Source organism: Mesobacillus maritimus, assembly GCF_023715205.1.
Lineage (GTDB): Bacteria > Bacillota > Bacilli > Bacillales > Cytobacillaceae > Mesobacillus_B > Mesobacillus_B maritimus_C.
Map to the genome: position 1 here is coordinate 1 of NZ_JAMBNR010000003.1, position 115,343 is coordinate 115,343.

The following is a 115,343-nucleotide window of genomic DNA, read 5'->3' on the forward strand; positions in this document are numbered from 1 at the left end:
TAAGGAAGTTATACAGGAGACCGTAAAATACGGTAGCCCTAGTTTCCTATTGACTAAATTCAATTATTAACATTGTTATCAAAAAAGATAGGGTTTAAACCCTTAATTTATTTTCACAGAAAAGAGCCAGATTTAAACACGAAAGTACAAAAAAGAACCCCACCGATAACGGTAGGATTCTTCTCGTATTATGAAATTGGTTCAAACCTTTCAATAAGAAGAGCAAGGGTTCGAGCCATTACACCCGTAGCTCCTGATGGTCCTAAATCATGATTTTGTTTTGTCACGGATGTACCTGCAATATCCAAGTGTACCCATGGAGTGCTTTCAGCAAATTCGCCAACAAAAGCCGCTCCCATAATCGCATGCCCTTCACTTCCTGGTGAATTATTCAAGTCGGCAATCTTACTGCTTCGGACACGTTCCCAATCTTTTTCAAAAATTGGAAGCCTCCACATTGGTTCGCCTGCTTCATAAGATGCTTCTAGTACCTGTTCAAACCAGGATTCATTGTTCGTAAAAGCACCAGTTGTGTTTAACCCTAGTGCGGTGATTACGCCTCCTGTTAAGGTAGCAACATCCACTAAATAATTCGCTCCGTGAAATTTTGCATAGGTGATCGCGTCAGCTAACACTAGACGGCCTTCTGCATCCGTATTTAAAACCTCAATTGTTTTCCCACTCATTGAAGTAATCACGTCATCTGGTTTGAAAGCATTCCCGCTAATCATGTTGTCGGTTGAAGGAATCACCGCAACAACATTTTGTTCTGGTTTAAGTTCGCCAATGATTTGCATTGCCCCAAGAACAGCAGCTGCTCCACCCATATCCGTCTTCATTCCAACAATGCCCATCTTTGTCTTTAAGGAATAGCCCCCTGTATCAAAGGTAATTCCTTTTCCAACAAGACCAATGACGTTTTCCCAAGTTTCTTTTCCTTGATATTTCAAAACAATCATTCTTGGAGGTTCTTCTGATCCCTGGTTAACCGCCAATAAAGCACCCATTCCTAAATTTTCAATTTGCTCTTTTTCAAGGATCTCGACTTCAAATCCGTACTTTCCCCCAAGCTCCTGAGCATAGGTAGCCATATCTTTCGCGGTCAGCATATTTCCAGGTGTATTAACAAGTGTACGAGCCGAATTTACTCCCATTCCATATACATAACCTACCGATAGAGCCGCTTCGACTTCATCAGTTTCGGGTCCTGTCACATACAATGTTAGGCTTTCAATATTCTTTTCTGGTAAGTTAGGCTTTTGCTTATACCCCTCAAACTGATAAGTTCCCATTGCAAATGCCTCACCTAATGCATGAGCAGCATCTAAAGAATCTACATTTTCATTCGTAAACGTATCCAGAACAAACGTAGCCTCTGTCCATCTTTCTGAGCTGGCCGACTTAAACAAGCGGCCAAGCGCTTCACGAAGCAACTCAAACGAAAATTCCTTCTCAGTTCCTAGACCCACGAAGTATAATCGTTTCGCACCGATTTTATTAAATGTATGTACTTTGGAGATCCCTTTTTTCTTAGCAGAAATATCTCCACTTTTTAACAATTCCATTATGTATCCATCTAACCGTGAGTCCAACTCTGCAAGTGTGCCTTTTAAATTTGTTGTTTTCTGAAAGACACCTATAACCAGACACTCATGCTGACTCGCAAAATCTAATTCTTTTTTTACATTAAACAAAAGCTCCACCTCCAAAAAGATACCTCTATTATACCCAAATTCAGCTTTTATTTCGACTCCCTAATTTTCTTCTAAGTATAAGAATAGCTGTGGCAGCACAGGCAATTCATTAATCGCAGAAAAAGGAACTTTATCAAGATCTTTTGGTATAATAGAAAGGCATCGTTCAATATAGCCAATAATGTTTTCCAAATCTAGACCCCAATGCTTAGGACGATAATCGTTTAAATACTCAAGGGCAACTGTCATCATTAACCGTGTTCCCTTGACATTTCCATAACTATAATGATAAAGAGCAACACTCATTTGCAATAATCCTTTCAAAAAGAGATTGCTTTTATCCTCCATCCACATTTCTTCAAGTAAATCGTGACATGTATAATAATCAGCTTCATTGAATTTAACAAAAAAATCATAATATTCAAGTGGGTAATTTGGTAGCATTTTTTTACCTCCTGTTGATATGTTATTCTTTTTATTAACCATACCAAGCTACTTTTTCTACTTGAAAAAAATAATTCATTATCATTGACATTCTAGGGGGAATTCTATCATGGAATTGCTGCAAAACTTTCCATTATGGGCATCGATCGCTGCTATCTTTTTTGCTCAGTTTGTAAAGGTACCTATCCAATATATTGCTACCAAAAGGGTTGACTGGTCGCTGCTAACTAGTACGGGCGGTATGCCAAGTTCCCATTCAGCTGCTGTTACAGCCCTTTCAACAGGTGTTGCGCTTGAAACTGGAATGGATTCTCCAATTTTTGCGGTATCTGCGCTTTTTGCGATTATAACCATGTTTGATGCAACTGGTGTACGAAGACAAGCTGGTGAGCAAGCTGTTGTATTAAATCAATTAGTCTCTGACTTCTATCGCATTATCGAAGATGCGAAAGATTGGCCTAAAAAGCCTGGAAATGAAAAACGAAAAGAATTAAAAGAATTACTTGGTCATAAGCCAATCGAAGTTTTTTTTGGTGGATTAACGGGAGTGCTCCTTACTCTATTCTTACATTCTATTCTATAAAACAAAAAAGAAAGCTCGCTAGTCAGCGAGCACTAAATATCCTCATTTGTATAGTGGTTAAATGAAAAAGAAACTTTTCCCCTTTTAGAAAAAATGGGTTGTGTTAATCAAATAAAATAAAAAAGTGCCGAGAAATTTACTCTTTCTCGGCAATCTAAGCAAGCAATAGCTTGCTTTTTTGCATTCTTACTAGTCATTAAGATTTTTTCTCATCTACATATTGTTGACGAAAAACTTGCATCGTTTCATCTTCATTCATCGCCTGCAACTCTTCTTCCGTAAGCTTTCCATTGCCCATTTTAATAATGGACACTTCGACCGTTTTCTTTCCCCACTCTTCATAAACATCTTCAACCGTATCATAATACAAATCTAATTTATTCCCTTTGATGGCACCACCTTTATCTGCAACAACACCATAACCATAGCCAGGAATAAATAGAACCGTCCCAATCGGAAAGACATCTAAATCTGCTGCAATCGTGGAAAAAAGGTCCCGTTTCACCTTAACTCCTGAGTAGGTTATCCCATATTCAGGGTGATTTGGAAACTTACCTGTTGATTCTACACCGGCCGTATACCCTGTTGCTTCAAGAGTCTTCTTAGGATACTGTGACCAATCTAGGTCTTCTAAAGCAGGTGGGTTTTTACTTGAAACATTTCCACTAGCTGAAACAGTTCTTTCTTCTCCTAAAAGCAAATAAATAAATTCGTTTGCAAAACCGACGATATTATTTGTAAAAAGATGCTTCTCTTCCTTTTCTTGCGTTTGTTTCATTTGATTAAAATAGTCAGTTACATTCGATAATCCTAAACCAGTGATGGAATAGAGCGTTGTTAATAAAGCAAATACAAATAGCAATGTCATCAATGAACGTCTTGCCCATTTGTTCATTTTATTCATGTAAATCTTTCACTCCTTCCATGAATATTCATTTCCTACCAAGAAAGGAATTATTCATTTCAGAGTCAAAGAGTTGCTTACACGCGCTTTATCACAGATATAACCGTTGAAAGTCCAAGGAATGATGAGTCTCAAGTAGTTCTGTTGAGAACAAAAGGGGTCTTTTAGTTGCGCTAATGTTAACTAGCAATCAAAAAAGTCCCCCAAAATTTCTTTGAAGGACCATTTCTTTAAAACATTTGATAACCTTTTTTCCGTAACAGTTTAATCACAATTCCAGCAACAATTGCTCCTGCTAATCCCGAAATCAGAATCATTAAATCTGCTGGCGCAAGATTCGCAAAGTTTGTCCCAAGTTTCTGGAACGACTGTCCACTGTTAGTAAAATATTCAATAAATCGAACGTCATCAACAATAAAAATAACAACAATTGGATAAATAATAGCCATTACCCATGACATTCTTAGTAACATATTTAGCAGAAACCCTATACCAAAAAATAATACAAAGAATAGTAAAATGGATATGATGAACATTACAATCGTCACGAATGATTCCCCCTAATCCCTATCATTAACAGTTTACTGATAACCCTTTTTTGAGTCAATAAACTTAACTGTCAAAATAAGAATACCTCCCATTAAAAGAAAAGCTTGTAAGCTGTGTATTCAAAATGATCTCCTGGATTCACATTATTGATTGGCGGTTTGGAAAACCCATTCGTCTGTTTCATTAAATATTGAAGCATAACAGAAACATTAGACTTGTCCATTAATTCTGCAGGTGCCATGTAGCAAGCCTCGAATAATTCTGAATGCTGGATTTGAATGACTTGATCTTTTTGCGGTTCTAATAAAAATAAAATCATATTGTCACTTATCTCATTCCGAATTACCCCTGTTCTTAGCCCAATCATCCCTTTCAATGAACATTGAATTCCGGTCTCCTCTGCTACCTCTCTGAGGACAGCTTCATCTGCAGTTTCCCCTTCGTTCACAAATCCTGCTGGTAATGACCACTGATTTTTTAAGCCACTGTATCTTTTTTTAACAACCAACCAATCCCCATTAGCGTCAACTACAAGGCCTGCCACAGCAAGCCAAACTTTTCCTCGCTTAGACAAATTATCCCCGTCCCTTTTTACTCTATTTTATCAGAAGATGAGGCGATCTGGTGAACCAAGCGTTTAAATGAAACTTTTCTCGCTCTTTCGACAACCCTAGATTGTTGTTGAGATTCTATAAACTGTAGGGGAATTTGTAAAGTAGAGAGATTAAATAACATTAGAAATAGCAAGGGGGATTTATCCCTTGCTATTTTGCGTTTAATTGCTCTCTTCAGATTGCGAACAAACCATTTCCTCTTCCTCCTATGAGAAGCGGAGAATTTCCTTCTATTGTATTTAGGGGAAGCTTATGAAGAGGGAAATATGGGTATTTCCCAATTTAATCGGAATTCTTCCGTTTATTTTTCATATGCAGTGGAATCAACAGTCTATAAATCAAAATGCAGGTAAATAAGTAGTGTATTTTGCTATGCACTTGCTATTGTCCACCACCTTTTATAAACAAATTGCACTACATATTCTCTCAAAAAAATGATCAAAACCCCTTTATATCAACAACAAAAATAGACCTCCAAATTACCATGTAATTTGGAGGTCTATTTGATTACATTTTTATGTTAATTTACGGAACCCGTTACCAGAAAGAACTGCTTTTTTTTAGGTTCATGCGGTAATAGCACTTTATAAGTTGTTCTTAGAAAATGTTGAATTTCCCTTTCTTGAATACCAAGGATGGACCACCGATCATATAAAGTGCGCGGTTATCAATCATTTTCTTTAAGAAAGAAGCTTTTGCACCAACAAATTTCTTACCGAATGCCGTTCCAATTGCTTCATCTTCTCCTAATGAACATACTGTTCCTTTATTATCAAATTCAAATGTTTCAAGTTCATTCTTACCACGGATAAGTGCAACAATGTTGCGTGCACAAACCTCACCTTGTTGCATCGCAATCTGTGCAGTTGGTGGATATGGACGATTAATCTCTTCGTTAATAATTAAAGAGCAATCTCCAACAATAAAGAGATTTTCTTTACCAGGTACTCTCAAATCAAGATTTACTTTTACACGGCCGCGCATTGCTTCGATACCAGACTTTTCAATCACAGAGTTACCACGTACACCTGCTGCCCAAACCACTGTACCAGCCTTGATTTCTTCTACTTCGTCTTCGCCCTTAGCAACAATAATACCCTCTGGAGTTGCTTCTTTAATCGCTGTGCCGATTCGGAACTCGACACCTTTCTTTTCAAGGTAAGATGTAGCATAATTGACAAGCTCTGGGTCAAACCCTGGAAGAACCATTGGAGCAGCTTCCACACAGATTACTTTCACTTTATGGAAATCAACATCATATTCTTTGCAAAGCTCTGGAATACGGTTTGATAATTCACCTAGGAATTCAATTCCTGTAAATCCTGCTCCACCAACAACAATTGTTAGACGCTCATCTTTCTTCTCTGCTTCTGTGTTGTAAGTTGCAAATTGATATTCAATATGTTCACGAATTTGACGTGCAGCATTCACATTTACAATCGAGAATGCATACTCTTTCAAGCCTTTGATACCAAAGGTTTCTGATTCAGCGCCGAGAGAAATCACAAGATAATCATAGCTAATTTCGCCACTATCAAGAATAACACGATTCTCTTCATGTTTTATTTCTTCAACTGTCGCTTGAACAAATTCAACTTTTTGTGTATCAATTACTTCACGTACATCGTAACGGACACGATCATGGTGTAAAGTACCTGCAGATGCTTCATGTAGCCAAGTTGTTTCATAATGATAATCATTTTTGTTCACAAGAACGATATCAGCCTCGTTTACTCCAACTTGTTTTTGTAATCTTGTCGCAGTCATTAAGCCACCATAACCTGCTCCAAGAACGACGATTTTTGGCTTTCTCAAGTTAATCACTTCCACCTTTTTTTATAATTTATTTTATTTTTTTCTTTTTACTCAATAATTACTAATAACAAATTATGACTTTACACACTTAACAAGATTGTGATTTTCTTCACTTATCACGAGAAAAAAATAAAATGAAAATGTCACAAAAAATTAACATTCTGTTCGCACATCTTAAATCATATTCTTTTTCCTTTTGTTTTTCAAGTCATATTAAGTAAAATAAATAATTTTGATTACTCTGTAAAATACTTAACTAGAGACCTTTTCCATCACGAGTAGCTAACCTCTGAAGGAGGTTTTTATTAGATATTTTATGGTATGATAAACATGGAATAAAATTGTACGTAGCGAGGGGGATTTGTGTGAAAGAAGATCAAAAGTTATATGATATTACCGTTATTGGTGGCGGACCTGTCGGGTTATTTACAGCTTTTTATGGTGGGATGCGGCAAGCTACTGTTAAAATAATTGAAAGCCTCCCACAACTTGGAGGGCAATTGTCTGCTTTATACCCTGAAAAATACATATACGATGTCGCTGGATTTCCAAAGGTTCGAGCCCAAGAATTAGTCGATAACCTTAAAGAACAAATGGCAAAATTTGAACCCACAATTGTCCTTGAGCAAGCAGTACAACAACTAGAAAAATTAGATAACGGAAATATTAAATTAGTAACCGATAAAGAGACACATTATACAAAAGCGGTCGTTATCACAGCAGGAAATGGAGCTTTCCAACCACGCCGTTTGGAATTAGAAAATGCTGCTAAATACGAAGGAAAGAACCTTCACTACTTTATTGATGACCTCAATCAATTCTCAGGTCAAAAAGTAGCCGTATTAGGTGGAGGCGATTCTGCTGTGGACTGGGCGTTAATGCTTGAACCAATAGCTGAAAAGGTCAGTATTGTCCACCGCCGGGATAAGTTTCGTGCTCACGAACATAGCGTAGAAAACTTGGAAAAATCAAAAGTAGATATACAAACTCCATATGTTCCCCTCGAACTTGTTGGCGACGGATCTACAATAAAGCAACTTGTTTTAAAAGAAGCAAATGGGGATGCTCAACTAACTTTAGATGTAGACGCTATCATTTGTAATTTTGGCTTTGTGTCATCTCTTGGCCCAATTAAAGACTGGGGTCTTAATATAGAAAAGAATTCCATAGTCGTTAATTCAAAAATGGAAACCAATATCCCTGGTGTTTATGCTGCAGGAGATATTTGCACCTATGAAGGGAAAGTAAAACTCATCGCATCTGGATTTGGTGAAGCACCGACCGCTGTCAATAATGCTAAATCCTATATGGATCCCAAAGCGAAAGTACAACCTTTACACAGTTCCTCTATGTTTAAATAAGAAAAGCGGAAGTGGCTCGGTCAGCCCCGACAAGCAATGGAGCGTAACTAAACCTACTACTTTAAAAAATAAAAAAAAGCAAGGTGGAAAACACCTTGCTTTTTTTAGCACTCCTCAGGTGTACCTGTTACAGCGGCCGTGCGGAATGAAGAGCCACAACCACATGAAGCAATCGCATTTGGATTATCAATTGTGAAACCTCCACCCATCAATGACTGCTTATAGCTAATGACCGTACCTTTTAAAATCGGGATGCTATCAGTATCAATTAACACTTTAATGCCATGCTGTTCCAATTGCTGATCGCCTTCTTCAACTTCGTGAGCAAAACCCATTCCGTATGAAAGCCCACTACATCCCCCACCTTTTACAGCTACACGAAGGAATGCACTTTCTTCTTCATTTTCTTTCATCATATCCTTTATCTGCAAAGCAGCTTCTTCAGTAAGTGTAATAACTTGTTCCATTCTAAAACCTCCAGCTATGAAGTTTCGTACTTATCTTTATTATATACAGTCTAAGCTTTCTCCTCAACCAATCTGAATTCAATTAGGTCTGTCCATTTCTATCCAATTAAGTTTTGAGTCCCTTTTTTTAAAAAATTTAAGCGTACTTCCAAATACTACTTGCTCGTTATATTAGAAAATTCAAAAACAACCTTCATTTAAAACATTGGATTATTTTCCAAAAATTGATAGACTTTCTCAACGAGTTCGTCAGGTGTATCTGCAGTAACTGGTTCCCCATTGACTAGAGCATATAATCCTCTTGCGCATTTTCCACAATAACTTAGACACCCATATTCAATAATATCTAAATTAGGATCTCGCTTTAATTCCTCTAAGGTTTTCTGAGCACCATTCGCTAGGTTACTAATACAGAATTCGACTAGTGGCCTCATATCTAACTGTTCACCTCTTTATTAATGGTTAATCCTACCTGTTTTCCTATAGGACGTCAATATTAATAACTTGAGCTTCCAAATTAAAATTGTTGTTATTTTGACACAATTTCGTTATAATTCTGTTGGAGCTTATTGTACTTACTATTCTAAGATATTTTTCTATTAAAAAATGAAAACGTTTCAGCAAAAAACAAATGTGCAAACAAAGGGATAGTATCAAGAGGACGAAAAAGGGGATATTTATATGAAAAATCTCGTGATTCTCGGAGGCGGTTATGGTGGAATGAGAGTTCTCCAACGCCTTTTGCCAAACGATTTACCCGAAGATGTAACCATTACGTTAATTGACCGTGTACCATACCACTGTTTAAAAACAGAGTACTATGCTCTAGCCGCGGGAACCATTTCTGATCAGCATGTTCGTGTCAGCTTCCCAGAACATCCTAGACTAAATATTATTTACGCAGAAGTAACAGGCATTGAACTTAACGAACAACATGTGAACCTTCAAACGGGGAAAAGTATTCAATATGACGAATTAATTATCGGACTTGGATGCGAAGACAAATATCACAATGTTCCAGGCGCTGAAGAATTCACCTACAGTATTCAATCCATCGAGAAAGCTCGTGATACGTATCAACGACTAAATAACCTACCAGCTGGATCAACGGTAGGAATCGTAGGCGCTGGCCTTAGTGGGGTTGAATTAGCAAGTGAGCTCAACGAAAGTAGAAGTGATTTGAAAATCAAGCTTTTCGACCGTGGGAATTTCATTCTATCTTCCTTTCCTGAAAGACTAAGTATCTATGTTCAAAATTGGTTTGACACAAATTCAGTTGACATAATCAATAATGCTAACATTACTAGAGTCGAACAAAGTATGTTGTATAACCACGATGAAGCGATTCCAGTTGATGCTGTTGTTTGGACAGCTGGAATCCAAGCAAATCGAATCGTTCGTGAACTACCAACTGAAAAAGACACTATGGGGCGTGCCGTCATTACTCCTAGGCATCATCTACCAAACAACGAGAATGTCTTTATACTTGGTGACTGTGCAAGTCTCCCTCATGCGCCTAGTGCTCAACTGGCTGAAGGGCAGGCAGAACAAATCGCCGAAGTCCTAACCAAACGTTGGAAGGGCGAAGAACCACCTGAGTCTTTCCCACCAATCAAACTAAAAGGAATTCTCGGCTCTTTAGGAAAAAAACACGGTTTCGGTCTTATAAACGAAAGACCAATCACTGGCAGAGTTGCAAGATTACTAAAATCCGGAATCCTATGGGTCTATAAATATCATAATGGATAGAAAAGCGGAAGCGGCTTGTTCAGCCCCTCGAGTCGCTGTAGCTGGACAATAGAAAAGCGGAGGCGACTGCTCAGCGACGTACGGACTGGAGCTCTCCGACTGAGATAAGACTTTTCTTTGGGCTTTTGCCCTTAGAAAAGTCAATCGGGTTCTTACTGGCTGTTATGCAATTACTGGCAGTTGAACGGGATAAAGGAAACACGAAGAGCGTTAGCGATTCGATGTTGACGCAATTCGTTGCAGAGAACTGCGAAGTCCACTAGACGAATACTAGGGTGGAAAGAAATAAGGGTGCCTTTAAGGCACCCTTATTTACTGCAATTTTCATAAATGTAATGTTTAAAACTTTATAAAAGTGTATCTGTAAACTCTTCCCTCAAAATGCATAAAAAAATATGCCTAGCTTAAAAGAGTTTCTCTATTAAAAACACGGCTTTGCTTTTGAGCAAAGCCGCTTCTAGTGTGTAAATTAATTAGAATACTTGTTCAACTTCAACAACGCCAGGAACCTCTTCTAAAAGAGCACGTTCAATTCCAGCTTTCAACGTAATAGTTGAGCTTGGGCAGCTACCGCAAGCACCAAGTAAACGCAATTTTACGATTCCTTCGTCAACGTCAACAAGTTCACAGTCACCGCCGTCACGAAGTAGGAATGGACGCAATTTATCTAGTACTTCCTGGACTTGTTCAAACATTTGCTGTTCAGACATGTAAAATCGACTCCTTTCATATCACTATTATAATCACATCCCCTTAAAAAATCTATTGTTTAAACCGAAATCCAATATTCAACAGTTATTTTTAGGTGTAAAGTTTAAAATATTGTAAAATAAAAGTGGAGGGGATGCCGATGCCACAAAAAGAAATTGAAATCATTGTCTATGGTGCCACACAAATCTGTCCTAGCTGCGTAAATCTACCGTCTTCAAAGGAGACATATGAATGGCTTGAAGCTGCGATTAGTCGAAAATACAAAGACCAGCCATTTACAATTACCTACGTCGATATTTTTAATCCACCGGAAGATGAGGAAAAAAAGGCATTTGCTGAAGAAGTCATCGAAGAAGACCTCTTTTATCCAGTGGTCCTACTAGAAGGAAAGATCGTGGGTGAAGGAAACCCACGGCTAAAAACCATCTTTGCAGAAATGGAAAAGTACGGATACACCAGTGAATGATTTATGCTTTTAAATAGAAATTGCCCCTCCATTTTAGACAAAAATGGAGGGGCAATTTTCATATCGTACTCTTTTTCTTGTTAGCCATTTCAACCGTAACTTGGCTCCCAACCAAATCAATCTCCAATTCCACCACTCTCATTGAAGGTAAAGAAGCTTCTAGTGAAGCAGCCAAAGCTTTCCCTTTTTCTGGTTCTAGCAAACAAAGAATGGTTGGTCCGGCTCCACTTAACGCCGTACCAAAAGCTCCTGCCTCGGCAGCCAAAGCCTCAACTTCTTCCCACCAAGGAATTAACTTACGACGATAGGGCTCATGAAACCGATCTCGATTCATCATTTTGCCTGCCAAAGCCCAATTACGTGTCAAGAACGCTGCAATTAATTGGTTTGAAACTGCGCTAGCTTCAACAGCCTGAGCAAATGGCAGATAACCGGGCAGGACTTCCCGAGCAGATTCCGTAAGAAGTTCTTCTTCAGGAATAATCGCCACTACATCCATTTCGACAGAGGATAATACCGTCAAATCAATTTCATCGCCTAATTGACTTCCAACCACAAATCCCCCGTAAATAGAGGCTCCTACATTATCGGGATGTCCTTCAATTTCTGCAGAAATCTCGAGCTTTTCCTGCTTAGATAGTTGAAGATTACAAAAATAGTCAGCTAATTCAATTCCAGCAATAATAGCTGCAGCACTTGATCCGAGACCACGGGTCAGTGGTATTTCACTGCTTACCGTTAACCGACAAGGCGGCATTTCTTTTCCATATTGTTTTGCCGTCCTCATTGCCATCTTGACAATGAAATGCTGTTCATCCTTCGGAAAGACCGCTAATTCTTGTGTCATTGGAATGACTTCCCAAGTTTCAGATTTTTCAGCTTCCACTGTTAAATATAAACTAAGAGCCATACCGATGGAATCAAAACCAGGACCAAGATTTGCTGTACTAGCAGGTACTCTTACAGTTACCATCCCATCCTTACTCATTGGTGGACAACTCCACGAATATGTTCACTGACTTTCTGTTCATCATTTGGTAACACAACCGGTTTGATTTCGCTACACTCAATCGCAGTTGCAGGGTCTTTTAAACCATTTCCTGTTAGAACAGCAACAATCCTAGAGCCCTTAGGAATTTCTCCTTTCTTTAAAAGCTTAAAGATTCCTGCAAGAGATGCACAAGAACCAGGCTCCGCAAAAACGCCTTCTTTTCTTGTAATCAATTGATAAGCTTCGAGAATTTCTTCATCGGTTACTTCGTCAATTAGTCCTCCAGATTCATCTCTTGCATTCACAGCTAGCTTCCAGCTTGCTGGATTTCCAATTCGAATAGCTGTGGCAATGGTTTCTGGATTTTCGAAGACTCGGTCATGAACAATTGCTGCAGCCCCAGCTGCTTCAAATCCATACATTTTCGGAAGTCCCTTTCCATATTCCTTAAAGCCTTTCCAATAAGCACTAATGTTCCCAGCATTTCCAACCGGAATAGCTAAAATATCTGGTGCTCCTCCAAGCTGATCACAGACTTCAAATGCTGCTGTTTTTTGTCCTTCAAGTCGATGTGGATTAACAGAATTGACTAATGCTACTGGTTCTGTTTCACTAATATTTCGAACCATTTTAAGGGCTTCATCAAAGTTTCCTTCAATCGAAATAATCTCAGCTCCATACATAACGGCTTGAGCTAGTTTCCCCATTGCAATTTTCCCTTCAGGGATGACCACAATACAACGCATACCCGCCCGTGCCGCATATGCTGCTGCCGCCGCAGAAGTGTTCCCAGTTGAGGCACAGATGACAGTATCACTGCCTTCCTCTTTTGCTTTAGCAACCGCCATAACCATTCCTCTATCCTTAAAGGATCCCGTAGGATTAGTTCCTTCCGTCTTAACGTATAAATCAATCCCATATTCTTCAGATAAATGGTCCAGTCGAACAAGAGGTGTATTCCCTTCGTTCAACGTTAGCATTGGTGTTTTATCTGTAACTGGTAAGTATTCTTTATATTCTTCTATTAGTCCTCTCCATCTCATGCGTTCGCACTTCCTTCCACTCTATAGGAACTCTTAATATCCTTAATTGCATCAAGGTCCCTTAGCTGCATAAATATTTCTTCGAAGCTTTTAAGTGACGCCTTATGGGTCACAACAACTATTTCTGCAAGTCCTTTTTCCTTAACAGGTAGTTGGAGAATTTTTTCAAAGCTCACTCCGTGTTGCGTAAAGACAGACGTAATTTCGGCAAACACACCAACCTCATCTTTCGCATGGATTCGAAGGAAATATTTTGAATAAATCTCCTCTGAATCTTTTAAGTTCTTAGCGAATTGTGGTGCAACTGCATAGCTACCATTGATTCCTAGTCTCATATTTTTCACAACCGCAACTAAATCAGAGACAATTGACGTAGCGGTTGGCAAGCTTCCTGCACCAGGGCCGTAGAACATCGTTTCGCCCACTGCCTCACCATATACATATACAGCATTATATTCATTTTGAACAGAAGATAACGGATGTGTTTTAGGTAACAAGGTTGGTTGGACACTCACTTCCACTTTATCACCATCACGATCAGCAATTCCCAATAATTTCATTGTATAACCAAGTCGGTTTGCATAATGAAGATCCTCTTCCGTGACCATAGTGATACCCGTAGTTTTCACATCATCAAGATCTACCTTCATCGAAAAACCAAGTGTGGCAAGGATTACCATCTTTCTTGCTGCATCAAGGCCATCGACATCAGATGCAGGATTCGCTTCAGCAAACCCAAGCGCTTGTGCCTCTTTTAATACATCCTCATAAGCCAGTCCTTCCTCCGTCATTTTTGTAAGGATATAATTAGTTGTTCCATTAACTATCCCCATTAACTTATTAATTCGATCAGAAGAAAGGCCATCCACAAGGCTTCGAATAATCGGAATTCCTCCGGCAACACTCGCCTCGTAGAATAAATCACAGCCGTTTTCAGATGCTGCTGTTAACAGTTCTCCACCATGTACGGCCATTAAATCTTTATTCGCGGTCACAATATGCTTTTTGTTCTGAATGGCTTGTAACATATAATCCTTTGTGTTTTCAACGCCACCCATCACTTCAATAATGACATCAATTTCCGGGTCATTGATGATTTCATTCACCTGATCCGTTAATATAGCTGGATTAATCTCTACATCTCTTTCTTTATTAACATCCTTTACGAGAACCTTTTTTACTTGGATTGGACAACCAACTTGATGCATGAGTTTATCTTGATGGTTTTCAATAATCTTGATAACACCACTACCAACCGTTCCAAGTCCAAGTAATCCAATTGAAATAGCCTTCATCGATGCTCCCTCGCTCTCTGTTCTCCCTAAACGAACAATTGTCTTTGTATAGTAGACATTATATAGACTGTTTGTCGTCTTTACAAGGACTATTTTGAATAAATCAAAAATGTAAACGTTTCATCTCAAAATTTTTTGAAAAAACACAATAAGAGTAAAGAATTTAAACACTTGCCCTGTATTTTAACGTTCAAGCAACTGTGTATTAACGAGTGTTTTCGGTTCTTGACCTGTTAAAATTCGCTGGATATTTTCCACACAAATATGTATCATTGCCCTTCTTGTATCAATACTTGCGCTTCCAATATGTGGGAGAGCCGTCACGTTCGCTAGTTTTAATAACGGATGATCAGCTGAAATTGGCTCTTGTTCAAAAACATCTAAGCCAGCCCCTGCAATTTGTTTGTCAACTAATGCATCATATAGGCTCGCCTCATCGGCTACAGCCCCTCTTGAAGCGTTAATAAATAGAGCAGAGTGCTTCATTTTTTTAAACACATCGGCATTAAACATATGCTTTGTTTCAGCCGTTAATGGCGCCAAGGCAACAACAAAATCGGATTTTTCAATCAACTCATCGAATGAACAATATTTTGCTCCTATTACCTGTTCAGCTTGAGGCTTTCGTGAGCGATTGTGATATAGAATTTCCATTCCGAATCCTTTCGCACGGCGTGCTACTGCCTCACCAATTTTCCCCATCCCACAGATGCCAATGGTTTTTTGATAAACATCATGACCCGCCAGTAGAAACGGACTCCAACTCTGCCACTTTCCTTCTTTAATAAACTCTGCCGCTTCTACAACGCGACGGGCTGCAGCAAGTAACAATGCAAACGTAAGATCTGCTGTTGTTTCTGTTAGGACATCTGGAGTATTGCAAACATAAATTCCTCTTTTCGTCGCGGCTTCGATATCGATATTATCGTAACCCACTGCCATATTCGCAACGACCCTTAAATTCTTGGCCTTAGCCAACAATTCTTCTGTTACAGGATCTGATACCACTGTAAACAAAGCATCTACCTCTTCAATTTCAGAAAACAAGACTTCCCTCGGGACAGAAATTTCTTCATGATCCCACATCTTTACATCGAATTTTTCTTGTAATTCCAAAACGCACTCATCAGGAAGTTTTCTCGTAATATAAATAGATGGCTTCATTGTTTTTCCCCTTTTAATAAGTTTTCATAATTATTTTAACATACTGATCATTGCTAGATATAGACTATTTAATCAACCATTTTACAGTTGGCAATTTATACGTCCGAACTGGGGCTTCAACTAGTTGATAAAATCTCCCGAGAAATTGTTCTTGTTCACTCGATTGTTTTAAATACTTGTAAAGCTTTTCTTCTAGTTCTCGTTTTTCAGTTTCAGAAGTAGAAATATAATAAGCTTCAATGCACTCGAAATAATGCAGCGGGAACATGAGCCTTGCAAATAGTAACCTCCACGAAAAAGGAGAAAGCCGGTTTACTTGCTGATACTCTGCCATAAACTTTCTAATCTCAGGCTGGTACGTTTGGGAGTTATAAAAATATCGTTCGCGAATATACTCGGCAAGATCTCTTGAAGCATGGTCAAACACCCAATCATATGGGTTTTTAATTAATTGTTCTCTTCCCCAGATTTGCCGGTTACAACGTTCATGACAAACGGTCCCAGTGTCTACTGCTTCAGGTTTTATATCAAGTTCAGTATCAATTAAATATTGGACCGCATTTTCAGTAAGCCCCATATAATAAGGAAAAGAATCAAAGAACATTTTTTCAAATTCATTTTCTGGCCCTTGATTTAACTTACCGTTCCAGAAGCCTTCCATTTGATCTAAACGCTTTTCCCATAGTTCTTTCCACTGTCCAATTCTTTTAATGGATTCTACTGGAAAAGGCATGTGTCTTCCACGAAAATGAAAACGAGCTAATTTTTTTCCCATTTTGCGTGCATGAAGTGGTTTTATATTTTCATATTGTAATAGACAGTAATTGTTTCCCTGCCACTCACTTATTGTTTTACCATCATTCGTTGCAAGAAGAACCGGAACTTCTTTATCTCCAAACGTGCGCAATTGCTCTGATATGTTTTTAAGCTCGCTAAGTTCTTGCTCTTTTCTCCCATTTACATTCATAATTAAGTAAAGTGAAGTTTCCTGTTTATATGCGCGATAGTTTTCAATCTCTAACTCATAACCACCTTTAACGCCATATCGTTCTCTAAGCATTTTTTCAAACATTATATTTCTCCCCCTCAGAAAGTTTCACTTTGTAGTACTATATGTGTCTTCGGCGGGAAACTTGTTAATTATGAAGAATGCATCATCCCTAATTTGGGATATCCTGTAAGGTAAGAGAAACATTTAGAAAGGAAATTAACTTTTACATTTCAAATTAATCTGGAAATAAAGAAAGAAGGGTGACATTATATGTTAGAAAAGAATAAAGCAATCCAACTTACGGAGGAAACAGCACGGGAATGGCTAAAAAAACGTGGTGTCGAAGTGAAAGATATTGCGGAATTGGTCTATTACCTACAAGAAAAGTACCACCCATCTTTATCAATAGAGGATTGTCTCGAAAACGTTGAACGTGTCCTGTCAAAGCGTGAGGTTCAAAATGCAATTTTAACAGGGATTCAACTCGACATCCTCGCTGAACAGAAAAAGCTAGAAGAGCCCCTCCAATCCATAATCGAAGTTGATGAAGGTTTATATGGGGTAGACGAAATTCTAGCCTTTTCCATTGTAAATATTTATGGTTCCATCGGGTTTACAAATTACGGATATATCGATAAACAGAAACCTGGAATCCTTGCTAAACTAAATGACAAGTCTAGTGGTCAATGTCATACGTTTCTTGATGACATTGTCGGTGCAATCGCAGCCGCTGCTTCAAGCCGACTCGCCCACCGAGCAGCCGATATAGAGTAAAAAGAAAAGCGCAAGCGGCTTGGTCAACTCCGATTGGGCATAAGACGAACATGAATAGAAGGCGTTCTTTGCCTTCAATTCAGGGGTGGCTTATGACCCGAGGAGTTAGCCGCTGGAGCTGGACAAAAGAAAAGCGCAAGCGGCTCGTTCAGCCCCGACAAGCGCTGGAGGTCCGGCTGCTGAAGTCGCTTTTTGACTTCAACTGACGGACCGAAGCGACTCGAGGGGCTAGCCGCTGGAGCTGGACATTAAGAAAAGCGCAAGCGTCTTGCTCAGGGGATTCGGACATTTCTCTGAGGCGACTATTATTCTTCTTTGAACATTTTCATCTTTGTAAACAAAACTACCCGTTTCACGAAAGTCTTCGCGAAACGGGTAGTTTTTTAGATGTCCCACTGGTCAAGTGTATCTATTGTATAAGTTGGTTGAACTTTATATTGTTTTAAATGTTCTTTCGTTGTTACACCAGTGTGAACAAGCAAGGTGTCCATTCCTGCCTTTATCCCAGCAAGAATATCAGTATCATAGTTATCCCCGACCATTAAAGTTTCATCTTTGCTAGTCCCAAGCACTTTCAAAGCTTGGTTCATAATAATCGATTCCGGCTTCCCGATAAAAATCGGCTTTGTCTGTGTCGAAACGGCTACAACAGAGGTTAGAGATCCGTTTCCAGGTAATAGCCCCCTTTCGGTCGGAATCGCAATATCACCATTAGTAGAAATAAATGTCGCACCATTTCGAACGGCGAGACAAGCTACCGACAATTTTTCATAAGAGATTTCACGATCAATTCCCATTACGACAAAATCAGCTGCTTCTCCATTTTCCACAAAGTTCTTTTCAGCTAGGGCTACTCTTAAACCTTCTTCTCCAATTATGTATACAGTTGCATCCTGCTTCTTTTCATAAATATAATTGGCTGTTGCTTGGCTTGTGGTGAATACTTGTTTTTCGTCAGCCTGAATGTTGAAGGCGGTTAATTTTTCAGCTACCTGAGCAGGAGTCCTTGAAGAATTATTTGTCACAAACAAGTAGGGGATCCCCTTTTTGTTTAAGCGATTAATAAAATCCGCTGCCTCTTCAATTTGCTCTGTTCCTTTGTACATCGTGCCATCAAGGTCAATTAAATAGCCTTTATATGTTTTCGTCATTGCTTTTTCCTCCTTATCCAATTATTATCCCTCTTTTTTTATTATCAAAAAATCATACCTGTTTGGGATCTACTTTTGTCCATGCTGGCTCAATTGCTAACTAAATAAGTGGTCATCTTTTCATCATTTGAAAATGCTATCATAGTTGTTTTTCCGTGCGTGGGAAAATACTATCCAGCCTATTATATCCTGACTCCTCTAACTGTTGGAATCAGAAAATAAATGAAAAACACACGAGACCACTAGTCGTGTGTTTGTCAGTTCAGGGTTCTTATTGTGATAAAAATACTCAGTTTTTAAAAGCAGAAACAGGTCCTAATTCATTTGTTAAATATTCACGAACCTTCTCAGAGAATTGTTCAAGAACTGGTAGCGCTTTTAAAAATGCCTCACTAAGATTTTCATGATCCACTCTCGTATATTGTTGGACAGTAACTTTCCGGAATGGAATGATATTCACTAGTCCTGCGTGCATCTCTTTCGTTAATACATTTTCATCACTAAGAATATCGATGATGTCTTCATAGCTACCGGGGTCACGCATGATAAAACCATCAATCATCATATTCCCAACATCTAGAATTGCTTCAAGGATTGTATGAGTCAATCGTTCCAAAGCCGCTTTTTCGATTTGCGATGTCCATTGTCCATGATTCTTAAACAATTCAATCTGCCGATCTAAATAGACAAGCGTTTCCTCAATTGCCTCTCTGTCAACAAAATACATGCCGATTCCTCCATCACGCCTTATTTCCTGATATCCTATACTATTGTAACATAATGAAAACGATTCCCGTCGCTTTTTGGCGAAAGATTCTAACTTAATTGAAGAAATTATGCAGAGGATATCGCTTTTTGATAAGATGATAAAGTAGATATATGGCAAGGATGGAATGTGAACCAGGGGAGGAATTTTTTATGACAGACCGCTTTTTCTTATACGATGATTTAGTTAATACTAAAACACGATTTGTCAGTTTTATGGGAGAAAATCAGCGTTTTGATTTGGCTCTTATCCAATCAGATCGCTACTATGGAAAAGTTCTTGTACTCGATATTCAAGGAAATCGGTTTGCCATCATCGGTCATGATGACCTTGATGAGGAGGGCTATTTAGAACACGCATTTAATCTGCAAGAAGAAGATGCAGAAGAGCTCAGATCCTTTTTAAGGGAAGCTGTTTAATTTTTCTCCTATTTCGTTTTGTTATTCTTAGGGTTTACCACAAATACTAAGAATACAATGCGATAGGAAGGTGATAACAGTGGGCAACAAAGATTCAGAAGTATTTTCTGATTTATCCAATGTGGAAAAACAAAAGAATTACTTAACGGCTGAGGAATTTCCAGATGGACCATATGGTTCGCCAATCCATGCCGATAAACCAGTGGAGAAAAAAGCACTGAGTGGAAAGAAGGACAAAGATTTTATAGCAACTTTAACTATGAGAATAAATCTTTGCATCAGGAGCTTCCTAGGCAGATGGAAGGAGCTCATCCTCCACATGATGATCCTGAAAAGGATGTCCAAGAGCCATATACACCTTAAGAAGCAACAGGGCGAGCTGCACAACCTATGCACTCACCAAGAAAAGGGCCTACATGGCCCTTTCTTATTTTTTCACTTTTTTCACGATAAAATAAGCACAACCAAAATTACAGAATTCATAGAGATACTCGCTCACTGTACTAATTTTTGTATCAAAGGTTGCTTTTTGACTTTGATCTTCAAAGAATCCTTTCAGCCGTAATTGACCATACCCCCAATCGCCGACAATATAATCATAACGTGTCAAGATATCACTATATCGTGAACGGAAAGCTTCCTCATTAAAGGCATCTTTATACTCATCTACCAGCTCATAGCAGATATTATTGATGCAATACATTCTTTTCACCTCTTTTGTTTCCTTCAAAATTTATCTATGTTTCCAGCTAAATGATATTTCTTAACCTATCCACCTATAAATTATAACTGATTCTCCAGCAATTACTAAGTGAAAAAAGAAAATAATGGGTCATTCTAGCTAATAGGGGGTGTTTTTGTTGATAAAAAAAGGCGTTGCCATTTTAGGTATTTGCACATTGGCATTAACAGCTTGTGCTGGGAACGATACAGACCAAGCGGGCCAAGGACAGAAAGTAAATACTTTCAACGAAACTGACAATCATTTGCATACAAATAGCCATGAACCTGGTTTTAAAAACTCAGATATGAAAAAAAATGACACTGGTTTTGGTTATGTCCGTTATAAAAGAACTGGCGTTATGACAGCAGAAGATCAACCCAAATTTGAAATTGACCGCGAGCAATTAGCCGATATGATCTCAAAACTTAGTGCACAGGTTCCAAATGTAGATGATGTTTCAACATTGGTGACAGATGAGGAAGTTCTCGTTGTTTACGCAACGGATACCGAGGATCGGCATGACACAGCTAACCAAGTGAAAAAAATGGCCATGTCCGTTGTACCGGGTTGGTACCATATTTATGTTACTGACGACACAGGTTTACGTCAAAACATCGAGAATTTTGCTACCCTTAATACAAATAGTCGTGAAATCCACGACTTAATTGATGGAGTAGTTAAACAAATGAAATCAACTCCTCAAGGCACGGTGAATGAAAAAGGGTATGAGAACAGCGAGGCACAAAATGAGGAATATGAGGATAATACCCAATCTAATTAATCTTTAAAAACAAAGCCAGTACCTAGCGCAAGCAAACGGTACTGGCTTTCTACTATCATTATGCTTCTTTTTTCGCTTGTTCTTGTTCACTTAAAGCTTGTTTACGTTTAGTAGCTTCATTTACTTGTTCATCCGCGTGATAAGAAGACCGCACTAAAGGACCTGCCTCGCAATGGCTGAAGCCTTTACCTAAGGCAATTTCTTTTAGCTCATTAAATTCATCTGGATGATAGTATTTAACTACTTTCAAATGCTTCTTCGACGGTTGTAAATATTGGCCAAGGGTTAGAATGTCAACATTATTTGCACGCAAATCATCCATAGCCTCGATAATTTCTTCCTTGGTCTCCCCTAGCCCAATCATGATACTGGATTTCGTAGGAATTGATGGCTGCATTTCTTTTGCACGACGCAGGAATTCCAATGAACGTTCATATGTGGCTCTAGCCCGAACTCTTGGAGTAAGTCGTTTAACTGTCTCGATATTGTGATTTAAGATATCAGGCTTGGCATCCATCAAGACTTTAAGGTTGTCATATACACCGCCCATATCAGATGGAAGAACTTCAATGGATGTAAACGGATTCTTACGACGGATTGCTCTGACTGTTTCAGCAAAAACTTCAGCTCCCCCGTCTTTTAAATCGTCCCTTGCCACTGCCGTAACAACAACATGTTTTAAATTCATTGTTACAACTGAATCTGCTACCCTTTCAGGCTCTTTTAAATCAAGCTCTGTTGGCAAACCTGTTTTAACAGCACAAAAACGACATGCACGAGTACAAATATCCCCAAGGATCATAAATGTAGCCGTACGTCTTACCGCCCAACACTCATGAATATTTGGACATCTTGCTTCCTCGCACACGGTATGTAGGCTCTGCTCACGCATCATTTTCTTTAAGCCAGTGTAACTTTCGTTCGTATTTAACTTTATTTTGAGCCAATCGGGCTTTCTAAGAACTTCCTCTTTGCTACTCATTTTGTCACTCCATTCCTATAAAAAACGCCCTTTATCTAGGGATTACCCCTACCTAGTCACTTTACCATACATCCAAAATAGAGTACAGTCTGCTGTTTCCATAATTTTCTCATTATGATATTGTCTGTTTCTCATAAACTAAAGACATCAAACATGTAAGTTCGTATCGAACTCTATACCAGAAAGGCTTTGCCCTTCTGGATAGGTGCCTTCATAAATACGATTAGGTAAAAAAGTGGAAGGGGGATTCCTATGAGGTATCTTCTTGCATTTATCATGTTATCTCTTCTTTTTTCTTTTCCAATTATGGCTAGTGCCAAAGAAGAGCTGGACATTGATGCAAAACGGATGGAACTTTATAAAAGAGTAGAAGCAATAACACATATCCCGTGGTATTATATGGCTGCAATAGATCAATACGAGCGTAGTGTTCGTAACGCCCGAAAAGATCTTCCTGATGCAGAAGGGCTCTCTGGGATTTACTTTAAACCCGAGGAATGGACAGGTATTCTCAATCCAAATCATGAAGATAGCAACCCCCTAAGCATCCAATTTTTCGATGGCTTGGGCTTTGATGGAAATGGGGATGGGAAAGCAGACATCCACGATGATGAGGATGTACTTCATGCTTTTGCACAAATTCTTCTAGCCTATGGTACAGACCAAGAAAACATAAAGATTGGTCTATGGGATTATTATCAACGTGACAAAACAGTAGGAATTATTATGGATAAGGCGAAGATTTATCAGAAGTTTGGACGTTTAGACCTAAACGAACATGCTTTTCCAGTTCCTCTAAGAAGCAATCACAGCTATAAGAATACATGGGGCGATGCCCGTGGGTGGGGCGGTCGACGAATTCATGAGGGAACCGACATTTTTGCGGACTATGGAGTTCCCGTTCGTGCTACAGGTTACGGGGTCATAGAAATGAAAGGTTGGAATCGTTACGGCGGTTGGCGAGTCGGAATTCGTGATATAAATAATACGTATCATTATTTTGCACATTTAAGCGGTTTTGCGAAGGATTTAAAAGTTGGTCAAATTGTTGAACCTGGACAAGTTATTGGTGGAGTCGGAAGTTCAGGTTATGGACCACCAGGCACCTCGGGAAAATTCCCTCCACATTTACATTATGGAATGTATAAAGATAATGGGTACACGGAGTGGTCTTTTGACCCTTATCCACACTTAAGACTTTGGGCTAAAGAAGAAAGAGTTAGACTCAAAAAACAAAAATAACGATAAAAGACGGCCATCCTTTGGTAAAAGGTTGGCCGTCCTTATTTTAACACCTATTGCCTCGGTGAACGCTATCAACAGATTCTACTTATCTTATTGCTCCCGAGACTTTTTAACAGCATGCCTGATGCTTGCGGCAAGACCTCCCCAAATAATGATAATCCCAACCACCATCATAACTACCGCGCTTCCATCCATTATTTAGAAACCCCCTTGTCTTTTGGAACATCATAAAGGCTTGAGTCCCACTTTTTGACGAAGCTAAATAGGATTCCAAAGATTATTGCTCCTATTGCAACAAGCCAACCGAAATAGAAGTTGAAGCTTACAGGATATCCTCCATAACTTGTTTCTAAATCAGTCATGACATTCATGACCAACATGACTCCAAGGACAACTGGTGTAATGTATTTTAAGCAGATGTTCCACCAACTACCTAGCCGGATATCTGAAATCTCATTTGCATGGTCTCGTAAATTGTTAAGTTCTTTAGCAATCCATACAACAATGATAATTTCAACTAAACCAGCGAATGCTACTCCATAGTTATTGATAAAGGCATCAACTGTATCCAAGAAGTTCAATCCACCTTGGGTTGCATAAAGAATTGAGATCAATGCTGAAATACCACCGCCGATAGCAACTGCCTTTGTACGTGAAATTTTAAATTTTTCCTGTAATCCTGCAACGTAGGTTTCAACAATTGAGATTAATGATGTTAGACCTGCTAGGGTTAAACATACGAAGAACAATACCCCAAAAGCGGCACTAAACGCTGGGAGTTCATTAATAATTTGTGGAAAAACTGCAAAGGCCAAGATAACACCTTTACTTACAACTTCGTCAACAGGAACACCTTGTTGCATAGCCATAAACCCAAGCGCGCCAAAGACTCCAATCCCTGCGAGTAATTCGAATGAGGAGTTTGCAAAACCTGTAATGAATGCATTATTCGTAATGTCCGACTTTTTAGGCAGGTAACTCGAGTAAGTAATCATAATTGCAAAAGCAATAGATAAACTAAAGAAAATTTGCCCGTATGCAGCAACCCATACCTTTCCATTTAAAATTTGGTCCCAGTCAGGTTTAAAAAATGCATTTAGTCCATCAATAGCCCCATCAAGTGTCAAAGCTCGCACCACAATAATCAAAAATAAAAGAACAAGTGCAGGAATAAATATTTTGTTTGCGGCTTCAATTCCTTTTTTAACACCTTTAAATAGAATCCCTAGAGTAATAATCCAAACAATTATTAACGGAAAGAATACTCCTGGAACTAAATTTCCTAATTGACCAGGATCCGTAACTTTTAAATAATCTCCAACTAAGAATGTAAGCGGGTCTTCCCCCCATTGTTGCTTTATTGAGAAGTATGAATAAGACATCGCCCATGCAATGATGACTGCGTAATAAGTTGAAATAATAAAGGATATGGCTAACTGCCACCACCCTAACCATTCTGTACCTTTTTTAATTTTGAAGAAGCTAAATGGAGCTGACCCCCGATATTTATGTCCAATTGTAAACTCCATTATGAGCAATGGAATCCCTGCTGTTAATAAAGCAAATAGATACGGTAGGAAAAACGCACCCCCGCCATTTTCATAGGCAACACCTGGAAAGCGCCAAATATTACCTAATCCAATTGCCGACCCCACGGCAGCAAGGATAAAACCAGCCCTTGTTCCCCATTGCGGACGATTCTCCATCTTTATATTCCCCCCAATTTTTTAATTGCACTTAAAATGTAAGAACAATTAAAACTTTTTATATTTTCAGATTATTTTGTTTGTAAACAGTATAGCTTGGAATATTTCTTTTGTCAAAATAATTTTTACAATTTCATTACAAAAATTAATCGGCATTTTACTAGGACAACATACCCTCTTTTTTTCATTTAAAAAATGTTTAATTTAAAGCTGTCCATATGATGGACAGCTTATATTCTAGTTAATAAAACATGCATGTATGCCCTTCAAGCCTTTAAGATTGCATATTTGCGAGACCATAATTAAGGGTTTGTCGGCAATTCAATTGCTGGTGTACCGGAACCACCATTATTAAAAAATTGTGGTACTTCTCCTTCATGAAGGAATGTCCCGATTGGAATATCTTCTTGGATTGTGGCAACCTTGGTTGCAAAAGGAATAATAATTTGTACGTTCACAACAACGCGTATTGACGCTTCGATCCAAGTATTATTGATTCCAAGTGGCTTTTGATTCCACACAACATCTGTAACAACATCTCCGATTGCAGTGAACTCTACTGGAATATCAGGTCCATAATTAGCTAAAAGAACATTGTTAGTTGCTTGACCAAGTGGTATATTATAGACCAATCCATTTTTGGACTTAGAAGAGTCAAACTTTAGATCTGATAAAGACTCTAATCCTTCAATATTCCCCTTCTCCGCTTCATTGATATTCGCTTGTACAAGGCTCACTGTTTCCGCTTTAATTTTATTTAATACTTCAGCATTGTATTGAATAACTGTCCTAGATCCACCACTTATTGGAACATATTCAATTAAATCCGTGGTTTCCATTCCATTCACCACTTGGTCATTAACCGCTTTATTAATGACCAGTGTCGCAATCTTTACCGTCTGTGACTCAGCGTAGCGCATTAACGTTGGTTCAATCTTTTTATCTACAATCCACAGACCACCTACTGTTGATAGGATAAAAAAGAGAATCGTTAATAAAAATACATATTTAAACGGTAAGGGTCCTTTTTTTCGTCGCAGCCAGAGGCCTGTTTTCGCCAAAATAAAATCCCCCCTTTACAAGCATGATATGCTGCAAAGGAGGGACATAGCATAAAAAGAATGGAATTGTCTTGATTTTTCTCAAATCAAAGCCATCCTGACCTAGACCATTTTTAAAAGTGCTTCTTTCCCAGACATGCCGGCAGAAATCCCTAAATTTTCAGCCTCAATCGTTACAGACTCTAAAGGAGCTTCCAGCAGTTGATCGATGGTTTTCACTCCGACTGCTCTTCCTGCTATTACTTTCCGATCCTTTAATTTTTCATTTAAAAGTGCGACATCTAAAGCACCGCACATAATATATCCTTTATCGCTTGTGACAACAAGCAAATTGGTTTTAGGCAGTCTGACAGAAATACTTAAAAAGGTATGGCCGCTTATTTCGATTGGTGTCATTTCAATCATTATTCAGCTCTCCCCTTTCCTACTATCCAAGTTATGCATATGGAAGGAAAGTGTGAGCCTAGCTATCATTGTAATTCTGACAGTTTCTTCCTTAATAAATCACGGAGGAACTCAGGCAAGAAATATTTTTTCGTTTCCGAGCGAAATATCTCTGGGAAAAATCGTCCAAATGTAAACATATCAGGAATCGCAACGGTGTAGAGTTTTTTATTGTCGAGCGGCTTATCAGAAATATAGATATCTCTATTTGAGTCAGAATTGAAGGTAACACCTTCATAAACAAAGTTCCCCATTACCGTGCCTCTAAAACCCAATCCTTTAACCTGAAGATGTGGCCATTTCTCATCTTTTGTTTGCAGTAAGACTTCTTTTAATTCCGCCCCTGTTAATTGAACTGTACAAGGATTTATGGGATGCGGACAAATCGAGAGCAAATCATAATTTGTTACAATCCCCTTATCTAAACCGTTCAGGAGCAAGCCTGCATTAAGAAATGCACAATCGGCTTCACACCACTCCTTTAACGTTTTGCATAAAAGACTTGCGAGCGGTGATTCTTCAAAATGCTTTGATTCAATTGGTTTGGGTAAATTGGCTACCGGCTCTTCGAGTAAACTTTTTCCTGATGCATACAGTCTCTCGATCATTTCGTCTTCTTTATCAACTGGATCCCAATCATTCATGTCATATAAGACTGCTTTTTTTGAAATCACTTGTTTCTTATTTTCGTCCACTTCAATCACAACATGACCAGTAAACTGACCAAACTTTCCTGCTGCACCTAAGAGTGTTTCTCCCACAATCTTCCCTTCATGAAGGATATGATGTGTATGTGCACCAAGGACTAAATCAATCTCGGGAAACCTTTCGCCAATTCTTTCATCATCGTGGATTCCTAGATGGGAGAGAAGAATATTTACATCGGTTTTCCCGTCTAAATCATTTAGGCAATATTGCAATTCTTCGAATGGGTCAGTAACTTTCCAACCTAATAGGTCATAGAAATGAGCAAAATTTACGGTAAGTCCAATTACGCCTATTCTTAATCCTTTATTCGTTGTATAAATTTCTGTAGGCTGTGCCCATTTGGGCCTAGTTCCATCTTTTCGATATAAATTAGCCACAAGGACTTTAAATTTTCTATTTTCGTACATCTGGTCCAAATCATCATAAGAGAGAGTTATTCCCTCATTATTTCCAAAGGTTACTGCATCATAGCCTGCCGCATTTAATAGATCACAATTCCCTTTGCCTCGAGTAGCATCTGATAATGGATGCCATCGATCCATATGATCACCTATATCAAAAAGAAGGACTTGGTCTCCCTCTTTTTCATGCCATTTTCTCCGTTCGGTAACCAATTGGTGGATTCTTGGCCAATGTTCAAAATGACTATGTAAATCGTTTGTGTGGTAAATATGGAGTACTTCCATTCTCACTCATTCCTTTTCTAAAGCTCTTTCTCAACCTTTCATGCTATTTTAATGCAGTTAACTGAATACATACAGTCAATATTTGCATCAAAGAGCCTGCAAATTTACTTTAATATGACAAATGGCAGTTAAGTCAGTAATAATAGCACTCTTTTAAAACAAGTCCAATTGTCGCGGGTTTAAGTCATTATATTCAATCCCCAATAATTCAATCATTTCCTGTGCATTATCTGCAGCGTCTCCACCTGAGTTATTATTAAAAAGAACAAATACATTATTTACTTTTTGTTCGAGTTGCTTTACCCGAACTGCCCATTCTTTTAATTCTTTTTCATTATAACGGTAAAGATAACGAACCTCACGCCAATTATCACCTGTTTTCTTATTCCAGCCTGCAACATTCCGCCCATGGAATCGAACCAAAACTTGGTCTTTCGTCGTTGTCTCTAATACAGTCGGGATTGACCCACTACCTGCTTGGGGTTCATCACAAATACTGTGAACCCACTTTTCCTTTTCCATAAACTGTAGCGTTTTTTCTTTCATTCCAGCCTGAAACCAGGATTGATGACGAAATTCAAGTGCACAAGGAATCTCCCCCATTTCCTTACGACACCACCGCAAATAATGAACATTTTCGCGTTTACAATCAAACCATGGGGGAAATTGAAATAGAACCATCGCTAATTTCCCGGCCTCTTGATAGGGTTTTAGGGATTCGCGATAGGCATTAAACATCTCATGTTTGTCCTGAAATGGAATCTCTCCACGTTGGTGCCCTGTCATTCCTTGGTATGCCTTTACGATAAATTGAAACGTCGAAGGTGTATCAGCGACCCAACGCTCCGCATTTTTAACAGGTTGGATTGCGTAAAAGGAAGCATCTACTTCAACCACTGGAAAATAACTTGAATACTCTTTTAATTTATCTCGAGCCGGGGTATTCCCATATAGGCTGTCATGGTCTCCCCAGCCTGTTAAACCAATCGTAATCATCATAACCTCCAATATGTATATGATAGCATAATCCTACTTTTCCATCATAATGACTGAACTCCTGTAAGTTAATATGAAAAAGCCACTTACATCAACGTAAGCGGCCTTTTCAATAAGCATATTAACATTAACCGATTGAACCTTCCATTTCGAACTTGATCAAACGGTTCATTTCAACTGCGTATTCCATTGGTAATTCCTTCGTAAATGGCTCAATGAAGCCCATAACAATCATCTCAGTTGCTTCTTCTTCTGAAATACCACGACTCATCAAGTAGAAGAGTTGTTCTTCAGAAACCTTAGAAACCTTCGCTTCATGCTCAAGTGAAATATTGTCATTTAAGATTTCATTGTAAGGAATTGTATCAGATGTTGAGCTATTATCCATAATCAAAGTATCACACTCAATGTTAGAGCGCGCACCATGCGCCTTACGTCCAAAATGAACGATACCACGATAAGTTACCTTACCACCCTGTTTAGAGATGGATTTAGAAACAATTGTGGAAGAAGTGTTTGGTGCAAGGTGAATCATTTTCGCCCCTGCATCCTGATGCTGTCCTTTTCCTGCAAGAGCAATTGAAAGAGTCATTCCTCTTGCTCCTTCGCCTTTAAGGATAACAGCTGGATACTTCATCGTTAGTTTCGAACCGATATTTCCGTCGATCCATTCCATTGTCGCATTTGCTTCACAAACTGCACGTTTTGTAACTAAGTTATATACATTGTTCGCCCAGTTTTGGATAGTTGTATAACGGCAATACGCATCTTTCTTGATGATGATTTCAACAACCGCACTGTGTAGTGAGTTTGTTGTATAAACTGGTGCCGTACAACCTTCAACATAATGCACATGCGCACCTTCATCAACGATAATGAGCGTACGTTCGAACTGTCCCATGTTTTCAGAGTTAATACGGAAATAAGCTTGTAAAGGTGTTTCAACCTTAATTCCCTTTGGAACATAAATAAATGATCCACCAGACCAAACTGCAGAGTTTAACGCAGCAAATTTATTATCAGTTGGCGGAATAACCTTTGCCCAATGCTCACGGAAAATATCTTCATTTTCTTTTAAAGCAGAGTCTGTATCCTTGAAGACAATTCCTTGTGCTTCTAAATCTTCCTTCATGTTATGGTAAACAACTTCAGATTCGTACTGCGCAGAAACACCAGCTAAATACTTTTGTTCTGCTTCTGGAATCCCAAGTTTATCAAATGTACGTTTGATTTCTTCTGGGACTTCATCCCATGATTTCTCTGACTTCTCTGAAGGCTTTACATAATATGTGATTTCATCAAAGTTTAAAGAATTTAAATCTCCGCCCCATTGTGGCATTGGCATTTTGTAGAAATGCTCTAAAGACTTTAAACGGAAATCAAGCATCCATTGAGGCTCTTCTTTCATTTTGGAAATCTCTTCAACGATTTCACGAGTCAACCCTCGTTTTGATCGGAAGATGGAAACGTCTTTATCGGCAAAGCCATATTTATAATCACCGATCTCAGGCATTTTTTTAGCCATCGTCGAATTCCTCCATTTCATTGGAGCAGTTAAAGCTAACACTGCTCCTGTTTATTATCCACAAGACTCCTGACATTTATCTCTGTCTCTATTCTTGCTCGTTAATCCCCTTTTCCATCGCTTTCCAAGCGAGTGTTGCACACTTGATTCGCGCTGGAAACTTAGCTACTCCTTGTAGGGCTTCAATATCCCCTAAATCAATACTATCATCATAATCCTTTCCTTGCATCATATCGGAAAAGATCTTCGATAATTTTAAAGCGTCTTCGATGTTTCTCCCCTTAATAGCTTGAGTCATCATCGAAGCAGATGACATAGAGATTGAGCAACCTTCCCCTTCGAATTTAGCATCTGTTACTGTGCCATCTTCAACTTTCATCGTTAATTGAATACGGTCACCACAAGTAGGGTTGTTCATATTAATAGTCAGACTGCCATCCTCAAGGACACCTTTATTACGGGGATTTTTATAATGATCCATAATGACTTGACGATATAGGGTATCTAGATTATTAAAAGACATCGCTAAAATACTCCTTCGTTTTGACAAGTCCCTCAACAAGCTTATCGATATCTTCTTCTGTATTGTAAAGGTAGAAACTTGCCCGTGCTGTGGCTGAAACATTAAGCCATTTCATCAATGGTTGTGCACAATGGTGTCCAGCTCTTACGGCAATCCCATCTGCATCTAGAACAGTTGCAACATCATGTGGATGCACATCATTAAGATTAAAAGTCACGACTCCGGCACGTTGCGTTGAATCTTTCGGGCCGTAAATTGTTAAACCATCAATCGCAGACATTTTTTCCATCGCATAAGCCGCAAGCTTATGTTCATGTTGTTCAATATGTTCCAAACCGATTTCCTGTAAGAAATCAATTGCTGCACCTAAGCCAATAGCTCCAGCAATAATTGGGGTTCCACCTTCAAACTTCCATGGCAATTCTTTCCAAGTCGATTCGTATAAGCCGACGAAATCAATCATCTCGCCACCAAATTCAACTGGTTCCATGTTTTCTAGTAGGTGTTTTTTTCCGTAAAGAACACCGATTCCAGTCGGTCCACACATTTTATGACCCGAGAAAGCTAAAAAGTCACAATCTAGATCTTGAACATCTATTTTTATATGCGGAGCGCTTTGAGCACCATCGACTACCATAATTGCCCCATTTTCATGTGCAATCTTGGTAATTTCTTTGATAGGATTAATAACTCCCAATACATTGGAAACATGCATGATCGATACAATTTTTGTATTGGTTGTTACAGTTTCCTTCACGTCTTCAAGAGAAATGGTTCCATCCTCTTGAAGTGGCAAATATTTAAGCGTGGCACCAGTTGCTTTTGCAACCTGTTGCCACGGAATGATGTTGCTATGGTGTTCCATATAAGAGATGACAATTTCATCTCCTTCTCTTAAATTCGCTCGGCCATAACTAGCCGCAACCGTGTTAAGAGAAGTCGTTGTCCCTCTTGTAAAAATCACTTCTTCGATTGATTTTGCGTTGATGAACTTCCTAACCTTTTCACGAGCACCTTCGTAGCCGTCTGTCGCTCTTGTTCCTAATGTGTGAACTCCGCGATGGACATTTGAATTGTACTCACGATAGTAACGATCCAAAGCTTCGATTACTTGAACAGGTTTCTGGGAGGTAGCTGCACTATCAAGGTAGACTAATGGACGTCCATTAACCTCTTGATGCAAAATTGGAAACCTCTCCCGGATTTCTTGGATGTTCATTATCTTACTTTCCTTTCAATGACTTCAACCAATTGATTTTTTACGCCTTCGATTGGCAATTGGTTCACTACTGGTGCAAGGAAGCCATGAATAACTAAGCGCTCTGCTTCGACCTGTGGAATTCCCCGGCTCATCAAGTAATAAAGCTGAAGTGGATCAACACGACCAACAGATGCAGCATGACCTGCAGTTACATCGTCCTCGTCAATTAAAAGAATCGGGTTTGCATCACCACGGGCTTTTTCGCTAAGCATTAGAACGCGAGATTCTTGCTCTGCATTTGCTTTTGTTGCTCCATGTTCAATCTTCCCAATACCATTAAAAATAGAGCTTGCACTATCTTTCATTACTCCATGTTTAAGGATGAAACCTTCAGAATTTTTCCCGAAATGTACAACCTTTGTTGTAAAGTTTTGAATTTGCTCTCCGCGACCAACAACAACTGTTTTCGTATCACCGAAAGAGCCGTCTCCTACAAGGTTCGTAGTATTTTCAGAAATGGTATTTCCGTCATTCATTAAACCTAGAGACCATTCGATTTTGGCATCTCTGTCCGCTACACCACGACGGTTCACATAAGTAGTTGTATCTTTCGCTAGCGTATCAACTGCACCGTATTGAACAGTTGCATTTGCGTTCGCAACCACTTCAGAGACAATGTTAAACTTGCTATCTGAAGAATCAACTGTGGAAATATAGTTTTCCACATAAACCACACTACTGTTGTCTTCTGCAACAACAAGAACGTGGTTGAATAAATTCGCATCTTTATCATCATGAATGAACACAGCTTGAATTGGCTCTGTTAGCTCAACATTTTTGGGAACATACATGAACGCTCCACCATTGACATAAGCTGCATGGAAAGCTGTAAGGCGGTGCTCATCTGTTTTAACAGCAGTCATGTAATACTTCTTCAATAAATCTCCATGCTCACGTGCAGCAGTAAAAATGTCAGTAAAAATAACACCTTTTTCTTGAAGTTCCTTTGAAACAGATAAATAAGCAGGCTTATTGTTCCGTTGAACATAAAGACTATTATTTTTTGCATCTTCTCCTACAAGTTGCTTGACTTCCAATGGTAGTTCATCAAGATTTTTATAAGCTTCACTTTTAACAAGAAGCTTTTCAAATTGGGTGAAATTCCAATTTCTAATATTTGTTTTATCCGGTCTTGGCATTGGCAATGTATCAGCTAACTTTAAAGCTTGAACACGCTGCTCAGTCAACCATTCCGGCTCGTTCATTTCTTTTGAAAAGGAAGTAATATATTCCTGATCAAACGGCAGTTTTGTTTCAGTAGTCATATTGATCCTCCCCTAGTGCTTACGCTTCTTGCCCAACGGTTTCGTCTTCAATACCAAGTTCTTGTTTAATCCAGTCATATCCCTCTGCCTCTAAGCGCTGAGCCAATTCTGGTCCTCCAGATTTCACAACACGACCTTGCATCATAACATGCACGTGATCAGGCGTGATGTAGTTAAGCAAACGCTGATAGTGTGTAATGATTAGGCAACCAAAGTCTTCTCCGCGCATTTCGTTGATTCCTTTTGAAACAACTTTCAACGCATCGATATCAAGACCAGAGTCGATCTCATCAAGAATCGCAATTTTTGGCTCGATCATCATCATTTGAAGGATTTCATTACGTTTCTTTTCTCCACCAGAGAAACCTTCGTTCAAGTAACGCTGCGCCATGTTTGGATCCATTTCTAGGAATTCCATTTGCTTATCCATTGTACGGATAAACTTCATTAAAGAAATTTCCTGTCCTTCTTCACGACGGCTGTTGATAGCTGAACGTAAGAAATCGGCATTTGTTACCCCACTGATTTCACTTGGATATTGCATTGCTAGGAATAAACCTGCACGCGCTCTTTCGTCAACTTCCATCTCCAACACATTTTCACCATCTAATGTAACGCTTCCGCTTGTTACCTCGTATTTTGGATGTCCCATAATCGCAGATGATAATGTTGATTTACCTGTACCGTTAGGTCCCATGATGGCATGAATTTCGCCACCTTTGATTTCTAGGTTGACACCTTTTAGAATTTCTTTTCCTTCAATCTCAACATGAAGGTCTTTAATTGATAATACAGATCCACCCATAATCGCTACCTCCGTTAGTAAAAAAAGATATTAACCAATATATAATCGGATAATCCTATATTCTCATTTTATTCTCATTACAATCTTATAACAAATTAAAACTGTGTGCAACTGTTTAACCAGCTAGATATTATACTAAAAAAGAAACAAAGAATCCTCTCTTATATTTAGCAAAGAGAGAGGCTTTCATGTATTAGTATAACACGTATTCAACCGTTTTCCCTAAAGCAAACACGGCATCCTAAAAGCCCTATTCCTAGCCTAATCAAAAGGTAGAGTGGGCCTACAATAATAAAACAGACCAGTGCTCTGATCACACTGGTCTAAACGATTAGCTATTAGCCTAGGAGTTTCCTGTCTTTATCAGCTACAATCCGTTGACTTTTCAGATAATCCAGTTCACGTCTTTTTTCAACCTTCATTCTTAGTTTGTGCTTTAAACAATAGACTTCATAGCCTATTCCATGGGCTTTATACATAGCTTTTTCCATTTCACTCGTGTAGTTCATATGAAGATGATTAATAAATAACCCTTCCCTTCATTTTTACGCGTATCGCGTTTTTATGACATCTTTATCGTAACACTCTTTCTGTTCGACGCACAATGTCATCAAAGTTCGGGATTTCGCCGTGAGATTATCTATAAAGCCTTCTCGTTCATGTAGCCCCTTCATTCGCAATATTTTTTCGATTTCCCCGCTTAATGCTGTGATTGACCTGAAGATGAAAGGTCATTAATCGTGTCTTGCACTAGAGTAACAGCTTGACTCATCGCCGCTCCACCACCAAACGCTGCGGTAACACCTACTGCTTCTAGGATTTCTTCTTCTGTTGCTCCCTGATCTAAACATCCTTTTGTGTGATAAATGATGCAATATTCATCTTGTGCAAAAAGCGCTACACCTAAAGCAATCAGTTGTTTCTCTTTTTGCGAGAGTTTCCCTTCTTTGAAACATGCCTCTGTAAACGCATTATAATGTTTTGCGATTTCAGGCATTTTTTTGGTAAATACCCCTAAACCTTCTTTATATTCGAGCAACGCTGCTTCAGACATGTTATTCGCATCATTTTGATTTTGGTTTTCCATTCTAAACACTCCTCAAAGTTTAATCATAATCAGAGTTATTATGTTTGAAAGTCGAACCCGTTATGCGTAAATTCCCATAAATGGGAAAAAGCTGATCATAAAATTGATCAGCTCTTAATCCACTCTATTCAGCTAGTAAAACCGCACCTGAATATTCATCTTCAATAAATTGTTTAATCTCATCTGATTTCAAGACCTCAACAAGTGCTTTTATTTCTTCACGATCTTTATCTTCAGAGCGTACAACAATTAGGTTTGGAGGAACAACTTCGCTTTCCTCAAATGCAATGCCATCCTCAGCGGCATCCACGCCACCTTCTAGTGCATAGTTTCCATTAATAACAACCGCATCCCCTTCTCCACTTTCAAACGAAGACGCCAATAATCTTGCTTCAATTAAAGTTGAGAAGTCGAGGTTTTTAGGGTTTTCAACAATATCGTCAACACGAGCGTTTTCGCCAACGCCTTCTTTTAATTTAATTAAGCCGGCTTTTTCAAAAATTGGTAAAATACGACCATGGTCACTCAATGAGTCACTCATAATAATCTTTGCCCCATCAGGTAGGTCTTCTAGACTGTCAAATTCTTTTGAGTAAATACCAATTGGCTCTTTATGGATTTCACCTACACTTACAAAATCAAAATCCTCATTTTCTTCCATTTGTAATTCAAGATAACCAGGTGTTTGGAAATAGTTTGCATCTACTTCTTTGTCTCTTAGAGCAATATTAGGAATGATATAATCTGTGGCAACTTCGATTTTAAGGTCAATCCCTTTTTCCTCTAGTAACGGAGCAGCTGCTTCTAACACTTCCGCATGAGGTACAGCCGAAGCACTAACAACCAACTTCTTGTTTCCATCTTCATTTCCTTCTTCTCCTCCGCCGCAAGCAGCAAGAGCTAAAACCAATACAGATAAAAATAATGTACTTAATAATTTTTTCATTTTTTTATTCCTCCTGTCATTAACGTTTGTCTGTCTTCTTTGTAAAATAATCACCAATAAATTGGATAATAAAGACCAAAATTAAGATTGCAATGGTTGCCACTAAAGTAATTAATGGCCGATTTCGCTGGAACCCTTCGAGATACGCAAAATGGCCTAACCCGCCAGCTCCTATCACACCAGCCATCGCCGTAAAGCTAACAAGCGAAATGGTTGTAACCGTTAAGCCTGAGATTAATGCAGGCAAGGATTCCGGAATCAACACTTTAAAAATAATTTGAAAATGATTTGCCCCCATCGATTGCGCTGCCTCAATTACGCCTTTATCAATTTCGCGAAGGGCAATTTCAACCATCCTTGCATAAAATGGTGCTGCCCCGATAATAAGTGCCGGCAATGCGGCATTCGCCCCTAACATGGAACCAACAAGTGCTCGCGTAAATGGAATTAAAAGCACAATTAATATGATAAACGGAATGGAGCGGAACACATTGACAAAAGCAGCGATCACAAAATTAATCAACCGGTTTTGCCATAGTCCCCCCTTACCTGTCAAGAATAAAAGCAAACCAAGAAGAAGACCAATAATAAAAGTTGCTACAACTGATATGGATGTCATATAAATGGTTTCATTCGTAGCCTCAATTAGCTTATCCCATTTTATATCATTCAAAAACTCATCCATTCTCAATCACCTCCATACCTACTCCCTGGGAAGAGATATAGGAGATCGCCTTCTCGACTTCCCTTTCATCTCCATCAAGATGTATAAACAATGTTCCATAGGAACCATGTTGAGTTTGCGAAATTTTACCTTGGAGAATATTCACAGTTAGTTCGTATTGACGAATCAGCTCTGTAATGAGCGGTTGTTCAGCCGCCTCTCCAACAAAAGTTAATTGAACAACTTGTCCATGTGGAAAGCGGTCCAGAAGATGGTCAATTGTGTCTCTTGTCTCTTCAGGTTCGGTAACTTGCTGTACAAACCTTTTAGTAATTGGTTGTTTAGGGTTTTTGAAAACCTCAAGAACCGGCCCTGATTCAACGATTTTCCCCGCCTCCATCACAGCAACACGATGACAAATTTTACGAATCACATGCATTTCATGTGTAATCAGTACAATGGTAAGACCTAATCGCTTATTTATATCCACAAGCAGTTCAAGAATGGAGTCCGTCGTCTGAGGATCCAATGCAGAAGTAGCTTCATCACATAAAAGTACTTGTGGGTTATTCGCTAATGCTCTAGCAATCCCAACCCTTTGCTTCTGTCCTCCACTTAGTTGTGAAGGAAAAGCCTTTTCACGACCATCTAAGCCAACCAGTTGGATTAACTCCTTCACACGTTGATCACGCTTTGGTTTTGGTACACCTGCAATTTCTAATGGGAAAGCAATATTGTCAGCTACCGTTCTCGACCAAAGCAAATTAAAATGCTGAAAGATCATCGAAATTTCCTGACGCGCCTTACGAAGTTTAGCTCCTTTAATTTTAGAAACTTCCCTTCCTGCAACATTGATTGAACCAGTTGTTGGAATTTCAAGTCCATTCAACATCCGGATCAACGTACTCTTGCCAGCCCCACTATAACCAATTACACCAAATATTTCTCCTTCATTTATTTCGAGATTGACATGATCAACCGCTTTTACTGCTCCACCTTTTGAATGATAGGTTTTAATAACATCTTTTATAGAAATCAATCGATGCTCACCCTCTTTATCCCAAATTTCCAAACCCACCTACTGTATCTTTTTAACTTTCAAGAAAGGTACAATTTTGAATAACCATAGCTTTTGTTTCCAACTAGGAAAACATTCAGTTCAAGGTTATCGAGGACACAATAAAAGCCCTTCTGCATATGAGCAGAAAGGCGTAATAATGTTTATTTTTAACCTTCCCCTCATCTTTCAAAGCATATGCTTTGTGTGAATTGGCACCATTTCACTAGCAAAACTAACGACGGTTGCCGGGCTTCATCGGGCACTTCCCTCCACCTCTCTTGATAAGAGCAATTGTATTAAATTTTGATAGTATTGTGAGTCTCTATTAATGAAAGTGATTTTACCATGGATAGATTAGAGTGTCAATTGATTCTAAATTATTATTAATCTTTGTTAGGCTTGCGCCGGAGCTGGAATACCAGTAGCCTTTAAAATCGCCTGTTCTAAATCTTCTAGTAGATCATTTACATTTTCAATTCCAATTGACAATCTGATTAAATCTTCTGAAACTCCTGAAGCTTTTAATCCTTCGGCATCTAATTGTTGATGGGTTGTACTCGCAGGATGAATAATTAAACTTTTAGCATCTCCGACATTTGCGAGATGTGACCAAAGTTCAATGGAATTAATTAATTTGGCCCCCGCTTCCCTACCTCCTTCGATTCCAAAAACTACAACAGAACCTGCTCCTTGCGGTAAGTATTTATCTGCAAGAGCTTTATCAGGATGCGCATCATGTCCTGGATACGATACCCAATTAACTGCAGGGTGTGCTTCTAGATATTCTACTACCTTCTTTGTATTGGCAACATGTTCTTTCATTCTTACATGAAGCGTTTCTAAACCGAGAGCAAATTGGTATGCATTTTGTGGACTTAATGCTGGTCCCATGTCACGCAGTAGCTGTACACGTGCTTTTGCGATATATGCAGCCGCACCTAATGCTTCACTATAAACTAAATCATGGTAACTAGCGTCTGGAGTGGTAAACCCAGGGAATTTTGGTGAACTCCAATCAAATTTTCCACCATCAACAATAATTCCTCCTAATGTCGTTCCATTACCAAGAAGCCATTTAGTTGCTGAGTGTATCACAATATCAGCACCATGCTCAATCGGACGACATAAATATGGAGTTGCAAATGTATTATCAATAATTAGTGGAATCCCGGCATCATGGGCTATTTTTGCGGTTGCTTCGATATCAAGTACTCTTAAGCTCGGATTTCCAATTGTTTCAGCAAATATTGCTTTTGTTTTATCCGTAATAGCTGAACGGAAGTTTTCAAGATTTGTTGAGTCCACAAGCTTTACATTGATTCCGTACTTTGGCAGGGTGACAGCGAAGAGGTTATATGTTCCGCCATATAACTGGGAAGAAGCGACAATTTCATCACCAGCATGGGCAATGTTTAAAATCGCTAGAGTAATCGCTGCCATTCCACTTGAAACAGCAAGTGCACCAATTCCGCCCTCAAGGAGAGCTACTCTTTCTTCAAACACAGTAACCGTTGGGTTGTGAATTCGACTATAAATGTAACCGTCTTCTTTTAATCCAAATAAATTCGCTGCGTGTTCCGTATCTTTAAATTGATACGCATTGCTCATATAAATCGGTAATGCCCTTGCTCCAGTTACAGGGTCTGCCTTTAACCCTCCGTGGACACTTAATGTTTCCAAGCGGTAATTTTTCTTCTCTGTCAAATCGATCTCCCCCTAATATCCTTTTTATGGTCTCTTTTTCAATCTTTGTAGGCTAATAACGCGAACATCTATAAAGAGCTTATATTCGATTTTTATGCCGAGTATAACCTACAGTTCGTTATACTCGGCATAAAAACTAAAAAACACCTTTACAAGCCTTGCCTTTCATGAAAAAAACCGCTTCGTAAAGAAGAGGTTCACACTTGTTCTCTCCTTATCTTTCAGAGTCATTTACTCTGGTGGATTTAGCACCGTGATCTACCGGTTGCTGGGCTTCATCGGGCCATTCCCTCCGCCTCTCTTGATAAGTACTGTTTATTAAATTAAATAGATAATAGCATTATGAAATATACCCGTCAACAATAATTCTGTTATTTCAAAAAGTTTACACATTTTTATGCAGTACCACTTATTTTGCTTTCTTCCCGGTTAAAAAAAACAAACTTTCTACCAATAGTTGATCTCTAAAACTCCCTGTTACTTGTATTCCATGATAAGAAATGCCATCCCTTAATTTTAGTTTCCCTTCTAGTAGTGAAGCAATAATTGGCGTTCTTCCATTAACCTCTATATCAGCTTGTACTGGTTCATTCATAATTACCTCTCCGTCTTGTAAAGAAAGGTGATACTTGTCTAACTCATTTCCAATCGCTAACGAAAACGTAGAATGATGAAACAATTCAAAGACATGACTTTTTGTTTGTAAACGATTCACAAACCCCTCAACGAGTTCGTCCAATTGAATTCCCCCTTTTCACAGGGTATTTCTCGATTCATTGGGAGGAATCCTGTTTATTTCCTTCGACAATTTCCTATTCTATTCACTGTTTTCGCCCACAAAAAAAGACAATCCCGATTAAATTGGAGGGCATTGTCTATCATTTCCCAAGAAATATGTCAAAATAAACTTAATCATAGGAGATATTGTTTAATTTTTTCATGTAAATATGGGACTGAATGAAATGCGAAGATTTTATCAACAACTTGGCCATCTTTAATGATTAATAAACACGGCACACTTTGCACCTCAAACTTCAGGGCCCACTCTGGATAATAATTTAAGTCAGCCTTCCCAAAGGTTAGGTTTGGAAAGAGTTGCGTCACCACCTCTAACATTCTCCCTGCCATTTGGCATGTCCCACATATTGGGGTATATAGATAGACAAACCCTACCTCTCCGTTTTGCATCAAGTGGTCCATATCTTTTTGCGACCATTCCTTCATTTTTAAATCATCCTTTTTCTAAAAACTCAGCATGTACATCAATATTCGCTCCTAATAGAACTGTAGCAAGGTGTTTTTCCGGAGCTGTGGCAACTTCTCTGTACGTCTTATCAATATATAAATGACTTGCTTCTGGAAACTCACGTTTAAACTGCTTCCTTAGCTTTTCCCCTGAGTCATCCGCATCCACGAGTATATAGACATCTTTGTAAAACAGATCCTCAATTAATTCATCTAATTTGGAAACTCCAATGGTTCCATTCGTACAAATAATATCGACCGGTTCATTTAATATGCTTTGAATCTTTTTCTTATCTGATGAACCTTCCACAATGATTACTTTACTCCATTCATCCATCATCATTACCACCGCCAAACCGACATTTCTTTATCGTATTTTTGCGGATTAGGGGATCCCCTGGTATGCGTACAAACCAGAACCACCTGTCCATAAAAATCCGATAAGTCCGACTAACCTGCTGTGGGAGTGAAAGAACCCCCATTGCTGGGTGTCTTCATATATTATATTTTCATCATTGTAAAAGAGATTGTGCATTTAAACTAAACTTATACTTATTTTCACTCTTTTAGAACAAGATTGCAAAACATTTGTCCGAAAACATACTTTTTTGCAAATAATGGTAGTCACCGGCATGGATAGAAAAACAGCGGATAAAAAATCCGCTGTTTAATTAGCACCAGCCACCGTCATCGCAATCTGTATAGCGAGGCTCTTCATTGCCAGGTACATAGACATGCTGGTAAATTTTATTCTGATCTGTTTCAAAATGTTTCTCTAATTGTACTGAGCTACCTTCAGGCAAAGAGATGCTCCCAACTTTTTCAGTTTCTAAATATAATTCAATCTTCCCGTTATTTAATTTCCCAGTAATTCGATCTGTTACATCTAACTTTTTAGGTTCTAAAGACATGGTACATCACCTCACCTTAAACTGGTACTGTTATTTTGCCCGATATTGTCGAGAATGGAGATGGTAATTAACGGTGATTCCCATATAGGAAAAACAGCATCCAGAGCGGATGCTGTTTCTTTTTATTATTCGTTAATCATTTGCTCATATTGTTCTGCAGTCATTAGCTTATCTGCTTCTGTAACATCACTTGGCTCAACAACAATCATCCAAGCTTTTTCATATGGTGATTCGTTCACAAACTCTGGGCTATCACTCAAATCTTCGTTCACTTCAACCACCTTACCGCTAATTGGCGCATAAAGTTCAGAAACTGTTTTTACAGATTCTACACTTCCAAACGGCTCATTTGAACTAATTTCATCGCCCACCTCTGGAAGTTCAACGAAGACAATATCTCCTAATTCGGATTGTGCGAATTCCGTAATTCCAATCCGTACTTTCTCTCCTTCTGTTTTTACCCATTCATGTTCTTTTGAATAACGAAGTTCTGTTGGTACAGCCATTTGAAAAACCCCTCCATTTAATTATGTATCTTAATCATTACATGAGTGGTCATCGTGCAGTGACCACTCATGAATAATACCAAAGTAAGAAATTCACTATTGAAGCCAAGTTGCTTCATATTCAGGTTCCTTAAACCCTACTGTTACCTTGCTTCCATCCGTTAACAAAGGACGCTTGATCAACATTCCATCTGAGGCTAGAAGGTCTAATAACTCGGTCTCACTAGCTGTTTTTACTTTGTCCTTTAAACCTAGTTCACGGTATTTCTGACCGCTCGTGTTAAAGAACTTTTTCAATTCTAACCCACTTTGTTTATAAAGCTGTTCTAGCTCATCTCTAGATGGAGGGTTGTCCACTATGTGTACTTCTTTGTACTCAATACCCTTTGCATCGAGCCACTTCTTTGCATTGCGACATGTGCCACATTTAGGATACCAGTAAAACGTTAATCCCATTTTTACACACCACCTATATTATGTATCCATTTATACCCTCTACACGGATATTACCATATACAGACGTAAAATTACTAATCATCTGAGTAATATTTTTAAACATCAAACAAAAGACAGGCCTCGCTTATTAGTCGAGACCTGTTCTTCTTTTAAATAGGTAATAAATATTGTTAAATTTGGAAAGTTTTCAATTTCTAGGCCGTACGCCGCTGATCAGGGAGCTTCCGCTTTTCTATACAATAAAGCGTTCGGCTTCGATTAACTTATCTGCTGCTTCACGTTTCATCGGAATTACATTGATTGGAGTATAACGTGTAAGCTTCTTGAATGCAGATAGCATCATGCGGAGAGCATCGCCTTCTTCTGATGCCACAAGTGTTTCTTTTGCATCTTGTTCGATTTTAATAAATGCTTCTTGGCAGAAAATTTGTGTATATAGAAGCTTTTGCTTGCTCTTCTCAAGTCCTTCTTTTTGGATTGCTTTTTCGGTACGTAAAACAACTGATTCCATCGCATATGTTTGAGAAACCATATCTGCAATGTTAACAAGAATTTCTTGTTCTTTATCAAGTGCTTTGCCGAACTTCTGAGCTGCCAATCCAATTGCCAATAAGGTAATCTTCTTCGCGTTTGCTACTAAATACTTCTCTTGTGCTAATGGCTCCGTTCCTGGCTCTTCAGGCATCATCATCATTAACTCTTCTTGGAGCTTTTGAGCTTGTTGGAATAATGGTAACTCACCTTTAAGTGCTTTACGCATATAAGTTCCAGGCACCAATAGACGGTTAATTTCATTTGTACCTTCAAAAATACGGTTGATACGAGCATCACGGTATGCACGTTCAATTTCGTATTCCTGCATAAAACCATATCCACCGTGGATCTGAACACCTTCATCGACAACATGATCAAGCGTTTCTGAAGCAAATACTTTATTTAAGGAGCACTCTATTGCATATTCAGCGACTGCAGCTGCAACTTTATGGCCATCATTTAAATCTTCTTTAGACATTTTGCCCATGCTATCTTCGTATAAACCAACCGTACGATACACAGAGCTTTCTGTTGCATAAATTTCAGATGCAAGTGTTGCAAGCTTTTCTTTTGTTAAGTTAAATTGAGAAATTGGTGTCTTAAACTGCTGGCGCCCGTTCGCATATTTTACTGTTAAGTTGAAGGCTTTCTTAGACCCACCAATGCCGCCTACACCTAATTTGTAACGACCGATGTTCAGGATGTTGAACGCAATCATATGACCTTTTCCTGGTTCAAATAGAAGGTTTTCAACTGGTACTGGAACATCTTCAAGAATTAATGTACGCGTTGAAGAACTCTTAATTCCCATTTTCTTTTCCTCAGCACCCGTAGAAACTCCAGGGAATTCACGTTCAACGATAAACGCTGTAAAATGTTCGCCATCAATTTTAGCGTATACAACAAATACGTCAGCAAATCCAGCGTTTGTAATCCATTGTTTCTCACCATTTAAAATATAATGTGTTCCTTCTGCATTAAGCTTCGCAGTTGTTCTTGCACCAAGTGCATCAGAACCGGAACCTGGCTCAGTTAAAGCATAGGCAGCAATTTTTTCACCAGTAGCTAATGCTGGCAGGTATTTGGCTTTTTGTTCTTTATTACCGAACAAGACGATTGGTAACGATCCAATCCCTACATGTGCACCATGTGATAGTGAGAAACCACCAGAACCAGACATTTTTTCAGTAATTAAGGAAGAACTAATTTTATCCAACTCTAAACCGCCATATTCTTCTGGAACATCTGCACCAAGAAGTCCAAGGTCCCCGGCTTGCTTTAACAATTTTACCGTGCGATCAAATTCATGGTTCTCAAGATATTCAATTTGTGGACGAACTTCGCCTTCCACAAAATCTTCTGTTGTTTTTGCAATCATAATTTGTTCATCAGTAAAATCCTCTGGAGTATAAATTTGCTCAGGAGTTACATCCTCAATTAAGAAACTTCCACCTTTTAGCACTTTATCTGTTTGGTTTGCCATCCTTGTATTCCTCCATTCTAATATTTATAAGTTTTATAGAAGTTCAAACACACCAGCAGCTCCCATTCCGCCGCCAATACACATTGTTACAACACCAAATTGAACATTTCTACGCTTCATTTCATGAATAAGAGACAATGTTAGTTTCGCACCTGAACAACCTAGTGGATGCCCTAATGCAATCGCACCACCGTTAACATTCACGATGTCCTCATCTAAACCTAATTGGCGAATAACTTGAATCGATTGAGAAGCAAACGCTTCATTTAATTCAAATAAGCCAACATCTGATAGCTCTAGACCCGCTAATTTAAGCGCTTTTGGAATTGCCACAACCGGACCGATTCCCATCACTTCTGGTGGAACTCCACCAAGAGCGAATGAACGGAACTTTGCCATCGGAGCTAAACCTAAAGAATTTGCTTTTTCACGATCCATCACCATAACAGCAGCTGCACCATCACTTGTTTGTGAAGAGTTACCTGCTGTCACCGTTCCAGTAACTGAGAAGGCTGGACGTAATTTAGAGAGTACATCTATGGTTGTACCTGGACGAACTCCTTCATCCTGGGTAAATTGGAAGCTTTTTTCTACTGATTTATTGTCTTTACCTACTGTTTGAATCGTGACATCAACTGGAACCGTTTCATCAACGAACTTTCCTTCTTGGAGAGCTTTGGCTGCGCGTTGATGACTTCTTACAGCAAAGGCATCCTGTTCTTCACGGGAAATGCCATATTTTTTTGCAACCTCTTCAGCTGTATGCCCCATGCCCATATAATATTCCGGAGCTGTTTCAGCAAGTTTTGCATTTGGTCGCATAACATGACCGCTCATCGGTACCATGCTCATTGATTCGGCACCGCCAGCAATAATCGTATCCGCATGACCAAGCATAATCTTTTCCGCACCGGTAGCGATTGTTTGCAATCCAGAAGAGCAAAAACGATTGACCGTCATTGCAGGAACTTCATAAGATAAACCTGCTAAAGCTCCGATATTTCGTGCCATATTTAAGCCTTGCTCAGCCTCTGGCATTGCACATCCGATTATTAAATCATCAATATTTCCTTCATAGTTACCAGCACGCTTTAATGTTTCTTTGACAACAAGTGCTCCGAGATCATCTGGACGTACAGTAGCTAGTGAACCTTTCTTCGCTCTCCCAACTGGGGTTCGAGCTCCGGCAACAATTACTGCTTCTCTCATTCCATTCCCTCCAATTCAATTGATCGACCCGTCACTATCTATCCCTAACAGGGGAATATCGCTTTTCTCCAAAGTGAAGAATTAACCTACCCCCTGTTAGATTCAGGATTTCTGTTAAACTAGTTACTTATTAAACTAGTGTTATTAATTACGAAGGGGCTTTCCTTTTACAAGCATATGTTGCATGCGTTGCTGTGTTTTCGGTTGAGCCACTAATTTTAGGAACGCTTCTCTTTCAAGATTTAATAGGTACTCTTCATCTACTTCTGTACCATATGGAACTTTACCACCTGATAAGACATAGGCAACTTGCTTAGCGATTTCAACGTCGTGTTCGGAAATAAAACCTGACAAACGCATTTGTTCTGCTCCAAGCAATAATGTTGCATATCCTGGTTCTCCAACAACTGGTACTTTCTTTCGAGCTGGTGCTGAATAACCACTGTTATATAGATGAAGAACTGCTTGCTTGGCATCATATAGTAAGTGGTCACCGTTTACACTAACTCCATCAGTTTTCCCCAAGAAGTTATTGTCACGTGCTTCTTCTCCAGAAGTAGAGGTTTTCGCCATCGCAATGTTTTCAAATACTTTATTCACCACTTGTTGCAAATCAAACTGTACTCCATTCGGGAGTCCTTCAAGATGCTTGATGTACAATTCTTTGTTTCCACCACCACCAGGTAGCAGACCAACACCTACTTCGACAAGTCCCATATACGTTTCCATTGAAGCCTGGATATGTGCCGCTGGGAGACAAACCTCCGCTCCTCCACCAAGTGTCATGCCATGAGGAGCCGCCACAACTGGTTTTGGACTATATTTAATATTCATCATTGCTTGTTGGAATTGACGTACTGTCATATCCAATTCAAAATAATTATCATCTTGGGCCTCCATTAACATCATTGCTAAGTTGGCACCAACACAGAAGTTCTTGCCTTGATTTCCTATCACAAGCCCTTTATAGTTTTTCGCTACTTCTTCAACGGAGTAATTGATCATTTGTATAACATCAAGACCAATTGAATTGTTTGGTGAATGGAATTCAAGCAGCGCTACTCCATCACCAATATCGATTAAGCTTGCGCCAGCGTTCTTTTTGATGACACCTTTTTCCGCTTTCACTTGCTTTAAGTTAATAATCTTTGGATTCACTTCGATCGCACGATATTCACCTTGGTGATAGAAGGACTTCACTCCATTATCATTTTTATAGAAAGAAGTGTGACCGTTTGCTACCATTTCTTTCACCCACGCTGGTACGACAGTGCCCTCAGACTCCATCTTTTGCACGGACTGTTCAAGCCCAATTGCATCCCATGACTCAAACGGTCCCATTTCCCAGCCGAATCCCCATTTCATCGCATTATCAATTGAAACGATATCATCGGCAATGGTTCCTAATAATTCAGCAGAATAGATAAAGACTGGGCTGAATACATTCCATAATAGCTGCCCGGCACGGTCTTCCGCATATACAAGCGCTTTCATTTTGTTGGCTGTGCCTTTTTGCTGCTTACTTGCTTCAACAGCTGGAGTTTTCAATTTTTTACGTGGACCATATTCCAGTGTATTTGGATCAAGTTCAACAATCTCTTTGCCTTCCTTTTTAAAGAAACCTTGACCTGATTTGCTACCAAGCCAACCGCGTTCAATCATTTCTTTTATAAAACTTGGGACTTCGAATACCTCTTTCTCAGCTCCATCAACTTGTTCGTAAACATTATTGGCAACATGATAGAACGTATCTAAACCTACAACATCTAATGTGCGGAACGTTGCGCTTTTAGCACGACCAATGAGAGGGCCTGTAACCGAATCAACTTCACCAACACTGTATCCGCCTTTCATCATTTCACGAACCGTCACAAGCAATCCGTATGTTCCAATTCGGTTTCCAATGAAGTTCGGTGTATCTTTTGCTTCAACAACTCCCTTACCAAGGCGGTCTTCTCCAAACGTCTTCATAAAAGAAAGGACTTCTGGGTCTGTATCCTTAGTAGGAATAATTTCTAGTAATTTCAAGTAACGAGGTGGGTTGAAAAAGTGAGTTCCCAGGAAATGTCTGCGGAAATCTTCAGACCTACCTTCAGACATCGCTTCAACCGAGATACCTGACGTATTTGAACTAACAATGCTACCTGGTTTTCTATATTGATCAACTTGTGTAAATACTTTTTTCTTAATGTCAAGATTCTCGACAACAACTTCAATAATCCAATCAACTTCATTCAGTCTCTGCATATCATCTTCAAAGTTACCAGCTTCGATTAGGGCTAAATTTTTTCTAGATGCGAGTGGAGCTGGCTTTTGTTTCAAAAGTTTTTTAATCGCTCCCTCACTAATGCGATTTCGGACTTGTTTATCCTCTAGTGTTAATCCTTTTACTTTTTCTGCCTCAGTTAATTCACGAGGCACAATATCAAGCAAAATAGTTGGAATTCCGATATTAGCCAAGTGTGCTGCAATCCCAGACCCCATTACTCCTGAGCCTAAAACAGCTGCTTTTTGGATTTGTCGCATCAAATCTGTCTCCCCCTTTTACATGGTTTGAATGAATACTCATTCATTTTTGTTCCAAAAAAAAATGACCTGAATGAGTTCTGCTACTAATACTATAAAATATTAAAAAAATTTACGCAATAAGTACATCACTAAAAAAGGAAAATTTTTTGATTTTTATTTCAAAATTATAATTTTTACTTGAATTTCATCACAATGGATATGCTAATTAACGGGGGTGAAACAATGGCTCGTTTAAAAAAGGATCCGTCAAAACGTGGTGTTAGCGCGGCAAGCGTCAAAGGAAATGCAGGTCCTACTGTTGAAAATGACGGTGGCGGTAAAGTAAATAGTCAAAACAACCAGTATAAAAAGTAAGTATAATTAGTTGAGTAGCATAATAAATAAACAGGTGGATATGTATCCACCCTGTTTATTTATTTTTTTATAAGCCCTTTTATCACAAACCACACATTCGCAGGTCGTTCCGCCAAGCGTCTCATAAAATAACCATACCAATCTGTGCCATAAGGGAGATAAACGCGCATCAAGTAGCCTTTATCCGCTAATTCTTGTTGCCGCTCAGGACGAATTCCATAAAGCATTTGAAATTCAAATTGGCTCAAAGGAATGTTTTTTTCTTTCACAAACTTTATCGTTTCCTCGATCATGCGGTCATCATGACTCGCAACAGCGGTATAGTTCCCATTCAACATGTGCATTTTTATTAGTTTTATTAGATTTTCATCCACATCCTTTTTAACAGGAAATGCGACCTCTGGAGATTCCTTATAAGCGCCTTTTACTAAGCGGAGATGTGGCTTTAACTTTTTCAAATCTTGGATATCTTGTTGTGCCCGGTAGAGATATGCTTGGATAACTGTGCCTAGGTAATCGTACTGTTGACGCAATTCTTTAAATATATCAATCGTCATCTGGCAGCGGGAGTAGTCTTCCATATCGATTGTCACAAATACCTGACATTCTTCTGCTTTTGAAAGAATTTTTTTCATATTTTCCAATGCGAGTTCTCTCGATAAGTCGAGTCCCATTGAAGTCAATTTAACACTTAACTGTGCATCTAGTTTTTCCTTTCTAATGACTTCAATCATCTTTATGCATTGGTTCACTCTCTCGACTGTATCCGCTTTGTTATCAATAAATTCTCCCAAATAATCAACAGTTACTGCCAGCCCCTTCTCGTTTAGAGCCTTAATTGCTTCAACAGCTTCCTCCAAACTGCTTCCCGCAACAAAACGAGCAGCACCCAGTCGCAACCCGTACTTCTTCGCCAGCCTTGTCATCATCCGATTTTGGGACAGATAAAGAAAAAAATTTCTTAACCATTTTTCCATTTTTCCACACTCCCCCTAGCTAGAATGACTTTTAAAGCGCTTTCACCCTAAGAATAAAAGAAACGACCTCCCTTGTTTTCAAGTGGCAATCAAAGGCCTTGTATTGAATGAACTAAATTTTTACCGTTTCTATATAAGTATAAAAACAGCTTGTTTACTGTTCTTTTTTTATAAATGCTCTTTTCTTATATAATGTTGTTTTTTGAGATAAAAAGAAAAGAATTAGCTATATCTTCACTGCAAATGACTTTAGACTATGAAAAAAGAGCGGCAAACTAAGTATGAAGGCACAATAGTTTATTCAAGGTAAAAAATCGGCCTATAGATTTTAACAACACGGCACGGAAACAGCCGCGTAATGCTTGCGGATCCGCTCAATGGACTAGAGCTGGATTTTCTCGGTTACCGCTTAATTCTTTTAATATTGGCTCGGGCATCGAGACGACCGCTCGCTTACCGGTAACCTCTTTTTTTCACCCCGGCGGGCACCGAGACGGCTTCTCACTTACCGTTCACTCCTTTTTTTCACTCCGGCGGGCACCGAGACGGCTTCTCGCTTACCGGTCACTCCTTCTTTTCACCCCGGCGGGCATCGAGACGACCGCTCGCTTACCGGTAACCTCTTTTTTTCACCCCGGCGGGCACCGAGACGGCTTCTCACTTACCGTTCACTCCTTTTTTTCACCCCGGCAGGCACCGAGACGGCTTCTCGCTTACCGGTCACTCCTTTTTTTCACCCCGGCGGGCACCGAGATGGCTTCTCGCTTACCGGTCACTCCTTTTTTCACCCCGCCGGGCACCGAGACGACCGCTCGATTACCGGTATCCTCTTTTTTTCACCCACATGGGTACCGAGACGGCCCCTCGTTTACACTGCATCAGGATCTTCAACCAATGAAAATATAAATAAAAAAACCACCCGCGTAGTGGATGGTTCAATGTTCTATTCCTTTTTTCGGTTTTGTTCATTCAGTTCTTTTATTTCTTTAATGACTTGCATGATATTCTCTTTCGCATCAGGATAGGTCTTATTCCAATGTTGCGCAAGAGGTGGCATTGTTTTTGCAATGTGATTATAAATGATCCATGCCTTTACTTTTTCTTTGTATTCATTTGATGAATGGCCAACTAATAACTCTGCATACTTCTCTAGCAATCCATCAAGCTGTTCTGTTAACTTTTCATTCAATTTTTATTCCTCTTCCCTGTACTAAATTTCTTGCAATATAATGGGCACGTCTTACAATAGGTCCTTTTTGCTCCTAGCCGGTAAGTAAAACAACAAGTCTTACGAATTCGAATCGACTCATTTAATTCCTCCAGAAACACTGGTTCATCCGTATAGAGCTGAAGGGGATTTCGTTTATAAGTTCCAAACAGTTCACCGGGCGCCTGCTCAACAATATACTGATAATCTTGTTTCCCTAAAGTTTGTTGAGGGTCAAGGACCTTTTCATATAGCCAAAATAGATATACAGCAATATTTTCCCATAGGATAAACCTTGATATTTTTGATTCTTGTGCAAGAGACTCCAATATAGGCGAAAGAATCTCCTTAAATAAATGCTCTAGAGCCTGGTCTCTCCATTTTACTCTATCTCCATTTGGACAACTTTCTGCCAGCAAATGATTAAAATAGTATTCTGGAAGCCAATTGCCTTCCCGCTTTGAGCTTTGTAGGTAAAGAGAATCTAAATTAAAGTGGAGCCGTTTATTCCACGAAGACAGAGCATAGAGGTAAATAACCGCAACAAATGCAAATCGTTTCATAAAAACAGACGCTGCAACATTCAGATCCGGTGCCTGAATTTCAGCCTGTACATCCTCAAGAAAGGTCTTCATATTGTCACTATGTATAAGAGTACCAATAGAGACAGATGTGCTTTCCTGATCTAACACATCAACATACCTAAACCGCGATAGCTCGACTGATTCTTGTTCCGTTAATGGATCATACATTAGTCACTTCACCTTTCCGCCTAAGAACTCGTCCCTTTCCGTACGGAATGCACAGAGGCGTTCCAAACAACGGGTCAATAGTGACGTCACATTTCAAGTCAAAAACAGCTCGAACGAGATCTTGATCGATAATTCTTTCTGGTGCACCTTGATCAAAAATTCGTTGGTCTTTAATCGCGACAATATTATGGGCATAACGACAAGCAAGATTTAAGTCATGCAGAACCATTAAAATGGTTCTCCCTTCTTTTTCATTCAAGTCAAATAAAAGGTCAAGTATTTCAATTTGATGTGTCATATCAAGGTATGTAGTTGGTTCATCTAATAAAATAATATCTGTATCCTGTGCAAGTGTCATCGCGATCCATGCTCTCTGCCGTTGTCCTCCCGATAGAGAATCGACAGGACGATCTTTTAATTCTTCTATTCCAGTAGCCCTTAATGCATCTGTTACTTTTTTTTCGTCTTCCTCCGACCATTGTTTTAGCCAATTTTGATAAGGGTATCGGCCCTGTTTTACAAGCTGAAGAACAGTCAAACCTTCCGGTGCTAATGGTGATTGAGGTAGGATTGCCAGTCGCTGTGCTACATCTTTTGTAGAAAGTTTTGAAATCGCTTTGCCTTCAAGCAGAACAGAGCCGGAATGGGGTTTTAATAACCTTGCAATGGAGCGAAGCAAGGTGGACTTCCCACAACCATTTCCGCCGATAAAAACGGTAATTTCTCCTTTAGGAATAACCAAATCCAACTCATTGATAATAATTGTATTCCCATAAGAAAGTGTTAACTTTTCTGTTTTAATTGATGATTTCATCCCTTTCCCCTCGCTTCAATTTTTGTGAATTCTTCTCTTAATCTTTGTTGCTTTTTATGATGAAAACGAAGTGTTTTGACTACCTTGCCCTTAGAACAGCCTTACAACAATAAAAGTCCATACGTTCCCTTTAAGTCAATTAATAGCGTTCCTCACGTTTAAAAGTGATATAAGGTTTTAAAAATAATCTTTTCTAAGGCAGATTTATGAATTAATGATTTCTTGTTTTAAATAACAAGTAAATAAAATATGGTGCCCCAATTGCGGCTGTAAACACACCAGCTGGAATTTCGAGTGGTGAGAAAAAAGTCCGTCCGATTAAATCGGCGATCATCACCAGAATCCCGCCAATGAGCGCTGAGACTGGTAACAAAGCACCAAAAGCAGAACCAACAAGCCTCCTTGCCATATGAGGAGCCATTAAACCTACAAACCCTATCCCTCCTGCAAACGCAACGGAACTTCCAATTAAAGCAGTACTTATCATCAGCAGAATGAATCTTTGCCTCTGTACATGACCACCGACCCCAGTAGCGATTTCGTCCCCTAGTTCTTGAACATTCACCGTCCTTGACATAGCAAAAGCCAATGCGACAAAAATGAGAATAACAGGGACAAGAATCCGAACTTCATTCCATGTTGAACCATGAACGGTACCTGTAATCCATATATTGGCTTGACTAGCACGAAAGATTGGACCAAGAATTAAAAACAAGGTTGTTAAGGCCTGCATCAACGTCGAGATTCCGATCCCAATTAAAACTAACCGAATCGGCGAGACACCATTTTTCCATGCGAGCACATAAACAATGAATGCCACAACGGCTGCTCCAATGAAAGCTGCAACGGGCATCCACTGTATGCTGACTGTTAGTGCATTATTTTTATCACTAAAAATGGCTAGGAAACTAACAACGGCTACAGCTGCTCCTCCAGTAATCCCTAAAATATCTGGTGAAGCTAGTGGATTCCGGATCATTCCTTGTAGCAAACCACCAGCAACCGCAAGACCAATTCCTACCATTAATGCGACAATGATACGTGGCATTCGAAACGATTGGACCACTAAACGCTCCATATCTGAACCACCACCAAAAAAGACTTGAAGAACCGTTAGTGGACCTATTTTCATTTCTCCTAACCCTGCACTCAGAATGAAAGTAACTGCTGTGATGATGAGCAGCACCAAGCTAACTCTGGTTGCCTTTTTATCAATTAAAAACGATACTTGTCCATTTAGTGCCCTAAAGCTACGATATTTCCTCATCTAGCGCCCGAACCCCCTTCTTGCGATATAAACAAAAAACGGGGTTCCAATGATCGCTGTCATGACTCCAACCGGAACTTCTTGAGGAATGATGACATACCGAGCAGCAATATCCGCTCCTAAAAGCAACATTCCCCCGAATAATCCTGCAAACGGGATTAGCCAGCGATGATCTGTTCCAACTACGGCTCTGGCAACATGTGGAACAACAATCCCGATAAAACCAATCGGACCAGCTACTGCAACCGCTCCACCAGATAAGAGAATAATGATGACTCCGGCACCTAGCTTAACCAAACCTGTATGTAAACCGAGGCCCTTGGCCACATCTTCCCCCATTGATAGAACATTCATTTTTGTGGCAATAAGTAGTGAAGCAAGCCAACCAATTAAAAAGTATGGTAGAACACTCATTAAAATCTCAAGTTTTCTTCCTTGAACAGAACCAGCTAACCAGAAAAGGACTTGCTCTAAAGCCGCTTCATTGAGAACAAGCAATCCTTGAGTAAAAGAAGAAAACATTGCGGCAATCGCTGCTCCGGCAAGAGTCAGCTTCATCGGAGTTAATCCTTCCCTGCCAGCGGACCCAATCCCATATACACTAATAGCGGCAATCGCTGCTCCTAAAAAAGAAATCCAAGTATAAGACTGAAGACTCCCCACTGAGAACATCGTTACCGCAACTACAACAGCAAACCCAGCTCCAGCATTCACTCCAAAAATCCCAGGTGAAGCAAGAGGATTTTTCGTAAGCGTCTGCATTAAAACCCCTGCCATCGCCAAACTAGCACCAACAACCGCGGCAATTAAAGCTCGAGGGAGCCTTACGGACTGAATGACGATATGTTCATTTGTTCCATTAAAGTCAGTAAAAGATTGATAAGCAATTTTCCAGCTTGTGTCTGTATATCCATAAACAATGCTTGCACATCCTAAGATTATAAGAAGCACCACAGATAGGAACAAGCCTGACCATCGCTGTTTTGAAGTTCTCAAAAGCATGATGACTTCCCTTTCGAATAAAGTAAATTCCCTATTATAGACACTCTTTAGTCTATTGCAGCTGTTAAACAGTGTCAATGATTGTGAGAATCATTTTCAATTAATACATTCAAACAATATTGACAATTGACGTGATCTCTATTACCCTAAAAATACCCTAATTGAAAATGATTATCATTATTAATTTTATCTGGAGGTTTTTTTATGACAAAAGCGAAACTTACCCTACCCTTTCTCACGCTATTCATCATCATGATGTTGGCTGCGTGTGGTGGAAATACGGATGAAGCAAACGAACAACCAGATTCCAACAACGCTACTGAAGATACAAGCTACACAGTGGAAAATGCAATGGAAACCGTCACACTTGATAAAACTCCCGAAAGAGTAGTGATTTTAACAAATGAAGGCACGGAGGCCCTTCTCGCGCTTGGAGTGAAACCTGTCGGTGCGGTTCAATCTTGGACTGGAGATCCTTGGTACGACCATATTGCCTCTGAAATGGAAGGCGTTGAAGTGGTTGGCGTGGAGAGTCAAGTTAACGTTGAAGCAGTCGCAGCACTAAAGCCGGACTTAATCATTGGAAATAAGTTACGCCAAGAAGATATTTATGAACAACTAAGCGCTATTGCTCCTACTGTATTTGCTGAAACGATAAAAGGCAACTGGAAAGAGAACTTTGAGCTATACGCTAAGGCTGTCAATAAAGAAGAAGAAGGCAATCAAATTCTAAGTGATTATGATAACAGGATAACTGAACTAAAGACAGCGCTTGGTGAAGAGCTCAAAAAAGAAATTTCGATGGTTCGTTTTGTCGCAGGCGATGTACGAATTTATCATAAAGATAGCTTTTCAGGTGTGATCTTAGATCAAATTGGTTTTGCTCGCCCAGAAGAACAGGATAAAGATGACTTCGCTGAAAAAAACGTAACAAAAGAACGAATTCCAGCAATGGATGGAGATGTGCTTTTTTACTTCACCTATGAAGTTGGCGATGGCGAAGCAACGGAACTAGAAAAAGAATGGATTGAAGACCTATTGTTCCAAAACCTCGAGGTTGTAAAAAATGGAGAAGTACACAAAGTTGATGATGCGATTTGGAATACAGCTGGCGGAGTGATAGCAGCCAATTTAATGCTTGATGATATTGAAAAGTTCTTTTTAGAAAAGTAACTTTTTCTATGGCCCTGCAGTGATTTGTAAACTGCAGGGCTTTTTTGCGTTTGCTCTTTTCTCACTAACCGACTTTGACTTTGTTCTCTTTCACGTATGACTGAACATTGATGGCTTGGTTACATATAAACACCATATTTGGAAACAATAAATGCCAAACTGCCAAAGTGGTGAGGAAAATGAATAATTTCTTTAAAAAGAAAAAGCGCTGGTTACAGAAAAGCGAACGTTCAGTTGAAAAACAAGAGCAAGAAATAAAGAAGTCTTTAGATTATTCAAAGACTCATTTTATTAATCAAAAAAACAACAAGACTTTTACCCTTACTTTTATACAAACTTTAGTGGATGACAAAATTGTTAACAATAATATGCTTCCACCTTTAATAGAAGAAGAGATTGCTTCTGTTAAAGAAGTTGAAAAACGATTGCCCATGAGTGACATATTCGTCTCAAAAGATAAAAACGAGATTGAAAACAAGCTATTTCATGGATATGTCATGGTGACATTTGATGATTCCCCGGAAGAATTTGCTTTTATTGGAGCTGCCAAAAATATTGGTCGTTCCGTGACATCGCCAGAAATTGAGTTCAGTGTTGTTGGGCCAAAAGAAGCCTTTATTGAGTCGCTTGATCAAAATATCAATATGATTCGAAAACGGCTACCGATTAAGGAGTTAATTGCTGAGGAATTTAAAATTGGGGAACTGACAAAAACAAAAGTATGTCTTCTCTATATCGATGGAGTGACAAACAAACAAATTATTAATACGGTACAACAGCGTTTAAGCGAAATTGATAAAGATGAAATTTCGGATAGCTCATATTTAACACAAATTATTTCCGATAACGGAAATTCTCCTTTTCCACAACTACTTGATTCGGAAAGACCTGACAGAATTGTTGCGAGCCTTGCTGAAGGGAAAATTGCGATCGTTGTTGACGGTTCTCCACATGTGTTGATTGGACCAACGCAGTTAACAGAGTTTTTCAACTCATTCGAAGACTATTTACTGAATTGGATACTCGCTTCGTTTATCCGATTGATTCGTTTATTTGCCGTAACTTTTTCCATTATGATTACACCCATTTATGTTGCCGTCGTTACATACCATTATGAACTAATTCCAAAAGACTTACTGAGTACGTTAATTATTTCAAGGAGAGTGATTCCGTTCCCTCCCATTCTTGAGGCTCTGTTTCTCGAAGTAACCATTGAATTGTTACGTGAAGCCGGGGCACGATTGCCAACTAAGGTTGGTCAGACAATCGGTATCGTGGGTGGTATTGTGTTAGGAACGGCATCCGTTGAGGCTGGCTTAACGAGTAATGTTCTTTTGATTTTCATTGCACTTTCAGCCCTCGCCTCGTTCACGACACCTGTTTATCAGATGAGTAATACGATTCGTATCTTACGTTTTCCGTTTTTGTTCATGGCTGAATTATGGGGGTTACTAGGCATAACCATTGCCTTTGGGTTTTTACTTACCCATTTGTTGCGATTAACCTCACTAGGGCAACCCTTTATGGAACCCATCTTTCCATTTAGAGTAAAAGATTATAAAGATGCCTTATTTCGATTTCCATTTAATATGCAAGCGAAACGGCCGATCTTTCTTCGTACCGAAAAGCCGCAACGTTTTAGCGAAGAAAAGGCAAAGAAAAAGAAAGATATTGATGAATAATTTCTAGGAACCATTGGAGGAATTGACCATGCAGGAACCCGTCCATGAGAGATTACAAATATCGCCTTTTATGGCTGCTTTTATTGTGATGGCCATGCAATTCGGAATCGGTGTTCTCGGTTTTCAACGAATCGTTGCAAAAGAAGCGGGATATGATGCATGGATATCAATTATTGGGATCGGTTTACTCGTCCATTTTATTGTTTGGATTATGTATCGAATTTGTGAAGCCGTCGATGGAGATATTTTAACTGCTAATGTTTATGTGTTTGGCAAAGCAATCGGAAATACCATTAATAGTTTTTTTATTATTTACTTTATCTCAGCATGTGTTGCTGTTCTTGGCGGCCTAGTAGAGGTCATTCGGACATGGATGTTTCCTAATTTAAGTCCGTTATTATTTGGAAGCATGTATTTAATATTAGGAATCTATATCGTATATGGCGGGTTTCGAACAGTAACGGGGATTTCGTTTTTTGGTCTTGTCATACCGTCTTATTTACTATTTTCATTTGCCTATGCAATTCGATATGGTGACTTCACCAATTTACTTCCAATTTTGGATCATAGTCCACTCGAACTGCTAAAAAGCGCCTACAGTATGTCATTTACCGTGCTTGGTTTTGGGGTTCTGTTATTTTTCCATCCGTTTATAAAAAACCCAGAAAAATCAAAGAAATGGGTTCATGGTGGCATATTTTTGATAACGTTGATTTATGCCATTTTAGCAATTATTAGCTTTGCTTATTTTCCCCCTGCCCTTCTTAACAAATCGATTTGGGCCACTTTGGAAATGTGGAAAATTGTAAGACTTCCGATTATTGAACGATTTGAATATTTGGGGATTGCCAATTGGTCATTAATCATACTTCCGAATGTTGCGATTTGCTTATGGACCGCAAGCAGGGTCATCAAACACGTCTTTCATCTAAGACAACGGAAAGGAGTATGGTTTGTTGCAGCTATATGCTTACTTCTTATTTTGATAGTAGATAGCCGTGAGAGAATGGATATGTTTACAAGTTTTCACGGGAAAATTGGTTTTGGGCTAGCTTTTGTCTATACCCCGTTGCTTTACCTTGCAATAATAATAGCGAAGAAGGTGAAAAAAAAGTGAAAAAATACTTTTTCATTCCACTTCTCCTATTTACCGTACTTTTAGCCGGATGTATAAATAAAAAAATTATTGATGATGTAAATATCACTACGGGAATTGGGATTGATAAAGAGGGCGAGCAATACTTAGGAAGTGCCATGATTCCGGTGTATAACCCTGATAAATCGATTGAAAACTTTATCTTCACGGCTAAAGGAACAGTGGTTCGCGACCTCATGTTTCAAATGCAACAAACGTCATCACAGCCTATCGTTGGTGGAAGTCTAGATGTTACCTTATTTGACGAAACCGTAGCCCGTGAAGGCATTCCACATGTTCTTGATGTATTCCTACGCGACCCTAGTGTTGGGGCAAGAGTACACTTGGCGGTGGTCGATGGAAAAGCGAAAGATATTTTTGAAGGCAAATATGGGGATCGCGGCAACGGTCGATACCTTGCGGAACTGATTGAATCCAATTATAAAACTGGAAATCTCCCTTTAACCAATTTACATCAATTTCTCCACGATTATTACCAAAAAGGAAAAGACCCTGTTTTACCTTACTTAAGGCAAACACGGCCAGATTTAGTCAATATTGCCGGTTTGGCCCTCTTTAAAGGGGAAAAAGTCGTTGATGTCCTTGACGAGAATAAATTGTTTTATTTCAAGCTCATGGTTGACTATTATAGCGAAGGCGCATTAAAAATAAAAGATGAACATGGAGAATCTTTTATTAAAAGCATTCATTCTACGTACAATTTTAAGGTAAAGAACAGAAACCCTTATAAATTCTCCGTTACCCTTGAAGTCGATGGGATGCTAACAGAACATACGGGGAAATCGTTAGAAAAAGGAGAAATTAAAAGAATTGAAAAACAAATGGAAAAGCAGATTAAAAAAGAATGTTTAGCACTCCTAGAACGATTTCAGGAAAATAAAATTGACCCGGTTGGAATCGGGCATTTTATCAAAACACAAACCCGCAATTTTGATTTTAAAAAATGGGAAGAGAGCTACCAAAATGCCAGCTTTGATGTGGATGCAAAAGTAAAAATAGTCGAAGTCGGTGTCATTGAATAAGAAAAGCGGAGGCGACTGTTTAGCCCCGAAAAGCGCTGGAGAGCTGGCAGATGAAGTCGTTCTTTGACTTCAACTGACAGATTGAAGCGACTCGAGGGGCTAGGAGCCGCAGCTGGACAATGAAAAGCGGAAACGGCTTGTTCAACTCCGACAGGCATAAGACGCACCGGAATTAAAGGCGCTTTTTGCCTTAATTTCCGGGGTGGCTTATGACCCGAGGAGTTAGCCGTTGGAGCTGGACAATGAAAAGCGGAGGCGACTGTTCAGCGACGTATGGACTGGAGCCCTTTGGGTTGAGATAAGAGCATTTAAAAAGAGCAAAGGGAACCTCCCTTTGCTCTTTCCTTTTAACAATCTAATCAGATGTAGAAAACATATACTTCTTGTAGTGATAACGGATGGAGAAAATCAAACTCAACGCCAGCATATTGCCCATTAACGAACTTCCACCATAACTAATGAACGGAAGTGGGATTCCTGTAATCGGCAATAATCCGATGGTCATTCCGATGTTTTGAAATACATGGAATGTAATCATACTGATGACCCCAACACAAATGTATGTGTAATAATTATTTTTTGTATCCATTCCTACTTTTGTAATTTGATAGATGAGTAAGAAGAATAAACTGATTAATATACTTGCACCAACGAATCCGAACTCTTCGCCTACAACACTAAAAATAAAGTCTGTATGGCTTTCTGGCAAATACACTTCACGTACCCCGTATCCTTTTCCTGTTGTTTCCCCAGAACCAATTGCCAACAAAGAACGTGTTAATTGGAATCCTGTAGTACTTTGATAGTTATAGGGATCAAGCCATGAGTAGATTCGGGCAAATTGATATTCGCGCACTCCCAAGTATTTTTCTAATACCTCGGGATGCAATAACACGAAATAAAAGATGACTCCAATTAAGGTGATGCCCGTCGAAAAAATTGGAACAAGGATCTTCCAAGTGATGCCTGAAATAAAGATCATTCCTATCATAATCGCAATGAACACTAAGGAAGTTCCCAAATCTTCTTTAATGACTAGCATTAATGGAGCTCCTGTGACTAGTCCAATTTTTATCATTAGCCAAAAATCAGTTCCAACCGATTTCACTTGATTCTTTTGATGATGGTCAAAAATGACTCTAGATAAAGCTAAAATAATAAAGACTTTCACAAATTCCGACGGCTGAATCGATCCTACCCCCGGAAAAACGAACCAGTTTTTTGCCCCATTAATCACAGGTGCAATACTTGATGGAGCAACAATTAAGAAAGCTAAACTTGCAATTCCAAGTCCATAGGCATACCATGTTAATTTTTTTAATTGATCTGAATCCAAGCGAATGACTACGGTGATAATAATCATTCCTACTATATACCAGACAATCTGTTTCGCTAGAAAATTTTCCCCATACTGCCCTGTCGATTGTGCACTATAGATTGCCACACAACTAGCTAAAAATAATAAGAATAGTATAAGTACCAAACCATAATCGATTCTGGAATTGTTTCTTTGATTAGAGGTCATTCTAATTTCTCCTTTAGTGAAGAACTGTACAATACTTCATTATATTTTTTTCACAAAAAAATAACAACTTCTATATGAAGATTGGATAGATTTCTCTTTTATTATTAGTAAACTATAGTCATTATGAACTATATTTGTGACCGAATTGTGAACTAAACTTCACAAAACTTGTCAAAACTTGACGATTTGTAAAAATTGTCACACAATTCCTGTTCATTTTCGTTTATTTTAGTATTATATCGTTAAAAGGTGGTGAACTCGATGAAAGAGAGTACATATACAGTGGAAGAAATCGCTCAATTATTTAAAATCTCAAAACATACCGTATATGAGCTCATCAAGCGTGGTGAGTTAAATGCCTTTAAAGTTGGAAACAAAATGAGGATTGAGCATTCTGAAGTCGAACATTACAAACAAATGAAGGCATCTAAAATAGCTCCTGCTGCACAGCAAGCAACAACAATTAAACCCGCATACACGCTTAATCTCGCTGGGAGTCATGATTTTCTCGTCGAGCATCTCGTAAAATACGCGGCAATTGAATCAGCTGGCCTTGCCCTTCAACCTAGTTATATTGGGAGTCTCGAAGGCTTGATGATGCTTTATCGCGGGAACGTAGATATAGCCGCTATTCATTTATTGGACCCAACATCACAGCAATATAATCTGCCATTTATACGACAATTGTTTGTTCATGAGCCAATTACAGTCGTTCGACTAGCTTCACGTGAACAAGGGTTAATTGTGGCAAAAGGAAATCCTAAAAACATTTCTAGTGTGAGAGATTTTTCCCGTTCAGATGTGACGATTGTCAATCGCCAAAAAGGTGCAGGGACCAGGTTTTTACTAGATTCCTTTCTTGCTGCAGAAAACATAAACCCCCAATTGATCAATGGTTATGAGAATGAAGAATGGAGTCATCTCGGTGCAGCATCCTTTATTAGCCATGGATCCGCGGATGCAGCTTTTGGTGTTAAATACGCGGCCAGTCAACTTGGGCTTGATTTCATTCCATTAACAAATGAAAAATTTGATCTAGTCTTTCATTGGACAAGCGAAAACAAAGAAGCTCTTGAACACCTGCTTGATCTACTTCATTTTACCACTTTTAAAGATAGTATTTTAAAACTTGACGGGTATGATGCTAGCCAGCTAGGGAAAATCATTTATGAACACAGATAATGGAGGTACAGAATCATGAAAAAGAACTTATTTTCAATCGTTTTAATCCTTTTTTTCGCAATCATGACAGCATGTTCAAACTCAGATGCAAACAATGAAGATACAAATAAAGCAGCTGATCCAGAATCTAATGAAGTAGAAAGAACTGATTTAATTCTCGCAACAACTACTAGTACACAAGATAGTGGATTACTTGATGAATTGATTCCAATATTTGAAGAAGAAAACCCATTCAACGTCAAGACAGTTGCGGTTGGCACCGGTCAAGCACTTGAAATGGGCGTTAAAGGGGAAGCGGATACTTTATTAACCCACGCACCTGCTTCTGAACAGGAACTTGTCGACAATGGTGATGTCGAGAACTACCAACAAGTGATGTACAACGATTTTGTTGTCGCTGGTCCTAAAGCAGACCCTGCTGAAGTCAAAGGATTGTCCACAAACGAAGCGTTCTCGAAAATTTTCGAATCACAATCTGTATTTGTCTCACGTGGTGATGACTCAGGTACTCATAAAAAAGAATTGCAATTATGGGAAGGGGCAGACCTAACTCCTTCTGAAAATGAAAACTACCTTGAAACAGGACAAGGAATGGGTAACAGCCTTCAAGTTGCAGCTGAAAAAGAGGGCTATATTTTAACCGACCGCGCCACTTATTTAGCTCAAAAAGATACACTAGGCGAATTTGAAATCTTAGTTGAAGGCGACGAAAGTCTACTAAATATCTACCATGTCATGGAAGTTAATGCTGAGAAAAATGATATGATTAATACAGAGGGGGCTAAAGCTTTTGTTGAGTTCATGGTTGCCGAAGATACCAAAAAAATTATTTCTGAATTTGGTGTAGAAGAATATGGCGAACCGCTTTTCTTCCTCTTTGATTAAGAATCTATCTTAATGATCCTAACAAAGAAAGTTTGATTATGAATGGACTTATTAATTGAAGGCTTAAAAAAAGCGATAGAATTAATTCTTGCTGGGGATCCAATTATTGCCGAAATAACGTTTCGGACCTTAAAGGTCTCGATGACAGCTATTCTCGTCAGCATGATTGTCGGAATTCCCGCTGGAATGGTATTAGGGTTGATTCAGTTTCCTGGTCGAAGAATCATCTTGACCTTTATCAATATTGGCATGGGACTACCCCCTGTCGTTGCTGGACTGTGGATTACGATGCTATTATGGCGCTCTGGCCCTCTAGGTGACTATTCTTTACTTTATACGGAAACAGCCATTGTGCTTGCACAAATATTGGTTTCCTTGCCAATCATTACGGCTCTAACAGCTACTGCGTTTCAACAGATTAGTGAAAAAATGATTTTGCAAGTAAAGGGCCTAGGAGCAACTCGGTTACAACTAGTCTGGATTCTAATGAAAGAAAGCCGTCTTGCCATTTTAGCAGCGATTATTGCTGGATTTGGTCGAGTTATTGCCGAAGTGGGGGCAGCCATGATGGTCGGTGGTAATATAAGTGGTGAAACAAGAATCCTCACTACTTCGATTGTAATGGAAGTGTCGAAAGGGAACTTTGATATCGCATTAGCCTTGAGCTTTATATTAATGACCCTTGCTTTTCTGATTACCTTTTGTCTTACCTACTTACAACAAAGGAGGCGAACTCAATGAAGAACCCAATCCTTGCATTGGAAGAGATCAACATAGAAGTTCGCAACCGGAGTATTCTTAAGATTGCCAATTTTGAGCTTCAAGCAGGTGAACTTCTCGGTGTCATGGGACCAAATGGAGCAGGCAAGAGTACCCTTTTAAAAACCTTGGCTCTCCTTGAACTCCCTACAAAAGGGATAATTAAGTTTCAAAACAAACCCATTAACGCAAATTCTGCCCTTGAGGTGCGGAGAAAGTTTGCTGTAGCTCTTCAGCAGTCGTTACTACTAGATATGAGCGTGTACCAAAATGTTGCACTTGGTCTTAAAATCCGAAATCGGTCACGGAGAGAAATTAAGGAAAAGGTGTCGTATTGGCTCGAGGTATTTAAAATCAGCCACCTTGCAAAAAAACATGCTTATCACCTTTCCGGTGGTGAAGCGCAGCGAGTAAATTTGGCACGAGCTATGATTCTACAACCCGAGATACTTTTTCTTGATGAACCTTTTTCTGCACTAGACTTTCCAACAAAAGTGCAGCTTTTAAAGGACATTAAAAATGTTGTTGAACAGACGTCAACCACAACTGTTTTTATCAGTCATGATTTGATGGAAATCAAATATTTCACCAACACACTCGCCATTTTAATCGATGGGGAAATTAAGCAATACGGTCCAACAGACGAGGTTTTATCTTTCCCGAATCGTTCTTCTGCCACCTTTATAGGAGAATGGAACCAACTCTTATCTTAGAAAGTTATGGAGTGTCCGTTTGTATGGACACTCTTTTTCATTCCAAGGAAAAAAATGTGACTCATACTGATCCTTAATTTTCATTTTTGGTGAGTCCTATGTTTCAATATAAATAGAATGGACGTTTAACCGAGGAGGAATCATGATGAAATACGCTGTTGTCACTGGTGGATCAAAAGGGCTTGGGGCTAAAATTGTAAGAAATCTGCTAGAGAATAACGTTTATGTCATCTCTGTTTCAAGAGGTGAAAATGAAGAGATAGCTCAATTAAAGCAAGTTAACAATTATCAATTTTTCCGTTGCAATTTGGCTTCACCAACTGAAATCTCAAACGTCTTTGAAGAGATTACAAAGCTTGTATTTTCCCCAGAAACGGAAGGAATCTATTTGGTCAATAATGCCGGAGTGATTGACCCAATTGAAACAGCTGGAAATTTAAATGATGAAGCTGTCCTAAGGAATGTTCAAATTAATTTAACAGCACCTATCCAAATTAGTAATCTTTTTTTACAAAAAGCAAAAGAAACAAATATCCCGCTTATGATTGCAAACGTTACTTCGGGAGCTGGAGAGCGCCCTGTACATGGCTGGAGCCTATATTGCAGCACAAAGGCTGGAATAAACATGTTCACTAAAACCGTTAGTTTAGAGCTCGAAAATCACCAAAGCCCAATCAAAATTTTCGCTTACAGTCCCGGGATTATGGATACGGAGATGCAGCAAAAAATTCGGTCATCTTCAGAAGCAGCCTTTGCAGAGATCGAGAAATTTCAAGGTTACAAGGAAAAAGGCATGCTCCGCTCTCCTCAGGTCGTAGCAAATGCCCTAGTTACCCTAATGATGGAAAAAGAAATCGAAAATGGAAAAGTATACCACGTGAATGAGTTACTCTAAGTCCTTTTCTAATTTGGCTTTATGTAAATGGCACGTCAAAACAAACTATTAGTTAGGCTGGAATCATTCCGGCCTTTTTTTTTGGATATAATCTTGAGGTTTAGAAAAACTATGAAAGAAATTGTTGTAAAGGGGATTTTAAAATGACTAAGAAAGTGAACAAAGGTAGTAAAAACCAAAATTCACCAAAGGTACAACATCAAATGGCTGAAATGGCATCTGAATTCACAACAAGTGGAGACAACAGTAAAGGCAATAAGCACAACAAAGATCAACGTGATAAGACGGATTAAGTTAGGGAAAAGAATTGGCTAGAGGCGGCAGGTTTTACTTATTCAACCTTTTGAATGGGTTAGCTTTTGTCTCAAGCCCCTAGCACTGGAGCTAGTTGTGGATATTGGTTACCTTTTCAAGTAAGATATCCACAATCTGTTATATTCCAAACTGTCAAATCCGGTAAAAGACCGACAATTTCGTTGTCGGTCTTTTTATAGCGCTAAGATGCATCCGTTTTTCTGTGAATAGTGTGAATAATTTGTGAATAACTTTCTTGAAAGGTAGTTTTACTGTGGATAGGTTACTAACTCCCTACATATTGAGAATAGTACTTTCGGGCTTCCACAATGTCCTCTACTCCATGAACAAGCACTCGCCCATCTTTAAAAAAGACCATGGAGACAGAATCGTTAGGCGTGAACCGTAATAAGAATGAATTCTTTTTTACCGTACCTGCGTCTTTTAGTTGCTTGGCTAACTGTGCTAAATCAAACTGTGCTAAATGTTTGGGGTTAATTTGTACTGTATCTCGTCCACAAAGTATGGCATATGAGGTTTGCACTTCTGAACTACGGTCTAAAAACTCAAATTGCTGATGTACACATGTTGGGCATTCAGGGTTATGGCCATCGGAGATATCCATCTGTAAGGAAGAAGCAAACCAAATATCTACCTGTTCCAAATTAGGGTTATGGTCCGCTCCAACCAATAGTTTTAATGTCTCAACAGACTCAAACGAGCCAATGATATCGGTAAGTGGAGAAAGAACTCCAACGGTATCACAAGTTTCCCCTAGACCACTCGGAACTTGTGGGAACAAACATCGGTAACACGGCGTCTTACCGGGGATAAAAACCGCATACATTCCTCTTGAAGAAACAGCACCACCATGAACCCAGGGAATTCCCAGTTTAAACGCAACATCATTAATTAAATACCGTGTAGAAAAATTATCTGTCCCATCGACGATTACATCAAATCCTGATAGAAGCTCTTCTGCATTCCCTAAGTGGAGATCGGCAATCACAGCCTCTACTTTTACAGTGGAATTCACTTTCTTCAGTTTACGCTCTGCAGCAATAACCTTTGGGAGGTTTTCCGCTGCATCTTCTTCATCGTACAGAGACTGCCTTTGTAAATTAGACAATTCAACCAAATCTCGATCAATCATGCGGACATAACCTACCCCGGAACGGACAAGGTGATTGGCTATTACCGTTCCAAGTGCTCCCATTCCAACAATCACTACTTTACTATTTAATAATTTCCTTTGCCCCTCTTCTCCTATCGGTTTAAATAATAGTTGACGGGAATATCGATTCAAACTCTCCATTTCATCCCTCTTTTAAAAGTTGTTATCTTTATTATACCCCTTAATGAAGCTGCAGTTTTTGTCGATTCTGTACAGTATTGTTTACTATCGTGAAGTTTTGTCATGAATATTTCGAATTTTATAAAATGAGCAAGAATTTTCCTATTAGACCATATATAATTAAGTATAGTTGCATTACTAAATAAATTGAAAGAGGTGGCAAAACACGATGAATCTTGGCGGTTTTATGAACAAAGAAGTCGTTGTCGATTTAACCAATAGGAACGTTAGCTACAGAGAATTAAACGAAGATGATGCCAAAAAGTACATCGGCGCACGTGGTTTGGGAGTTAAATATCTTTTAGATAACGGTCCCGAGGTAGAACCACTGTCCGAAGAAAATCTTCTGTGTTTTATGACTGGACCTGTAACTGGATCACGTTCTTCGATGAGTGGCCGTATGGCGGTGGTAACAAAATCTCCACTCACGAATACAGCCACAGACTCTCATATCGGCGGTTGGACCGCAGCTCGTTTAAAATGGGCTGGAGTTGATAATGTTATCGTTAAAGGGAAAAGTGATAAGCCTGTCTATTTGTACATAGAAAATGGTCAGGCAGAACTTCGTGATGCCTCTCAGTTATGGGGAAAAGGGACAAGAGAAACAGTTCAATTAATGAAAGATGAACACGGCGAAAAGGATCTGAGCGTATTAACCATCGGTCAAGCTGGTGAGAACAAAGTTCGTTTCGCTGCTTTTATTAATGAACATGACCGTGCTGCAGGCCGTGGCGGTACAGCAGCTGTAGCTGGTTATAAAATGCTTAAAGCCATCGTCATTAAAGCTGCACAAAAGGGCAATATGCCTGAACCGAAACAAAAGGATGAAAACAACAAAGCAAATCGCAAAGCAGTTAAAGCTCTCCTTGAAGGTGGCTTAACAGCACCAAGAAAAGGTGGTCTCTCAGTTTACGGTACAAACGTACTGACAAACTTGATCAATGAAGTAGGCGCACTTCCAACTAAGAACTCTCAATTCACGCATTGGGATGAAGCTGAAAAGCATAGTGGCGAGTATGTAAACCAGCATTTACTTGTCGCCAATAATGCCTGTCATGCCTGTCCTGTTGCTTGTAAAATTGAGGTTGAAGTAAAGGAAGGTAAATATAAAACTAGAGTAGAAAGCTTTGAGTTCGAATCATCCTGGTCGCTTGGATCCAACTGTCTTTTAAGTGATGCAGAAGCAATCGCTTACTTAATTGATCGTTGTAATGAGTATGGACTTGATACAATCGAACTTGGTCATGCCTTCTCCGTATCAATGGAAGCTTACGAAAAAGGTATTATTTCTGAGCCACTTAAATGGGGCGACAAGGATGCAATGATTGAAATGACAAGAAAGATTGCTTACCGTGAAGGTTTCGGTGGCATTCTTGCAGAAGGACCAGCACGTGCGACCGCAGAGTGGGGTGCTCCAGAACTATCGATGTCTGTTAAAGGTCAGTCCATCCCTGCTTACGATCCGCGTGGAATTCAAGGTATCGGTCTTGGTTATGCGACAAGTAACCGTGGAGCCTGTCATTTACGCGGGTACACAGTTGCCAGTGAAATCGCTGGGATTCCAGAGCCAACAGACCGTTTAAAACCTGAAGGCAAAGGCGAGTTGTTGAAGACGTTCCAAGATATGCTTGCCTTCGGTGATTCCATGGATATCTGTAAATTCTCGTCTTTCTCTGAAAATGCCGAGCACTATGCTGAGCAGTACAGCACAATGACAGGTATTGAATTAACAGCTGATGACGTCATGCTTGCTGGTGAGAGAATTTACAATCTTGAACGCTATTATAACAATCTTGCTGGTTTCGATAAGCGTGATGATGACTTCTTACCAAAACGCTTTACAGAAGAACCTGCAAGTGGAAACAGTGCTGGGTCTGTCAGCCGTATGGATGTAATGCTTGATGAATACTATCAAGTTCGAGGTTGGAAAGATGGCATCGTGCCTGAGGAAAAACTTCGTGAATTGGGCATTCTTGCAGAAGACAGCTCAACGCCGACAGAACAGCAGTAATTAAAAAAGAATGGCTCGAAGACATTTGGTCTTTTAGCCATTCTTTTTTGCGTTTTATTCTCCCTACGGCGAATATATCCTTGTTGACGGCGAATATATCCTCGCTGACGGCGAATATATCGGAGGTTTATGCCTCATCCGCCAACACGCGTCGTTTTATAGCGATAATTTTTAATCAAATCCTCAAGTTGCTCTTCACTTTCGGCACTAAAACGGATGATTACAGCATTCACTTTAAACACTTTGGTAAATTCAAGTTCATTTTCACTTAGAATTTCTGCGGCCCAACCCGTTCCCTGATAGATAAACGGAAAAGAACTCGTTAACAGTTTCCCACCTAATTCTTCAAAGTACATTGCTAGATGCTCTCGATTGATTCCACGGAACTCTAATTCCCGACTTATCATATTAACCACCTGCTACTGGTGGGAAAAGCGCAAACTGGTCGGATTCTTTGACTTGTGTTTCTAAATCATCTAAATGAATAATGTTTTTCCCATTGATATAGACATGTACAAAAGGCTTTAATTTTTTCTCTCCATCAAAAATCTCATCTTCTATTTCAGGAAACATTTCGACCATTTTATTTAATATATCGATGACTCGATTCCCGTTCGCTAGTACTTCTACTTCTACTCCGCCGCAAATTTCGCGTAGATTGGCGAAAACCCTTACCATCATAACCTTGTCCCCTCCCTGTTCGTCTCTTTAATTCAATCTTAAGATGATTTACATGCTTTGTCACTAAGCAAGAATGAAAAACCATAAAGAATCACACTCTAAATAAAAATACAAAGGAGGAATCACATGAAGGCCGTTACTTTTCAAGGTGCGAGGGATATTAAGGTAAAAAAAGTAGCCTACCCTAAAATCGAAAAAAACGATGATATTATCGTTCGAATTACATCCACAGCCATTTGTGGTTCTGACCTTCATATTTATCTTGGTGGGATTCCAACACGTCCAGGATATATCATCGGCCATGAACCAATGGGAATCGTCGAAGAAGTTGGACCAGAGGTTAAAAAAGTCAAAAAAGGTGACCGTGTTATTCTACCTTTTACAGTTGCTTGCGGCCATTGTTATTATTGCCAGCATGAGATGGAAAGCCAATGCGATAACTCCAATCCCAATCCAGACATTGATTCGGGTGCTTACTTCGGTTATACCGAACGCTATGGGAATTATCCTGGAGGTCAAGCAGAGTTTCTACGCGTCCCATATGGGAACTTCATGCCATTTAAGGTTCCAGATTCATGTGAACTCGAAGACGAGTCCTTACTTTTTATATCCGATGTACTCCCAACTGCATACTGGAGCGTTGAACACGCAGGTGTGAAGCCAAATGATACCGTCGTTGTTCTAGGTTGTGGCCCCGTAGGATTAATGGCCCAAAAATTTGCTTGGATGAAAGGTGCTAAACGGGTGATTGCAATTGACAATCTCCACTACCGCCTCCGCCATGCAAAGCTAAAAAACAACGTTGAAGTATTTAATTTTGAAGACTTTGAGGATACCGGTGCCCATATAAGAGAAATCACTCAGGGCGGTGCAGATGTTGTTATAGATTGCGTTGGAATGGATGGAAAAAAGTCGGTCGTTGAAAAGGTCGAACAAAAGCTAAAGCTTCAAGGCGGAACACTAAGTGCGATCCAGATTGCAAAAAACTCAGTTCGAAAATTTGGTACCATCCAGCTTACCGGCGTATATGGATCTATGTACAATATGTTTCCTCTCGGCAATATTTTCGAACGAAATGTCACGTTAAAAACAGGTCAAGCCCCTGTCATCCATTATATGCCTAAGCTTTATGAAATGATTGTTAACGGGGATTTTGATCCTACGGAAATCATTACCCACAAACTTCCACTAGACCAAGCTAGTGACGCGTATCATATGTTTAGTGAACATGAAGATGATGTGATAAAAGTCGTCTTAAAACCATAGAGCAAACCAGTGGGAAATGAACAAAAAAACCTCTCATAAAAAGAGAGGTTTTCCCACTAAATTTGATCAGCCGGATATATAATTCCCAGTTGCCGTCGACATTCATCCATAATCTCCAAGACCATGAGTGAGTTCTCAATCGAATTAATTGTCGATTCTTGCTGACCTGACTGTATGATGTTGATAAACTCTTCCACTTCATAAAACATCGCTTGCCTTTCTTGTGTTTGCGTAAGTTCTTCTTTTGAACCATTACGATAACGGATTTCTACTTTTTCTGGGACATTCATTTGATCAAAAATCAGATTCCCTTCTTCACCTTGTATTTCACATGGAAGTTCTGAGTTCGTAATCTTTGAATACATAATCACCGCATCCATATCCTTGTATGTCAACAGAATGCTTCCTTCCCCATCTACGCCGGAATCTAGCATCACTCCAGTCGCTTGAACCTTATCTGGTTTCCCAAATAAGACGATAAGTGGATAAAGACAATAAATGCCGATATCCATTAAAGCCCCGTTAGAAAATTCCGGTTTAAAAGCGTTTAAGATATTCCCTTGTTTATAAGCATCATAACGCGATGAATACTGACAATAACTAGCAAAATAGCGCCGTACCTTCCCAATCTTAGGCAGATTGTCTTTCGCTACTTTAAAATTAGGAACCAGGGTTGGTTTCATCGCTTCCATCAATACCACGTTATGTTTTCTAGCAGCGTCTCTCATCCTTTTTAATTCCGTTGCATTTGAAGCAATCGGCTTTTCGCATAAAACATGCTTTCCTTGTTCAAGAAACACAATTGCCTGGCTGGCATGAAATGAATTCGGACTAGCGATATAAACGGCATCGATTTCATCACTTTCAGCCATGTTATGTATATCTGTAAAAATCGTTTTCACATCGTATTTATCAGCAAACTCTTGAGCTCTTTCTTCTGTACGCGAATAGACCGCCGCAAACTGAAAACGGGGCTCAAGTTTTGCTCCATCTAGAAATCTTTCTGTTATCCAATTCGTTCCAACTACACCAAATCGTATCATTGTTTGCCTCCTCAAGTTACCTAATATACTTTATTGTTACTTTATACTGAAATTGTAAATCCTACAAATCCCATAAAAAAAAAGCCTGCCGCAGCAAGCTATACTCGATAACCTCTTATTTTAATCATCATCACGGTCGTCATCAAATTGGTCCATATCTTTTTCTAGTATTTTTCCTGTTCTAGCATCGATTTCGTAGTCTACTTCATGCTTACCGGTATGGATTTCAATTTCATATTCTCCATCATCGTATTCAACTTCGACAACTTTCCCTGGGGTTGCTTTTGTTGCAATCGCAACTGCCTCTTCTTTCGTTAATTTCGTCTTTTGGTTATTATCATCACTTTTCTTGTTAGGAGCATTTGCGACTTTCGTTTCCTGCTGAGCATTCTTATTAATCAAATCAGCTGGGACGCTCTCATAGTCAGCGTCATCTTCTCGGTCAACTTCCATTACATTCCCAGACTTTGCATCGATTTCTATTTCATGATCGTCGTTACCATTTTGATCCCGAACTTCGACTTCATACTTTAATTGACCATCATCCTCTTCTAACTCAACCTGATGAATGGTACCGTCTATCTCATTTAAAGCCTTTTCTTCTGCCTTTTCTATTGTTAGCAAATTCTCATCTTGCGGTTTGACTGGTTCCGTAAATGCTCCTACACCAAACGCTCCCCCTAATAAAACCAATCCCGCTACCCCAGCAATCACTACATTACGTTTTTTCATTTTTCATTCCTCCTTGTTTGGTATATCTCTACTTTATCCAAACAAAATGAGGATTTCAGAATAGGAAAATGAGAATTTCATGAGAATACAGGAAGACTATTTTCATTTATTTCTACTTATTCTTCCCAGAAGATCGACTTTACTTCTCCTGTCACTGCATTGATTTTAATGGTAGCCTCTTCGTCTTCATCATTCACTTCACGTTCAACTTCTATTAAATAATAGGTAATTCCATCGGATGTTTGTAACTCAACTTCTTCTACTTCTCCATTAATCTCTTTTAAGGCAATGGCAATGGCTTCTTTTTCTGACAACAGCTTCGGTGCCTCAGGTTTCTTCCCTGAAGATTCCGGTTTAGGCTCAGATTGTTTTCCACCATTCGCTTGATCATCAGAACCTTGAGGGTTCTCTGATGAAGGTGTTTCTTGAGAGTCTTCCTGGTTTGAATTTTTACCATTCGACTGTTCTTTATCCGCCAAGTCTGTGGTTGTTCGTGTCATACTCCCAATATCTCCAGTTAGACGGTCAATCTCAATTTCATAAGTCCCTGTTTCTAACTCAATCGTAATCAGGTATAACTCTTTTCCTTCTTTCACTTCGACTATTTCTCCACTATAAAGATCCTTCACCTTGTTCGTGGCTTCTTCAGCCGTAAGAGGTTCAGCCGATGTCATGATGTTCGAGATTTGCCATACTGCAATCATGATGACCAAGAGAATCACAGCACCTATGCCGAGCTTCTTTTTCTTAGCTCCATCCACTTTTTCTCACTCCAATTTCGTTTTTTTTTCATTGTATACCAAGAAAATGAGAAATTAATGAGAATTAGAAGGTGGAAAAGTGATTTTGGCCGTTGTCCCAAGTCCTTCTACGCTTTCTAATCGAATTTGCACACCTAGGACATCTGCGATTTCTTTTGCTAACGATAAACCTAAACCAAAGCCTCCCGTTTTTCGTGAGCGAGCTTTGTCTACCCGATAAAATCGATCAAATACTTTCTCTAAATCCTCTCTCGGAATGCCAATGCCACGGTCAACGACCTCTACAATGGCTCCTTGATCACTTTTAGCAACTCTAACAGTAATCTTTTCTTCACTTTCACTATACTTCCGCGCATTGTCCATGAATATAAAAAACAACTGCTTGAATTTTTGCAAATCTGCTATCACAACAATTTCATCTTCTTGTACAAAATCAATTTCACGATTATAGGCTTTTTGGAAAGAGCGAACAGATTCTTCTACAATTCGGTTTAATTGCAACTCTTTTACCTCTAGTAGCCATTTATCTTCATTACGAGCTAATAACAGCAATTGCTGAGTTAAATCCTTCATCCGAATCGCCTCTGAATGAATCGCTTGTACAGACTCATCAAAAAGCTCTGGTTGGTCTTTCCCTCTTCTTTTTAACAAAGAAGCATAAGACTCAATTACTGTAAGCGGTGTTTTTAGTTCGTGCGAGGCGTTCGAGATAAACTGTCCTTGTTTCTCATAATTAACCTCTAAAAGCTCAATCATGTTGTTAAACGTATCACCCATTTGATATAATTCATCTTTTGACTTTTTTGGTAACGGAATTTGTTTGAATTTGCCGCTCTCTTTTATGTCTTTCATCGTCGCAATCATCGAGGTGATTGGTCTGGTGATAAAATTACTGAGAAACCATGATGAGACGAACACTGGTATCATGGCCAAGATTGTAACAATCATAAGAACCGAACGCAAAGTGTTTAACATGTTATCCGTCGATTTTAGACTTTCTGTCACTTGTAACCCGACTACATCCCCTTCACGGGAGATCATCGGAATTGACACAAAAGCGTATGGAATCCCGTTATGTTCGATAATGCTTTGAATCTCTTTTTGATGATAATTTACTGGTAAATCGTCTTTGAGACTTTTTTGACCTGGTGATACCGAAGTTCCTGCTGGATTTCCATCATCACGAACAATTTGCAACATTCCATTTAGCGGAACATACGCCAATAGAAGATCCTCCATTGGTACGGAAGGATCGACCTTTTGAATACCATTTACAGCCTGCTTTGCTTCAGCAACCGTCCGTTCCAGGTCGCTATTTAGCATCAATTTGCTAAACGAGAAGTAAATCGAAATATTAATGATAATCAATAAACAAATAAACAAAACCGACGTGTATAGATTGATTTTATTTCGAAGTTTCATTTTGACTCTTTCAGCACATAGCCGACTCCTCTTACAGTATGAATCAATGGAGAACCACCGAAAGGCTTGTCAATTTTATTGCGCAAATAACGGATGTATACATCGACCACGTTTGTATCGCCATAATAATCGTAGCCCCATACATGATTAAGTAATTGTTCCCGCTTTAACACTTGTCGAGAATGGCTCATTAAAAAGGCCAATAGATCAAATTCACGTGGAGTTAATTCAATGCTCGTTTCTTCACGTAAAACTTCGCGAGTCACTTCATTCAGCTTTAAATCACCCACGACCAACCAGTCCTGATGAACCTCTTCTACAGCTGGCTTTTTGTGAAAGCGAAGGCTAGCCCGAATTCTCGCAAGCAACTCTTCAATTTGGAACGGTTTCGTCACATAATCATTGGCACCAAGATCTAGGCCAGAAACTTTATCTTCAACAGAATCTTTCGCTGTAAGCATAATCACTGCTGTGTGCGGATCATTGGCCCGAATTCTCCGCAACAATTCAATTCCACTAATTCCAGGTAACATCACATCAAGTAAAATGAGGTCCCATGACTCTTTCTGAACCATTTGAAATCCTTCTAATCCATCTAGGGCCTTTTGAACCTCATAACCTTCATACGTCAATTCCAGCTCTAAAACACGAGCAATTTTTTCCTCATCTTCAACAACTAAAATTTTCGGCTTGTCCATGATACCCTCACGATCTTAAAGTTTTTTACTTTAATCTTATCACAAGTTGTCTTTTTACACTGATTATATGCTGAGTAATGGAACATACATTTGAAATTTAAAAATCCAATTGAGGTTAGAAACTCATATTACGAAAATTAAAATGCTAATGTGAAAATAAAAAGGGGATTGGTGTACTCGTAAGAGATGGAAATAGAAATGTGGAGTATAAATAGAGACCTTATTTATGTTAATAGAAGGTTCTAAAGTGAAAATAGAATCAGGTTTTATGATAATAGAACACCTAATTACATTAATAGAAACCTGAACTGTAAATAGAACACCTATTTAGGTTAATTGAATGTCCAAAAGTGATAATAGATTCAGGTTTTATGATAATAGAACACCTAATTACATTAATAGAAACCTGAACTGTAAATAGAAAACCTATTTAGGTTAATTGAATGTCCAAAAGTGATAATAGATTCAGGTTTTATGATAATAGAACACCTAATTACATTAATAGAAACCTGAACTGTAAATAGAACACCTATTTAGGTTAAATGAATGTCCAAAAGTGATAATAGATTCAGGTTTTATGATAATAGAACACCTAATTACGTTAATAGAAACCTGAACTGTAAATAGAAAACCTATTTAGGTTAATTGAATGTCCAAAAGTGATAATAGAATCAGGTTTTATGATAATAGAACACCTAATTACGTTAATAGAAACCTGAACTGTAAATAGAAAACCTATTTAGGTTAATTGAATGTCCAAAAGTGATAATAGATTGTGCGTTTAGAATAATAGAAGGGGTAAATATGAAAATTGAAGCGCCTAGAAATGAAAAAAACTCCTCGTTACATACATAAAGGACTATCGTTAAACGATAGTCCTAAAGAAAAGGCTGATTTTCACAACGAAAATCAGCCACCTCTTCTAGTACTTTTTTAACAAATCGAATCTTTAGGATTTGGATTTTTCAAACCGAATAACGGACGAATGAACAAGGCAACAAATGTTCCGAGCATCGCCATTACTCCCCAGATCCAACCGTGAATGCTGAAAGAAGCAATTCCGCTGAAGTATGCACCAATATTACATCCAAATGCTAAACGGGCACCATACCCCATCATTAAACCACCGATAATCGCCGCTCCAGCAACACCTGGCTTAATTTTACCTGGTTTAAATGTTCCTTGTGCAGCAGCAGAAAGGAACGCACCTAGAATAATTCCAAAGTTCATTACACTTGTTCCGTCCATTAACACTGAATTTGTCAACTTATCAGCAGAACCAGCAAAGTATCCCCAACTTGAAACATCGACACCCATTGCCATCATCGCTTTTCCGCCCCAAAGGGTGAAGCCAGAAGTAATTCCCCATGGACTTCCTTTAACAGCTAGCGTTAATGCATTTAACAGCGCAAGAACAATCGCTGCACCAAACAATGGCCATGAACCACGTAAGATCTTTTTCCATCCTTTTGTTGTAGCCAATGGCTTCATCATTGGAGGATTTTTCTTTTTAGCAATGATTACACAAACCCAATAGATAATAGCAAAGACGAGCAACTGAACAACCCATGCCCCAAAATAACCTAAACCTGTTGACTCAGCAAGTGAAACAGCGGGTAACGAAGGCATATCTTCCATCCAGAAAGTAAAGTGGTAAGCACCCAAAACAGATCCTGCAATAAAAGCAATCAAGGTTAAGATCATCGACGACGATCCACCGCCTACATTATAAAGCGTTCCAGACGCACAACCATTTCCTAGCTGCATCCCAATTCCGAAAATGAAAGCACCGACAAAGACACTTACTCCAATCGGATTTACGTTTCCTGATGGAGTAGCACCAGTAAAGCTAAAGCCGGTACTTAAAATGATAGCAAACAAGGTTGAAGCAACCGCAAGCATCAGCATATGAGCTTGCAATCCTTGAACATTCCCGACCGACACAAGACGTCTAAATGCAGAAGTAAAACCGAAGCGTGCATATAGTAATGTTGCGCCAAGGGCGATTCCAATTAGATATAAAGTTCCTTGTGTCCATCCGGCAACATTGACAATGCTAATATATAAAATAATGGCAATAATCGTCCCAATAGCTACGTGTGGCTTTTGCATCGGGCTCAATTCGGTAACTACCGTTGTAGATCTTCCATTCCAATTTGTTGCTAATGATGTTTGTGCCAATTTCTTCACCTCAATATTCTCATAAGTATAGTTGGAATTAACTTTTATTATATTATCCTAATAAAACCAACTTGTAAACTATGAAAAATAGGACTTTGTTGGAAATAACTGAGTACTCAGTACCCTTTGTAAGGAAAGTTAATTATTGGCACTTGTGATTCACAACTTATGGTGGTATATTTATAGAGCGATGAGCTGAGTTGGATAAGTCGACAGACACTCCTTTATGGAAATGCACGATGTGGCGTGCAGTCTGTCGCCCCAATACGCAAAGCCGCCTGCTATGCAGGCGGCTTTTTTATTTTACTTACTTTCGTTTTCGCATTGTCGGAACTTGTAGAATAATACATCTATTCGAGTTTTATCCTTTTCGTTATAATAGAGTGACTAATCTGAAGGCAGGTTCTACTCTTATGAGAATTAGAGATTTGCATCCGAATATTAAAATTAGGCTTGTAACTGATTTCTTTATTACCCTTACACAGATGGCGATTTTTCCTTTTATGGCAATTTATTTCAGTAGCCATTTAGGGGCTGCTTTAGCAGGGATTTTATTAATGGCCAATGTGATTGTTTCGATTCTTGCCGGGCTGCTATCAGGTTATCTCTCTGATCATCTAGGCAGAAAGAAAATTATTGTGATCGCTGAAGTCATTCAAGTTGCCTCATTATTAGTCATGACCTTGGCCAATTCACCACTATTAACCTCCGTTTGGTTAACTTATATCATGTTCTTATTTAGCAACGTCAGCTCTAGTATTATTGGTCCTGTTGTCAATGCAATGATCGTTGATGTGAGCACGGAAAAAGAACGTACCTTTATTTACGGAATTGGATATTGGCTTGGGAATATTTCGATTGCTGCCGGGGCCGCATTAGGAGGTCTCCTATTCGAGGAACACCGTTTTATTTTATTTGGCTTATTTTTACTCGTAAGCGTTGCATCCCTTATCATCATGATCTTTTTCATTGAGGAGTCACTTCATATTCCTAGTTCAGGGAAATCAAGCCCAAAACTAAATTTTTCCCAAAACTATGGGAAGGTGTTGCAAGACCGACGATTCATGTTATTTACGCTTGCCACTATCCTTGTCATGTCACTTGAGTTTCAGCTAGATAAATACATAGCAGTTCGATTAAAAGACGAATTTCATGCAAGTTTGTTTAACTTTGAAATAACAGGAATACGGATGTTTAGTATCATTATGTTAATCAACACGATTGTTATTGTCTTACTCACGCTTCAAGTTTCAAAATGGTTAAGCCAATTTGATAAAAAGAAGGTCCTAACTATTGGAATTGTTGTTTATACGCTTAGCTTTAGTATTCTTAGCATGAGCAATTCCTTTTTAATCATTGTCATCATGGCTTTTTTATTTACATTAGGTGAGTTGATCTATTCTCCTGTAAAACAAACCGTTCTTGCAGGCATAATCGATGATCAATCTCGTGCCTCCTATATGGCGGTTGATAGTCTTTCTTATAATGTTGCTATGCTTCTAGGAAGTCTCGGTTTAACTTTAGGAGCCATTGTCCCTCCAAATGGAATGGCTGTCCTCTACTTATGCTTAGGATTAGCTGGAATGCTTTGCTACCGAGCGGCAATCAAACAAACAGGTACAACCAATAAGCAAGCTGATGTGTCAATCTAGACCCAAAACAAAAGCTCTCTTCCTCCTATAAATCGAGGAAAAGAGCTTTTTAAATAGTTATTTACGCTTGAGCAATGGTGGCACTTCCAGATAAGTGAACATCCTCCAGACCCACTCTAACGGCCCAAAGTGAAAAAACCGCAGCCATATAATGCTGTAGAGTAATTGGATTAGGTAAATAACCAAACAAATAAAGAGCGACTGCAAATAATGGATTTGTCCGGAAAGATTCAACCCATAACCAACAATCATGATAAACACTGTTTGCATTAAATAATTCGTCAAAGCCATACGTCCGTAGGCTTTTAATGGTGAAAAGAGTCTTTGGAAAAAGGAAGACTGTACTAGTAGGACATATGCCCCCACATAAAAACTGGATACAATCGGACCAACCATGAGTCCTATATAGTAAAACCAATACAAACTGTTTGATTCTTGGAAACCTTGTGTTGGAAGCAGCTGATTTTGATAAACCAAAGCTAGTACGCTTAAAATGAAGGCAATCATAGTAAACCAAATGATTTTTTTCTTTTTAGCAGAGATTTGTTCAAAAACACGGTACTGTCCAGCCGTTAGCCCCAGCAAAATCATTGGTAGTGGAAGCAGAACCTTCATCCCCACCAAACTAAACACAAAGAGCAAACCTAAACTAATAACGAGATTTAACTCTTTTTTCAATTTATAAAGTGGGAGAACCAATAATCCAAAGACAGCATAAATACTTAAGGCTTCTCCTGGGTGATACATTGAATGAATAAGTCCAAATAAAAACATTGCAAGCAGACGGCGTAAAAATAGGATATACCCATTATTTCCTTTAGCAATCGCTCGTGAAATAAACAGATAAAAACCGATGCCAAATAAAAAGGAGAAGATGGTAAAAAAGCGTCCCTCAATAAATAAGTAAAGGAATTTCCAATAATGCTCATCCATTGTCCCGGGGATAGGGGTGCGGGCAGAAAGAAGAAATACACTATTAATTAGGAGAATACCAAGAAGAGCGAACCCTCTTAAATAATCAAGCGTTTGAATTCGGTTGCTTCCTTCAATCGGGTTCATTTCTCAATTCCTTTCTTCCTTCTATTTACACACAGGTTCTATTTCCTATGATGCTATCTTTAGTAGGCTCTTTTCGTAAAAGGTTGTTGTTAAAATCCTAAAGCTGATTTTAACGCAGAATAAGCGATTTTGTTCGTTCATACTAAGTTTGCTGGTTCTTTTCTCCTGATTTAAAGTTACTTTCCAATGAAAACACAGCTGATTTTTATCATTTTATCTCTAAAAACAAAAAGGTTTGAGAAAAGAGCCTTAGTAAAAAACAGCCTTACTACAATAAGCATTCAAGGGGCTGTTTCGTTTCAATCTCAATTCCATTGTTTTAACTTGTCCAGCAATTGATTCATGTCATCGGCGGTAACAAAATCACCGTTCACAATCGCATATGGTGATTGATTGCATTTTTTACAATGACTTTGACATTCATATTCTTTATAGTTCACTTTTTTTTGGTTTAGAAAGTTTTGATAGTCAGCAAAATGTTCTTCCTTTAAAAAGCGATCAAGGTTTTTTTCACAAAATTCAACTTGAAGCTTCTTTTCTTTTGCAAAAAGCTTTGTTAAAAAGCCCACGATGTGTCCCCCTTCTACGAGGTTATAAATAAAAATCCAGACACTTTATCTGGGGTAATCTATCAATTTATTACCTATTACTATCATAATATGTCTCCAACATAACGCAAGGAAAAGAGCCTAAAAAGACATATGAAAAAAAGGACCTTAACTGAAATGTAAGGTCCTATCACTTGTTATTCTTTTTTAAAATCAATCGTACTTCTTACCGTATCAATTGGGCGAACCATACTCTCGATTTGTTCACGCTTTGATTCAAGGAACGGAGGTAAGGATAACTTCTCTCCTAGAGTTTCATAAGGCTCATCGCCCATGAATCCTGGACCATCTGTCGCAAATTCAAATAAAATTTGTGGAGCCACACGGCAATATAAAGAACCAAAGAAGAAGCGATCGACAAACCCAGACGTTTGAAAACCAAATCCTCTCATATGTTGATCCCAATCATTTAGAACCTCACGATCATCCACACGGAAGGCTGCATGATGAACAGTTCCATAACCTTGCTGCGCTGGTGGAAGCATCGTATTGTATTCCACAACCACTTGAGCACCATTTCCACCTTCGCCAACTTCAAATAAATGCAATGAACCTTCATGAGCAATTTCTTTAAACAAAAGAACTCTTTCCATCATTTCTTTAAAATATTCAAATTGAGCAATCCGTACATGAATCGGTCCTAATCCGGTGATCGCGAATTCAAGTGGAATCGGACCTTTTTGCCAAGGAGTTCCGGCCGCAACGCCTTTATTGTTTTCATCTGAAATTAATTGATATTGCTGGTCATCAAAGTCAACGAAGTTAAGAACCTTTTTACCAAACTGATCCTTAATCCCAGTATGCTTTACTTCTAAACGGTCAAACCGTTTTTCCCAATAATCTAATGCAGCATCACTCGGCACGCGAAACGCTGTTTTAAAAATTTCGTTCGTTCCATGGTGACCTTTAGGAATTCCAGGGAAATCAAAGAACGTCATATCTGTTCCAGCATTTCCTTCATCATCGGCGAAGAATAAATGATAAGTTCTGATATCATCTTGATTGACTGTCTTTTTTACTAAACGCATTCCAAGCACAAAGGTGAAGAATTCATAATTCTTTTCCGCACTGCTGGTTATCGCTGTTACATGGTGGATTCCTTTTAATCCCTTCATTAAAAAACCTCCATTTGTTTATCCGCTCTATTTTATATTTTAATATCTTCAAATTGAATATCTTTAATTCGAGATAAATATATCATGATTGGTTAGGAGATGTCAATAAAGTGATTTAGAAGGCGGATCAATCGATCCCTTTTAGTTCACAATACTGCTCAACCAATTGTTCAATCTGATCTAGTTCAGGGAACTTCCCTTGAAAATCAAACTTGATTTCCTCAACAAATTCGCCACGGTTGTATACATGAATAGCACCATTCTGTTCGATGACACTGTATTCCGGTTCAAAACGATAGCCGCTGCGTTCAATTGCACCCAAAGTTTTCGTCCTCCTTCACATTTATTATTTTTATTATTTGTGCGGTTCATATTCCTATACAAATAAAATCAATGGGAATTTGTATCAAAAACAAACATACGTTCCCTTTTGTGAATAATAATTATGAAAAGGTAACACCTAGAAACGGAAAATATAGCTCCGAGATGCTAAATAAAAAGCTAGAATTTGAGAAAGAATTTTTCCTTTTATAAATAACTGCTGTTTCAAAAAAACAGAATTCTGTTGAGAATTAACTCTTAACTCGACATGAATAATCCCTTCAATCTCAAAAAAAAGACCAGCTATTCGCTGGTCTTGTTATCCACCTTATGTATGGTGGAGACGGTGGGACGTGCACTTCCATGCTTTCGTCATGGCACTGACTATATCTTGAACCTGCGTTGGCAGGCCCTCTGGCGTCTTATGCGAATCATATATTTACCATAAAGGCAGGATGTCGCATCCTAGTACTACCATGTAGGCAGCCTATAAGTCGATACACGGCTGTTGGATTGCTCCACATACCGCTCGGCATTGCCTTATCGCCACATTATGCGACTTAGGTTTCACCGATAAAGCCAGATTTTCACTTGTATGTTGCCATACAAGGCGACTAATAACTAATCGAACCCACGTCCAGAAGCATCGCCACTTAAGCTTCTACGAGTGTAGTCGACATATTCGCGTTTCGCTGAGCCTTTTGCCTGCCGACAGGCGGCTGGTCAGCTAGTCTGGTTGTTCTCTTCCTTCTTCCTCAGACGGTGGAATCCGGCGTAGCCCACTAAGAGTGAGTCCGCTACCCTACCACATGGGCGATGGAGGGGCGAACCGCTAAAGTGCTATTAGGCAGCTAAAGCGAAGTTGTTGTTAGTTTTGCCAGTTATAGGCTTTGACGTTTTAACGAGGCCGATCCCCTCGACTCGCAACCTAAGCTCGAACTACCCCTGTCGAATCCGTAGCGTCCCCATATAATAAAAACAGACGTTAGGATGACTCGGTTTATGTTCCGAGCAAAAGCTGTTTGTCACTCGTGGTGACAAGACCTATTATAGCAATAACAGCCAAACGTTTCAACTGGTAATGATTATCCAGTTCTAGAAAAGCCTGCTATAAACTCGGATTACATCTTCTGGCGTTCACGGAATGCCCGTTCAATCTCACGTTTCGCTTCTTTCTTCTTCAGGTCTTCACGCTTATCGTATTTCTTTTTCCCACGTGCAAGTCCGAGCAAAACCTTAGCGTACCCATTTTTCAGATATACTTTCAATGGTACCAATGCATAACCTGTTTCTTTGGTTTCCCCAATCAACTGGTTAATCTCACGGCGATGGAGCAAAAGCTTGCGTTCACGTAGTGGATCATGATTATAACGGTTCCCTTGCTCATAGGGACTAACATGCATTCCATAGAGGAACACCTCGCCATTATGCACACGTGCATAAGAGTCTTTTAAATTCACACGACCAGCACGAATTGACTTGATTTCTGTACCCTGGAGAACAATTCCTGTCTCAAAGGTTTCTTCAACAAAATAATCATGGTAGGCTTTTTTATTCTGTGCTACCGTTTTGCCAGCACCTTTAGGCATAGCGTCTCCCCCTTTCTCCTCTTATTTTACCATAAAATGAAACAGTTGACTTTTAAGAGGGAAAGTCGTGTCCGACCTTAAATTAGGCCGGACACGGATAGATTGTTCCTCTATTAGCGTCGTTTAGGTTTGCGCTTAGCTTTTGGTGCATTCTCAAAGAATTTTCGCTTCTTCCGTTTTTTCTTTGCTCCTTCGCCCTGCTGCGCTTTGCCTTTATCTGTACTGCCTTCTGTTTTACCTTTACGAGGTTTGCGTTCACTACTTCCAGTTTTAAACACTCTTGGTGTCTCACTGCGCTCACGACGTGTCCCTTTCATGCCAACGATTTCAAAATCGATGGAACGCTCATCTTTATTTACATTCACGACACGTACGGTAATTTCGTCTCCGATTCGGAAGACATTCCCTGTTCGTTCACCAATCATCGCATAATGACGTTCATCGAAGCGGTAATAGTCGTCGGTCATATAGCTCACATGAACAAGACCTTCAATCGTATTTGGCAACTCGACAAACATTCCAAAATTCGTGACAGAGCTGATGATTCCATCATACTCAACACCGATTTTATCTTCCATATACTCAGCTTTTTTCAGCTCGTCAGTTTCCCGTTCGGCTTCAACTGCCCGACGCTCCATATCGGAGGAGTGTTTCGCGATTTCTGGAAGGTCTGCTCCCCATTTGTCTCGCGTAGCTTGGTCCATCTTTCCTTCAATCAGGTAAGTTCGAATCAAACGGTGAACAATCGTATCTGGATAACGACGAATTGGCGAAGTAAAATGCGTATAGAACTCTGTTGATAGGCCATAGTGTCCTAAGCTTTCTTCATAATACTTAGCTTTCTGCATCGAGCGAAGCATCACAGTTGAAACAACCATTTCTTCCGGTTTCCCTTGAACGGCTTCAATGATTTCCTGTAAAGCACGCGGGTGAACCGCATTAGCTGTCCCCTTCACGATATATCCAAAGTTAGTAATAAACTCAAAAAACTTACGGAGCTTATCTTCTTTCGGATCTTCGTGGATACGATAAATAAACGGAACCTCTAACCAATGGAAATGTTCAGCAACCGTTTCGTTAGCTGCCAACATAAACTCTTCGATTAAACGCTCTGCAACGGAACGTTCTCGTAAAACAACATCTGAAGGATGTCCGTTTTCATCCACAAGTACTTTGGATTCTTTAAAATCAAAATCAATTGCACCACGCGTCATCCGCTTATTACGGAGAATCGCGGCCAACTCTTCCATCATTTCAAACATTGGCACAAGAGATTCGTATCGTTTCCGTGTATCCTCATCCTTGTCTACTAAAATCAGATTGACATCATGATAAGTCATACGTTCCGTTGTTTTAATCACACTTTGGAAAATCTCATGATCAACCACTTCACCATCCGGTGAGATTTCCATTGTACAACTTAACGTCAATCGATTTACCTTTGGATTTAATGAACAGATTCCATTGGATAGGCGGTGAGGAATCATTGGAATCACTCGATCAACTAAATACACACTAGTTGCGCGTTCAGATGCTTCACGGTCGATTGGTGATCCTTCTTCAACATAATAACTTACATCCGCAATATGAACACCTAGCTTATAATTTCCATTTCCGAGCTTCGTGACAGTTACCGCATCATCCAAGTCTTTCGCATCTGCTCCATCGATCGTGACAATCACTTCGTCACGAAGATCGCGTCGGTTTGCAAGTTCACTTTCATCAATTTCATCCGGTGTCTCATTGGCTTGTTGCAAAACTTCCTCTGGAAACTCCATCGGCAAGCCGTGTTTATGGATAATCGATAAAATATCGACACCCGGGTCATTTTTATGCCCTAAAATCGAGACAACTTCGCCTTCAGCTGATTTACGGCCTTCTGGATAACTAGTGAGATTCACAACAACCTTGTGACCTTCGACCGCTCCACCAGATGATTCTTTTGGGATAAAAATATCACTAGCAAACTTCTTATCATCCGGGATGACGAAACCAAAATGTCTACTTTCCGTATATGTACCAACAATCTGCTGAACACCACGTTCAACTATCCGAACAATCGTCCCCTCCCGACGCTGCCCAGAACTCTCCGCTGAAACTCGTGCTAAGACGATATCTCCATGCATCGCATTATTGGTTTCATTTGGTGGAATAAAAATATCATCCATTCCAGGCTCTTCGGGGATGACAAAGGCAAATCCTTTAGAATGCCCTGTTAACTTTCCACGAACAAGATTCATTTTTTCTGGTAACCCGTAACGATTGCTTCGGGTCCGTACAACTAGTCCTCTTTCCTCCATGACGACTAATGCTTTTACAAAGTCTTTAAATGTCGCCGAATCTTCAATCCCAAAAGCTTGCTCGAGCTCTTGGACTGTCAGAGGTTTATAGGCTTCATCCTTCATATAATGAAGGAGACGGTCAATATGACCTTGAATAGTCTCTTCCATATGTAAAATCCCTCCTTTTATTCTCGTCTTTCATTAGGCTCTTTTCTCAAACCTTGTTGCTTTTCACAACAAGTACACTGAATATGCTTGGTTATTCAAGTAAATCGACATCTTTTATGAGAAAAGAGCTTGCAGACTAATCTTAAACATACAAATGGCTGGCTACTATTTCGTTAAAATCGTCTTTAGGATTTCAACAACAATCTTTCAGCCTTCATATATGTTTAGTTGTCTCATTTATACCTATATTTATTCTTTCCAACTTAGGCTCTCAAGAAACGCATAAACGTCCTCATGTAGCTGGTCCTTCTCCTTATCAAATGTGATTACATGTCCTGATTCTTCGTACCACTTTATTTCTTTACGCACGGACTCTACTTCATTATAAATGATATTGGCACTATCCGGGTTAATCATATGATCATGACGACCTTGGACAACAAATGTTGGTGCATAAACCATGTCCACATTATTTCGAACTTCGGAAATGACCTCTTGGACCCCTTTTAAGGTTTTCATTGGTGTTTTTTCAAACTCTCCCATTTCGGCAGCAATTTGCTCATCTGTTTTTCCTTCAAGCTTCTTGTATTCGCGGGCATAATGTAAAACGCCCTTATACATGACCTCTTCACTCTTGATGTACATTGGCGCACACATTGGGACAACCCCCATCACAGGTACTGTATACCCTAATTTTAAGGAAAATACACCACCAATGGATAAACCAACTACCGCGATTTCGTCATATCCCTCATTTTTTAAATAATCATATGCATTGGTCACATCTTGCCACCAATCCTCAGGCCCGGTATGAACAAGTTCTTCTGGTGGTACCCCATGACCTTTGTAAATCGGCGCATGGCATGTATACCCCTTATCATGGAGGAATCGTCCCATCATGCGTACATCCGCCGAATTCCCTGTAAAACCATGCAGCATAAGCACAGCTCTTTTCCCAGCTTTAAATGTAAATGGTTTTGGCACTAGCTTTTTCATAAAAATTACTCCCTCTACTAAAAGATGATCATCAATGATGCATTTCGTATTTAATCAAACGTTTGATTAACAACTATATAATTAGTAAAAAATTTTGCAATCCCTATTAGTTTTAACAAACCTGCTAACAACATTCCAGAGAAAAGCCCTGCGATGAAGAAAAGCGGATGCAGCTTTTTTGCAATTAGAATCAACTAAAGAGTGGCCTACAACCCGAGTAGAAGTTTGCTGCTGGAGCTGGACCATTCACTAAGTAGTACTTTTGTATGCCTAAAAAAACCCAGCCTCTTGATGAGACTGGGTTTACTAGTTCGTTTTTAAATATCAAAGTAAGTAACTAAAATGGAAAGAACGAAGAACAAGACAGCCAAAACAATCGTAATTCGATGTAGGACTAAATCAATACCTCGTGCTTTTTGCTTACCAAACAATGTTTCAGCACCGCCGGAAATTGCACCAGAAAGACCTGCACTTTTACTAGATTGAAGAAGAACCACCGCAATTAACGCTAGACAATCAATAACCAATAAAACAATTAAAAATGTATGCATGAAGCAACCTCCTGAGAAACCTACGTATAACAATAGTATAAATTTATCATATTTTCGAGCTTGAAACAATACTTGTCTAATCGATATTCTGAACTTTCAATCCAAATTCGCTTTTCGGGAATGATTGATTTTTTCTATTGTTACCTACTTCGCTTCACTTTTGTTTTTTGGGAACGATAGATTTTCCATCGTTACCATTTTGTCCTCAGCCTTAGCTCTTTGGGCACGATAGAATTCTTATCGTTACCATTTTGTCCTCACCCTTGGCTCTTTGGGCACGATAGAGCTTCTATCGTTACCATTTTGTCCTCAGCCTTAGCTCTTTGGGCACGATAGAATTCTTATCGTTACCATTTCGTCCTCAACCTTGACGCTTCGGGCACGATAGAATTCTTATCGTTACTCTTTGTCCTCAACCTTGACGCTTCGGACACGATAGAAATTTCTTGCATTCCCTTTTTCCTACTCAAAACCTTTTCCGGGAACGCTAGGACCCTCTGCTCTGTCATCCTCCCAAGCATGAGACTATAAACTTGACACCACCATACAAAAAACGCCGGCAGTAAAAAACCGCCAGCGTCCATCAAACAAGATTACTTCTTAAGGTTGTAGAAAGATTTGATTCCGTTGAACTGTGCTGTTTCACCAAGTTGATCTTCGATGCGAAGAAGTTGGTTGTATTTTGCAACACGGTCTGTACGAGAAGGTGCACCAGTCTTAATTTGACCAGCATTTGTAGCAACAGCGATATCAGCGATTGTTGAATCTTCTGTTTCACCAGAACGGTGAGAGATAACCGCAGTGTAACCTGCACGCTTCGCCATTTCGATTGCATCAAATGTCTCAGTTAAAGTACCGATTTGGTTTACTTTAATTAGGATTGAGTTTCCAACACCTTGCTCAATACCTTGAGACAATTTCTTTGTATTTGTAACGAATAGGTCGTCACCAACTAACTGAACTTTTCCGCCAAGGCGCTCTGTTAATAACTTATGGCCTTCCCAGTCGTTTTCATCAAGTCCATCTTCGATTGAGATGATTGGGTACTTGTTGCACATTTCCTCGTACCAATCTACCATTTCTGCAGATGTTTTCACAACACCTTCTCCAGCTAAATGGTATTTGCCGTCTTCTTTGTTGAAGAACTCAGAAGATGCAGCATCCATTGCAAGACGTACTTGTTCACCTGGCTTGTAACCAGCTTTTTCGATTGCTGTAACAATTGTTTGAAGTGCTTCTTCATTTGAACCAAGGTTTGGAGCGAAACCACCTTCGTCACCTACAGCTGTATTTAAGCCTTTTTCTTTTAATACAGATTTTAGGCTGTGGAAGATTTCTGCTCCCATGCGAAGTGCTTCACGGAAGTTTTCTGCACCAACAGGCATAACCATGAATTCTTGAATATCAACGTTGTTATCCGCATGCTCCCCACCGTTAACGATGTTCATCATTGGAACTGGAAGTTGCTTAGAGTTGAATCCACCAAGGTATTGGTATAATGGCATATCTAGGTAATCTGCTGCTGCACGAGCAACTGCCATAGAAACACCAAGGATTGCGTTCGCACCTAATTTTCCTTTGTTTTCCGTTCCATCAAGCTCGATCAAAGCTTGGTCAACTGCTACTTGATCAAGAACGTTGAACTCCTCGCCAACTAAAGCTGGAGCGATGATTTCATTTACGTTTTCTACTGCTTTTAAAACACCTTTTCCAAGGTAACGGCTTTTGTCGCCATCACGAAGTTCTACTGCTTCGTATTCACCAGTAGAAGCACCACTTGGAACTAGCGCGCGTCCGAACGCACCAGACTCAGTGTAAACTTCAACCTCAACTGTAGGGTTCCCGCGGGAATCAAGGACTTCACGTGCATATACATCAGTAATAAATGGCATGTTATTCTCTCCTTATTGTCTATTTACCGAAGATCGGTCTAAATGATTTTTATAAAACTACTTACTTTTTAATTAATGATTTTCCAGTCATTTCTTCCGGTTGTTCTACTTGAAGTAAATCAAGCATTGTTGGCGCTAAATCACCAAGAATTCCGCCTTCACGAAGCTCGACACCTGATTTTGTGACAATCACTGGCACTGGGTTTGTCGTATGTGCAGTCATAGGGTTTCCTTCCAAAGTTACTACTTCATCAGCATTCCCATGATCAGCAGTAATGATTGCCGTACCACCCTTAGAGACGATTAAATCAACGATTTTACCAAGACATTCATCGACGGTTTCAATCGCTTTAATCGTTGGCTCTAGCATACCAGAGTGACCAACCATGTCAGGGTTAGCGAAGTTTAAGAGAATCGCATCGTGTTTGTCGGCTTCAATTTCTTTAATCAACGCATCGGTTAATTCGTAAGCACTCATCTCAGGTTTTAAATCGTAAGTTGCAACTTTTGGTGAGTTAATCAAAAGTCTTGTTTCACCAGGAAACTCTTTTTCACGACCGCCGCTCATAAAGAACGTTACGTGAGGATATTTCTCTGTTTCTGCAATACGAAGTTGTGTCATGTTATTTTGCGAAAGAACTTCCCCTAGAGTATTATCTAGGTTTGTTGGTTTAAAAGCAACATAACCATCAACTGTTTCACTAAAATGCGTTAAACATACAAAATTTAAGTTCTCTGGATGCTTCGGTCCGCGATCAAATGAACGGAAATCCTTGTTTGTAAAAGTGTTCGAGATCTGGATTGCACGGTCAGGACGGAAATTATAGAAAATTACTGCATCGTCATTTTGAACGGTAGCAACTGGAGTTCCATCTTCTTTTGTAATGACAGATGGCAACACGAATTCATCATAAATTCCATTCTTGTAGCTATCCTCAATGACTTCTAAAGGATCTGTGTACGAAGGGCCTTCACCATAAACCATTGAACGGTAAGATTTCTCCACACGCTCCCAGCGCTTGTCACGGTCCATAGAATAGTATCGCCCAGAAATCGTTGCAAATTCACCGACACCAATTTCTTTCATTTTCTCAAGGGTTTGCTTTACATAACCTGTAGCTGTTTGCGGACCAACGTCACGTCCATCTAGGAAAGCATGAACATACACTTTTTCTACACCTTGATCTGCTGCCAATTTTAAAAGGGCAAACATATGCTCAATATGGCTATGTACTCCACCATCTGATAGTAAACCAAAGAGGTGAAGACTTGTCCCTTTTTCTTTTACATGCTTAATTGCATTTAGGAAAGTTTCGTTCTGTTCGAACTCCCCTTCACGAATCGAGATATTCACTCTTGTCAAGCTTTGGTACACAATACGTCCAGCACCAATGTTTAAATGACCTACTTCAGAGTTTCCCATTTGCCCTTCAGGAAGACCTACTGCCTCTCCACTCGCCGTTAATTGCGCATGTGGATAGGTATTCCAAAATCGATCAAAGTTTGGTTTATTGGCTTGAGCAACCGCATTTCCCTTTTCTTCGCCTCTGCAGGCAAAACCATCAAGAATGATTAACGCTGTTGGAGATGTCTTACTCATTGCCCTGCCTCCAATAATTGTAAGAAGGAATCTGTCTCAAGACTTGCTCCACCAACTAATGCTCCATCGATATCCGGCTGAGACATGTACTCTTTGATGTTCGCTGGCTTAACGCTTCCACCATATTGGATACGCACAGCTTCTGCCACTTCAGGTGAAAATTGTTCTGCAACAACTTTACGAATATAAGCACATACTTCATTGGCATCTTCTGCAGTTGAAGATTTGCCTGTTCCAATTGCCCAAATTGGCTCATAAGCAATAACCGTTTGTTTAGCTTGCTCTTCTGTTAGCCCTTCAAGTGCTTTTTTCACTTGTGTACCGACGAGCTCATTCGTTTCACCGTTTTCACGTTGTTCAAGTGTTTCACCACAGCAAACGATTGGTACTAAGTTGTATTTAAAAGCAGCAAGAGTCTTTTTATTCACACTTTCATCTGTTTCATTAAACATTTCACGGCGCTCAGAATGTCCAATGATCACATAGTTTACACCAATATCTTCTAATGCTTTCGGGCTAACTTCACCAGTAAAAGCACCACTTTCTTCGAAATGCATATTTTGCGCACCTATTTTTAAATCATGGTTATTTGCTGCTTCAACAAGTTGACCTAAAAATAATGCCGGTGCGCACACTACAGATTCTACTTTATCTGCGGATGGAACAAGTCCGTTTACATCCTCAATAAATTTTTTCGCTTCAGACAGTGTTTTATGCATTTTCCAGTTTCCTGCAATAATTGGTTTTCGCAAGACCGGCACTTCCTTTCAAAACATTTTTATTTAGAGGATTCCTATCAATCTGTGGATCCTAGCTTAGTTTCAAATGAACCTAGTTGCACTCTTCAGAACCATGTTCCGAACTGTTCGCAGGGTTCTGAATGGTTCAGAACCCCCTTACGAACCGTTTTCCTAGAAGGTTTATTTGTCGTTTAAAGCGACAACACCAGGGAGAGCCTTACCTTCCATAAACTCAAGAGAAGCACCACCGCCAGTTGAAATATGGCTCATCTTGTCAGCAAGATTGAACTTTTCAACAGCCGCCGCAGAATCTCCCCCACCAATGACTGAATATGTATCAGAAGAATCAGCAAGTGCTTGAGCAACAGCCTTTGTACCGTTAGCAAATACATTTAATTCGAATACACCCATTGGTCCGTTCCAGATCACTAGCTTTGAATTCTTAATCACATCACTATATAGTTCTCTCGTTTTAGGACCTATATCAAGTGCTTCCCAGTCAGCTGGAATTTCTTCAATTGCAACAGCCTTTGTATTTGCTTCCTCAGAGAAGTCATCTGCAACAATGACATCTACAGGCATATAGAAGTTAACTCCTTTTTCTTTCGCTTTCGCAACAAAAGAGTTAGCAAGATCCATTTTATCTTCTTCTAATAGAGACTTTCCAATTTCATGTCCTTGAGCCTTAACAAATGTATAAGCAAGACCGCCACCAATAATGAGGTTATCTACTTTATCTAGGAGATTCTCAATGACGCCGATTTTGTCTTTTACTTTCGCACCACCGACAATCGCTGTGAACGGACGCTCTGGATTTGAAAGTGCTTTTCCTAATACATCAAGCTCTTTCTCCATAAGAAGGCCAGAAACAGCCGGTATATGATGGGCAATTCCTTCAGTTGAAGCATGCGCACGGTGAGCTGCACCGAAAGCATCATTTACATAAACATCCGCTAGCTCAGCAAATGCTTTAGCTAATTCAGCATCATTTTTTTCTTCTCCAGGATAAAAACGAACGTTTTCAAGTAGAAGGACGTCGCCATCATTCATTGTAGAGATTTCTGCTTTAACAGAATCTCCATAAGCTTCATCTGTTTTCTTCACTTCTTTACCTAGTAGCTCAGATAAGCGTGTAGCCACTGGAGTTAAGCGCAATTCTTCAACGACCTGTCCTTTTGGACGACCAAGGTGACTAGCCAAAATGACTTTAGCTCCCTGTTCGCTTAAGTATTGAATCGTTGGCAATGCAGCACGAATTCTTGTTTCATCCGTTACCTGTCCATCTTTCATTGGAACATTGAAATCCACACGGCAAAAAACTCGTTTCCCTTTTACATCAATATCTTTAACAGATTTTTTGTTCAAGGCAGAAACCTCCTAATTGGTTTTAAGAAAAGCGCAAGCCCTGTTAGCAAGCGATCATAATATTCGCCAAACTCTCGAGCTATCGGTTCTCAAATTTTCCTATCTAAAAATGAAGGGAGAGGGGACTGGTCCCCACTCCCTACACCCCACTAAATTATAGACAATCTGGATGGTTCCATCCAAGTGTCCTGTGGCTATTATCTAAAAATTAAAGACCTTTTTGTGCAAGGTAGTCAACTAGGTCTACAACGCGGTGAGAGTAACCTGATTCGTTATCGTACCAAGAAATTACTTTTACCATGTTGCCTTCCATTACCATTGTAGAAAGAGCATCAATAGTAGAAGAATTTGGGTTACCGTTGTAGTCACCAGATACTAGTGGCTCTTCACTGTAACCAAGAATTCCTTTTAGTTCGCCTTCAGCTGCTTCTTTAAGAGCTGCATTGATATCTTCAGCAGTTACTTCTTTATCAAGTTCAGCAACAAGGTCTACTAGAGAAACGTTTGGAGTTGGAACACGAACCGCTCCACCGTTCAGTTTACCTTTTAGTTCAGGCAATACAAGCGCTACCGCTTTTGCTGCACCAGTTGTTGTTGGAATCATGTTTTCTGCTGCTGCACGTGCACGACGATAGTCTTTATGTGGCAAGTCAAGGATTTGTTGGTCATTTGTGTAAGAGTGGATTGTTGTCATCATACCACGCTTAATGCCAAACTTATCATTTAAAACTTTTGCAAACGGCGCTAAGCAGTTTGTTGTACAAGAAGCGTTAGAAATTACATGATGGTTAGCTGGGTCATATTGCTCATGGTTAACACCCATAACAATTGTAATATCTTCTTCGTTTGCAGGTGCAGAGATGATAACTTTCTTCGCGCCACCTTCTAAGTGTTTCGCAGCGTCTGCACGCTTTGTGAAACGACCAGTAGATTCAACAACAACCTCTGCTCCTAGTTCGCCCCAAGCGATTTGTGCTGGATCTCTTTCAGCTGTAACTTTTACGCGTTGTCCAGCTACTACTAAGTATTCACCGTCAACAGATACTTCTTCTTGAAGTGTTCCATGAACGGAATCATATTTTAAAAGATGCGCAAGCATATTTGCATCTGTTAAGTCGTTTACTGCTACTACTTCAACGTTAGGGTTTTTTAGCGCTGCACGGAATACGTTACGTCCAATGCGTCCAAATCCGTTAATACCAATTTTTACTGCCATGAGTATTTCCTCCTTTAAGTTCGTAAAGCTAATATTTTCCCCCGCTTAAAGCGAGAATTATATATATTAAAGGCCTTTCCTGGAAACTCAGATAAATTGACCTGAATCCAGTCAAGCTTTTAGCCTTTAACTAATGATTTTGCAGCCCCTTCATCCGTTATCAAAATGGTTGACGGTGGAGCTTGCCTCATATAGGCTTTGATGGCTTTGGCTTTCGATGCCCCACCCGCAACAGCAATCACATGCTCAGCGGTTCGTAAGTCATCAAGTTGTAAGCCGATTGTTTGAACTTTATAAACAATCTCACCGGCCTCGTTAAAATAATAGCCAAATGCTTCACCAACAGCTTTCCCCTCCGTGATTTGTTTCATTACCTCGGGAGAAGTGTTGCGGCGTTTCGCCATTGTGATAGCATCTCCAATACCATGCAAAACTATGTTGGCAGATTTAATAAGATTGAGCATTTCAGAAATCAGCGGTTCTCTGATGAATGACTCGTAGATCTCGTTGCTTACCTGGTCGGGTACATAGAACATCCGATGATGAGAATTTGTTCTAGCTGCCATAATGGCACTCACCGTGTTGGCTTGGCTATTGGCATCTTGTCCAATCCCACCTCTTGCCGGAACAAATAGTAGATTCTTTTCACCTAATTCAGAAGGAAGCATTTCCGCAACAGCAGCCATTGTTGTACCGCCCGTTACTGCAATGATATTGTCTGCTTTAAGCCGATTTTTCATGCAGGTAGCACAAGCTTTCCCAAGTTCTCTTTTTACCCAAGGGGACTGATCACTATCTCCTGGGACAATATAGACTTGAGAAACCCCTAGTTTTGCGCGGAGCTCTTTTTGTAAAGAGCTAATCCCTGAAACCTCATGCATGATGTTATCAAGACTTTCCAGTATATCTTTTCCTTCTTTCGTTAAGCTCATTCCCTGAGTGGACATCTGAATTAAATTTTGTTCTTTTAAAAATTCCACTTCACTCCGCAGCACTCTTTCTGTAAAGCCTAGGCTGCCAGCTAAGTTTCTCCGACCAACAGGTTGCATTGTAAATATGTATTTCAAAATCGAATACCGTTTATGCATAATATCAACGAGATCAGGTAATATTCTCTTTTGAATATCTAGCAATGATTGCATGTGGTTTTTTTCTCCTTCAAACTAGAGTGGGCGTTTTACGTCCCGCAGTGACATATTATGTCCCACTTGTTCCAAAAAAAATCACCCCTGATTTCTATTTCATTTTAACAGGAGTGTGAGGGTAGTTCAACTAATAAAACCTACGTTTTTTCTTGAAAACGCTTCAACTATGGAGTTTTTATGAATTATCCCTGCCGCGACTTCTTCGCCCTTGATTTCAATAACTGGGATCGTAATACCGTATTTTTCAATTAAAACATCATCTTGATCAATATCTACTTCAATAATTTCAAAATCCCATTGATGTTGAAGTTCCTCTAGTAAACTCTTTGCCTCTTCACATAAATGGCATCGTTGCCTCATATAAAGTTTGACAGTTGTTTGCACCTTTATCTTCACTTCTTTCTATGTCGGCTTTTATTCAAAGCGTCTTCGTTTTGAAGATGCTTGAATTCCAAGTTGTTCACGATACTTTGCAACAGTCCTTCTAGAAATTCGAATGCCTGAACGATCTTCCAGCATTTTGACAATATCTTGATCCGATAATGGCTTCTGTTTATTTTCATTTTTAATTAACCGCTCAATTGCCTGTTTCGCATGCGTAGAAGAAGTCTGGTCTTGCTCAGTTGTTTGAATTGAACTTGAAAATAAATTTCTCATTTCATAAGTACCGGTTGGTGTTTGAATATATTTTTCTCTTACAGCTCGACTCACCGTCGATTCATGAATTTCAAGCTCCTCGGCAATTTCCTTCATTGTCATCGGTTTTAAAAAAGACGGTCCTTGCAGGAAAAACTCCGATTGCTTTTCGACAATTTTAAGCGCGACCTTCATTAATGTTTCTCGACGTTGTTCTAAGCTTTTATAAATCCACTGATAGTCCGCTTGTTTTTCCTGAAGAAAACGACTTACCTCTCGGTCTTTATAAGCGGACAACTCACGGTAATAAGACTCATTAAACGTAACTTTTGGTATTGTATCATCAAACAGACTTACTGTTAATTGACCATTCTCTGTTTTTATAATCACATCTGGAACCACATAGGCAGCTTTTTCATTCTGATAAGCCGCTCCTGGACGTGGATTCAGCGTTTGAACAAAATCATATGCTTGTTGAATTTCTTTTAAATCGAGCTTTAAAAGCTTCGCAATTGTTTTCCACTTTTTCTCTGCAAATAGAATAAAATGTTCGCTTAAAATCGTTTTCAGCAATTGCTCTGGCGAACGACTGCTATCTTCTTCGGTAGCATCTTTTTTTAAAGTAAGTGCTATCTCTACCTGTAAAAGCAAACATTCTTGAAGGTTACGCGCAGCAACCCCAGCTGGTTCAAATCCTTGGAGAATCTTTAAGCAATTTTCCGCCTCTGCAATCGCTATTCCAAACTTTTCGCTAACAACATCCAGGTCTACCCCTAAGTAACCGTTTACATCAATAGCCTCAATAAAATAGTGAACTACTCTCAATTCGTTATTCGTCAACGGCGTATCTGTGAGCTGAAGCAACAAATAATCTTGAATGGATCCAGTTGTTTCAGGAATATGTTCAATCCAGTTTTTATCATCATGATCACCAGATGACATCTTAGGACTTTTCCGACCACGACTAACTTCACTTAGCGATCTAGTATGTTTCGGTTCCACTTGTAAAAGAGGGTTCTCGATTGCTTTTTCCTCCAAGAACGTAGCAAGCTCCTGAGCCGAGTATTGTAACAATGCAATGGCTTGTGTTAATTCCTGTGTCATCGCCAATTTCATTGTTTGTTTTTGCCACAAACCAGGCTTTAAGTCCATTCCAATCCCTCCCTTTCCTCATTTTACATGATTCTATGAGTTTAAGGAATGGAGGAATTTCTTAAAAAAACAGAAAACTCCTGATTGAATGTTCAATCAGGAGTAGTTTTAGCGCCCTCGTCAGGATTCGAACCCGAATTTCAAGAACCGGAATCTTGCGTGCTATCCATTGCACCACGAGGGCAAATATGAAAATGTGTAAATCTGCATTAGCAGTACGAATTCCTATTATAGAGGAAGATCCTAAAAAAAGCAAGATTATTTGTTTTAAATTTATCAAGACAGGGTATGATGGGAGTGTGAGAACGCATGTAGTGGCCAAGGATATTGTCGAATAATTCCTTAAGAAGTAGTAAGTGATTCGTTTGACCTTAATTGACCATTCGTGTATCATTAAAATACATAGAAATACAGGTTCAGCATGATTGTTGGTTCGTCACTTAATAGTCTTGCGTCCTGAGAAAGAATATGTACAAAGGAGGAACAAAGAATGAATTTAATTCCTACAGTTATCGAGCAAACAAACCGCGGGGAACGTGCTTATGATATTTATTCCCGCCTTCTAAAAGATCGCATTATTATGTTGGGAAGTGCCATTGATGACAATGTGGCAAACTCTATTGTAGCACAGCTTTTATTCTTAGAAGCAGAGAATCCAGAAAAAGATATCTCCATCTATATTAATAGCCCTGGCGGTAGCATCACAGCTGGAATGGCCATTTACGATACAATGCAATTTATTAAGCCAGAAGTTCAAACAATTTGTATTGGAATGGCTGCATCGATGGGTGCTTTCTTACTAGCAGCTGGTACAAAAGGAAAGCGTTATGCCCTTCCAAATGCGGAAGTCATGATTCACCAACCACTTGGTGGCGCGCAAGGTCAAGCAACAGAAATTGAGATTGCAGCAAAACGCATTCTTTTCCTTCGCGAAAAGCTAAATGGAATTCTTTCTGAGCGCACTGGTCAATCACTTGATGTGATCGAGCGTGACACTGAGCGTGATAACTTCATGACAGCAGAACGTGCAAAAGAATACGGACTTGTTGATCATATTGTTACCCGCAATCCAAACGAAAAGAAATAAGATGACTAACCCCAGCGAAATTCGTTGGGGTTTTATTTATTTTTACTAAAAGTCTTTTTCTAATAAGACAAGTTGCAAATTCTTTATTTTAGGAGATTGAAATTGACAACACCCCCTCGGTTACCATTGGTCCCTTTTTCATCCGAGCCGGGCAGCGAGACTGGCCCTCACTTCCCTTGTGACCTCTTTTTTCACCCGGACGGGCAGCGAGACTAGCCCTCAGTTCCCTTGTGACCTCTTTTTTCATCCGGACGGGCAGCGAGACTGGCCCTCACTTCCCTTGTGAACTCTTTTTTCATTCGGACGGGCAGCGAGACTGGCCCTCACTTCCCTTGTGACCTCTTTTTTCATTCGGACGGGCAACGAGACTGGCCCTCACTTCCCTTGTGAACTCTTTTTTCATCCGAACGGGCAGCGAGACTGGCCCTCACTTCCCTTGTGAACTCTTTTTTCATTCAGACGGGCAGCGAGACTGGCCCTACTTCCCTTGTGAACTCTTTTTTCATCCGAACGGGCAGCGAGACTGGCCCTCACTTCCCTTGTGAACTCTTTTTTCATCCGAACGGGCAACGAGACTGGCCCTCACTTCCCTTGTGAACTCTTTTTTCATCCGAACGGGCAACGAGACTCACTCTCGGTTACCATACAATCCATTTTTTGAACCGGACGGACAACGAGACTTGCTCTCGGTTAACCTACAATCCTTTTTTGAACCGAACGGGCAACAACAAACTCACTCTCGCCACAAACTTCATGGATTGATAAGTAGAGTCCTACTATCCATATCGCAATTCCATAACTCCATAAAAAAACTCGCTCCTTCATCAGGAGCGAGTTTTTAAGCTTCTTTCTCGATATAATTGCTTAGTTTTGTTATTGCTTCTTCTTCATCGTTTCCTTCAACAATAAGATTGATTGTGGAGCCAACGCCCACAGCCAAACTCATTAGTCCCATGATGCTCTTGGCATTTACTTTTTTGCCATCTTTCTCAAGAAAAATATCTGAAGAAAAACGGTTTGCCTCTTGAACAAACATAGCAGCAGGACGTGCTTGCAAGCCTGTTTTCAATTTTACAGTTACTTGTTTCTCAACCATTATGCCCTCTCCCTTAAGTATTATTTTTTCTGTATTGTTCCTCCAGCCCGAAGCTTGTCAGCAATCTCATCAATTTTTCTAAGTCGATGATTAATTCCAGATTTACTGATGGCTCCACCAGAAACCATTTCTCCTAATTCCTTCAAAGTCACATCCTGATAAGCAACACGTAATTCTGCTATTTCTCGTAGTTTTCCAGGAAGAACCTCTAATCCTACTGTGTTTTGTATATAGCGGATATTTTCAACCTGACGTAAAGCTGCGCCAATTGTTTTATTTAAGTTTGCTGTTTCACAATTAACCAAACGATTAACGGAATTCCGCATATCTCTAACAATTCGGATATCCTCAAAACGAAGGAGTGCATTATGTGCTCCAACAACATTTAGGAATTCAGTAATTTTTTCTGCTTCTTTTAGATAAGCAATAAATCCCTTTTTTCGCTCAATCGTTTTACTATTCAGCCCGTAGGTATTCATTAACTCACATAAAGATTCGCTATGCTCTTGGTACATTGAAGCAATTTCTAAATGGTATGAAGAAGTTTCAGGGTTATTGACGGAACCACCTGCGAGGAAAGCTCCTCGTAAGTAAGAACGCTTACAACATTTCTTTTTCACTAAATCCTCAGATATATGATGGATAAAAGAAAAGCCATCTCCAAGGATTTTCAAATCTTCTAGAATCTCTTTAGCAGACTCTTTTAAGCGAACGATATAAACATTATTTTTCTTAAGCCGCATCTTTTTTCGGACAAGAAGTTCTACCTGTATTTGATAATTCATTTTTACTAAGGTATAAATCCGCCGTGCAATAGCTGCGTTTTCTGTTTGAATGTCTACAATCAGCTCGCGGTTTGAAAAGGAAAGAGAACCATTCATGCGGATAAGAGCTGAAAGTTCTGCAATGCTGCAGCATCCCTTAACCTCAAGATTGGTTAACTCCTTCTTCGTAACCGAAGCGAAAGACATCCCCCTCACCTCCTACATTTAAAGCAGAAGCGTCCGGTAAGACGCTGCAGCTAAGCAGCCACTTTCGCGGAATAGACGATTCTACTTCTATTACGCGTTATATCCCTTATTGGTTTCATTTTTTTAAATAAGTGAATATAAAATTTCTGCTACTTTTCTAGTATCATGACGTATGACGTTTCCTTCTAAGTTTGCTATTTTTTCCCGAACGACATGAATCCCAAGCTTCTTAAGGCGTTCATAGTCAAATTCTACAGGTTTTGCTAACTCTTCTTTGTATCTTAATTCAATCTCAGGCGGAATCTCTTCATTGTTCAATAGAACCATATCAAGAAATGGTGATTCCATATGGTCGTAAATCGCTTTAATATGATCGCTAGCTGTAAAATTAAGCGTTTCTCCAGCTTGTGTCATTAGGTTGCAGATATAAACTTTTTTTGCTTTTGCTTGGCAAACGGCTTTTCCAAGATCTTTTACTAGGAGATTTGGCAAGATACTTGTGTAAAGACTACCTGGACCGATGACAATCAAATCTGCCTGTCTAATCTCTTGTAATGTTTCCGGTAGAGGTTGTACGTTTACTGGGTCGAGAAAAACACGTTTAATCTTTTTCCCTGAATATGGAATTTTCGATTCCCCACTCACGATCGAACCATCTTCCATTTCCGCATTCAAAATGACACTTCGATTGGCCGCCGGCAAGACTTTTCCTCGAACGTTCAAGACTCGGCTCATCTCTTGTACAGCGTGAGAAAAGTTTCCCGTAATCGAAGTCATAGCAGCTAAGATTAGATTTCCAAGTGAATGACCTGAAAGCTCATTAGCGGTATTAAATCGGTGTTGAAACATTTCTTCGACTAGGGGCTCGACATCCGATAATGCTGCAAGAACATTTCGAACATCGCCCGGTGGAGGGATTTGCATTTCATTTCGCAATCTCCCTGAGCTTCCTCCATCATCAGCAACCGTTACGATCGCCGTAATATCCACGTCATATTTTTTCAACCCTCGAAGTAACACAGGGAGACCGGTCCCACCTCCGATGATGACGATTCTCGGTTGAGCATCGATTCTCATGTCGACTTTTCCTTCCTCTTTTCAATATCACGATGAGTAATACGTGTTAAATAGTCTTGTTCAAAATGCTTTGCAATCTGTTCAGCCAAGGCGACAGAACGATGCTGACCACCTGTACAGCCAATCGCAATGATTAATTGTGCTTTCCCCTCACGTTTATAATGAGGCAGCATAAAGCTTAATAAATCAAGGACCTTTTCAAGGAATTTGTGGGTCTCGTTCCATTTCAGTACATATGTTGAAACTTCCTCATCCAATCCAGTTTTCGGACGCATGTGGTCGATATAATGAGGGTTCGGTAAAAAACGAACATCGAAAACTAAATCCGCATCAATAGGAATACCATGTTTAAAGCCAAAAGACATCACATTGACTGTGAATGTTGATTTCTTATTATTTGAAAACTCTTCGTGGATTTTCTCGCGAAGCTCTTTTGGTTTAAACATCGAGGTATTATAAATCACTTGTGCTCTGCCTTTTAATTCCTCGAGTAGTTCTCGCTCCAACTTGATTCCTTCAAGCGGTCTTCCTTTTTGAGCCAAAGGATGAAAACGCCTTGTTTCCTTATATCGTCTAACTAGCGTTTCATCTTCTGCATCGAGGAACAGGATTTTGGGCGCTACCCAAGAAGTCTCAGCCAAATCATCAAGCGCTTTAAAAAGAGAATCGAAGAATTCTCTTCCCCGCAAATCCATAACCAAAGCTACTTTATTCATTTTATTTCCAGATTCTCTCATTAATTCGAGAAACTTCGGAAGCAAGGTTGGTGGGAGGTTATCTACACAAAAGAAGCCCAAATCTTCAAAGCTTTGAATTGCGACTGTTTTCCCTGCACCCGACATTCCTGTAATAATTACCATCTGGGTATCATTTGTCGATCCGGTACTCATAATAATTCCTCCCGAAAAGAAAGTAAGATTCATGTATAGTAAGTATTGTGAAGAATATATGTTTAGACGACCTAATTAGGGTCTAGTCGATAGTTAATCAATTCCATATCCGGAGTGTACGTAAAAGTCCCATAAATAATCCCTTGACCATGTACCATGTAATCAAGAATATGGTAATCACCTGCAGCCATCGGTAGGTTTTTTATCTCTTCTGTATCATGCCAAGCAAGTTCCCCTTCTTCAGACCTTTCAAGATGAACACCTGTAGACTCAGTTGCATTAAAAGTAAACATCATCCATTCGTTTACCACTTGATCCCCATCTTTTATAACAAAGGTAAAAATTCCTTTGATCTTTGGGTTTAGGAGATAGATGCCTGTTTCTTCGCGAAATTCACGAATACAAGATTCTTTGGCAGTCTCCCCTGGTTCCATTTTCCCACCAGGAGCAACCCACCACCCTCGGCGAGGTTTTTGAAGCAATAAGACTTTTTTATCTTTAACGAGAAGACAATTTGCTACCCGTTGCATGGGGTCCACCTTCTTTTAAATATATTATGATTTAAGTTATCCTGCCATTTCATCTGATAACAAGACTTCCGAACTCTTCATTGTTTTCATTATACTATTTTTAGATACCTCTCACAATGAATCGAAATCCGATAATTTTGTCAAAAGTTCCCTTAATTGGAAATAGTTCCTCATACCTAGTGTTATATTCCTAAAAGACAGTCTGTACTATATGAAGGCAAAAAAAATTGCACAGGCTGTGCCTGTGCATTAAACAAATATATTTTTTAAAAGGGGGTCAATTTGTAATTTCATTGTACCTGATTAATGTTTCACTACTGTTACAGTTGAGTTAATTAAAAATTACGTTATTGTTTATGTTTAGTTAAGGCGAACTTTGACGACCCTTTTACTATTTTAAGCTTGTGCTTTTAACTTTTCCTTCAATTCTTCAACATAATGCTGCGCTTGCTGAGCTGCGATACTTCCGTCTCCAGTTGCTGTTACAATTTGGCGCAATGATTTTTCACGGATATCGCCAGCAGCAAAGATGCCCTCTACCTTTGTTTCCATATTTTCATTTGTTTCGATATAACCGTTGCTATTTGTAATTCCAAGGCCTTCAAATGGCTTTGTTAATGGCACCATCCCAATATAAACGAAGACACCATCTGCTTTGAATTCTTGTTCTTTTCCGTCTTGTGTCGATACAAGGGTCAAGCTGCCAACTTTTCCGTCTTTATCATGGATTTCTTTGACTGTATGGTTCCAGATAAAATCAATTTTATCATTGGCAAACGCGCGATCTTGTAGGATCTTTTGAGCACGTAGCTCATCGCGACGGTGAACGATGGTTACTTTTGAAGCAAAACGTGTTAAATACACGCCTTCTTCAACCGCTGAGTCTCCACCACCGACAACGACCAACTCTTTTTCTTTAAAGAATGCACCATCACAAACAGCACAGTAAGAAACACCGCGACCGCCAAGCTCTTGCTCACCTGGGATACCTAATTTTTTATATTCTGCTCCAGCTGAAATAATAATCGCATGTGCTTTGAACTCTTTTGAGCCTGTGACAACTGTTTTATATTCTTCACCATCGATGATTTCTTTTACATCTCCGTATGCATATTCAGCACCAAACTTTTTGGCGTGGTCAAACATTTTCGTAGAAAGCTCTGGCCCCAAAATACTGTCAAAGCCTGGATAGTTTTCGACATCTTCCGTATTCGCCATTTGACCGCCTGGCACTCCACGTTCAAGCATAAGCGTTGAAAGATTCGCACGTGATGTATAAACCGCAGCCGTCATTCCCGCTGGACCCGCTCCAATAATAATGACGTCATATACTTTTTCCTCTGACATCTTATTCAACTCCTTGTCTCTCCATCAGATTATCGTAAAATGATAAGCCTCACTTTAATATTTAGTATCTACTACCTATCCTTATCCTATAAAACAAATAGCGAAGAGTCCAAATTTTTGCTTACAAAAGCGCGCAGACGATTACTATCCCTCGACTAGCGTCTAAATAATGACAAATGATGTCGCTCCTTGCCATCAACTGTATAAAAAAGGTGCCAGTCCCATCCAAAAAATGGATGGTGCCTGGCACCTTACATTTTATTTCCATTAATTTAAGCATTCACTCACAAGTTCGATATACTTGTTTAGGGTTGAGACGGAGAGTCCATATTTCTGAGCAACAGCGTTTTTGGTGATTTTGCCTTCACGTAGTTTCTCCCAAACATATTCAACAGCGGCTGCCCAGGCTTTTTTATTTTTCAAATTCAAGCCTTCTTTGACAGCTTCCTCAAAAACAGCAAACCAGACTAAATAAATGCCTGCCTCTGTATGATTAATCGGTTGATGGAAATCATATAGAACAAGTGCTGTTTCATGACCACCAATGACAGACTCCATTTCTGGATTGAGCACACCTGATTGAACATAGGATAAATACGTCTTCTCTAGACTAGTCAATTTTTCAGTTATTTTATTTGTTGCTAAGATCTTTTCTTTTTCATCTGAAACAGAAGTTAAAAATAACGCAAACAATCTCTCTTCCGGATGGTCACTCTGGAACCGATTAATGATGGTTGTCACTTGGGAATTTAGGGTAACTTCTTCCGTTCCCCACGGTTCATTCCCTTGCTTTTCAGGATTGAACTCGAGTACCTTTTTCCAGTAAGCCTTAGCCGCTTGTTCACGTCCAGTATGATAGGAAGATATGGCCAACCAATAATAAAAGGCTCCATCCCCTTCATGCCCATGCTTCCGTAGGCGATTTAACCACTTGTACCCTAGTTCAAATTCGCCAACCAAAGAGAAAGTCGCACCCAGTTTAAACTGCTGCTCCATCAATAGCGGTTGAATTTTCGCAAGGGATTTTGTTAGCTCTTGGACTTCAGTCGGCTGGTTTTGGTAATAAGCAAACACCAACTTATTGCAAAGTGCATGCAAATTGCCAGGGCTTTTTTCTAGCACCTGTTGCAAAATTTCATTTGCCTTTACCGGATTCCCTAAATAGAAATAAGCTAACGCCAAGTTATTGTAAGCTGACCAGTATTCAGGATAGTCCTTAACCAACTCTTCGAAAATCTCAATCGCCTTCGTAAACTCACCTGCTTCAAGCAGAGACCTTGCTTCTTCTTGCTTGACAATTAAGCTATCCTCTTCAAAGAGAGCATCCTCAATGTCATCTGCTTCCATCATAATCAACTCAAGCAGTTCTTCCGCATCATCTATGAATTCCCCATCGCGGTTTAATTCCAAGTATAAGTTTGCATGATGATATGCATCTTTAAACAAGCCCATATGAGCGTAATTATTTGCTAAAAAATAATGGCATTCTACCATTTCTTCATCCAATTCTTCAAGGATCGTTTTCAGTAAGCCGATCGATTGCTGGTAGTCGCCTAGCTCGGTTGCTACAATCGCAAGCTGACAGACAATCATCGGTTCACCTGGTTCAAGCTGCATCGCACGGCTGAAATATTTATGAGCCCGTTGCAAATCACGCCGGTGATACGCTTTGACCCCTTTGGTGAAATAGTACTCACCTGTCGGGACAAATGACAGTAGTTGCCCTTTTTGTTTGATTGCTTTAGAGTCTTCTCCCATTTTGTCCTCCACAAAAGGTTTTTTAACCAAGTAAGTATAACATAGCAGAACGGGTTGGGTGAAGGGGTTGTTTGGAATTGTCTTGTTGGTTCGCTGATTGAATTGTCTTCTTTGGAGACCTGGACGTTTGCCTTGTGGGGATATTTGGAAATCGAGAGGGAGTATTTAACAAGACCATACCAAATTACACTGTTGTGTGGTTTCCAGATTATCCCGTTTGTAGAGTAAATTACTGTTTTCGTAGAGTATTCACTTGATATTGTAGAGCAAATCGATTTTTTTGTAGAGTAAACGCAATATGGGGCTCACAGCGATAAAGAGGTAAAAAAATAGGTAAACTTCTGCTTAAAAATAATATTCCGCATACACCGACCTACCCTGCCTATATCATCCCCATGACCGAAATCCTAACCAGCATTCAATGTCCTGTTTGCTCTACCTACAGGATGTACCGTTTGAATCGTGGCTGGATGTGTCCCACCTGTAGCAATCTATCAAAAAAGGTACATGTCCAAGCATTGAATGATTATTTTCTATTAATTCACCCAAGTATCTCCAATTGACAATGTCAGGAATTTTTCCATTTTCCTAACCAAAAAATGATTTCAAAATTGCTTTCAACGATGGAACTCGCACGTACTGGTTCTCATAAAAACCGACTTTATTTTCCACCTCTCACTTAATAAGAGTCACTTCTATAATGAAAAAAATAACCGACCAAGACAACATCCTGGTCGGTCACCATAATTCTATTTCTTTTCCATATGCCGTTTATCTAACACACCTAAAACCTCTTTAAACGGTAGTTCCTGTTCACGAAGTAATACAAGTAAATGGTAAAGCAAATCTGCTGATTCCCATTTTAATTCTTCCTGATCGCGGTTTTTGGCAGCGATAATCACTTCGGAAGCTTCTTCGCCGACTTTTTTCAAAATTTTATCGACGCCTTTTTCAAACAAGTAAGTCGTATATGCACCTTCTGGACGCTCACGCTCACGGTCTGCGATCACTTGCTCTAGTGCTTTTAAGATTCGATAATCCGACAAATCCGCTGCCTCATCAACTGAGGCTTCGCCTGTTAACAAGCTTTCTGAAAAACAACTAACACTACCAGTATGACAAGCTGGGCCAGCAGGCTCTACTAGCACGACGAGGGCATCGCCATCACAATCATACTTGATTTCTACGATTCTTTGCGTATTGCCACTAGTCTCACCTTTATGCCAAAGTTCTTGACGCGAACGGCTGTAAAACCAAGTTTCTCTCGTTTCAAGTGACTTTTCTAACGACTCCTGATTCATATAAGCCACCGTTAATACTTCACGCGTCAGCGCATCTTGAACAACGGCTGTGATTAACCCTTTTTCATCAAACTTTAAATTCTCGATGTTCATCGAACTTCCACTCCTTTATCACGGAGGTAGGCTTTTACTTCTGCCACCGATGTCTCTTTATAATGAAAAATAGAAGCAGCCAACGCGGCATCTGCTTTTCCTTCGATAAAAGCATCTACAAAATGGTCCGCGTTCCCAGCCCCACCTGAAGCAATAACAGGTACCGTCACTGCTTCACTTACTGCCTTCGTTAACTTCAAATCAAAGCCTTTCTTTTCACCATCACTATCCATGCTCGTAAGTAAGATCTCTCCTGCACCAAGACGAACAGCCTCACGTGCCCACTCAATCACTTCACGGTCTGTTGCCGTTCTTCCTCCATGGGTGTAAACACGCCACGAACCAAGTTCTGGGTCATATCTGGCGTCAATTGCAACGACGATACATTGGCTCCCAAAGAAATCGGCTCCTTCTGTGATTAAACTTGGGTTCAGAACCGCTGCTGTGTTTAAACTTACCTTGTCTGCTCCAGAGCGCAAAATTCGCTTCATATCTTCAAGCGAGTTGATGCCGCCCCCAACTGTAAAGGGAATCGCTAACTCAGAAGCCACAGCTTTTACGACTTCAACCATTGTTTTACGTCCTTCATTCGAGGCGGAGATATCAAGAAAGACAAGCTCATCTGCTCCTTGTTCGTCATAAAAACGCGCCAGTTCCACTGGGTCTCCTGCATCACGAAGTTGAACGAACTGTACCCCTTTTACCACACGTCCATCTTTTACATCCAAACATGGAATGATTCGTTTCGTTAACATTTTATTGATTCACCGCTTTCAATGCTTCTTGGACGGTAAATCGCCCTTCATAGATGGCCTTGCCGACAATCGCCCCAGCTACACCCTTGTCCTCAAGCTTTTGCAGAGCTAATAAGTCTTCTAATTGGCTGACGCCTCCTGAAGCGATCACGTCTTTTCCTGTCTCTTCAGCCATTAGTTGAATGGCCTCTAAATTGGGACCTGACAACATCCCATCTGTCGCAATATCGGTAAAAATAAAAGTCTCTGCTCCCGCATCCGCAAATCGCTTTCCTAAATCGACCGCTTTTACTTCAGATGTAGAAATCCATCCATGTGTGGCTACATAGCGATCTTTAGCGTCAATTCCGATTGCAATTTTACCAGGATATTTACGAACCATTTCTTCTGCGAACTCCGGATTTGAAACAGCAATACTCCCAATAATGACTCTCGAAACACCATTCTCTAAATAGTGAGCGATATCGGCTTCACTACGAATCCCGCCGCCAATTTGAACCTTCGCGTTTAACTCTTGAGCCGCCTTTATCACATATGTATCATTTACCCGTTTACCATCACGGGCGCCATCAAGGTCGACCATATGAATCCATTCCGCTCCTGCCTCGACAAAGGATTTCGCCATATCAAATGGAGAATCACCATATACCGTTTCTTTTCCGTAATCTCCTTGAAGCAATCGTACACACTTTCCGCCCCGCATGTCGATTGCCGGATAAATAATAAAACTCATTGTACGCCCTCCTCTCTTTTTACTGTGCTAACTTTGTAAAATTACTGAGTAATTCCATTCCAAAAGCACCGCTTTTTTCCGGATGGAACTGCATCCCAAAAACGTTATTACGCCCAACAACAGCTGGTACCTCTACGTCATAATCACTGACTGCAATCAGCACGTCTCTGTCGGTTGTCTTTACATAATAAGAATGAACAAAATAAACATGTCCTGGTTGAACACCCTCGGTTAGCTTTGATTCATTAACAAACGTTAATTGATTCCAGCCCATATGTGGTACTTTATACGCTTCTCCTGATGGTGTCTGACCTGGAAAACGTTCGACTGTTCCGGGTAACAAGCCTAACCCTTGAGTGACTCTATTCTCTTTGCTTTCTCCAAATAAAAGCTGCATCCCTAAGCAAATGCCAAGCACAGGTTTTCCTGTTGCCGCGAACTCACGAATCATGTTAGCCAACCCAAATTCGTTTAGGCGCTGCATAGCATCAGGAAAAGCACCAACCCCTGGCACCAATAAAGCATCAGCAGTTTTTAACTCATCCTTATCTTCTGAGAGAAAGTAATCAGCATTCAATCGTTCAAGTGCCTTACTGACACTGAACAAATTGCCCATGCCATAATCAACGATTCCGATCATTTACAGCATTCCTTTCGAAGACGGAATCCCTTTAACTCGTGGGTCAATCGTTGTTGCTTCATCTAATGCACGCGCTAACGCTTTGAAAACCGCCTCAATCATATGGTGGGTATTGTGACCATAGTGAACAATCACATGTAAATTCATTCGCGCTTCCAGAGCCAGTTTCCATAAAAATTCATGAACCAATTCCGTATCAAAAGTTCCTACTTTTTTGGATGGAAATTCTCCCCGAAGCTCAAAATGAGGACGATTGCTTAAATCAACAACAACTTGAGCCAAAGCTTCATCCATTGGCACAAAAGCATTTCCGTAACGCTTGATTCCTTTTTTATCCCCTAATGCCTCTCGAAGAGCCTGACCAAGGCAAATCCCAATATCTTCTGTTGTATGATGATCGTCTATTTCGATATCCCCTTTGGCATCGACTTTTAAATCGAACTGTCCATGCTTTGCAAATAAATCAAGCATATGAGTTAAAAAAGGGACACCTGTTTCAAGTTCAGAAAAACCTTCTCCATCTACTCCTAAACTTAACTGAATATCTGTCTCATTTGTTTTGCGATTGACCGTGGCCACTCTCTCCATTGTACTTACCTCCATCACAGACTCTATTATTTATTTTTTCTTTTTTTATCCAATAGCCTAAATCTATTTTTCACATATTTTAGCTATAAAATTGATAATTAGACTTGAAAAGCCAAGTTAACTGTAAGGATTAAAATTTCTTTAATCTGGTCTCCACGGCACGTGCATGTGCTTCTAACCCTTCAAGGCGGGCAAATGCGGCGATCTTGGCACCGTTGTCTTGCATCGCTTTTTTACTATAAGAAATAATGCTCGACTTTTTCTGAAAATCATCGACACTTAATGGGCTTGAAAACCGAGCTGTTCCATTTGTGGGCAACACATGATTCGGGCCAGCAAAGTAATCACCAACTGGTTCGGAACTATAACGTCCAATAAAAATCGCGCCTGCATGGCGAATTTGACCAACTAACTCCATTGCATTCTCCACGATAACTTCTAAGTGTTCAGGCGCCAATTGATTCACCACGTCGATCGCTTCATTTAGATCTTTTGCTAAGTAAATCGCGCCAAAATCTTCGACCGATTTTCCAGCGATTTCTTTTCGAGGTAAAGTTTCTAACTGTGCCTTTACTTCAGCTTGTACCGCTTCTGCCAAACTTGCTGACGGAGTCACCAAAACACTGCTTGCTCTTGTATCGTGCTCTGCTTGCGATAAAAGATCGGCGGCAATTTCATCTGCATTAGCAGTATCATCCGCAAGTACCGCTATCTCACTTGGACCAGCAATCATATCAATATCCACATCGCCGAATACTTCCCGCTTTGCTAACGCGACGAAAATATTGCCTGGTCCAGTAATTTTATCGACTGCTTGAATGGTTTCCGTCCCATACGCTAATGCAGCGATTGCTTGAGCTCCACCTATTTTATAGATTTCTGTTACGCCAGCAATATCGGCTGCAACTAGCACGCCAGCTGGAAGCTTGCCATCTTCTCCCGGAGGAGAAACCATAACAATTCTTTCAACACCTGCTACCTTAGCTGGAAGAACATTCATGAGGACGGAAGATGGGTACGCTGCCGTTCCACCTGGCACATAAACACCAGCCGAATCCAGAGCTGTCACTTTTTGACCCAAAATCGTTCCATTTTCTTCTGTCGTGATCCAAGAGTTGCGCTGTTGCTTTGCATGATAGTTTTGGATATTTCGAGCTGCTTCGCGAATAATTTCCACTAACTCACTAGAAACTTGCTTATATGCTTCTGTTCGTTCTTCTGGCTCAACTTTAAACGTTTCTAATTGTACTTTATCGAACTTTTCCGTATACGCACGCACTGCAGCGTCCCCAGTGGTACGGACATCTGCAATGATTTTTTGTACGGCTGCTCTTTGCTCTTCTGTCCCACTATCAACCGACCTTTTAATTGAAACATCTCCACTGACTTTTACAATCTTCACCTTGATCATCCTTTCGATAGAGCACCGCTGGACTCTACCAATCTTTCAACTCTTTTCACCGGCCAAACGGCCGCTTAGATCACTTCGCTTAACGATGCAACCATTTCAGAAATTCGTTGGTCCTTAATTCGATAGCTTACGGGGTTTACAATTAACCGCGAAGTAATTGGCGTAATGGTCTCATATTCCACCAAGCCGTTTTCCTTTAACGTTCTTCCCGTCGAAACAATATCAACAATTCGATCTGCAAGACCGATGATTGGAGCCAGTTCAATGGAACCATTCAATTTAATAATTTCTACTTGCTCCCCTTGTTCTCTAAAGAAAGTTGCCGCAACTTTTGGATACTTAGTCGCTATCTTCGGGGCGACATCATTCATTTTCGTATTTGGCAGTCCCGCAACGGCTAAATAACAACCGCTTATTTTTAAATCAAGGACTTCATAAACGTCCCGATCTTCTTCCAGTAATACATCTTTTCCGGCAATTCCAAGATCCGCCACTCCGTGTTCAACATATGTGGCCACATCTGTAGGTTTTGATAAAATAAAACGAAAATTTTCTTCTTCTACATCAATAATTAACTTCCGCGAGTCATCGAATTCCGGCGGCAGTTGATACCCTGCCTTACGCAGTAAATCGACGGCTTCTTCAAAAATCCGTCCTTTCGGCATGGCAATCGTTAATGGTTCTATCATTTCGCAGGCTCCTTCCCTACGTTTCCAACTAAAAACGTCACATTTGAGTATTTATTTGAGCAGGCATCAAGATCTTTAACCCCGCTTATATCCTGAAGCACGACATGCCTCCCAGCTTGCCTCCGCTCTTTCGCTTGTGCGCAAGCCTCTTTTCTACGCTCAGGGCTAAATAAAATACATTCAATTGGCACTGTTTCATCCAGTTCTCCTATTGCTTCTAGCAAACGGTCTAAGCGAATCGCAAAGCCTGTTGCACCAGTAGACTTTCCAAATTTCTCTAATAGACTGTCGTATCGTCCACCATTTCCAATTGGAAAACCAACATTGCCCGCGTACACTTCGAACAAGATTCCCGTGTAATAGCTCATATGGCTAACAAGTGATAAATCAAACTTTATATATTTGGTAACATCATAATCATTTAAAATATTCCATAACTCTTGAAGCTCCAGAATGGCTTCCTTTCCATTGCCGTTTTCAATTAAATCGAGTGATTTCCCGATAACTTCACTTCCACCTCGTAAATCAAGAAAAGAGATCAGTCGTTTGCTATCAATAGAGGAAAGTGGTAATGACTTGACATGCTCGCGGTATCCAACATAATTTTTTTCATATAAAAATTGGATTAATTCACGTGCTCGGTCTTCGTTCCCAAGTATTTGGACGAACAGTTCTTCAACGAACCCAGCATGACTAACAGATAACTGAAAGTTTTCAAGACCCGCTTCTTTTAATGCTGAGACAGCTAAGGCAATCATTTCCCCGTCTGCGCTTACGGTTCCGTCTCCTATGCACTCAACCCCTACTTGTTCAAACTCTGCTGGACGGCCACCCTCCCGCTGTTGCGCTCGAAAAACATTGTCAGAATAAGCTAAACGAAGGGGGAATTCTTCTTTTAAGAGCTTAGAAGCCGCAACCCTCGCAATTGGACTAGTCATATCAGGACGAAGCACAAGCGTGTGACCTTGCTGGTCGAGGAGCTTAAACAATTGCTGATCAAGAATCGCCGAAGCTGTACCAACTGTTTCATAATATTCAAGTGCTGGAGTAGCAATAAATTGATAACCCCAACGCTTCATTTCCATTTCAAGTGCAGTGCGCACATGCTGTTTTGTTTCATAAAGTTTAGGAAGCGTGTCCCGCATACCTAATGGTTTTTCAAACATGAATAACTGACTCATTAATTTTCACCCTTTATTAATTGGCTATTGTTCTTTTCGTTCCGTTCAATAGATACATTTCAATTATCCAGTATTGTATCAAAAGTTAAAATACTTTAGTTCGCTAATATGGTAATGAAATAAAGTTATATGTAGTTTACCGTTTTCTTACTTTTCCGTCAAGAAAAAAACGCTGCTCACCTAGATAAAGTCTTACCTCGGTGATATTAATCCATTCGCTATCATTGTAGGACAAACTATTTCATTAACTAGAATTGGCTATTTTCCGGGAAATTCCTTTATATTTCGTGTTTATTTACATCAT

General features: G+C 39.6%; 114 protein-coding genes, 1 tRNA gene, 1 other RNA gene, 2 pseudogenes and 2 riboswitches. Of the genes and pseudogenes, 25 read left to right on the forward strand and 93 right to left on the reverse strand.

Going from position 1 to position 115,343, the window contains the following annotated elements; translation table 11 throughout:
• Nucleotides 1-188: 188 nt before the first annotated feature.
• A complete protein-coding gene (locus M3182_RS04640) occupies nucleotides 189-1,694 on the reverse strand; it encodes a leucyl aminopeptidase (protein WP_251432211.1) in 1,506 nt (501 codons plus the stop codon).
• A gap of 60 nt (nucleotides 1,695-1,754) precedes the next feature.
• Nucleotides 1,755-2,138: a DUF309 domain-containing protein gene (locus M3182_RS04645; protein WP_251557117.1), complete on the reverse strand. Its 384-nt coding sequence runs from the start codon at nucleotides 2,136-2,138 to the stop codon at nucleotides 1,755-1,757.
• A gap of 109 nt (nucleotides 2,139-2,247) precedes the next feature.
• Between M3182_RS04645 and M3182_RS04650 the strand changes: the two genes are divergently transcribed.
• On the forward strand, nucleotides 2,248-2,721 hold the full coding sequence (locus M3182_RS04650) for a divergent PAP2 family protein (protein ID WP_251432217.1): 474 nt from the start codon (nucleotides 2,248-2,250) through the stop codon (nucleotides 2,719-2,721).
• Between the two features lie 196 nt (nucleotides 2,722-2,917).
• On the opposite strand, the gene spsC is transcribed toward M3182_RS04650, so the two are convergent.
• The 4 genes from spsC to M3182_RS04670 form a co-directional block, all read right to left on the reverse strand.
• Nucleotides 2,918-3,625 (reverse strand): stationary phase survival protein SpsC, encoded by a 708-nt coding sequence (gene spsC, locus M3182_RS04655; RefSeq protein ID WP_251557119.1) that lies wholly within the window; start codon nucleotides 3,623-3,625, stop codon nucleotides 2,918-2,920.
• A 230-nt stretch (nucleotides 3,626-3,855) separates the two neighbouring features.
• Entirely contained in the window at nucleotides 3,856-4,161 is a 306-nt protein-coding gene (locus tag M3182_RS04660) for a YuiB family protein (protein WP_251432489.1), read from the reverse strand.
• 104 nt (nucleotides 4,162-4,265) lie between these two features.
• Complete coding sequence (locus tag M3182_RS04665; RefSeq protein WP_251557121.1) at nucleotides 4,266-4,748, reverse strand: NUDIX domain-containing protein; 483 nt, start codon at nucleotides 4,746-4,748, stop codon at nucleotides 4,266-4,268.
• A 637-nt stretch (nucleotides 4,749-5,385) separates the two neighbouring features.
• A complete protein-coding gene (locus M3182_RS04670; protein ID WP_251557124.1) occupies nucleotides 5,386-6,603 on the reverse strand; it encodes an NAD(P)/FAD-dependent oxidoreductase in 1,218 nt (405 codons plus the stop codon).
• Between the two features lie 365 nt (nucleotides 6,604-6,968).
• Here M3182_RS04670 and M3182_RS04675 point away from each other — a divergent pair, with 365 nt between their 5' ends.
• Nucleotides 6,969-7,964 carry an NAD(P)/FAD-dependent oxidoreductase gene (locus tag M3182_RS04675; RefSeq protein ID WP_251557126.1) on the forward strand — a complete coding sequence of 332 codons (996 nt, stop codon included), beginning with the start codon at nucleotides 6,969-6,971 and terminating at the stop codon, nucleotides 7,962-7,964.
• Between the two features lie 104 nt (nucleotides 7,965-8,068).
• Here the strand turns inward: M3182_RS04675 and M3182_RS04680 are convergent, their stop codons facing one another.
• Together M3182_RS04680 and M3182_RS04685 are read right to left on the reverse strand one after the other, a co-directional pair.
• The gene (locus M3182_RS04680) at nucleotides 8,069-8,431 is read right to left on the reverse strand and encodes a HesB/IscA family protein (protein ID WP_251432231.1); all 363 of its coding nucleotides are present in this window, start codon (nucleotides 8,429-8,431) and stop codon (nucleotides 8,069-8,071) included.
• A gap of 197 nt (nucleotides 8,432-8,628) precedes the next feature.
• The gene (locus M3182_RS04685) at nucleotides 8,629-8,865 is read right to left on the reverse strand and encodes a YuzB family protein (RefSeq protein WP_251557128.1); all 237 of its coding nucleotides are present in this window, start codon (nucleotides 8,863-8,865) and stop codon (nucleotides 8,629-8,631) included.
• 247 nt (nucleotides 8,866-9,112) lie between these two features.
• Between M3182_RS04685 and M3182_RS04690 the strand changes: the two genes are divergently transcribed.
• Nucleotides 9,113-10,180 carry an NAD(P)/FAD-dependent oxidoreductase gene (locus M3182_RS04690; RefSeq protein ID WP_251557130.1) on the forward strand — a complete coding sequence of 356 codons (1,068 nt, stop codon included), beginning with the start codon at nucleotides 9,113-9,115 and terminating at the stop codon, nucleotides 10,178-10,180.
• A 473-nt stretch (nucleotides 10,181-10,653) separates the two neighbouring features.
• Here M3182_RS04690 and M3182_RS04695 read toward each other — a convergent pair.
• Nucleotides 10,654-10,910, reverse strand: a pseudogene (locus M3182_RS04695) (NifU family protein).
• A 120-nt stretch (nucleotides 10,911-11,030) separates the two neighbouring features.
• On the opposite strand from M3182_RS04695, the gene M3182_RS04700 reads away from it, so the two are divergent.
• Entirely contained in the window at nucleotides 11,031-11,357 is a 327-nt protein-coding gene (locus M3182_RS04700) for a YuzD family protein (protein WP_251432241.1), read from the forward strand.
• A 58-nt stretch (nucleotides 11,358-11,415) separates the two neighbouring features.
• Here M3182_RS04700 and thrB read toward each other — a convergent pair whose 3' ends face one another.
• The 5 genes from thrB to yutH form a co-directional block, all read right to left on the reverse strand.
• On the reverse strand, nucleotides 11,416-12,345 hold the full coding sequence (gene thrB, locus M3182_RS04705) for a homoserine kinase (RefSeq protein WP_285867109.1): 930 nt from the start codon (nucleotides 12,343-12,345) through the stop codon (nucleotides 11,416-11,418).
• Nucleotides 12,342-13,391, reverse strand: coding sequence for a threonine synthase (thrC, locus tag M3182_RS04710; protein ID WP_251432266.1), 1,050 nt, complete (start codon nucleotides 13,389-13,391; stop codon nucleotides 12,342-12,344). Before thrC ends, thrB begins: the two co-directional genes overlap by 4 nt.
• Nucleotides 13,388-14,686, reverse strand: coding sequence for a homoserine dehydrogenase (locus M3182_RS04715; protein ID WP_251432269.1), 1,299 nt, complete (start codon nucleotides 14,684-14,686; stop codon nucleotides 13,388-13,390). The genes thrC and M3182_RS04715 overlap by 4 nt, the downstream gene beginning before the upstream one ends.
• Before the next feature lie 183 nt (nucleotides 14,687-14,869).
• Nucleotides 14,870-15,850, reverse strand: coding sequence for a 2-hydroxyacid dehydrogenase (locus tag M3182_RS04720; protein WP_251432272.1), 981 nt, complete (start codon nucleotides 15,848-15,850; stop codon nucleotides 14,870-14,872).
• Between the two features lie 64 nt (nucleotides 15,851-15,914).
• Nucleotides 15,915-16,922, reverse strand: coding sequence for a spore coat putative kinase YutH (gene yutH, locus M3182_RS04725; protein ID WP_251432275.1), 1,008 nt, complete (start codon nucleotides 16,920-16,922; stop codon nucleotides 15,915-15,917).
• A gap of 189 nt (nucleotides 16,923-17,111) precedes the next feature.
• Here yutH and M3182_RS04730 point away from each other — a divergent pair, with 189 nt between their 5' ends.
• Complete coding sequence (locus M3182_RS04730) at nucleotides 17,112-17,615, forward strand: phosphatidylglycerophosphatase A family protein (RefSeq protein ID WP_251432277.1); 504 nt, start codon at nucleotides 17,112-17,114, stop codon at nucleotides 17,613-17,615.
• Between the two features lie 383 nt (nucleotides 17,616-17,998).
• On the opposite strand, the gene M3182_RS04735 is transcribed toward M3182_RS04730, so the two are convergent.
• The gene (locus M3182_RS04735) at nucleotides 17,999-18,766 is read right to left on the reverse strand and encodes a TIGR01457 family HAD-type hydrolase (RefSeq protein WP_251432280.1); all 768 of its coding nucleotides are present in this window, start codon (nucleotides 18,764-18,766) and stop codon (nucleotides 17,999-18,001) included.
• A 289-nt stretch (nucleotides 18,767-19,055) separates the two neighbouring features.
• A complete protein-coding gene (locus tag M3182_RS04740; RefSeq protein WP_251557132.1) occupies nucleotides 19,056-19,493 on the reverse strand; it encodes a DUF86 domain-containing protein in 438 nt (145 codons plus the stop codon).
• 191 nt (nucleotides 19,494-19,684) lie between these two features.
• On the opposite strand from M3182_RS04740, the gene M3182_RS04745 reads away from it, so the two are divergent.
• Nucleotides 19,685-19,951, forward strand: a complete 267-nt coding sequence (locus M3182_RS04745) for a DUF3055 domain-containing protein (RefSeq protein WP_251432285.1) — start codon at nucleotides 19,685-19,687, stop codon at nucleotides 19,949-19,951.
• 79 nt (nucleotides 19,952-20,030) lie between these two features.
• Nucleotides 20,031-20,314, forward strand: a pseudogene (locus tag M3182_RS04750) (cytosolic protein).
• A 64-nt stretch (nucleotides 20,315-20,378) separates the two neighbouring features.
• Here the strand turns inward: M3182_RS04750 and M3182_RS04755 are convergent.
• Nucleotides 20,379-20,654, reverse strand: coding sequence for a YutD family protein (locus M3182_RS04755; RefSeq protein ID WP_251432292.1), 276 nt, complete (start codon nucleotides 20,652-20,654; stop codon nucleotides 20,379-20,381).
• A gap of 154 nt (nucleotides 20,655-20,808) precedes the next feature.
• Between M3182_RS04755 and M3182_RS04760 the strand changes: the two genes are divergently transcribed.
• Nucleotides 20,809-21,456, forward strand: coding sequence for a YhcN/YlaJ family sporulation lipoprotein (locus M3182_RS04760; protein ID WP_251557134.1), 648 nt, complete (start codon nucleotides 20,809-20,811; stop codon nucleotides 21,454-21,456).
• 58 nt (nucleotides 21,457-21,514) lie between these two features.
• Here M3182_RS04760 and lipA read toward each other — a convergent pair whose 3' ends face one another.
• Entirely contained in the window at nucleotides 21,515-22,438 is a 924-nt protein-coding gene (gene lipA, locus M3182_RS04765) for a lipoyl synthase (RefSeq protein WP_251557147.1), read from the reverse strand.
• A 252-nt stretch (nucleotides 22,439-22,690) separates the two neighbouring features.
• Between lipA and M3182_RS04770 the strand changes: the two genes are divergently transcribed.
• A complete protein-coding gene (locus M3182_RS04770) occupies nucleotides 22,691-23,680 on the forward strand; it encodes a M23 family metallopeptidase (RefSeq protein WP_251557149.1) in 990 nt (329 codons plus the stop codon).
• Nucleotides 23,681-23,773: 93 nt separating this feature from the next.
• On the opposite strand, the gene M3182_RS04775 is transcribed toward M3182_RS04770, so the two are convergent.
• The 26 genes from M3182_RS04775 to M3182_RS04895 all read right to left on the reverse strand — a co-directional run bounded on the left by M3182_RS04775 (nucleotide 23,774) and on the right by M3182_RS04895 (nucleotide 48,997).
• Nucleotides 23,774-23,878 carry a methionine/alanine import family NSS transporter small subunit gene (locus tag M3182_RS04775; RefSeq protein ID WP_251557151.1) on the reverse strand — a complete coding sequence of 35 codons (105 nt, stop codon included), beginning with the start codon at nucleotides 23,876-23,878 and terminating at the stop codon, nucleotides 23,774-23,776.
• Nucleotides 23,878-25,389, reverse strand: coding sequence for a sodium-dependent transporter (locus M3182_RS04780; RefSeq protein ID WP_251557153.1), 1,512 nt, complete (start codon nucleotides 25,387-25,389; stop codon nucleotides 23,878-23,880). The genes M3182_RS04775 and M3182_RS04780 overlap by 1 nt, the downstream gene beginning before the upstream one ends.
• A gap of 302 nt (nucleotides 25,390-25,691) precedes the next feature.
• Complete coding sequence (gene yunB, locus M3182_RS04785) at nucleotides 25,692-26,450, reverse strand: sporulation protein YunB (RefSeq protein WP_251557169.1); 759 nt, start codon at nucleotides 26,448-26,450, stop codon at nucleotides 25,692-25,694.
• Between the two features lie 102 nt (nucleotides 26,451-26,552).
• Complete coding sequence (locus M3182_RS04790; protein WP_251432311.1) at nucleotides 26,553-26,855, reverse strand: YunC family protein; 303 nt, start codon at nucleotides 26,853-26,855, stop codon at nucleotides 26,553-26,555.
• Between the two features lie 65 nt (nucleotides 26,856-26,920).
• A complete protein-coding gene (locus M3182_RS04795; protein ID WP_251557171.1) occupies nucleotides 26,921-28,288 on the reverse strand; it encodes a bifunctional metallophosphatase/5'-nucleotidase in 1,368 nt (455 codons plus the stop codon).
• A gap of 153 nt (nucleotides 28,289-28,441) precedes the next feature.
• Nucleotides 28,442-29,284 (reverse strand): DUF72 domain-containing protein, encoded by an 843-nt coding sequence (locus M3182_RS04800; protein WP_251432317.1) that lies wholly within the window; start codon nucleotides 29,282-29,284, stop codon nucleotides 28,442-28,444.
• A gap of 127 nt (nucleotides 29,285-29,411) precedes the next feature.
• The gene (gene sufB / locus M3182_RS04805; RefSeq protein ID WP_251432362.1) at nucleotides 29,412-30,809 is read right to left on the reverse strand and encodes a Fe-S cluster assembly protein SufB; all 1,398 of its coding nucleotides are present in this window, start codon (nucleotides 30,807-30,809) and stop codon (nucleotides 29,412-29,414) included.
• A gap of 88 nt (nucleotides 30,810-30,897) precedes the next feature.
• Entirely contained in the window at nucleotides 30,898-31,332 is a 435-nt protein-coding gene (sufU, locus tag M3182_RS04810; RefSeq protein ID WP_251432365.1) for a Fe-S cluster assembly sulfur transfer protein SufU, read from the reverse strand.
• Entirely contained in the window at nucleotides 31,322-32,551 is a 1,230-nt protein-coding gene (locus M3182_RS04815) for a cysteine desulfurase (protein WP_251432367.1), read from the reverse strand. The genes sufU and M3182_RS04815 overlap by 11 nt, the downstream gene beginning before the upstream one ends.
• On the reverse strand, nucleotides 32,551-33,858 hold the full coding sequence (gene sufD, locus M3182_RS04820) for a Fe-S cluster assembly protein SufD (protein WP_251557173.1): 1,308 nt from the start codon (nucleotides 33,856-33,858) through the stop codon (nucleotides 32,551-32,553). The genes M3182_RS04815 and sufD overlap by 1 nt, the downstream gene beginning before the upstream one ends.
• Before the next feature lie 19 nt (nucleotides 33,859-33,877).
• A complete protein-coding gene (gene sufC / locus M3182_RS04825) occupies nucleotides 33,878-34,663 on the reverse strand; it encodes a Fe-S cluster assembly ATPase SufC (RefSeq protein WP_251432373.1) in 786 nt (261 codons plus the stop codon).
• A 338-nt stretch (nucleotides 34,664-35,001) separates the two neighbouring features.
• Nucleotides 35,002-35,172, reverse strand: coding sequence for a YuzK family famiily protein (locus tag M3182_RS26580; protein WP_490715547.1), 171 nt, complete (start codon nucleotides 35,170-35,172; stop codon nucleotides 35,002-35,004).
• Between the two features lie 191 nt (nucleotides 35,173-35,363).
• Nucleotides 35,364-35,750: a carboxymuconolactone decarboxylase family protein gene (locus tag M3182_RS04830; protein ID WP_251432376.1), complete on the reverse strand. Its 387-nt coding sequence runs from the start codon at nucleotides 35,748-35,750 to the stop codon at nucleotides 35,364-35,366.
• A gap of 124 nt (nucleotides 35,751-35,874) precedes the next feature.
• Nucleotides 35,875-36,696: a MetQ/NlpA family ABC transporter substrate-binding protein gene (locus tag M3182_RS04835; RefSeq protein ID WP_251432380.1), complete on the reverse strand. Its 822-nt coding sequence runs from the start codon at nucleotides 36,694-36,696 to the stop codon at nucleotides 35,875-35,877.
• Nucleotides 36,697-36,715: 19 nt separating this feature from the next.
• Complete coding sequence (locus M3182_RS04840; RefSeq protein ID WP_251432382.1) at nucleotides 36,716-37,381, reverse strand: methionine ABC transporter permease; 666 nt, start codon at nucleotides 37,379-37,381, stop codon at nucleotides 36,716-36,718.
• Nucleotides 37,374-38,399, reverse strand: coding sequence for a methionine ABC transporter ATP-binding protein (locus tag M3182_RS04845; RefSeq protein WP_251432495.1), 1,026 nt, complete (start codon nucleotides 38,397-38,399; stop codon nucleotides 37,374-37,376). The genes M3182_RS04840 and M3182_RS04845 overlap by 8 nt, the downstream gene beginning before the upstream one ends.
• A gap of 197 nt (nucleotides 38,400-38,596) precedes the next feature.
• Nucleotides 38,597-38,708, reverse strand: a riboswitch (SAM riboswitch).
• A gap of 105 nt (nucleotides 38,709-38,813) precedes the next feature.
• The gene (locus M3182_RS04850) at nucleotides 38,814-40,124 is read right to left on the reverse strand and encodes an O-acetylhomoserine aminocarboxypropyltransferase/cysteine synthase family protein (RefSeq protein WP_251432384.1); all 1,311 of its coding nucleotides are present in this window, start codon (nucleotides 40,122-40,124) and stop codon (nucleotides 38,814-38,816) included.
• A gap of 211 nt (nucleotides 40,125-40,335) precedes the next feature.
• Nucleotides 40,336-40,435, reverse strand: a riboswitch (SAM riboswitch).
• A gap of 98 nt (nucleotides 40,436-40,533) precedes the next feature.
• Entirely contained in the window at nucleotides 40,534-40,863 is a 330-nt protein-coding gene (locus M3182_RS04855) for a hypothetical protein (protein ID WP_251432386.1), read from the reverse strand.
• 173 nt (nucleotides 40,864-41,036) lie between these two features.
• Nucleotides 41,037-41,348 carry a thioredoxin family protein gene (locus M3182_RS04860; RefSeq protein ID WP_251432388.1) on the reverse strand — a complete coding sequence of 104 codons (312 nt, stop codon included), beginning with the start codon at nucleotides 41,346-41,348 and terminating at the stop codon, nucleotides 41,037-41,039.
• Nucleotides 41,349-41,355: 7 nt separating this feature from the next.
• Nucleotides 41,356-41,706 (reverse strand): toprim domain-containing protein, encoded by a 351-nt coding sequence (locus M3182_RS04865; RefSeq protein WP_432806612.1) that lies wholly within the window; start codon nucleotides 41,704-41,706, stop codon nucleotides 41,356-41,358.
• Nucleotides 41,707-42,040: 334 nt separating this feature from the next.
• Nucleotides 42,041-42,280, reverse strand: a complete 240-nt coding sequence (locus tag M3182_RS04870; protein ID WP_251432392.1) for a YusG family protein — start codon at nucleotides 42,278-42,280, stop codon at nucleotides 42,041-42,043.
• A 125-nt stretch (nucleotides 42,281-42,405) separates the two neighbouring features.
• Entirely contained in the window at nucleotides 42,406-42,786 is a 381-nt protein-coding gene (gene gcvH, locus M3182_RS04875; RefSeq protein WP_251432395.1) for a glycine cleavage system protein GcvH, read from the reverse strand.
• Nucleotides 42,787-42,882: 96 nt separating this feature from the next.
• Nucleotides 42,883-43,242 (reverse strand): arsenate reductase family protein, encoded by a 360-nt coding sequence (locus M3182_RS04880; protein WP_251432398.1) that lies wholly within the window; start codon nucleotides 43,240-43,242, stop codon nucleotides 42,883-42,885.
• A gap of 232 nt (nucleotides 43,243-43,474) precedes the next feature.
• Nucleotides 43,475-45,259: an acyl-CoA dehydrogenase FadE gene (locus M3182_RS04885; RefSeq protein ID WP_251432401.1), complete on the reverse strand. Its 1,785-nt coding sequence runs from the start codon at nucleotides 45,257-45,259 to the stop codon at nucleotides 43,475-43,477.
• Between the two features lie 33 nt (nucleotides 45,260-45,292).
• Nucleotides 45,293-46,468: an acetyl-CoA C-acetyltransferase gene (locus tag M3182_RS04890; protein ID WP_251432403.1), complete on the reverse strand. Its 1,176-nt coding sequence runs from the start codon at nucleotides 46,466-46,468 to the stop codon at nucleotides 45,293-45,295.
• 144 nt (nucleotides 46,469-46,612) lie between these two features.
• Nucleotides 46,613-48,997: a 3-hydroxyacyl-CoA dehydrogenase/enoyl-CoA hydratase family protein gene (locus M3182_RS04895; RefSeq protein WP_251432406.1), complete on the reverse strand. Its 2,385-nt coding sequence runs from the start codon at nucleotides 48,995-48,997 to the stop codon at nucleotides 46,613-46,615.
• 222 nt (nucleotides 48,998-49,219) lie between these two features.
• On the opposite strand from M3182_RS04895, the gene M3182_RS04900 reads away from it, so the two are divergent.
• Nucleotides 49,220-49,351: a YuzL family protein gene (locus M3182_RS04900; RefSeq protein ID WP_090743131.1), complete on the forward strand. Its 132-nt coding sequence runs from the start codon at nucleotides 49,220-49,222 to the stop codon at nucleotides 49,349-49,351.
• Nucleotides 49,352-49,410: 59 nt separating this feature from the next.
• Here M3182_RS04900 and M3182_RS04905 read toward each other — a convergent pair whose 3' ends face one another.
• The 6 genes from M3182_RS04905 to M3182_RS04930 all read right to left on the reverse strand — a co-directional run bounded on the left by M3182_RS04905 (nucleotide 49,411) and on the right by M3182_RS04930 (nucleotide 55,370).
• Complete coding sequence (locus M3182_RS04905; RefSeq protein ID WP_251557176.1) at nucleotides 49,411-50,328, reverse strand: proline dehydrogenase family protein; 918 nt, start codon at nucleotides 50,326-50,328, stop codon at nucleotides 49,411-49,413.
• A 943-nt stretch (nucleotides 50,329-51,271) separates the two neighbouring features.
• Nucleotides 51,272-51,517 carry a DUF2573 family protein gene (locus M3182_RS04910; protein ID WP_251432413.1) on the reverse strand — a complete coding sequence of 82 codons (246 nt, stop codon included), beginning with the start codon at nucleotides 51,515-51,517 and terminating at the stop codon, nucleotides 51,272-51,274.
• Nucleotides 51,514-52,287: an IucA/IucC family C-terminal-domain containing protein gene (locus tag M3182_RS04915; RefSeq protein ID WP_251432416.1), complete on the reverse strand. Its 774-nt coding sequence runs from the start codon at nucleotides 52,285-52,287 to the stop codon at nucleotides 51,514-51,516. The genes M3182_RS04910 and M3182_RS04915 overlap by 4 nt, the downstream gene beginning before the upstream one ends.
• Nucleotides 52,280-53,101: an ABC transporter ATP-binding protein gene (locus M3182_RS04920; protein WP_251432419.1), complete on the reverse strand. Its 822-nt coding sequence runs from the start codon at nucleotides 53,099-53,101 to the stop codon at nucleotides 52,280-52,282. The genes M3182_RS04915 and M3182_RS04920 overlap by 8 nt, the downstream gene beginning before the upstream one ends.
• A gap of 211 nt (nucleotides 53,102-53,312) precedes the next feature.
• Entirely contained in the window at nucleotides 53,313-54,368 is a 1,056-nt protein-coding gene (locus M3182_RS04925) for a FecCD family ABC transporter permease (protein ID WP_251432422.1), read from the reverse strand.
• Nucleotides 54,369-55,370 (reverse strand): FecCD family ABC transporter permease, encoded by a 1,002-nt coding sequence (locus M3182_RS04930; protein ID WP_251557179.1) that lies wholly within the window; start codon nucleotides 55,368-55,370, stop codon nucleotides 54,369-54,371. It lies immediately after the preceding gene.
• A gap of 204 nt (nucleotides 55,371-55,574) precedes the next feature.
• On the opposite strand from M3182_RS04930, the gene M3182_RS04935 reads away from it, so the two are divergent.
• The 4 genes from M3182_RS04935 (at nucleotide 55,575) to M3182_RS04950 (ending at nucleotide 60,403) form a co-directional block, all read left to right on the forward strand.
• Nucleotides 55,575-56,543 carry an ABC transporter substrate-binding protein gene (locus M3182_RS04935; RefSeq protein ID WP_251557181.1) on the forward strand — a complete coding sequence of 323 codons (969 nt, stop codon included), beginning with the start codon at nucleotides 55,575-55,577 and terminating at the stop codon, nucleotides 56,541-56,543.
• A gap of 179 nt (nucleotides 56,544-56,722) precedes the next feature.
• A complete protein-coding gene (locus M3182_RS04940) occupies nucleotides 56,723-58,225 on the forward strand; it encodes a spore germination protein (RefSeq protein WP_251557183.1) in 1,503 nt (500 codons plus the stop codon).
• A gap of 28 nt (nucleotides 58,226-58,253) precedes the next feature.
• Nucleotides 58,254-59,342: a GerAB/ArcD/ProY family transporter gene (locus tag M3182_RS04945; RefSeq protein ID WP_251557185.1), complete on the forward strand. Its 1,089-nt coding sequence runs from the start codon at nucleotides 58,254-58,256 to the stop codon at nucleotides 59,340-59,342.
• Entirely contained in the window at nucleotides 59,339-60,403 is a 1,065-nt protein-coding gene (locus M3182_RS04950) for a Ger(x)C family spore germination protein (protein ID WP_251557188.1), read from the forward strand. The genes M3182_RS04945 and M3182_RS04950 overlap by 4 nt, the downstream gene beginning before the upstream one ends.
• Before the next feature lie 355 nt (nucleotides 60,404-60,758).
• On the opposite strand, the gene M3182_RS04955 is transcribed toward M3182_RS04950, so the two are convergent.
• A complete protein-coding gene (locus M3182_RS04955; protein WP_251432439.1) occupies nucleotides 60,759-61,928 on the reverse strand; it encodes an FtsW/RodA/SpoVE family cell cycle protein in 1,170 nt (389 codons plus the stop codon).
• A gap of 261 nt (nucleotides 61,929-62,189) precedes the next feature.
• Between M3182_RS04955 and M3182_RS04960 the strand changes: the two genes are divergently transcribed.
• The 6 genes from M3182_RS04960 to M3182_RS04985 all read left to right on the forward strand — a co-directional run bounded on the left by M3182_RS04960 (nucleotide 62,190) and on the right by M3182_RS04985 (nucleotide 66,655).
• Entirely contained in the window at nucleotides 62,190-63,110 is a 921-nt protein-coding gene (locus tag M3182_RS04960) for a helix-turn-helix transcriptional regulator (protein WP_251432442.1), read from the forward strand.
• Between the two features lie 15 nt (nucleotides 63,111-63,125).
• Nucleotides 63,126-63,995, forward strand: a complete 870-nt coding sequence (locus M3182_RS04965) for an ABC transporter substrate-binding protein (protein WP_251432444.1) — start codon at nucleotides 63,126-63,128, stop codon at nucleotides 63,993-63,995.
• Nucleotides 63,996-64,037: 42 nt separating this feature from the next.
• Entirely contained in the window at nucleotides 64,038-64,736 is a 699-nt protein-coding gene (locus M3182_RS04970) for an ABC transporter permease (protein WP_251432448.1), read from the forward strand.
• Entirely contained in the window at nucleotides 64,733-65,467 is a 735-nt protein-coding gene (locus M3182_RS04975; RefSeq protein ID WP_251432450.1) for an ATP-binding cassette domain-containing protein, read from the forward strand. Before M3182_RS04970 ends, M3182_RS04975 begins: the two co-directional genes overlap by 4 nt.
• Nucleotides 65,468-65,609: 142 nt before the next feature.
• Nucleotides 65,610-66,362 carry a (S)-benzoin forming benzil reductase gene (locus M3182_RS04980; RefSeq protein WP_251557190.1) on the forward strand — a complete coding sequence of 251 codons (753 nt, stop codon included), beginning with the start codon at nucleotides 65,610-65,612 and terminating at the stop codon, nucleotides 66,360-66,362.
• Between the two features lie 143 nt (nucleotides 66,363-66,505).
• Complete coding sequence (locus M3182_RS04985; protein WP_251432456.1) at nucleotides 66,506-66,655, forward strand: hypothetical protein; 150 nt, start codon at nucleotides 66,506-66,508, stop codon at nucleotides 66,653-66,655.
• A gap of 287 nt (nucleotides 66,656-66,942) precedes the next feature.
• Here the strand turns inward: M3182_RS04985 and M3182_RS04990 are convergent, their stop codons facing one another.
• Entirely contained in the window at nucleotides 66,943-67,971 is a 1,029-nt protein-coding gene (locus tag M3182_RS04990) for a ThiF family adenylyltransferase (RefSeq protein WP_251432458.1), read from the reverse strand.
• A 208-nt stretch (nucleotides 67,972-68,179) separates the two neighbouring features.
• On the opposite strand from M3182_RS04990, the gene M3182_RS04995 reads away from it, so the two are divergent.
• Nucleotides 68,180-70,021 carry an aldehyde ferredoxin oxidoreductase family protein gene (locus tag M3182_RS04995; RefSeq protein WP_251432460.1) on the forward strand — a complete coding sequence of 614 codons (1,842 nt, stop codon included), beginning with the start codon at nucleotides 68,180-68,182 and terminating at the stop codon, nucleotides 70,019-70,021.
• A 134-nt stretch (nucleotides 70,022-70,155) separates the two neighbouring features.
• On the opposite strand, the gene M3182_RS05000 is transcribed toward M3182_RS04995, so the two are convergent.
• Both M3182_RS05000 and M3182_RS05005 read right to left on the reverse strand, forming a co-directional pair.
• On the reverse strand, nucleotides 70,156-70,428 hold the full coding sequence (locus tag M3182_RS05000; RefSeq protein WP_251557193.1) for a MoaD-like domain-containing protein: 273 nt from the start codon (nucleotides 70,426-70,428) through the stop codon (nucleotides 70,156-70,158).
• A gap of 1 nt (nucleotide 70,429) precedes the next feature.
• The gene (locus tag M3182_RS05005; protein WP_251432464.1) at nucleotides 70,430-70,702 is read right to left on the reverse strand and encodes a ubiquitin-like small modifier protein 1; all 273 of its coding nucleotides are present in this window, start codon (nucleotides 70,700-70,702) and stop codon (nucleotides 70,430-70,432) included.
• A gap of 126 nt (nucleotides 70,703-70,828) precedes the next feature.
• On the opposite strand from M3182_RS05005, the gene M3182_RS05010 reads away from it, so the two are divergent.
• A complete protein-coding gene (locus M3182_RS05010; RefSeq protein ID WP_251432467.1) occupies nucleotides 70,829-71,968 on the forward strand; it encodes a zinc-dependent alcohol dehydrogenase in 1,140 nt (379 codons plus the stop codon).
• A gap of 56 nt (nucleotides 71,969-72,024) precedes the next feature.
• On the opposite strand, the gene M3182_RS05015 is transcribed toward M3182_RS05010, so the two are convergent.
• The 6 genes from M3182_RS05015 to M3182_RS05040 form a co-directional block, all read right to left on the reverse strand.
• A complete protein-coding gene (locus M3182_RS05015; protein ID WP_251432470.1) occupies nucleotides 72,025-73,011 on the reverse strand; it encodes a Gfo/Idh/MocA family protein in 987 nt (328 codons plus the stop codon).
• A 120-nt stretch (nucleotides 73,012-73,131) separates the two neighbouring features.
• Nucleotides 73,132-73,743: a PepSY domain-containing protein gene (locus M3182_RS05020; RefSeq protein ID WP_251557207.1), complete on the reverse strand. Its 612-nt coding sequence runs from the start codon at nucleotides 73,741-73,743 to the stop codon at nucleotides 73,132-73,134.
• A 116-nt stretch (nucleotides 73,744-73,859) separates the two neighbouring features.
• Complete coding sequence (locus M3182_RS26350) at nucleotides 73,860-74,504, reverse strand: PepSY domain-containing protein (RefSeq protein ID WP_251432478.1); 645 nt, start codon at nucleotides 74,502-74,504, stop codon at nucleotides 73,860-73,862.
• A 54-nt stretch (nucleotides 74,505-74,558) separates the two neighbouring features.
• A complete protein-coding gene (locus M3182_RS05030; protein ID WP_251432481.1) occupies nucleotides 74,559-75,926 on the reverse strand; it encodes a sensor histidine kinase in 1,368 nt (455 codons plus the stop codon).
• Nucleotides 75,923-76,624, reverse strand: a complete 702-nt coding sequence (locus M3182_RS05035; protein ID WP_251432486.1) for a response regulator transcription factor — start codon at nucleotides 76,622-76,624, stop codon at nucleotides 75,923-75,925. The genes M3182_RS05030 and M3182_RS05035 overlap by 4 nt, the downstream gene beginning before the upstream one ends.
• 933 nt (nucleotides 76,625-77,557) lie before the next feature.
• A complete protein-coding gene (locus M3182_RS05040; protein ID WP_251426203.1) occupies nucleotides 77,558-78,805 on the reverse strand; it encodes a YeeE/YedE family protein in 1,248 nt (415 codons plus the stop codon).
• 413 nt (nucleotides 78,806-79,218) lie between these two features.
• Here M3182_RS05040 and M3182_RS05045 point away from each other — a divergent pair, with 413 nt between their 5' ends.
• The gene (locus M3182_RS05045) at nucleotides 79,219-80,457 is read left to right on the forward strand and encodes an MDR family MFS transporter (RefSeq protein WP_251557210.1); all 1,239 of its coding nucleotides are present in this window, start codon (nucleotides 79,219-79,221) and stop codon (nucleotides 80,455-80,457) included.
• A gap of 57 nt (nucleotides 80,458-80,514) precedes the next feature.
• Here the strand turns inward: M3182_RS05045 and M3182_RS05050 are convergent, their stop codons facing one another.
• The 18 genes from M3182_RS05050 to M3182_RS05135 form a co-directional block, all read right to left on the reverse strand.
• On the reverse strand, nucleotides 80,515-81,516 hold the full coding sequence (locus M3182_RS05050) for a DUF418 domain-containing protein (RefSeq protein WP_251557212.1): 1,002 nt from the start codon (nucleotides 81,514-81,516) through the stop codon (nucleotides 80,515-80,517).
• A gap of 305 nt (nucleotides 81,517-81,821) precedes the next feature.
• Entirely contained in the window at nucleotides 81,822-82,085 is a 264-nt protein-coding gene (locus M3182_RS05055; RefSeq protein WP_251426206.1) for a DUF1450 domain-containing protein, read from the reverse strand.
• 176 nt (nucleotides 82,086-82,261) lie between these two features.
• On the reverse strand, nucleotides 82,262-83,239 hold the full coding sequence (locus M3182_RS05060) for a ring-cleaving dioxygenase (RefSeq protein WP_251426207.1): 978 nt from the start codon (nucleotides 83,237-83,239) through the stop codon (nucleotides 82,262-82,264).
• A 127-nt stretch (nucleotides 83,240-83,366) separates the two neighbouring features.
• The gene (locus tag M3182_RS05065; protein WP_251426208.1) at nucleotides 83,367-83,561 is read right to left on the reverse strand and encodes a YbxH family protein; all 195 of its coding nucleotides are present in this window, start codon (nucleotides 83,559-83,561) and stop codon (nucleotides 83,367-83,369) included.
• A gap of 621 nt (nucleotides 83,562-84,182) precedes the next feature.
• Nucleotides 84,183-84,519: a transfer-messenger RNA gene (ssrA, locus tag M3182_RS05070) on the reverse strand.
• Between the two features lie 162 nt (nucleotides 84,520-84,681).
• Nucleotides 84,682-85,149 carry an SsrA-binding protein SmpB gene (gene smpB, locus M3182_RS05075; RefSeq protein ID WP_251426210.1) on the reverse strand — a complete coding sequence of 156 codons (468 nt, stop codon included), beginning with the start codon at nucleotides 85,147-85,149 and terminating at the stop codon, nucleotides 84,682-84,684.
• Between the two features lie 113 nt (nucleotides 85,150-85,262).
• Entirely contained in the window at nucleotides 85,263-87,599 is a 2,337-nt protein-coding gene (rnr, locus tag M3182_RS05080) for a ribonuclease R (protein WP_251426211.1), read from the reverse strand.
• 249 nt (nucleotides 87,600-87,848) lie between these two features.
• Entirely contained in the window at nucleotides 87,849-88,595 is a 747-nt protein-coding gene (locus tag M3182_RS05085) for an alpha/beta hydrolase (RefSeq protein WP_251557214.1), read from the reverse strand.
• Between the two features lie 317 nt (nucleotides 88,596-88,912).
• Entirely contained in the window at nucleotides 88,913-89,146 is a 234-nt protein-coding gene (gene secG, locus M3182_RS05090; RefSeq protein ID WP_251426213.1) for a preprotein translocase subunit SecG, read from the reverse strand.
• A 593-nt stretch (nucleotides 89,147-89,739) separates the two neighbouring features.
• A complete protein-coding gene (eno, locus tag M3182_RS05095) occupies nucleotides 89,740-91,038 on the reverse strand; it encodes a phosphopyruvate hydratase (protein WP_251426214.1) in 1,299 nt (432 codons plus the stop codon).
• A gap of 61 nt (nucleotides 91,039-91,099) precedes the next feature.
• The gene (gene gpmI / locus M3182_RS05100; RefSeq protein WP_251426215.1) at nucleotides 91,100-92,638 is read right to left on the reverse strand and encodes a 2,3-bisphosphoglycerate-independent phosphoglycerate mutase; all 1,539 of its coding nucleotides are present in this window, start codon (nucleotides 92,636-92,638) and stop codon (nucleotides 91,100-91,102) included.
• The gene (gene tpiA / locus M3182_RS05105) at nucleotides 92,635-93,390 is read right to left on the reverse strand and encodes a triose-phosphate isomerase (RefSeq protein ID WP_251426216.1); all 756 of its coding nucleotides are present in this window, start codon (nucleotides 93,388-93,390) and stop codon (nucleotides 92,635-92,637) included. Before tpiA ends, gpmI begins: the two co-directional genes overlap by 4 nt.
• Nucleotides 93,391-93,558: 168 nt before the next feature.
• Entirely contained in the window at nucleotides 93,559-94,743 is a 1,185-nt protein-coding gene (locus M3182_RS05110) for a phosphoglycerate kinase (RefSeq protein WP_251426217.1), read from the reverse strand.
• Nucleotides 94,744-94,951: 208 nt separating this feature from the next.
• The gene (gene gap, locus M3182_RS05115; RefSeq protein ID WP_251426218.1) at nucleotides 94,952-95,959 is read right to left on the reverse strand and encodes a type I glyceraldehyde-3-phosphate dehydrogenase; all 1,008 of its coding nucleotides are present in this window, start codon (nucleotides 95,957-95,959) and stop codon (nucleotides 94,952-94,954) included.
• A gap of 119 nt (nucleotides 95,960-96,078) precedes the next feature.
• On the reverse strand, nucleotides 96,079-97,101 hold the full coding sequence (locus M3182_RS05120; RefSeq protein ID WP_251426219.1) for a sugar-binding transcriptional regulator: 1,023 nt from the start codon (nucleotides 97,099-97,101) through the stop codon (nucleotides 96,079-96,081).
• Between the two features lie 126 nt (nucleotides 97,102-97,227).
• Nucleotides 97,228-97,488 carry a glutaredoxin family protein gene (locus tag M3182_RS05125; RefSeq protein WP_349774417.1) on the reverse strand — a complete coding sequence of 87 codons (261 nt, stop codon included), beginning with the start codon at nucleotides 97,486-97,488 and terminating at the stop codon, nucleotides 97,228-97,230.
• A gap of 30 nt (nucleotides 97,489-97,518) precedes the next feature.
• Nucleotides 97,519-98,892: an RNA polymerase factor sigma-54 gene (gene rpoN / locus M3182_RS05130; RefSeq protein WP_251557221.1), complete on the reverse strand. Its 1,374-nt coding sequence runs from the start codon at nucleotides 98,890-98,892 to the stop codon at nucleotides 97,519-97,521.
• Between the two features lie 112 nt (nucleotides 98,893-99,004).
• Nucleotides 99,005-99,076: transfer RNA gene (locus M3182_RS05135), tRNA-Arg, on the reverse strand.
• Nucleotides 99,077-99,080: 4 nt separating this feature from the next.
• On the opposite strand from M3182_RS05135, the gene M3182_RS05140 reads away from it, so the two are divergent.
• Both M3182_RS05140 and clpP read left to right on the forward strand, forming a co-directional pair.
• Nucleotides 99,081-99,230: a hypothetical protein gene (locus M3182_RS05140; protein ID WP_251426231.1), complete on the forward strand. Its 150-nt coding sequence runs from the start codon at nucleotides 99,081-99,083 to the stop codon at nucleotides 99,228-99,230.
• A 128-nt stretch (nucleotides 99,231-99,358) separates the two neighbouring features.
• Nucleotides 99,359-99,979 (forward strand): ATP-dependent Clp endopeptidase proteolytic subunit ClpP, encoded by a 621-nt coding sequence (clpP, locus tag M3182_RS05145; protein ID WP_349774421.1) that lies wholly within the window; start codon nucleotides 99,359-99,361, stop codon nucleotides 99,977-99,979.
• Nucleotides 99,980-100,817: 838 nt separating this feature from the next.
• Here the strand turns inward: clpP and M3182_RS05150 are convergent.
• The 15 genes from M3182_RS05150 to M3182_RS05220 form a co-directional block, all read right to left on the reverse strand.
• Nucleotides 100,818-101,075 carry an HPr family phosphocarrier protein gene (locus M3182_RS05150; RefSeq protein WP_251557223.1) on the reverse strand — a complete coding sequence of 86 codons (258 nt, stop codon included), beginning with the start codon at nucleotides 101,073-101,075 and terminating at the stop codon, nucleotides 100,818-100,820.
• A gap of 20 nt (nucleotides 101,076-101,095) precedes the next feature.
• A complete protein-coding gene (gene whiA, locus M3182_RS05155) occupies nucleotides 101,096-102,046 on the reverse strand; it encodes a DNA-binding protein WhiA (protein WP_251426234.1) in 951 nt (316 codons plus the stop codon).
• Nucleotides 102,047-102,169: 123 nt separating this feature from the next.
• Nucleotides 102,170-103,123, reverse strand: coding sequence for a gluconeogenesis factor YvcK family protein (locus M3182_RS05160; protein WP_285867118.1), 954 nt, complete (start codon nucleotides 103,121-103,123; stop codon nucleotides 102,170-102,172).
• Nucleotides 103,120-104,013: an RNase adapter RapZ gene (gene rapZ, locus M3182_RS05165; RefSeq protein ID WP_251426235.1), complete on the reverse strand. Its 894-nt coding sequence runs from the start codon at nucleotides 104,011-104,013 to the stop codon at nucleotides 103,120-103,122. Before rapZ ends, M3182_RS05160 begins: the two co-directional genes overlap by 4 nt.
• 71 nt (nucleotides 104,014-104,084) lie before the next feature.
• Nucleotides 104,085-104,543: an NUDIX hydrolase gene (locus M3182_RS05170; protein ID WP_251426236.1), complete on the reverse strand. Its 459-nt coding sequence runs from the start codon at nucleotides 104,541-104,543 to the stop codon at nucleotides 104,085-104,087.
• A gap of 396 nt (nucleotides 104,544-104,939) precedes the next feature.
• Nucleotides 104,940-105,890 carry a thioredoxin-disulfide reductase gene (gene trxB, locus M3182_RS05175; protein WP_251426237.1) on the reverse strand — a complete coding sequence of 317 codons (951 nt, stop codon included), beginning with the start codon at nucleotides 105,888-105,890 and terminating at the stop codon, nucleotides 104,940-104,942.
• Nucleotides 105,891-106,157: 267 nt separating this feature from the next.
• Complete coding sequence (locus M3182_RS05180) at nucleotides 106,158-107,648, reverse strand: tetratricopeptide repeat protein (RefSeq protein ID WP_251426238.1); 1,491 nt, start codon at nucleotides 107,646-107,648, stop codon at nucleotides 106,158-106,160.
• Nucleotides 107,649-108,397: 749 nt separating this feature from the next.
• Complete coding sequence (gene hisIE, locus M3182_RS05185; RefSeq protein ID WP_251426239.1) at nucleotides 108,398-109,042, reverse strand: bifunctional phosphoribosyl-AMP cyclohydrolase/phosphoribosyl-ATP diphosphatase HisIE; 645 nt, start codon at nucleotides 109,040-109,042, stop codon at nucleotides 108,398-108,400.
• Entirely contained in the window at nucleotides 109,039-109,797 is a 759-nt protein-coding gene (gene hisF / locus M3182_RS05190) for an imidazole glycerol phosphate synthase subunit HisF (RefSeq protein WP_251426240.1), read from the reverse strand. The genes hisIE and hisF overlap by 4 nt, the downstream gene beginning before the upstream one ends.
• Nucleotide 109,798: 1 nt before the next feature.
• A complete protein-coding gene (gene hisA / locus M3182_RS05195) occupies nucleotides 109,799-110,530 on the reverse strand; it encodes a 1-(5-phosphoribosyl)-5-[(5-phosphoribosylamino)methylideneamino]imidazole-4-carboxamide isomerase (RefSeq protein WP_251557231.1) in 732 nt (243 codons plus the stop codon).
• Nucleotides 110,531-110,549: 19 nt separating this feature from the next.
• Entirely contained in the window at nucleotides 110,550-111,170 is a 621-nt protein-coding gene (hisH, locus tag M3182_RS05200; RefSeq protein WP_251557243.1) for an imidazole glycerol phosphate synthase subunit HisH, read from the reverse strand.
• Nucleotides 111,171-111,758, reverse strand: a complete 588-nt coding sequence (hisB, locus tag M3182_RS05205; protein WP_251426243.1) for an imidazoleglycerol-phosphate dehydratase HisB — start codon at nucleotides 111,756-111,758, stop codon at nucleotides 111,171-111,173.
• A 130-nt stretch (nucleotides 111,759-111,888) separates the two neighbouring features.
• The gene (gene hisD, locus M3182_RS05210; RefSeq protein WP_251426244.1) at nucleotides 111,889-113,160 is read right to left on the reverse strand and encodes a histidinol dehydrogenase; all 1,272 of its coding nucleotides are present in this window, start codon (nucleotides 113,158-113,160) and stop codon (nucleotides 111,889-111,891) included.
• 74 nt (nucleotides 113,161-113,234) lie between these two features.
• A complete protein-coding gene (hisG, locus tag M3182_RS05215; protein WP_251426245.1) occupies nucleotides 113,235-113,858 on the reverse strand; it encodes an ATP phosphoribosyltransferase in 624 nt (207 codons plus the stop codon).
• Nucleotides 113,855-115,039 carry an ATP phosphoribosyltransferase regulatory subunit gene (locus M3182_RS05220; RefSeq protein ID WP_251426246.1) on the reverse strand — a complete coding sequence of 395 codons (1,185 nt, stop codon included), beginning with the start codon at nucleotides 115,037-115,039 and terminating at the stop codon, nucleotides 113,855-113,857. The genes hisG and M3182_RS05220 overlap by 4 nt, the downstream gene beginning before the upstream one ends.
• Nucleotides 115,040-115,343: the final 304 nt, after the last annotated feature.

Excerpts from the sequence above, each read along its gene's own strand:
- smpB (WP_251426210.1), bottom strand. The coding sequence starts at position 85,149 with ATGCCTAAAGGTGCTGGCAAAACGGTAGCACAGAATAAAAAAGCCTAC.
- sufB (WP_251432362.1), bottom strand. The coding sequence starts at position 30,809 with ATGGCTAAAAAAATGCCTGAGATCGGTGATTATAAATATGGCTTTGCC.
- M3182_RS05150 (WP_251557223.1), bottom strand. The coding sequence starts at position 101,075 with ATGGTTGAGAAACAAGTAACTGTAAAATTGAAAACAGGCTTGCAAGCA.
- yutH (WP_251432275.1), bottom strand. The coding sequence starts at position 16,922 with ATGTTTGAAAAAATGCTTAGAGAACGATATGGCGTTAAAGGTGGTTAT.
- M3182_RS04990 (WP_251432458.1), bottom strand. The coding sequence starts at position 67,971 with ATGGAGAGTTTGAATCGATATTCCCGTCAACTATTATTTAAACCGATA.
- M3182_RS04730 (WP_251432277.1), top strand. The coding sequence starts at position 17,112 with ATGTTAGAAAAGAATAAAGCAATCCAACTTACGGAGGAAACAGCACGG.
- M3182_RS05020 (WP_251557207.1), bottom strand. The coding sequence starts at position 73,743 with ATGAAAAAACGTAATGTAGTGATTGCTGGGGTAGCGGGATTGGTTTTA.
- rnr (WP_251426211.1), bottom strand. The coding sequence starts at position 87,599 with ATGGAAGAGACTATTCAAGGTCATATTGACCGTCTCCTTCATTATATG.
- M3182_RS04745 (WP_251432285.1), top strand. The coding sequence starts at position 19,685 with ATGACAGACCGCTTTTTCTTATACGATGATTTAGTTAATACTAAAACA.
- rapZ (WP_251426235.1), bottom strand. The coding sequence starts at position 104,013 with ATGAGTACCGGATCGACAAATGATACCCAGATGGTAATTATTACAGGA.
- sufC (WP_251432373.1), bottom strand. The coding sequence starts at position 34,663 with ATGGGTGGATCTGTATTATCAATTAAAGACCTTCATGTTGAGATTGAA.
- M3182_RS05015 (WP_251432470.1), bottom strand. The coding sequence starts at position 73,011 with ATGATACGATTTGGTGTAGTTGGAACGAATTGGATAACAGAAAGATTT.
- M3182_RS05045 (WP_251557210.1), top strand. The coding sequence starts at position 79,219 with ATGAGAATTAGAGATTTGCATCCGAATATTAAAATTAGGCTTGTAACT.
- lipA (WP_251557147.1), bottom strand. The coding sequence starts at position 22,438 with ATGAGTAGCAAAGAGGAAGTTCTTAGAAAGCCCGATTGGCTCAAAATA.
- M3182_RS04965 (WP_251432444.1), top strand. The coding sequence starts at position 63,126 with ATGAAAAAGAACTTATTTTCAATCGTTTTAATCCTTTTTTTCGCAATC.
- M3182_RS04660 (WP_251432489.1), bottom strand. The coding sequence starts at position 4,161 with ATGTTCATCATATCCATTTTACTATTCTTTGTATTATTTTTTGGTATA.
- M3182_RS04940 (WP_251557183.1), top strand. The coding sequence starts at position 56,723 with ATGAATAATTTCTTTAAAAAGAAAAAGCGCTGGTTACAGAAAAGCGAA.
- M3182_RS04870 (WP_251432392.1), bottom strand. The coding sequence starts at position 42,280 with ATGTCTTTAGAACCTAAAAAGTTAGATGTAACAGATCGAATTACTGGG.
- M3182_RS04735 (WP_251432280.1), bottom strand. The coding sequence starts at position 18,766 with ATGACGAAAACATATAAAGGCTATTTAATTGACCTTGATGGCACGATG.
- hisB (WP_251426243.1), bottom strand. The coding sequence starts at position 111,758 with ATGGAGAGAGTGGCCACGGTCAATCGCAAAACAAATGAGACAGATATT.
- M3182_RS04715 (WP_251432269.1), bottom strand. The coding sequence starts at position 14,686 with ATGAAGGCTATTTCAATTGGATTACTTGGACTTGGAACGGTTGGTAGT.
- M3182_RS04915 (WP_251432416.1), bottom strand. The coding sequence starts at position 52,287 with ATGTATGATCCATTAACGGAACAAGAATCAGTCGAGCTATCGCGGTTT.
- M3182_RS04865 (WP_432806612.1), bottom strand. The coding sequence starts at position 41,706 with ATGGATGAATGGAGTAAAGTAATCATTGTGGAAGGTTCATCAGATAAG.
- M3182_RS05220 (WP_251426246.1), bottom strand. The coding sequence starts at position 115,039 with ATGAGTCAGTTATTCATGTTTGAAAAACCATTAGGTATGCGGGACACG.
- M3182_RS05005 (WP_251432464.1), bottom strand. The coding sequence starts at position 70,702 with ATGATGGTAAGGGTTTTCGCCAATCTACGCGAAATTTGCGGCGGAGTA.
- M3182_RS04740 (WP_251557132.1), bottom strand. The coding sequence starts at position 19,493 with ATGTATTTTGTTGACAGAGAGGCAATTGAGGAAACGCTTGTCTATTTA.
- hisG (WP_251426245.1), bottom strand. The coding sequence starts at position 113,858 with ATGATAGAACCATTAACGATTGCCATGCCGAAAGGACGGATTTTTGAA.
- thrB (WP_285867109.1), bottom strand. The coding sequence starts at position 12,345 with ATGAGTAAGGATGGGATGGTAACTGTAAGAGTACCTGCTAGTACAGCA.
- M3182_RS04930 (WP_251557179.1), bottom strand. The coding sequence starts at position 55,370 with ATGCTTTTGAGAACTTCAAAACAGCGATGGTCAGGCTTGTTCCTATCT.
- M3182_RS04790 (WP_251432311.1), bottom strand. The coding sequence starts at position 26,855 with ATGATTGAAATGACACCAATCGAAATAAGCGGCCATACCTTTTTAAGT.
- gcvH (WP_251432395.1), bottom strand. The coding sequence starts at position 42,786 with ATGGCTGTACCAACAGAACTTCGTTATTCAAAAGAACATGAATGGGTA.
- rpoN (WP_251557221.1), bottom strand. The coding sequence starts at position 98,892 with ATGGACTTAAAGCCTGGTTTGTGGCAAAAACAAACAATGAAATTGGCG.
- M3182_RS04645 (WP_251557117.1), bottom strand. The coding sequence starts at position 2,138 with ATGCTACCAAATTACCCACTTGAATATTATGATTTTTTTGTTAAATTC.
- hisIE (WP_251426239.1), bottom strand. The coding sequence starts at position 109,042 with ATGAACATCGAGAATTTAAAGTTTGATGAAAAAGGGTTAATCACAGCC.
- M3182_RS05050 (WP_251557212.1), bottom strand. The coding sequence starts at position 81,516 with ATGAACCCGATTGAAGGAAGCAACCGAATTCAAACGCTTGATTATTTA.
- M3182_RS05120 (WP_251426219.1), bottom strand. The coding sequence starts at position 97,101 with ATGCAATCATTGCTAGATATTCAAAAGAGAATATTACCTGATCTCGTT.
- M3182_RS04960 (WP_251432442.1), top strand. The coding sequence starts at position 62,190 with ATGAAAGAGAGTACATATACAGTGGAAGAAATCGCTCAATTATTTAAA.
- M3182_RS04800 (WP_251432317.1), bottom strand. The coding sequence starts at position 29,284 with ATGATTACGATTGGTTTAACAGGCTGGGGAGACCATGACAGCCTATAT.
- M3182_RS05035 (WP_251432486.1), bottom strand. The coding sequence starts at position 76,624 with ATGGACAAGCCGAAAATTTTAGTTGTTGAAGATGAGGAAAAAATTGCT.
- M3182_RS04925 (WP_251432422.1), bottom strand. The coding sequence starts at position 54,368 with ATGAGGAAATATCGTAGCTTTAGGGCACTAAATGGACAAGTATCGTTT.
- M3182_RS05170 (WP_251426236.1), bottom strand. The coding sequence starts at position 104,543 with ATGCAACGGGTAGCAAATTGTCTTCTCGTTAAAGATAAAAAAGTCTTA.
- M3182_RS04885 (WP_251432401.1), bottom strand. The coding sequence starts at position 45,259 with ATGGCAAACCAAACAGATAAAGTGCTAAAAGGTGGAAGTTTCTTAATT.
- M3182_RS04880 (WP_251432398.1), bottom strand. The coding sequence starts at position 43,242 with ATGGGATTAACGTTTTACTGGTATCCTAAATGTGGCACATGTCGCAAT.
- M3182_RS04955 (WP_251432439.1), bottom strand. The coding sequence starts at position 61,928 with ATGACCTCTAATCAAAGAAACAATTCCAGAATCGATTATGGTTTGGTA.
- M3182_RS04780 (WP_251557153.1), bottom strand. The coding sequence starts at position 25,389 with ATGGAGAATCGTCCGCAATGGGGAACAAGGGCTGGTTTTATCCTTGCT.
- M3182_RS04935 (WP_251557181.1), top strand. The coding sequence starts at position 55,575 with ATGACAAAAGCGAAACTTACCCTACCCTTTCTCACGCTATTCATCATC.
- M3182_RS05010 (WP_251432467.1), top strand. The coding sequence starts at position 70,829 with ATGAAGGCCGTTACTTTTCAAGGTGCGAGGGATATTAAGGTAAAAAAA.
- M3182_RS04945 (WP_251557185.1), top strand. The coding sequence starts at position 58,254 with ATGCAGGAACCCGTCCATGAGAGATTACAAATATCGCCTTTTATGGCT.
- M3182_RS04690 (WP_251557130.1), top strand. The coding sequence starts at position 9,113 with ATGAAAAATCTCGTGATTCTCGGAGGCGGTTATGGTGGAATGAGAGTT.
- eno (WP_251426214.1), bottom strand. The coding sequence starts at position 91,038 with ATGCCATTTATTACTGATGTATATGCACGTGAAGTCCTTGATTCCCGC.
- hisF (WP_251426240.1), bottom strand. The coding sequence starts at position 109,797 with ATGTTAACGAAACGAATCATTCCATGTTTGGATGTAAAAGATGGACGT.
- M3182_RS04755 (WP_251432292.1), bottom strand. The coding sequence starts at position 20,654 with ATGTATTGCATCAATAATATCTGCTATGAGCTGGTAGATGAGTATAAA.
- gap (WP_251426218.1), bottom strand. The coding sequence starts at position 95,959 with ATGGCAGTAAAAATTGGTATTAACGGATTTGGACGCATTGGACGTAAC.
- hisH (WP_251557243.1), bottom strand. The coding sequence starts at position 111,170 with ATGATCGGAATCGTTGATTATGGCATGGGCAATTTGTTCAGTGTCAGT.
- M3182_RS04840 (WP_251432382.1), bottom strand. The coding sequence starts at position 37,381 with ATGGATGAGTTTTTGAATGATATAAAATGGGATAAGCTAATTGAGGCT.
- secG (WP_251426213.1), bottom strand. The coding sequence starts at position 89,146 with ATGCATACATTTTTAATTGTTTTATTGGTTATTGATTGTCTAGCGTTA.
- M3182_RS04900 (WP_090743131.1), top strand. The coding sequence starts at position 49,220 with ATGGCTCGTTTAAAAAAGGATCCGTCAAAACGTGGTGTTAGCGCGGCA.
- M3182_RS05060 (WP_251426207.1), bottom strand. The coding sequence starts at position 83,239 with ATGAAGGGATTAAAAGGAATCCACCATGTAACAGCGATAACCAGCAGT.
- M3182_RS26580 (WP_490715547.1), bottom strand. The coding sequence starts at position 35,172 with ATGAACTACACGAGTGAAATGGAAAAAGCTATGTATAAAGCCCATGGA.
- M3182_RS04860 (WP_251432388.1), bottom strand. The coding sequence starts at position 41,348 with ATGAAGGAATGGTCGCAAAAAGATATGGACCACTTGATGCAAAACGGA.
- M3182_RS04980 (WP_251557190.1), top strand. The coding sequence starts at position 65,610 with ATGATGAAATACGCTGTTGTCACTGGTGGATCAAAAGGGCTTGGGGCT.
- M3182_RS04815 (WP_251432367.1), bottom strand. The coding sequence starts at position 32,551 with ATGAACATCCAAGAAATCCGGGAGAGGTTTCCAATTTTGCATCAAGAG.
- M3182_RS04775 (WP_251557151.1), bottom strand. The coding sequence starts at position 23,878 with ATGGATGGAAGCGCGGTAGTTATGATGGTGGTTGGGATTATCATTATT.
- M3182_RS04680 (WP_251432231.1), bottom strand. The coding sequence starts at position 8,431 with ATGGAACAAGTTATTACACTTACTGAAGAAGCTGCTTTGCAGATAAAG.
- M3182_RS05180 (WP_251426238.1), bottom strand. The coding sequence starts at position 107,648 with ATGGGAGAAGACTCTAAAGCAATCAAACAAAAAGGGCAACTACTGTCA.
- hisA (WP_251557231.1), bottom strand. The coding sequence starts at position 110,530 with ATGAGTTTTATTATTTATCCGGCAATCGACATGCGGGGCGGAAAGTGT.
- gpmI (WP_251426215.1), bottom strand. The coding sequence starts at position 92,638 with ATGAGTAAGACATCTCCAACAGCGTTAATCATTCTTGATGGTTTTGCC.
- thrC (WP_251432266.1), bottom strand. The coding sequence starts at position 13,391 with ATGAGATGGAGAGGACTAATAGAAGAATATAAAGAATACTTACCAGTT.
- M3182_RS05085 (WP_251557214.1), bottom strand. The coding sequence starts at position 88,595 with ATGAAAAAGCTAGTGCCAAAACCATTTACATTTAAAGCTGGGAAAAGA.
- M3182_RS05160 (WP_285867118.1), bottom strand. The coding sequence starts at position 103,123 with ATGAGAATCGATGCTCAACCGAGAATCGTCATCATCGGAGGTGGGACC.
- M3182_RS04970 (WP_251432448.1), top strand. The coding sequence starts at position 64,038 with ATGGACTTATTAATTGAAGGCTTAAAAAAAGCGATAGAATTAATTCTT.
- M3182_RS04920 (WP_251432419.1), bottom strand. The coding sequence starts at position 53,101 with ATGAAATCATCAATTAAAACAGAAAAGTTAACACTTTCTTATGGGAAT.
- sufU (WP_251432365.1), bottom strand. The coding sequence starts at position 31,332 with ATGTCTTTTAATAATCTAGATACCCTATATCGTCAAGTCATTATGGAT.
- M3182_RS05030 (WP_251432481.1), bottom strand. The coding sequence starts at position 75,926 with ATGAAACTTCGAAATAAAATCAATCTATACACGTCGGTTTTGTTTATT.
- M3182_RS04890 (WP_251432403.1), bottom strand. The coding sequence starts at position 46,468 with ATGAGAGAAGCAGTAATTGTTGCCGGAGCTCGAACCCCAGTTGGGAGA.
- M3182_RS04650 (WP_251432217.1), top strand. The coding sequence starts at position 2,248 with ATGGAATTGCTGCAAAACTTTCCATTATGGGCATCGATCGCTGCTATC.
- M3182_RS04995 (WP_251432460.1), top strand. The coding sequence starts at position 68,180 with ATGAATCTTGGCGGTTTTATGAACAAAGAAGTCGTTGTCGATTTAACC.
- M3182_RS04720 (WP_251432272.1), bottom strand. The coding sequence starts at position 15,850 with ATGAAGCCATCTATTTATATTACGAGAAAACTTCCTGATGAGTGCGTT.
- M3182_RS04975 (WP_251432450.1), top strand. The coding sequence starts at position 64,733 with ATGAAGAACCCAATCCTTGCATTGGAAGAGATCAACATAGAAGTTCGC.
- M3182_RS04700 (WP_251432241.1), top strand. The coding sequence starts at position 11,031 with ATGCCACAAAAAGAAATTGAAATCATTGTCTATGGTGCCACACAAATC.
- M3182_RS04905 (WP_251557176.1), bottom strand. The coding sequence starts at position 50,328 with ATGGAAAAATGGTTAAGAAATTTTTTTCTTTATCTGTCCCAAAATCGG.
- M3182_RS05140 (WP_251426231.1), top strand. The coding sequence starts at position 99,081 with ATGAAAATGTGTAAATCTGCATTAGCAGTACGAATTCCTATTATAGAG.
- M3182_RS04770 (WP_251557149.1), top strand. The coding sequence starts at position 22,691 with ATGAGGTATCTTCTTGCATTTATCATGTTATCTCTTCTTTTTTCTTTT.
- M3182_RS04830 (WP_251432376.1), bottom strand. The coding sequence starts at position 35,750 with ATGGAAAACCAAAATCAAAATGATGCGAATAACATGTCTGAAGCAGCG.
- sufD (WP_251557173.1), bottom strand. The coding sequence starts at position 33,858 with ATGACTACTGAAACAAAACTGCCGTTTGATCAGGAATATATTACTTCC.
- spsC (WP_251557119.1), bottom strand. The coding sequence starts at position 3,625 with ATGAATAAAATGAACAAATGGGCAAGACGTTCATTGATGACATTGCTA.
- M3182_RS04685 (WP_251557128.1), bottom strand. The coding sequence starts at position 8,865 with ATGAGGCCACTAGTCGAATTCTGTATTAGTAACCTAGCGAATGGTGCT.
- M3182_RS04985 (WP_251432456.1), top strand. The coding sequence starts at position 66,506 with ATGACTAAGAAAGTGAACAAAGGTAGTAAAAACCAAAATTCACCAAAG.
- trxB (WP_251426237.1), bottom strand. The coding sequence starts at position 105,890 with ATGTCAGAGGAAAAAGTATATGACGTCATTATTATTGGAGCGGGTCCA.
- M3182_RS04835 (WP_251432380.1), bottom strand. The coding sequence starts at position 36,696 with ATGAAAAAATTATTAAGTACATTATTTTTATCTGTATTGGTTTTAGCT.
- M3182_RS05000 (WP_251557193.1), bottom strand. The coding sequence starts at position 70,428 with ATGATAAGTCGGGAATTAGAGTTCCGTGGAATCAATCGAGAGCATCTA.
- M3182_RS04795 (WP_251557171.1), bottom strand. The coding sequence starts at position 28,288 with ATGGAAGTACTCCATATTTACCACACAAACGATTTACATAGTCATTTT.
- whiA (WP_251426234.1), bottom strand. The coding sequence starts at position 102,046 with ATGTCTTTCGCTTCGGTTACGAAGAAGGAGTTAACCAATCTTGAGGTT.